Source organism: Stenotrophomonas sp. YJH_SMC_105-26 (assembly GCF_059368915.1).
The window spans coordinates 57,672-169,599 of record NZ_JCAFSD010000008.1 but is presented as its reverse complement, the minus strand read 5'-3'; the positions used below and the strand labels follow the sequence as shown (position 1 = coordinate 169,599).

Sequence of the window (111,928 nt, the reverse complement as noted above, 5' to 3'; positions counted from 1 at the left end):
GGTCTGAGGGGCGCCGCGTGCGGCCAGGTAGGCCGGCGCGGCGCACAGGCTCACCCGCGATTCGCCCAGGCGGCGGGCGATCAGGGTGGGGCCCGGCTCGCGGGTGATGCGGATGGCCACGTCGTAGCCTTCCTCGACCATGTCCACCAGGCGGTCGGACAGGGCCAGGTCCAGTTCCACCTGCGGAAAGCGTTCGCGGTAGCTGGCCAGCAGTGGGCCGAGGCGGGCGATGCCCCAACTGACCGGTGCATTGATGCGCAGCATGCCGGAGGGCTCCAGCGCCTGCGCGCCGATGCTGGCCTCCAGCGCGTCGAACTCGGCCAGCAGGCGCACGCATTGGGCGTAGTAGGCGGCGCCGGTGCTGGTGGGGCTGACCCGCCGCGTGGTGCGATGGAGCAGGCGGGTGGACAGGCGCTTTTCCAGTGCGGCGACCTGGCGGGTAACGCCGGCGGTGGACATGTGCAGGGCCTGGGCGGCGGCGCTGAAGCCGTTGCGCTCGACCACCGCCACGAACACGCGCATCGCCTCAAGGGTGTCCATTGTTGCGCCTTCTGAAATAAATACGGTCAATCGATCGTATTTATCGGCCTGTGAAGGCGCAATAACCTGAGCCCACTCCCTTCTAGGTGCTTTCCGATGCACGCCACGACCGCTCCTGTTTCGCCGCTGGCCCCGTATGGCGCCACCCTGCTGCGCCTGGCACTGGGCGTGCTGTTCCTGGTCCATGCGCTGACCAAGCTGCTGGTATTCACCCCGGCCGGCACGGCAGCATTCTTCGAGTCGCTGGGCCTGCCCGGCGTGCTCGGCTACCTCACCCTCGGCGTCGAGCTGGTGATCACTGTCGCGCTCCTGCTGGGCATCTATGCGCGCTGGGTGGGCCTGGTCGGCGTGCCGCTGCTGCTGGGCACCATCGTCACCGTGCACGGCGCCAACGGCTTCGGTTTCGCCAATGCCGGCGGCGGCTGGGAATACCCGGCGTTCTGGGCGCTGGCGCTGCTGGTGCTGTTCCTGGTCGGCGATGGCAAGTGGACCCTGCGTTCGCGCTGATCGCCGCCTGATCCTGCAACTGGAGAATTCCATGTCCCGCCTGCCTTCGCTGTACATCTCCCATGGTTCGCCGATGACCGCCCTGCATCCGGGCCAGGTCGGTGTGCGCCTGGCCGAGCTGGCGCGCGACCTGCCGCCGCCGCGCGCCATCGTGACGGCCTCGGCGCACTGGCTGGGCCGGCAGCCGCTGGTCGGCGCACATCCGCAGCCGCCGACGATCCACGACTTTGGTGGCTTCCCGCGCGCGCTGTTCGAACTGCAATACCCGGCGCCGGGTGATCCGGCACTGGCCGAAGAAGTGGCCGGCCGCATCGCCGCCGCAGGCCTGACAGTGGCCATCGACCCGCAGCGTGGCCTCGACCACGGCGCGTGGGTACCGCTGCGGCTGTTGTTCCCGCAGGCCGACATCCCGGTGGTGCCGGTGTCGATCCAGCCGCTGCTCGGCCCCGAGCATCAGTTCGCGCTGGGCCGCGCGCTGGCACCACTGCGCGAACAAGGCGTGCTGCTGGTCGGCTCGGGCAGCATCACCCACAACCTGCACGACTGGGGCGACTACCAGGACGGCAAGGAAGCGCCATACGTGCGGCCCTTCATCGAGTGGGTGGAGCAGCGGCTGGCCGCTGATGACCGCCAGGCGCTGTTCGATTACCGCCGGCAGGCCCCGTTCGCCGAGCGTGCGCACCCGACCGACGAGCACCTGCTGCCGCTGTTCTTCGCGATGGGAGCGGCCGGCGAGGGCGGTTTCGGCGCACGCCGCATCGACGCCGGCATCGATGCCGGCTTCCTGGCCATGGATCTATACCGGTTCGACGGGGCATGAGCCGGGGCTGACGCGCGGCGGCCCCGGCCGTCGCGGTCAGGGCCGCATGTGGTAGTTTTTTCCGGGTTTCCGGCGCTGGCCCTCGTGCCTCCCCGCGCGCCGCTTCCTGGAAGAAGCATGCATACCATTGAAGTCGTCCTGGCGATGCTGGTGGCCGTTGTCGCCAGCGGCTACCTGGTTCGCGTCCTCCCGTTCTCGCTGCCGTTGCCGCTGGTGCAGATCGGCCTGGGCGCGGTGATCGCCGGCGTGTTCAACCGCGGCCATGCGCTGGAGCCGGAAGTGTTCTTCCTGCTGTTCCTGCCGCCGCTGCTGTTCCTGGATGGCTGGCGCATTCCCAAGCAGGGCCTGTTCCGCGACAAGGGCGCGATCCTCGAACTGGCGTTCGGCCTGGTGGTGTTCACTGTGATCGGCGCCGGCCTGCTGATCCACTGGATGATTCCGGTGATGCCGCTGGCAGTGTGCTTCGCGCTGGCGGCCATCGTCTCGCCGACCGACCCGGTGGCGGTCGGGGCGATCGCCTCCAAGGCACCGATCCCGAAGCGCCTGATGCACATCCTGGAAGGCGAGTCGCTGCTCAACGATGCGTCCGGCCTGGTCTGCTTCCGTTTCGCGGTGGCCGCGGTGATGACCGGCTCCTTCTCGCTGGCCACGGCCTCGCTGACCTTCCTGTGGGTGGCGGTGGCCGGCCTTGCCGTGGGCGTGGCGGTCACCCTCGGCGTGTCCACCTTCCAGCGCTGGTTGTGGCGCCGCTTCGGCGAAGAGCCGGGTGCGGCGATGCTGGTCAACCTGCTGATTCCGTTCGCGGCCTACCTGCTCGCCGAAGAAATCCATGCCTCGGGCATCCTCGCTGCGGTCGCCGCCGGTATCGCGATGAGCTACGTCGAGCTGACCGGCCGTGTCTCCGGCAGCATGCGCGTGCAGCGCGCGGGCGTCTGGAACATGCTGCAGTTCAGCTTCAACGGCATCATGTTCGTGTTGCTGGGCGAGCAGCTGCCGGGCATCGTCGAGCGCGCCACCACCACCATGAACGAGTCCGGCCACCAGAGTGCATGGTGGCTGCTGGTATACGTGGTGGTGATCAACCTGGCGCTGATCCTGCTGCGCCTGCTGTGGGTATGGCTGTCGCTGCGCTGGAACCTGCTGCGCGCGCGCCGCCGTGGCCTGGAGCGGGGCGAGGCGCCGAACTGGCGCATCGTGGTGGCGACCTCGGTGGCTGGAGTGCGCGGCGCGATCACCCTGGCCGGTGTGTTGACCCTGCCGCTGTTCCTGCCCGATGGCAGTGCGTTCCCGGCGCGCGACCTGGTGATCTTTCTGGCCGCGGCGGTGATCCTGTTCTCGCTGGTCGGCGCCAGCGTGGCGCTGCCGCAGCTGCTGAAGGGCCTGCAGCTGCCAGCCGATTCGGGCGAGCGCAAGGAAGAGGACCTGGCACGCAAGCTGTCCTCCAAGGCCGCGCTGGCCGGGGTCGAACGCATGCGCCAGCAGCTGGTGATGAACCAGAACACCGAGAACGTGCAGCTGTACAACGATGCTGCCTCGCGGGTGAGCCTGCTGTACCAGCGGCACCTGGAGAAAGACAACGACGGCCCCGACGTGGACCCGGAGAAGGTGCGGCGCATGGAGCTGGGCTACCGCCAGCTGCGCAGCGCGGGCCTTAATGCCGAGCGCGAGGAACTGTTCCGGTTGACCCGGCGCGGGGTGATCTCCGATGAGATCTCGCGGCGCCTGATCCGCAACCTGGACCTGCTGGAATCGCGCAAGCGCGAATGACGCCTGGGACCGGGCGTTGCTGACGCTGACGCCTATTCCGCCCTGCCATGTAGAGCCGAGCCCGTGCTCGGCTGCGCTTGCTTCAGGCGTCATGAACCCGGAACGAAAAGCAGCCGAGCACGGGCTCGGCTCTACATGCCGGTGCCGGTTATTCCGGCTTCTGGTCCAGGAAATACACCTCGACCTTGCCCTTGACCTTGATGGTCATCGGATTGCCGCGGCGGTCGCGGGCCTTGCCGGCCTGCACGCGGATCCAGCCTTCGCTGACCGAGTATTCCTCGACGTTGTCGCGCTCGACGTCGTTGAAACGCACGCCAACGCCGCGCTCCAGCGCCTGCGCATCATGGAAGGGGCTGGCCGGGTTGATCGCCAGGTGGTCGGGAGGGGTATCGCTCATCGCTTCATTCACAGTGACGGCCACCAAGGCCGGCTTCAGCGGCACAGGATAAACCGTAGAATGCGGGCCTGCCCCAGAGGACGTTCCGCCATGCCCGACAACAGCGACTATTTCGACTTCGAGGAAGACATCCACGACTTCGACGAAGATGGCTTCGAGGCACGGGTCTGGAACCTGCTGGTGCTGATCAACCCGGGCGACGAGGAACTGGCCCTGCACCAGTTCAACCGCTGGCGCGAACACCTGGCCGAGGACGGGCAGCCGCTGGAGGCGGACAGCGACTGGCTGCCGGCGCTGTTCACCACCATCGCCTGGCAGTCCGGTTTCGATGTGGAGCGCGATGACCTGGAATCGCTGCAGTCGGCGGTGAACGAGCTGTCGGCGCGCTTCAACCTGCAACTGGACTGGGGCGGCGACCTGGACGACGAGGACTTCGCCGAGGGCCTGGACGGCGTGCAGCTGATGTCCACCGCCTTCGACCGCCTGCGCGAGCACAACTACACGCTGTGGAGCGTGGATGCCGGCAGCGACGGCTTCACCGGCGTGATGGCGCTGACCCGCGACGACGACGCGATGCTGGCGCTGTGCTCGCTGCTGAACGTGGAAATCCGGCTGGGCAGCGACCCGTTCTGAGCGATGGGCCGATCCGCCGGGCACGACCCGGCGGGGACGATCTGCTGGGCGCGGCCTACGGCCGGTACTGCGCCCTGGCGTTGGCAATCACCGCTTTGACCAGGTCACGGTCGGTGTGCCGGGAAATCGCCCGCGCACCGAGCGCTATTGCCTGTGCGCGCAGCTCGGCAGTGACGTCGTAGTGCGCACCGCTGGCCTTGTTCTGGAAGGCCCGCGGGGGAATGCCGAGCTGCGCCGCCATCGCGTGCAGCTCGGCCAGGGTGTCGGCCATCAGGTGCGCCCAGCGCTGTCCGCGCCAGGGATGCACCGCGTCATCGACGTAGACCGTCACCGCCGCGGCCGGTTCAGGCCTGCGGCTTGCTGTCGCTGTCAGCGGCCGGGGCGGCCTCGGCAGCGGCTTCTTCGGCCGCGTCGCCTTCGACGGCTTCGCCTTCTTCGCCTTCAGCGGCGTCGACGCCTTCGAACTCGGCAACCAGCTTGTCCAGGTATTCGTCAGCGGTCTGCTCGGATTCGGCAGCCAGGGTGTCCAGCAGCTTCTGCAGCAGTTCGGAGTACTCCAGGTTGACCTTGCGGCCTTCCTTTTCCTGCACGTTGGCCAGGTGCTTGAGCATGGCCAGCATCGGCACCGGGTTTTCGGCGTTGCCCATGGTCTGGCCGCCGATGGCCAGCAGCCACTCACGGCCCTGCAGGCCGATGGCCGCTACCACCTGACCGTCTTCGTTGGTCAGCACGGCATGGTTCTGCACCTGCTGCTGGGCATTCAGGCGGAGGAACGGGCGCTTGGCCTGCTGCTTCTTGCGCTTGTCGCGCTTGGCCTTGGAGTTCTGGGACATGGGGGTGAAATCACCTGGAAACGGAAAGACCGCCATTGTACCGGCCGCACGCAGGCGGGGTCAGATCCCTTTCCATGGAAAAGGGATCTGACCCCGGTTCAACGTGCCACGGGCGCGGCCTCACCTTGCGCGGCCTGCACGTCCGGGTCGGCGGTCGGCGCCGACAGTCCCACCTGCGGGCCGGCACCGGCCAGGGCGGCCGCTTCGGCGGCCTGGGTCATCACCACGATGCTGATGCGGCGGTTGATCGGGTTCTGCGGGTCGGCCTTGTCGAACAGCACCGACGAAGACAGGCCGACCACGCGGGTGATCTTGCTGTCCTCCAGGCCACCGTCCACCAGCGCACGCCGTGCGGCGTTGGCACGATCGGCGCTCAGCTCCCAGTTGCCGTAGCCGCGCTCGGCCGAATAGGCGGTGATGTCGGTGTGGCCGGTCAGGCTGATCCGGTTCGGCACGTGGTTCAGGTAGTTGGCCAGCTCGTGCAGGATCTGCTGCGTATACGGCTTCAGCGTAGCGCTGCCGAGGTCGAACATCGGCCGGTTCTGCTTGTCCACGATCTGGATGCGCAGGCCTTCCGGGGTCAGGTCCAGCAGCAGCTGGTCCTTGAACGGCTCCAGTGCCTGGCTCCTGCTGATCGCTTCCTGCAGTTCCTTCATCAACGCTTCCAGCTGCTGCTTGTCGCGCTGCTGCTGGTCCACCGGCTGCGGCACCGCTTCCTTCTGGTTCTGGAAGGGATCGTTGCTGCTGCCGCGCGAGATGTCGGTGGCACCACCCAGCTTGATCATCGAGGTGCTGGCGCCGCCCGGGCCGGCCATGCCGGGCGCCGGCGTGGCGTTCTGCCCGCTCAGCGGGCTGGGGTTGCGGAAGTACTCGGAAATGGCCGCACGGTCGTTCTTGTTGGTGGTGGCCATCAGCCACAGCACCAGGAAGAACGCCATCATCGCGGTCACGAAGTCAGCATAGGCCACCTTCCACGAACCGCCATGATGGGCGGCGTGGCCGGCCTTCTTGACCCGGCGGACGATGACAGTGGGCTTGGTCTCGGCCATGGTTTACTTGACCGTCTTCAGGTGCTGCTCGAAATCGGAGAAGGCCGGGCGCACGTTCGACGGCAGCGTCTTGCGGGCGAATTCCAGCGCGATCTTCGGGTTGTAGCCGCGCAGGCAGGCCAGCAGGGCGGTCTTGACCGATTCATAGATGCGGCTGTCCTGCTCGGCGCGTGCCTCCATTGCTGCCGCCATCGGGCCGACGAAGCCGTAGCCCAGCAGGATGCCGAGGAAGGTACCGACCAGCGCGCCGGCCACGTGGCCACCGACCTCGACGATGTCACCGCCGATCGAGCCCATGGTGATGACGATGCCGAGCACCGCCGCGACGATGCCGAAACCGGGCAGTCCGTCGGCGACCTTGGTCAGCACCTGCGACGGCGCCATGGCCTCGGCGTGGTGCTTCTCCAGTTCCAGCTCCAGCAGCGGCTCCAGCTCGTGCGGCTCGATGTTGCTGCCGATCATCAGGCGCAGGCAGTCGGTGATGAAGTCGATCAGGTGGTGGTCGGCCTGCACCTTGGGGTAGTTGGCGAACAGGGCGCTCTCGGCCGGCCGCTCGACATGGTCTTCCAGGGCCATGAAGCCTTCGCGGCGGGCCTTGTTGAGCAGTTCATAGAGCAGGCTGAGGACATCGATGTAGTCCTGCTGCTTGTAGCGCGGGCCCTTGAACACGCCGACCATGGCCTGCAGGGTCTGCTTGACCGTCTTGGCCGGGGTGCCGACCAGGAACGCACCCAGTGCGGCACCGCCGATGATGACCAGCTCGTAGGGCTGCCAGAGGGCACCCAGGCGGCCGTGGGCACCGAGGTAGCCCCCGATCACGCTGATGATGACGACCAGGAATCCAACGATGATGAGCATGGGGCGACGCAAGGAGAGGGGATATCTCCTTGTCGGCCCGTCACCCGGTTTTCTGAAGAGGGAATTCTGTGAAATCGGTCAGCGGGGTGTTTCAGCCCGCCACACCGCTTTCCGCGCCGCCACGCTGCAACGGGTCGGGCCAGGGCTCGCCATTGCCGGTGAACGAAAGTGAGACGGAGTTCAGGCAGTGGCGCTCGTAGGTGGGCGGCGGACCATCCGGGAACACGTGGCCGAGGTGGCTGCCGCAGCGCGCGCAGGTGATCTCGGTGCGCACCATGCCATGGCTGGTATCGCGGATCTCGCGCACGTGCGCCGGGTCGAACGGGGCGAAGAAGCTGGGCCAGCCGGTGCCGGAATCGAACTTGGTGCTGGAGCGGAACAGCGGCAGCGCGCACAGCCGGCAGCAGTAGACGCCCTCGCGCTTGTTGTCCAGGAACACGCCGCAGAACGGCGCTTCGGTACCGTGCTGCAGCAGCACGCGGCGCTCTTCGCTGCTGAGGCCGGCGATCAGCGCCTCGGTCTGGGTGGCAGTGGGGGGCGTCAGGTCGAAGGCAGTCATGCCGGCTCTCCGTGGGGTCGATGGCCTGGGGATGCCGGAAAACGTGGGGGTGCCGGCGCGCGCTTGCAAGTGTGACGGCCGTTCATGGGCGGCACACAGGCGCAGGCGCAAGGTAAATGCGATCCACGCCGGAGCGTGCCATGAAACCGACCCTTCCCCTGCTGCTGATGGCCCTGTTGCCCACGTTGGCGCTGGCCCAGGTGCCTGCTGCCGACCCGACGGTCACCCGCAGCGCGACCACCGTGGCTCCGGCGCCGGTGGTACCGCCGCCGCAGGCCGCACGCCCGCAGCCGCAGGTGCTGCCGTCGCCGCAGCCGGCGCAGCCGATCAGGTCCACGGGTCCTGCCCGGATTGCGCCCACCCCGGCGCCGAGGCCGGCCGACAAGGTCTATGACCGCAATGGCCGCATCGTGCCTGGCGTGCGCCCGGCTGGCCCGAACCGGGTGTTCGATTCGCGTACCGGCCGCTATTACGACAGCGTGCCGGCCGGCGATGGGCAGCAGATCAAGCGCTGACCTCGGATGCCAGGCAAGGGTGGCAGCTTCCACACACTGCACGGCCTGAACGCACGAAAACAACATCCTGCCGATCACTGCTTTTTCGCCTGCGATTAACCGTGCCGGGACCACCGTGGCCCTGCGCCGGCATTCCGCCGCCGCATGTCCTTTGTCCACTGGATCGCGATCATGAAAAACCAGCAGAACCGTCATCCCGGCAAGGAACCGCAGGGCCGCAACCCGCAGCAACAGCAGCAACAACAGATGGAACCGCAGCAGCCGCACAAGGGTGGCAAGCAGCAGGAACAGCGCTCGCAGAAGCATCCGCAGCAGCGCTGACTGGCGACATGACCGGGGTCAGAGCCCGCTGCGCGGGATCTGACCCCTTGCCTGACCCCGACCGGGGCCGGATCCCGCAACGCGGGCTCTGACCCCAACCTGCGACCGCCTCAATCCGGAATCGGCAGGCTCAGCGTTTCCTTCACTTCTTCCATCACGATGTAGCTTTTGGATTCACGCACATGCGGCAGTGTCAGCAAGGTGCTGCCGAGCAGCTTGCGGTAGGAGGCCATCTCACTGATCCGTGCCTTCAGCAGGTAATCGAAGTCGCCCGAGACCAGATGGCACTCGAGCACATTGGGCAGCTTCAGGGCGGCGCGCCGGAACTCTTCGAAGATGTCACCGGACTTGTAGGCCAGGCTGATCTCTACGAATACCAGCAGGCTGGCCTTCACCGCCGCCGGGTCCAGGTGGGCGTGGTAGCCGGTGATCACCGCTTCGCGCTCGAGCCGGCGCACGCGCTCGGTGCACGGGGTGGTCGACAGGCCGACCCGCTCACCCAGTTCGGTGAAGGAAATACGGCCCTCCGCCTGCAGGATGCGCAGGATCTTGCGGTCGATCTTGTCCAGTTCGCGGGTACGGGTGGCCATGGCCGTCAACCTTGGGGAATGAATTGCAGGAGAACATCCTGCCGATTGATTTCAAATCAGGCAAATCAACTGGGATTGGCTGTCTATACTTCCCCAATTATGGTCCCGGCACGCTCCAGTGCAGGGAATGATCGGGTTGGAGAAGTCCCATGCGAGTTCTAGTCCTCGGCAGCGGCGTGATCGGCACCACCAGTGCCTGGTACCTGCGACAGGCCGGGTTTGAAGTCACGGTCATCGACCGCCAACCCGGCCCGGCGCTGGAAACCAGCTTCGCCAATGCCGGCCAGCTGTCGTTCGGCTACACCTCGCCGTGGGCCGCCCCGGGCGTGCCGAAGAAGGCCATCGGCTGGCTGTTCGAGAAGCATGCGCCGCTGGCGATCAAGCCGGGCATGGACCTGGCCCAGTACCGCTGGCTGTGGCAGATGCTGCGCAACTGCACCCACGAGCGCTACGCGATCAACAAGGCGCGCATGGTGCGCATGTCCGAGTACAGCCGCGACTGCCTGAACGAGCTGCGCGCGCAGATCGGCATCGAGTTCGAAGGCCGCGACCTGGGCACCACGCAGCTGTTCCGCACCCAGCAGCAGCTGGATGCCTCTGCGCAGGACATCGAGATCCTGGCCCAGTACGGCGTGCCGTACGAGGTGCTGGACCGCGCCGGCATCATCCAGGCCGAACCGGCCCTGGCCCATGTCGACGGCCTGGTCGGCGCGCTGCGCCTGCCGCGTGACCAGACCGGCGACTGCCAGCTGTTCACCCGCCGCCTGGCGCAGATGTGCGTGGATGCCGGTGTCGAGTTCCGCTTCGACCAGGACATCACCGGCCTCGAGTTCGATGGCGACCGCATCACCGGCGTGCGCATCGACGGCAAGCTGGAAACCGCCGACCGCTTCGTGGTCGCGCTCGGCAGCTATTCGCCGGCGCTGGTCGCACCGCTGGGCATGCGCCTGCCGGTGTACCCGCTGAAGGGCTATTCGTTGACCCTGCCGATCACCGACCCGGCGATGGCGCCGACCTCGACCATCCTCGACGAGAGCTACAAGGTGGCGGTGACCCGCTTCGACGACCGCATCCGCGTCGGCGGCATGGCCGAAGTGGCCGGTTTCGACCTGTCGCTGTCGCAGCGTCGTCGCGAGACCCTGGAGCTGGTGGTCAGCGACCTCTACCCGAAGGGCGGCGACCTGTCGCGCGCACAGTTCTGGACAGGCCTGCGCCCGGCCACGCCGGACGGCACGCCGGTGATCGGCGCCACGCCGTTCCGCAACCTGTACCTCAACACCGGCCACGGCACCCTGGGCTGGACCATGGCCTGCGGCTCGGGCCGTTACCTGGCCGACCTGATGAGCGCGCGCCAGCCGCAGATCAGCACCGAAGGCCTGGATATTTTCCGCTACGGCCAGTACGGTCACGCCCCGCAACATGAGAACCGCACATGCGTCCTGCCCGCGCGCTGATCGATCTGGGCGCCCTGCGCAGCAATTACCGGCTTGCCCGTGAACTGGGCGGTGGCAAGGCCCTGGCGATCATCAAGGCCGATGCCTATGGCCATGGCGCGGTGCGCTGTGCACAGGCGCTGGAAGGCGAGGCTGATGGTTTCGGCGTGGCCACCATCGAAGAGGCGCTGGAACTGCGCCAGGCCGGGATCCGTGCGCCGATCCTGCTGCTGGAAGGCATCTTCGAACCCAGTGACATGGCGCTGGTGGCCGAGCACGATTTCTGGTTCGCGGTGGGCTCGCCGTGGCAGCTGGAAGCGCTGGTCGCATTCGACAGCCCGCGCCCGCTGACCGTGTGGCTGAAGCTGGACAGCGGCATGCATCGCCTCGGCCTGGACGTGGACAGCTTCCGCGCCGCGCATGCACGCCTGTCGGCGCTGCCGCAGGTCGAGCGCATCGTGCTGATGACCCACCTGGCGCGTGCCGACGAGCTGGACAGCGAACGCACCCATGAACAGGCGGCGACCTTCGCGCGCGCCATCGACGGCCTGGACGGCGAGACCAGCGTGTGCAATTCGCCGGCACTGCTGGGCTGGCCGGATGTACGCAGCGACTGGGTGCGCCCGGGCCTGATGCTGTACGGCGCCAATCCGCTGCCGGACAACACCGCGCTGACCGAGCGCCTGCGCCCGGTGATGACGATGCAGTCGAAGGTGATTGCCGAGCGCTGGATCGAGGCCGGTGAGCCGGTGGGCTATGGCGCACGCTTCGTGGCCAAGGCGCGCACCCGCGTGGGCGTGGTCGCGCTTGGCTATGCCGACGGTTATCCGCAGTTCGCCCCCAACGGCACGCCGGTACTGATCGATGGCCAGCCCGGCGTACTGATCGGGCGCGTGTCGATGGACATGCTGACGGTGGACCTGACCGCGCATGCGCAGGCCGGCATCGGCAGTGTGGTGGAACTGTGGGGTTCTGCGCCGACGCTGTCGGAACTGGCGCCGCGCTGCGGCGTGAGTGCCTACCAGCTGCCGTGCGCGGTCAAGCGCGTGGCGAAAGTCTACGTGTAGAGCCGAGCCCGCGCTCGGCTCTGGTAGCAGCCGACCTTGGTCGGCACCGTGCAATGCGTGTCGACCAAGGTCGACACCTGCCGGCAGGTAGAGCTGCCCGGAATCATCGTGCAGCAGTAGCCCGCGTGCTCAGCTCGCGCTTCACCCAGTCGTCGATCAGGCGCTTCTCGTAGCGCAGCGGATCGCTGTCGCTCTTCAGCCCCAGGTTGTGCAGGTAGCCGGTGTCGCTGAGCTTGGCTTCTCCCTCATCGACGATGCGACCACTGGCGTCCTTCAGCGTGTACTGCAGGGTGATCCGCGGCGGATAGATGTCGCGCATGATCCGGATGTCGCTGCCGCGCGGGCCGTGCCAGGGCTCGTAGTCGCCGGCGCGCTTGATGTCGACCAGGGTCACGTCCAGGGTCTGCCCGGGCTGCAGCGGCTTGGCCGCCGTGGTCTGCACGTAGCTGGCCAGCTGCTGCACCCAGTTGCCGCGTTCGGCCTCGAAGCGGTTGGTGCTCTGGCGGATTTCGGTGAATCCGGCTGGATCGTCCCACTTCACGCTGACCGGGCCATTGGCCTGCAGCGCGCGGGGCGCATCCGGATCGGTGACGGCGCGCGGCGCGGCGTTCGTGCTGCCCGCCATGAGGGCGCCTGCCAGCAGCAGGGCAGTGGCCAACGAGCGGTTCATGACGGTCTCCTGCGTCCCATCGACGGGGACGATGCGATTTATAGATCGAGTGTGATCCCGCTTTCCAGCCACCGCAACGGCCGATTGCGACACCGACAAGAGCGGTTGCCGCCAATTCATCGTCGTCAACCATGACTGACGGCGCTTGACGCTGTGAATACGCGCTTTGGAAGATGCTGTGCTTCCAATCCGGCCCGTCCAGACGCCCTTGTCCACACTGCCGCCCCTCGTGGAGCGCCCACCGATGATGGTGCAGGCGCCCGAACCCGACCTGCATCATGGCGTGCTTGAGCGCATCAACGCTGGTTTCTGCGTGATCCAGGTGCTGTTCGAGGGCGATCGTGCGGTCGACTATCGTTTCCTCGAGGTCAACGATGCCTTCGAGCGCCACACCGGGCTGAAGGATGCGCGTGGACAGCGCATGACCGAGCTGGAACCCAACCATGAGCAGGACTGGTTCCGTATCTACGGCGAGGTCGCACGCAGCGGCCGTCCCGCCCAGTTCGAGATGGAAGCGCGTGCGCTGGGTCGTTCGTTCGCGGTCGACGCGGTGCGCGTGGGCCGGCCAGGCGAGGACAAGGTCGGCATCCTGTTCTTCGACATCACCGCACGCAAGCAGATGGAAGTGGAGCTGGGCGAGAGCGAAGCGCGCTTCAGCGCGCTGGCCGACGGCCTGCCGATGCCGGTGTGGGTGCTCGATGAGCGCGGCCATGCCCGCTTCGTCAACAGCGCCTTCAGCGAGTTCTTCGGTGGCGACGAGACGCGTGTGCCGGAAGATGTCTGGCGCGGCCTGGTGCATCCGGACGATGCGTCGGTATTCGAATACGAACTGCAGGAAGCGCTGAAGGCGCAGCGTTCGATGCACGCGCTGGTGCGTGCGCGGCGCGCCGATGGCCAGTGGCGTTGGCTGGAGATGAACGCACGCCCGCGTTTCTCGCGGATGGGCCGCTTCATCGGCCTGGCCGGCAGCAGCCCGGACGTGACCGAACGCCGCGAGATCGAACTGGCCCGCGAGGAACTGCTGCAGTCCGAGCGCGCCGCGCGCAGCGCTGCAGAGAACATGGCGCGGCTGAAGGACGAGTTCCTGGCCACGCTGTCGCATGAACTGCGTACGCCGCTGACCACCATCCTCGGGTGGAGTGAGCTGCTGCTGCAGCGTGTGGACAACACCAGCCCTCTGTACAAGGGCCTGAACGTGATCGCCAACAGCGCCGGCGCGCAGAAGCGGCTGATCTCGGACATGCTGGACCTCAGCAGCATGCTGCTGGGCAAGGTGCAGCTGGAGGTGGAAGTGCTGGACCTGCGCACGGTGCTGGGCGAGGCCATCGGCGCGCAGGAACTGGTTGCCGAAGGCAAGGCACTGGACGTGCACCTGCAGCTGCCCGAACAGCCGAGCCTGGTGCTGGGCGATGCCACGCGCCTGCAGCAGGTGTTCTGGAACCTGCTCTCGAACGCGATCAAGTTCACCCCGGCTGAAGGCCGCATCGACCTGCAGCTGCGGGCCGACGGCAACCACTGGGAGATCACCGTGCGCGACACCGGTGATGGCATCGCACCCGAATTCCTCAATCACCTGTTCAGCCGCTTCCGCCAGGCCGATGGCACCACCACCCGACGCCATGGTGGACTGGGACTGGGCCTGGCGATCGTGCAGCAGCTGGTCGAACTGCATGGCGGCACGGTCGCCGCGGCCAGCGAGGGGCACGGCCATGGCGCTACGTTCACCGTGCGCCTGCCGCAGCACCTTCCCGATGCCGAGCGGCGCCCGCTGCGCGAAGTGATCAGCGGGCCGATCCTGGAACCGGTGATCGTCGAGCCGTATCCGCTGCGCGGCATGCACGTGCTGGCGGTGGAAGACCAGCCGGAAGTGCTGGAGTACCTGCGGCGCATGCTGGAAGAGCAGGGCGCCAGCGTGTCGGCGGCCAGTTCGGCCGGTGAGGCGCTGGCGTTGCTGGCCGACACCGGCCATCTGCAGTACCACGTGATGCTGACCGACATCGGCATGCCGGGCATGGATGGTTATGGCCTGGTGCGCACGCTGCGCGAGGACATGGGCGTGGATGCCACGACCCTGCCCGCGGTCGCCGTCACCGCGCTGGCGCGTGCCGATGACCGCCGCCGTGCGCTGGCGTCGGGTTTCCAGGAACACGTGGCCAAGCCGTACTCGGTGGCGCAGCTGGTGGCTGCGGTGCGCAAGGTGCAGGTACCCCGCGCGGACAGCGCGCTGCACTGAGCATTCACGGCCGATCGGCGACCCTGCATGCAGGAGGTCGCCGATGTCCCGCATAGCTCCCCGTATCCATACCGATCCGGCGCAGATCGCGCGCCTGGAAGCCCTGCTGCCGCAGCTGGAAGGCGAAACGCAGGTGGAACTGATTCTGCACGATGGCCGTCGCCTGCTCGGCACGGTGGCGGTGAGGCCAACCGTGCAGCAATACCGCAACGAGGCCGGCGACGAAGGCAGCAACGGCCAGTTGCGCCTGGATGACTACGACACGCCGGTGCAGCAGCACCACGTGTGGCTGGATGAAATCGCCAGCATCAACCGCCTGCCACCCAAGGCGCCTTGATCGGATGTAGAGCCGAGCCCACGCTCGGCTGCGCCGTCGCCCGAGCGTGGGCTCGGGCGCTACCGGTGTGTCAATGCTCGAACAGGGTCGGCGTCGCCTCGAATCGGCGTGCGTACGCCCGCTCCTCTGCAACCCTCGCCACCTCGTCATCGGCCAGGTCCGGTGCCCCGTAGACGGCGTAGGCCACGCTGCCATCGGCGCCATGGCCGACCTGGTGCAGCCGGTAGCGCGAGTGGCCGCCGCCGGTGTCCTCGGGGTAGTGCACGGGCGGATGGCTGCCTTCCAGGTCCATTTCACTGTTGTCGACGACGCCACCGACGAACAAGGCTCGCATGCAGGTTCTCCTGGGTTTCCGGGGGAGCCTCTACCCTGAACGTTTCAATGTTTCTGGCAGATCAAGGCCCCGTTCGGGTTTCGCAAAGCGCCTGCCGGGGCCGGCCCGGCCAAGCCGGTACAATGGACGGCCCTCACGCTTGAAGTACCCGCGCCGATGGCCTCCAGCGACGACGCCCCCCTGCAGACCCTGCTCCTGCCGTTCTCCCAAGGCGCCCTGCGCTGGCCGGAGGGCCCGGTGGCTTTCCTGCGTGCCCGCGATGGCTGGCCGCTGCGCGAAGCGGCCGGCAACCGCGAGCTGCACTGCGAACAGAGCTTTGCCCCGTTCGCGCAGCCGCTGCAGCAGGCCGCCGGCTGGACCGTCAGCGGCCAGCTGGACGATGTGGCCGGCAAGGGCCGTTACCCGCTGGTGCTGGTGCTGCCACCGCGCCAGCGTGAAGAAGCCCGTGCGCTGTTCGCCCGCGCGTTGGCGCTGGTCGCCGAGGGCGGCCGCATCGTTGCCTGCCAGGCCAACAACGAAGGCGCGCGCTCCGGTGAAGGCGACCTCAAGCAGCTGGCCGGTCTCGGCGGCTGCCTGACCAAGAACCACTGCCGCGTGTACTGGACCGCCCCGCTGCAGGGCCAGCACGACGCCGACCTGGCCAAGCGCTGGTCGGCGCTGGATGCGGTGCGCCCGATCATGGGCGGACGCTTCCTCAGCCGCCCGGGCGTGTTCGCCTGGGACCGCATCGATCCGGCATCGGCGCTGCTGGCCGAGCACCTGCCGGCCGACCTGGCCGGCCGCGCCGCCGACCTTGGCGCAGGCTACGGCTATCTCTCGCGCGAGCTGCTGGAACGCTGCCCGAAGATCACCGCGCTGGACCTGTACGAGGCCGAGCAGCGTGCGCTGGCCCTGGCCGAACTGAACCTGGCGCCGCCGCCGCGCGCGCTGCCGCTGCGCTTCCTGTGGCGCGACGTCACCGCCGGCATCGAGCCGGGCTACGACGTCATCATCAGCAACCCGCCGTTCCACACGCCGTCGCGTGCCGACCGCCCGGACATCGGCCAGCGCTTCATCGCCGTGGCCGCGCAGGCGCTGCGCCCGGGCGGGCGCCTGTACGTGGTGGCCAACCGCCATCTGCCGTACGAGCACACCCTCAACGACAGCTTCGGTGCGGTGCGCGTGGTCGCCGAGCGCGACGGTTTCAAGCTGGTTGAAGCAGTGAAGGGGAAGGGCAAGTGAAGCTGGTCAAGCTGATCGCCAACCTGGGCTATGGCAGCCGCAAGCAGGTGCAGTGGATGTTCCGCGAAGGCCGCGTCACCGACGCCGACGGTGAGGTGCTGTACGCCGATGACCAGGTGCCGCACGAGGCGATCCGCGTCGATGGCGAGCCGCTGGACCCGCCGGTGGGGCTGTCGATCGCGCTGCACAAGCCCGCCGGCTACACCTGTTCGACCAAGGACACCGGCCGCCTGATCTACGACCTGCTGCCGCCGCGCTTCCGCGACCGTGATCCGGTGCTGTCCACGGTGGGCCGCCTCGACCGCGAGACCAGTGGCCTGCTGCTGCTGACCGACGATGGCGGCCTGCTGCACCGGATCATCTCGCCGAAGTCGAAGCTGCCGAAGGTCTACGAAGTCGAGTTGAGCGAGGACCTGCGCGGCGACGAAGTGGCGTTGTTCGCCAGCGGTACGCTGATGCTGGAGTCCGAGAAGACGCCCCTGCTGCCGGCTGAACTCGAAGTGCTGGAGGCGCGTCGCGCACGCCTGGTGCTGCATGAAGGCCGCTACCATCAGGTACGCCGCATGTTCGCCGCCACCGGCAACCACGTGCAGGCCCTGCACCGCAGCCGCGTCGGCGGGCTGGACCTGCAGGGGCTGGACGAAGGGCAATGGCGGCAGCTCACTTCCACCGACCTGGATACGTTGTTCGCTCCATGACCCCCTTCGCTGCGCTGCCGTTCCTGCCCGACGCCGTCATCTTCGACATGGACGGTTTGATGATCGACAGCGAGCGGGTCTCGCTGGCCTGCTGGAGCGAGGCCGCCGACGAATTCGGGCTGGGCCTGGAGGAAGCGGTGTTCCTGCGCATGGTCGGCCTCGGCGACCACGATACGCATGCGTTGCTGCGCGCGCAGGGCATCGAGGACAGCGTGATCGACGCGGTGGCGGCACGTTGCCATGAGCTGTACGAAGCACGCACGCAGACCGGGCTGCCGCTGCGGCCGGGCATCCTGGAGCTGCTGGAGCTGCTGAAGGCGCACGCGGTACCGCGTGCGGTGGCGACCACCACGCGGCAGCCGCGCGCCAACCGCAAGTTGGCGGCCGCAGGCCTGCTGCCGTACTTCGATGCCGTGATCACCAGTGGTGATGTGGCGCGGCCGAAGCCGGCGCCGGATATCTACCTGCTGGCCGCGCAGCGGCTGGGCCAGGCGCCCGAACGTTGCCTGGCGCTGGAAGATTCACCGGCCGGCACGCGGGCCGCACTGGCCGCCGGCATGACCGTGATCCAGGTGCCGGACCTGGTGCATCCTGATGAAGAGCTGCGCGCACTGGGCCACCGCATCGTCGGCTCGCTGGTGGACGCGCACGCCCTGCTGCTGCCGCTGCTGCCGAAGTAGCGGTGGCTGCCGACCTTGGTTGGCACTGAGCCGAGCATGGGCTCGGCTTCACATCTTCTGGTGGGTGCCGACCGTTGGTCGGCACACCTGTTCAATCACACCCGCCCGAACACCAGCGCAGCGTTGGTGCCACCGAAGCCGAAGCTGTTGGACATCACCGTGTCCAGCTTCTGCTCGCGGCTCTCGCGCAGGATCGGGAAGCTCTCCACCTTCGGGTCCAGCTCGCTGATGTTGGCCGAACCGGCGACGAAGCCATCGCGCATCATCAGCAGGCAGTAGATCGCCTCGTGCACGCTGGCCGCGCCCAGTGAATGGCCGGACAGCGCCTTGGTCGAGGACAGCGGTGGTACCGCATCGCCGAACACTTCACGGATCGCGTTGAGCTCGGTGACATCGCCCAGCGGGGTCGAGGTGCCGTGGGTGTTGAGGTAGTCCAGCGGGCGATCGACGCCCTGCAGTGCCATCTTCATGCAGCGCACCGCGCCCTCGCCGGACGGCGCGACCATGTCGGCGCCATCGGAGGTCACGCCGTAGCCGATCAGCTCGGCATGGATGCGCGCGCCACGCGCAACGGCGTGGTCGTAGTCCTCCAGCACCAGCATGCCGCCGCCACCGGCGATGACGAAGCCGTCGCGGTCCTTGTCGTACGGACGCGAGGCGCTGGCCGGGGTCTCGTTGAAGCTGGTCGACAGCGCGCCCATCGCATCGAACATCACGCTCATCGACCAGTGCAGGTCTTCACCGCCACCGGCGAACATGATGTCCTGCGCACCGTGGCGGATCATGTCCGCGGCAGCGCCGATGCAGTGCGCCGAGGTCGCGCAGGCGGCCGACAGCGAGTAGCTGACGCCCTTGATCTGGTAGGCCGTGGCCAGGCAGGCCGAGACCGTCGAGCACATCGTGCGCGGCACCATGTACGGGCCGACCTTGCGCACGCCACGTTCGCGCAGCAGGTCGACCGCGCCGATCTGCCATTCGCTGGAGCCGCCGCCGGAACCGGCGATCAGGCCGGTGCGCAGGTTGCTGACCTGCTCGGGGCTGAGCCCGGCATCGGCGATGGCATCGCGCATGGACAGGTAAGCGAAGGCCGCCGCGTCGCTCATGAAGCGCTTCTGCTTGCGGTCGATCAGCGCCTCCAGATCGAGGTCGACGCGACCGCCGACCTGGCTGCGCAGGCCCGCTTCGGCATGGTCGGCCAAGGCGGTGATGCCCGAGCGCCCTTCGCGCAGCGCGGCCGAAACGGTATCCAGATCATTGCCGAGGCAGGACGTGATGCCCATGCCGGTGATGACGACGCGACGCATCAGAAGCTCCCGGTTTCAGTGAACAGGCCGACGCGCAGGTCGCGCGCGCTGTAGATTTCGCGGTCATCCACGTACATGCGGGCGTCCGACTGGGCCATCACCAGCTTGCGGTTGATGACACGGCTGATGTCGATCTCGTAGCGCACGAGCTTGGCGTCCGGCAGTACCTGGCCGGTGAACTTCACCTCGCCGCAGCCGAGTGCGCGGCCCTTGCCGGGGGCACCCAGCCAGGTCAGGAAGAAGCCGGTCAGCTGCCACATGGCGTCCAGGCCCAGGCAGCCGGGCATCACCGGGTCGCCGATGAAGTGGCAGCCGAAGAACCACAGGTCCGGGCGGATATCCAGCTCGGCGCGTACCATGCCCTTGCCGTGCGGTCCGCCGTCCTCGTGGATGTCGGTGATGCGGTCGAACATCAGCATCGGATCGTTGGGCAAACGGCCGGCGGCGGTGCCGAACAGTTCACCGCGTGCGCTGGCCAGCAGCTGTTCGCGGTTGAACGCGTGGAGACGGGTCATGAAGCACAATCCTGGAAGCGGGGAAACAGGGAAACAAGCGTTCGAGGATGCCCGTGGAAACTGCGCCGATCAAACATTTCAACCGTACGCAACCGTAGTGTTTTCAATGGAATACGCGCATCCTGTTGATGTGCAACGACCATACTTCGGCGTGTGGCCCGTTCGGCACGCCCCCGCCCTTTCCGCCTGACATGACCCGACTGCGCAAGATCATCCACGTCGACATGGACGCGTTCTACGCGTCGGTGGAGCAGCGCGACGATCCGTCACTGCGCGGCAAGCCGGTGGTTGTGGCATGGCGCGGCGCGCGCTCGGTGGTGTGTGCGGCGTCCTACGAGGCACGCGTGTTCGGCGTGCGTTCGGCGATGCCGGCGCTGCGCGCCGAACGCCTGTGTCCGGACGCGATCTTCGTGCCGCCGGACTTTGCACGTTACAAGGCGGTGTCACGCCAGGTACGCGAGATCTTCCTGCGCCACACCGACCTGGTCGAGCCGTTGTCGCTGGACGAGGCCTACCTGGACGTGACCGAGCCGAAGAGCGGCATCGAACTGGCCACCGACATCGCCCGCACCATCCGTGCGCAGATCCGCGAGGAGACGAACCTGACCGCTTCAGCCGGGATCGCGCCGAACAAGTTCCTGGCCAAGATCGCTTCGGACTGGCGCAAGCCCGATGGCCAGTTCGTGATTCCACCGCAGCGGGTGGACGCCTTCCTGCTGCCGCTGCCGGTGAACCGGGTGCCCGGCGTCGGCAAGGTGATGGAAGGCAAACTTGCCGCGCGTGGCATCGTCACCTGCGGCGACCTGCGGCAGTGGTCCCTGGTCGACCTGGAAGAGGCGTTCGGCAGTTTCGGCCGCAGCCTGTACAACCGTGCACGCGGCATCGACGAGCGGCCGGTGGAACCGGACCAGCAGGTGCAGTCGATCTCCTCGGAGGACACCTTTGCCGAGGACCTGCTGCTGGAAGACCTGGGCGAGGCGATCGTGCAGCTGGCGGAGAAGACCTGGAATGCCACGCGCAAGACCGAACGCGTCGGCCACACCGTGGTGCTGAAGCTGAAGACCGCGCAGTTCCGCATCCTCACCCGCAGTTTCACCCCGGAGCGCCCGCCGGAATCGATGGAAGAACTGCGCGACATCGCACTGGCCCTGCGCGCCCGCGTCGACCTGCCGGCGGAGACGCGTTACCGCCTGGTCGGCGTCGGGCTGGGTGGGTTCCGCGAAAAGGAGGCCGTGGTGCAGGGGGAATTGTTCGAGCACGGACCGAACGATTCCACATCCCTCTGATCGGCAAAGGCGGGGTCAGAGCCCGTTGCGCAGCAACGGGATCCGACCCCAGCAGATTGCCGAGATCTGTCGAAGGCGGGGTGGGTCCGATGGCAGGGGTGTGAGCGGCATGGATGCCGCGACCAAGCCCCCATGGACGGGTTCACGGCGTCCCCTACCATCGGACCCACCCCGCCAACCCACAGATATCCAGCTGTTGCCGTTGCATTGAGCAGGTGCAGGGCGCAGCCCTGCAAAACAACCCTTTACCTTAAGGCCACTGCATCTCGCCCTTGGCCACTTTCGCACTCAGCTCCAGCGATGCCACGCCATCCAGCTTCGGGTAGCGCGACTGCATTGCTTTCACCAGCGCCGCACTGTCCCTGGCCTTTGCCGTCTCGACATCGAACGCGCGGATGTAGTCCGCAGTGAAGCGCAACGCACTGGCATCCAGCGCCGCACCCGGCGCGTAATGCCCTGGCACCACCACCTTCGGCTTCAGTGCCTGCAACCGCTGCAGGGTCTGCAGCCAGTCGGTGTGCGACTTCGGCGTCTGCGTGTCGGCCATCCACACGTGCTCGCCGGCTACCACCGGAATGCCACCGACGATCGCGCGCAGCGACGGCACCCACAGCACCGTGCGGTCCGGGGTCGGGCCATCCAGGCCGATCAGCGGCAGGCGCTGGCCTTCCAGCTGCAGTGCATCGCCATCCAGCACCTGCGGCAGCACGATGCGCGCGGGCACGTCGGCACCCATCTTCGGTCCCCAGTAGGCCAGCTTGCCGGCCTGGGTCTGCTGGATGTGGGCGACGGTCTGCGCGGTGGCGACGATGCGTGCCTGCGGGAAGGCGTCCTGCAGGGTGGCCAGGCCGAAGTAGTAGTCCGGATCGCCGTGGCTGATGTAGATCGTGGTCAGCTGCTTGCCGCTGGCGCGGATCAGCTCGACCAGCTTGCGCGCATCGCTGACACCAAACTGCGCATTGACCAGGATCGCGTCGTGGCGGCCTTCGATCAGCACCGAGGACACCGAGAACATTGCCTGCGGGCCGGGATGGAAGGTCTGCAGGTGCAGCTGGGATTTCGTCGCCGCCGCCGGCGCCGTGGTGGCCGGTGCGGCCAGCAGCGGCGCACTGGTGAAGCTGGCGGCCAGGGCGAGGGGAAGCAGCAGGGCAGCGGTACGCATGGGAATTCCTTGTGTAGAGCCGGGCCAATGCCCGTCTGCATGTTCGCGTAGAGCCGAGCGCGGGCTTGGCTCTACATGGGACGTGCGTGGATCAATACGCTGCGGTGATGATCTGCTTCGGATACGCGTGCGCTTCCAGTTCGGCGACGAACGCCGCGCCATAGTCGGCGTAGCTGATGCGGCTGTGGCCGCTGGTATCGGCCAGGAACGCCTTGGGCTGCACGCGGTACTGGCCGCGCTCTTCACCCGGGCCGATTTCGGCGGCCGGCGAGAAGAAGGTCCAGTCCAGGTCGTCCACTGCCTGCAGGCGGTTGAACGCCTCGCGGTGGGCCAGCGCGTACGGCTTGTAGGCCTCCGGGAAGGTGGGGGTGTCGACCAGCTGCACGCCGGGTGCGACTTCCAGGCTGCCGGCATCGCCAACCACCACCAGGCGCGGCACGCCGGCCTTGCGCGCGGCAGCCGCCAGCTGCGCGGCGACCTCGCCGACGCGGCCGATGTCATCGCCCGGGCGCGGGCCGTAGGCACTGGCGAGCAGGTCGTGGCCGGCGATGGCGGCAACCAGCGCGTCCTGGTCATCCAGCGAGGCGATCACCGGATGGGCACCGGCCAGCTCGGCCGGGAGGTCCTGTGCGCTGCGCACGATGACGGTGAGTTCGTGGCCGCGGGCCAGCGCGTGGCGGGCGATCTGGCGGCCGATGTTGCCGGTGGAACCAACGAGGGCGATCTTCATGGAAGGACTCCGTGGGGCGCTGTGGGGTGGGAATGGCGCCACTCTAGGCCGCTGCAGTCGCTCGAAAAACAGCGTATAACGCGCTTGTTTGTTGCATGGATCGAGCATATGGACCGATTGACCGCCATGACCGTGTTCGTCGAGGTGGCCGAGCGCGGCAGCCTGACCGCGGCGGCAGAGGTGCTGGACATGTCGCGGGCGATGGTCAGCCGCTACCTGGCTGAGGTCGAGGGCTGGCTGGGCGCACGCCTGCTGCACCGGACCACGCGCCGGGTCAGTCTGACCGGGCCCGGCGAGGCGGCACTGGCGCGCTTCCGGCAGATGCTGGCGATCGGCGAGGAACTGCAGGGCGAGCTGGCCAGCGATGATCCCGAGCCGCATGGCACGCTGCGGGTGACTGCCAGCGTGTCGTTCGGGCAGAGCCACCTGGCGCGGGCGGTGGCCGGCTTTGTTGCGCGCCATCCGGCGGCACGCATCGAGCTGCTGCTGGTCGACCGCACGGTCAACCTGGTGGAGGAGCGGGTGGACCTGGCCGTGCGCATCGCGCGCCAGATCGATCCCAGCCTGATCGCGCGGCGGCTGGCCACCTGCCGCTCGGTGCTGTGCGCGACGCCGTCCTACCTGCAGGCACGCGGCACGCCGACTGCTCCCGAGCATCTGGCCGCGCACAACTGCCTGACCCACCACTACGTCGGCAAGAGCCTGTGGCAGCTGCACCGAGACGGCCGTTCGCTGTCGGTGGCGGTGGGCGGCAACATCAGCGCCAACGAGGCCTCGCTGCTGCTGGAGGCGGTGCGGGCCGGTGCCGGTATCGCCATGCTGCCGACCTACCAGGTGGCGCCGCTGCTGCGTACCGGCGAGCTGATCGAACTGCTGCCCGAATTCAGCCTGGACGAACTCGGCATTCATGCCGTGTACGCGTCACGGCGACAGCAGCCCGCTATCATGCGGCGATTCCTGGACTACCTGGCCGAGTGTTTCGCCAGCCCGGCCTTCCAGGATCTGGATTGGCGCCCACCGGGCAAGGAGAACACATGAACCATGGACAGGCCTTGATCGACCACAACCGTGCTGCCTGGGACCGCCAGGCCAGCGAAGTGCGCGAATGGTCGCGCCCGGTGGAAAGTTCAACCATTGCCGCCGCGCGCGAAGGCCGCTGGCAGGTGCATCTGACCCCACGCGCGCTGCCATTGGACTGGCTGGGCGATGTGCGTGGCCGCCGCATCCTGTGCCTGGCCTCGGGCGGGGGCCAGCAGGCACCGGTGCTGGCCGCTGCGGGCGCCGACGTCACCGTGTTCGATCTCTCCGACGGGCAGCTGGAACAGGACCGCAGCGTGGCGGCGCGCGATGGCCTGCAGCTGCGCACGGTGCAGGGCGACATGCGCGACCTGCACGTATTCGCCAACGACAGCTTCGACGTGGTGTTCCATCCGATCTCCAACCTGTACGTACCCGACGTGCGCCCGGTGTGGACCGAATGCCGCCGCGTGCTGGCGCGCGACGGCATGTTGATGGCCAGCTTCTACAACCCGGTGCTGTTCGTCGGCGCGCGCGATCCGCAGCTCGATGCGCAGGGCCTGATCCGGCCGCAGTACGCCATTCCCTATTCGGACCTGGAAGACCTGCCCGCCGCAGAACGTGAGGCGAAACTCGGCCGCGGCGATGCGCTGACCTTTGGCCACAGCCTGACCGAACTGATCGGCGGGCAGCTGGATGCGGGGTTCGTCATCGATCGCTTCATGGAAGACTGGCAGCCGCAGCCGCGCTTCCTGATCGACCGCTACCTGCCCACGTTCCTGGCCACCCGCGCACGCCGGATCGGTTGAGGCGGATCGGCGCAGAAACCAGCGGCGTACAATGGGCGGCCCCACGTCGTGCAGGTGCCGTCCCTTGTCGTATCCCTATCCGCTGGTCGTGTTCGACCTAGATGGCACGCTGGTCGACAGCGCAGCTGATATCGCCGAAGCACTGAACCGCACGCTGGAAGACATCGGCATGGCACGCGTGCCGGAAGCCACGGTTCTGGGCTGGATCGGCGACGGTGTGCGCCGCCTGGTCGAGCAGGCCGTGCATGCCGCGGGTCGTGAGGTCGACCTGGCCGAAGTGATGCCGGTGTTCATGGTGCACTACCGTGAGTGCCTGCTGCGCAGCCCGCGCCTGTTCGATGGCGTGGCCGAAGCGCTGATGCAGCTGCGTGCACGCGCTGTTCCGCTGGCGATCTGCACCAACAAGCCCGAAGCGCTGGTGCCGCCACTGCTGCAGCACCTGGGCATTGGTGATGCGTTCGCGCTGGTACTGGGCGGCGATTCGCTGCCGCAGCGCAAGCCCAGCGGTGAGCCGCTGCGGCACATCGCTGCGCACTTCGGGCTGGCGGTGGATGCCTGCCTGATGGTGGGTGATTCGTTGACCGACTACCGCGCCGCTGAAGAGGCGGGCATGCCGATCGCACTGGTGCGTTACGGTTATCCGCGTGGCCTGGACCTGGCCACCGCACAGGCGGTGGCGGTGATTGACGACCTGCGTGAGTTGCCGGGGTTGGCCGCGGGCGTTCGGGTGTAGAGCCGAGCCCACGCTCGGCTGCTTCATTGCGTGAGCCGAGCATGGGCTCGGCTCTACAGTAGATCGGCGCCGGGCGATGCCCGGCGCGCGCCTTCATTTCGGCTGGTAACGCACGCTCAGCTGGTACTCGCGGCCGGGCTGGTTGAACCACGCCACCGTCTCGTAGCGGCGGTCGAACACGTTGGCGGCACGTGCCAGCAGCGACCACGCCGGCGTCAGCGCGTACTCGGCGCGCAGGTCCAGCGTGCCGTAGCCGCCGACCTTCACCGCGTTGGCGGCATCGTCATAGCGCTTGCCCGCACCCTGCACGGTCAGGCCGGCGCGGAAATCGCCGAAGCGGCGGTCGACGTCCAGGCGCGCGGTCTGCTGTGCACGGCGCGGCAGCCAGTTGTCGAACTGGGTGCTGCCATGGGTGCGGTTGCGCGGGTCGGTGTAGCTCAGCTGCGCGTTGAGGTCGAAGCCGGCCAGCAGCACGCCACCGGTCAGTTCGGCGCCACGGATGCGCGCCTTCTCCACCTGCTGCATTTTCATCGTGGACGCATCGTAGGTGATCAGGTCATCGATGCGGGTCTCGTACACGTCCAGGCCCCAATGCCAGCCCTGGCCCTGCTGCGAAACACCGAGGTTGGCGCTCTTGGACTTCTCCGGCTTCAACGTCGGCACGCCGCTCCACGGGTCGTACAGGTCGCTGAAGGTCGGTGCCTTGAAGGCGGTGCCGTAGCTGGCATTGACGCGCAGGCCGTGGTCCAGCTGCATTGTCCAGCCGAGACTGCCGGTGGCGTGGTTGCCGAACTGCTGGTTGTCGTCGTTGCGCGCGCTGGCCTGCAGCTGGTGGCGGCCGAAGCGGCCCTGGTACTGCACGAACACGCCGGTGTTGCGGCGGCTGTCGACAAGGTAGCCCGCGCTGCTGCCATCCAGGTTGTCTTCGCTCCAGTCCACGCCGGTGCTCAACAGCTGGCTTCCGGTCAAGGTGAAGTCACCCTGCAGCGAGGCACTATCGCGGTGGGTCTGCGCGCTGCCGCGTGCGCCGAAGTCGCCGAAGTTGTCCGACTCGTTGTCGCTGCGGCCGACGTTGGCGGTGAAGGCCAGGCGCCCGGACGGGGTGTAGCGCACCTTGCCGGCCAGCACCTGCTGGCGGGTTTCCGAGTAGTTGTAATAGCCGTCGTAGTGGTTCCTGCCGTCGGCGCGCAGCGCACTGCCTTCCACATTCCACTGGTCGTTGAAGGTGTAGCCGCCACGCAGGCTCTTGGACAGGTTGCGGTAGCCGTCGCGGTCGGGTTCGTCGGCGAAGCAGCCGGTGAACAGCGTCGCCGAGCCACGGCAGGCATCGACGCCATCGGAATGCTGGTAGGCGATGTCGGCGCCGAACCAGCCGCGTTCGGTGCCGCCACCGATGCCGCCGCTGGCTTCGCGCAGGCCGTTGCTGCCACCACCGAGCTGGAAGTGCGGAGCAAAATCGCCTTGGTTGCGGCGGGTGAAGATCTGGATCACGCCACCGATGGCGTCGGCGCCGTACAGGCTGGACTGCGGGCCGCGCACGATTTCCGCGCGTTCGATCTGTGCCAGCGGCAGGTCCTGGTACATGGCCAGGCCGAGGTCGGCACTGTTGATGCGCACGCCATCGACCAGCACCACGGTGTGGCCCGAGTTGGTGCCCCGCAGGAACAGCGAGCTCTGCTTGCCGAGCCCGCCGGCATTGGTCAGGTTGATGCCGGCGCGGCCGCGCAGCAGTTCCTGCAACGAGGTGGCCTGACTGGATTCGATCTGCGCGCGGTCGATCACCTGGGCTGGTGCGATGCTGTCCTGCAGGGCGATCGGGGTGCGGGTGGCGGTGACCAGGATCTGGTCGAGCGCGGTGGTGTCATCGGCGGCCTGGGCCAGCGCGGGCAGGGCGGCCAGCACGGCCAGGGACAGCATTCGGGACTGCAGCTTCATGGGGGACTCCAGGTGCCACGCACGCCCGCGTGGCGAAGGGGAGGAGCCGCGAAGGCAGGCATGCGCCGACGCCGCAGCGCAGGCTGCGGTCATCCAGCGCCATGCCCACCGCACCGCGACCTGAGGCTTCCGGGCCGGTCTCCGGGCTTGCCGCCGGGTGGCGCGAGGCCACCGTCCAGGCGCCTTCCCATGCCTGCGGCACAGTGGCGTTGTTGCCTGGAACTGACGTGCTTACCGTTGCGGGGGCAGCGCCGGCCTGGCGTGGATTCACGCGTCACCGGCTTCCCGTTTCAACCTGCCGGCCATGGCCGCAGGTCACCTGGAAGTGCGCGCAGTCTACGGCATCGCAGGCGGCCCGTAGCGTCGAGCGTACCCGACTGCCTTTGCTGTGCCCTTAGAATGGTCCCTCGATCCCGTGGTGCCGTTGCCGATGTCCGCCCGTTTTCCGCTGTTCCCGCGTTGCCTGTACAGGACGCACGCATGATCCTCGACCTGGTCCGCCATGCCGGCAACGGTCGCGATGAGTTCCTCGATGGCCGCAGCGATCCACCGCAGCTGGCCCGCCTGCCGCAGGAACTGGTCGACGCCTACGCTGCGCAGCCCTGGGAACGGGTGATCAGTTCGCCGCGGCTCCGCTCGCTGCACACGGCGATGGCCCTGGCCACCCCGCGCGGGCTGGACGTGGAAGCGGAGGAGGAATGGGAAGAGCTGGATTTCGGCGATTGGGACGGGCAGTCGCTGTTCGACCTGCCGGAGGATGCACTGGCGGCCTTCCATGCCGATCCGCATGCATTCCCACCGCCCAACGGTGAAAGCTGGGGCCACTTCGAGCGGCGCATCGCGCGCGCGCTGGATCGCCTGCTCGATGATGACGATCCGGTGCCGACGCTGGTGGTCAGCCATGGAGGCCCGTTGCGCATGGTGCTGTCGCAGGTCTGCGGCCTGCCGATGTCGCTGTGCTGGGCGCTGCGCATCGACCACGGCACGCGCCTGCGGGTACGGCTGGAACGTGGCGAAGCCGGGCTGGCAGGCGAGCTGCTGGAACTGCAGCAGCCGTAACCCATCGGTAGTGCCGGCCGCTGGCCGGCAGTCTCAGGAACGTTGAAAAGACCACGCAGTTGCCGGCCAGCGGCCGGCACTACCGGTGCAGTCAATCCTCGTCCGCATCCTCGGTCACGCTGTCTTCCGCGTCATCGTCGGCATCGAAGCGCTGCTCATGCACCGGACCCGACGCCGGGCCGGCCGCCTTCAGCGGATGCGCGGCGATGCGTGCTTCGTAATCCTGCACCAGCGCCTCACGCTGCGGCTCGCTCAGTTCCTGCCAGTGGCAGTCCAGCAGCGCGCCTTCCAGCGAGTACAGCAGGTTCAGGCTGGGCTTGAAGCCGGCGCGCTTGACCTTGACGAAGGCGCCGACTGCGCCGGTCGCAACCAGGTCCTCGCGGCTGCGCAGGCCGACCTGGCGCAGCCACGCTGCACTCTTGGGGCCGATGTTGCGCAGCTTCGGTGCGCTCATCCCAGCGCCTCGACGAACACGCGGGCGATGGCTTCCAGGCCGGCCTGGTCATCGGCATCGAAGCGGCCGATCTTCGGGCTGTCGATGTCGAACACGCCGATCAGTTCATCGCCGCGCAGCAGCGGCACCACCAGTTCCGAACGCGAGGCCGAATCGCAGGCGATATGGCCGGGGAAGGCATCGACGTCGTCCACGCGCTGGGTCACGCGCTGGCTGGCGGCGGCACCGCACACGCCCTTGTCCAGCGGGATGCGCACGCAGGCCGGCAGGCCTTGGAACGGGCCGACCACCAGCTCCGTGCCGTCGTACAGGTAGAAACCCACCCAGTTCAGGTCGGGCAGGGCGTGGTAGACCAGTGCGGAGAGGTTGGCCGCGTTGGCGATGCGGTCGGACTCGGCGTAGACCAGGCCACGGGCCTGTTCCAGCAGCTGGGCATATTGTTCCGGCTTGCTGCCGGTAAGCGAGGCATTGGCGAACATGCCCGCAGTCTAGCAAGCGCGCCGGGCCGGCGATAATGCACGCTCTGTTGCCCTGTTGGAGCCCATCGATGCCGTTGCCCGCTACGCTGCCGCCCGCCCTGTTCATTACCGGCACCGATACGGAGATCGGCAAGACCGCGGCCAGCACCGCGCTGCTGCATGCGCTGCGCCGGCGCGGCCTGCGCGCGGTGGGCATGAAACCGGTGGCCAGCGGCAGCGAAGACCTGGGGCAGGGCCTGCGCAACGAAGACGCGCTGGCGCTGCAGGCGGCCAGCTGGCCGGTGCCGGACTATGCCGATCTGAACCCGTATGCGCTGCGGCAGCCGCTGGCACCGGAGCTGGCCGCTGCCGAGGACGGCGTGCGGGTGGAACTGGCGCCGATCGTCGCTGCGTTCGCGCGACTGCGCGCACAGGCCGACATCGTGGTGGTGGAAGGCGTCGGTGGGTGGCTGGCGCCGGTCTCGGCCACGCTGGACCAGCTGGACCTGGTGCGAGCACTGCAGTTGCCGGTGCTGCTGGTGGTGGGCATGCGGCTGGGCTGCGTCAACCATGCGCGGCTGACTGCGCAGTCGCTGCAGGCCAGCGGCGTGCAGTGCCTGGGCTGGATCGGCAACCACATCGACCCTGCGATGCAGCGCCAGGATGAGAACATCGCCACGTTGCAGCAGCGCCTGCCGATGCCGTGCTGGGGACGGCTGCCGCATCTGCCGGGAGCGGATGGCGAAGCGCTGAGCGCGCACCTGCTCGAGTGATCCTGGGTAGTGCCGGCCGCTGGCCGGCAACCGCGTCCACCCGGTGATCCCGATGTTGCCGGCCAGCGGCCGGCACTACCGTGCTGCGGCCGCCAGCTCCCGCGCGATCGCGCCCAGTCGTTCCACCGCGCCAATGAAGCGCGCATCCAGGGTCTGGCAGCACGACAGCCGCAGGCAGTGGCGGTATCGCGCGCCACGTGAATAGACCTGGCCGGGCATGAACACGATGTCCTCCTGCAGCGCTCGCTCGAACAGCTCGCGCGTATCCACGCCCGGCAGTTCCAGCCACAGCAGGAATCCGCCCTGCGGTTCGGTGGCGCGGGTGCCGGCCGGGAAGTGCTCGGCCACCAGCTGGCGCAGCCGTCCCACCTGTTCGCGGTATAGCCGGCGCATGCGATGCAGGTGGTGCTCGTAGCTGCCCGCTTCCAGATACGCCGCGACCGCGTCACCGAGCAGCTGCGGCTCGCCGCCGGTGGACTGGAATTTCAGCAGCGCGATGCGCTCGGCGAAGCGGCCGCCATCCAGCCAGCCGATGCGGTAATCCGGCGCCAGTGTCTTGGAGAAACCTCCGACCACCATCACCCAGCCGTCGCGATCGAAGGCCTTCAGCAGGGGCGCCGGCGGTTCGCAGAACTGCAGCTCGGCGTACACCGCGTCCTCGATCAGCGGCAGCTGCCGTGCGTTGACCAGCTCGGCCAGGCGCTGCTTGGCGGCGGTCGGCATGGTGCAGCCGAGCGGGTTGTGCACGGTCGGCATCACCACCAGTGCGGCCAGCGGTGTGTGCTGCAGCAGCGCGTCCAGCGCATCCACATCCAGTCCGTGCTGCGGATGGGTGGGCAGCTCGATGGCCTGCAGGCCGAGGTTGGCCAGCAACGGATACAGGTTGAAGTAGGACGGTGCCTCGATGCCGACCGCATCACCGGGCTGGGTGACCGCGCGCAGCGCCAGCTGCAGGCCCTCCATCGCACCATGGGTCAGCAGCAGGCGTTCGCTGTGGGTGTGCAGCCCCATGCGCGGGCCACGCCGCACGATCTGCGCCAGCAGCCGTGGCGAGCCGTTGGGGCGCGCGTAGGTCTCCACCGTCTGCTGGCCGTGGCGCAGCACCTGTGCGGTATGCCGGGCCAGCTGCGCGCCCGGATAGAACTGGCGCCCGCGCGGACCGGCAAAGGCCAGGTCGATCACACCGGGGCGGCGCTGTGCTTCCAGCACGCGGGCCATCAGCACCTGCTGCAGTGGTGCGGTGGGTGCGGACGGGGTATCACGCAGCGAACGCTCTGGCACCGACAAGCGCGGCGCCACCTCGAAGCCGGCTTTGGGCCGCGGAATGACCAGGCCGGCGTCCTCCAGCTGGCGATAGGCGGCAATCACCGTGTTCAGGCTGAGCCTGCGCTGCAGGGCCATCTGCCGCAGCGAAGGCAGGCGGCTGCCAACCGGAAGGCGTCCGCCGTGGATGGCCTCGGCCAGCTCATCGGACAGCCGCTGGTAGCGGGGTGGGATCATCGCGCTCTGGTCATCTGTATCCATCGAATTTCCCACCATCTGGTGCTGTACCCATGATGAAGGCGAGCCTAGCATGTCGTTGTCGGCCGGGCCTGATCGGGGCACGGCCGATACTTCCCAAACGCACGGCTGGATGGCCGTGCGTCTTTTTCTGTGTGTAGAGCCGAGCCCATGCTCGGCTGCACTTCCGCCAACAGCAGCCGAGCGTGGGCTCGGCTCTACAGAGAGCACCGCCGAGCGTCGGTCAGGCCAAGGGGGAATGCCGGCTACCGCATCGGCACCAGCACCGCCTCGCGCCGGTACAGCGCCGGGAACTGCTTGCCCAGCGCGGCCAGCTTCGGTGCGTCGTAGTAGCGGATGTAGGCCGCCTGCGGGTAGTTGGTCATGTAGTTCTGGTGGTAGCTCTCGGCCGGGTAGAAGCGCTGGCCGCTGACCAGCTGGGTGACGATCGGCGCGCGGTAGCTGCCGGCCTGGCCGAGCTGGGCGATGTAGGCGCGGCTGGCAGCCTGCTGGCGTGCGTCGTCACTGAAGATCGCCGAGCGGTATTGGCTGCCGTGGTCCGGCCCCTGCCGATTGAGCTGGGTCGGGTCGTGCACCACCGAGAAGAACACCTGCATCAGCTGCCCGTAGCTGACCTGGCGCGGGTCGTAGTCGATCTTCACTGCTTCGGCATGCCCGGTCTGGCCACCGCTGACGCGCTCATAACGCGCATTGGCCGCACTGCCACCGATGTAGCCGGACACGGCATTGCTCACGCCCTTGACGTGCTGGAACACGCCCTGCACGCCCCAGAAGCAACCACCGGCGAACACCACGCTGGCGTGGCTGGCGTCATCGCGGAACGCCGCATCGCCGGTGGGGGCCGGCAGTGCCTGGATCTGCGCGCTGGCCTCGACCGGCGCCGCAATCGCGCCGTGGTCAACCAGCAGCACACCGGCAATCAAGGCCGTGGCCACCAGGCCGGCCACACCGGCGGCGATGCCCTGTTCAAAGGAGAGTTTCATCATGTCCTCCCGGTTCAACCGAAGGTGAAGGCATAGGCCTGCACGCCCGCATCGAGGAACTCGATCTCGAAGCGATGCGGACCGACTGCGCCGCGCTGGCGCACCAGCTGGTACAGGCGGTGCTCGTCGACCACGCCACTGCCATCGGCACCAACATCACTGCCGGCATCGGCGGCGGGCAGCGCTTTGCCGTCCAGCCAGACGCGGAAGCGCACCGGCCTGCCGTCCTCGCTCGGTGCCAGCACCAGGTGCAGGTCGCGCGCATGGAACTGGAAGGCGATGCGGCCGCCGGCCTGCTGCAGCTGTGCGGCCTCATCGGTGACGGTCCAGCGCCCGGACAGCCCCCACTGGTTCAACGCCAGGGTGGCCGGCAGCGTGTAGTCGAACGCGGCGTCGCTGCGCTGCCCGCCGGGCGAGGCGAACTGCTCGGCGCGGGCGTGTCCCAAGTAGGTTTCCGGCGAACGCAGGTTGCCCATGTCGGCCTGCACGGCCACGCCCTTCAGGCCGGCGGCAGCGGGATCGGCCGGTGGCGGCAGATTGGTCTGCCCGGCTTCGGTCAGCAGGCGACGGATCATCTGTTCCGAGCGCGCATAGTTGCCCTCGCCGAACTGGTGGCCGCGGATGTTGCCCTGCGCGTCGACGAAGTACTGCGCGGGCCAGTAGCGGTTGTTGAAGGCGCGCCAGATCGTGTACTGGTTGTCGAGCGCCACCGGGTACTCGACCTTCAGCTGCTGCACCGCTTTCATCACGTTGCGTGGGTCACGCTCGAAGGCGAACTCCGGCGTGTGCACGCCGACCACCACCAGGCCGTGGTCGCGGTAGCGTCGCTCCCATTCGTGCACGAACGGCATCGCGCGCAGGCAGTTGATGCAGGAATAGGTCCAGAAATCGACCAGAACCACCTTGCCGCGCAGCTGCTGTGCACTCAGCGGCGGGCTGTTGAGCCAGCCAGTGGCACCGTCCAGCGCGGGCAGCGTGCCCTCCACCGGCAGCGCTGCATCGGCACCGGCATTGGCGCCGGCCATCATCATCGGCGGTGCCGCCGGCTGCGCGCCGGGCACTGCATCCAGCAGGCGTTGCTCGATACGGGCGGTGCTGACCGTGGACAAGCGGGTCAGCAGGCCGGTATCCCAGCCGAGGCCGATCGCCACGACGGCCAGCAGCGCGGCCACACCCAGCACCTTGCGAAGTACATCGCCGAGGCCGAGCCGCGCCTGCATCGCGCGGAACACCCGGCCGCCGATCCACACCGCCAGCGCCAATGCGGTGATCGCACCCAGTGCGTAGGCCAGCAGCAGCGCAGTGGTACCGACGCTGGCGCCATGCAGGGCGGCGCCGGTCAGCACCAGACCGAGGATCGGCCCGGCACACGGTGCCCACAGCAGGCCAGTGGCGATGCCGATCAGCAGCGAGGTCCACGCGCCGCCGTGCCCCGCGGCATCCGCCGCATCGGCGCGCGCACTCAGGCGGGCACCCATGCGCTGGAACGGCGCCAGCAGGTGGTCGGCCAGTCGTGGCCAGAGCAGGGCGACCGCGAACAACGCCATCAGCAGCAGGGCGACCCAGCGTCCGACCTGGTTGGCCTGTGCCACCCATTGGCTGCCCACCGCGGCCAGGCTGGCGACCACGGTGAAGGTGAGCGCCATGCCCAGCAGCAGCGGCAGCGTGCTGCGCAGGAACGGGCGATCGGCACGCGCGAACACGAACGGCAGCACCGGCAGGATGCAGGGGCTGAGCAGGGTCAGCGCGCCCCCCAGATAGGCAAGCAGCAACAGCAGCATCATCAGGCTCCGGAAGCAGGGGAAGAACCGACCGGCACCCGCCAGCCGTCGGCAGTGCCATCCGTGGCGCCGGGAGCGAACACCATCGCCGCACCGTTCATGCAGTAGCGCAGCCCGGTGGGGCGTGGCCCATCGTTGAACACATGGCCGAGATGGCCGCCGCAGCGGCGGCAATGCACCTCCACCCGCAGCATCCCGAAGGTGACGTCGCGGTCTTCGCCGATGGCGTTGTGCAGCGGCGCCCAGAAGCTGGGCCAGCCGGTACCGCTCTCGAACTTGGTGGACGAGGAGAACAGCGGCAGTGCGCACCCGGCGCAGGCGAAGGTGCCCTGCCGGTGTTCCTTGTTGAGCGGGCTGCTCCAGGGGCGCTCGGTGGCCTGCTGGCGCAGCACCGCGTACTGCGCCGGCGTCAGTCGCTGGCGCCACTCGGCATCGCTGTGCATGACCTCGAACTGTCGCGACGGGCGCGCTTCGGCGGCGGCCGGGGCGGCGCGGCTGCAGGCCCCCAGGCCGAACAGGCCGGCGGCGGTGGCGACACCGCCCAGGCCCAGCAGATGGCGGCGGGAGAGGGACATGGCGGACTCCGGGAAGGGGCGACGGGGCCATGCTGCGCCCGCCCGGGTCAACGAATCCTCACGCAGGATTCAATTTTTCGTGAGGTATCGGCGGCCGTCCCGCGCCACAATGCAGCCAGCCTCCCCACTGGCCCTGAGCTGCCGATGTCGACCAAACGCGTGCTGATCGTTGAAGACGATGCCCACATCGCCGACCTGCTGCGCATGCACCTGGGTGATGAGGGCTACGACGTCGCCCATGCCGCCAGCGGCGATGCCGGCCTGCGCCTGCTCGAGCAGGACGGCCCGTGGGATGCGCTGGTGCTGGACGTGATGCTGCCCGGCGTGGACGGGCTGCAGGTGTGCCAGCGCGCACGCGCGATGGCGCGGTATGTCCCGATCATCATCATCAGCGCGCGCGGCAGTGAAACGCAGCGCATCGTCGGCCTGGAACTGGGCGCGGACGATTACCTGGCAAAACCCTTTTCGATGCCGGAACTGGTGGCACGGGTACGTGCGCTGCTGCGCCGCGCCGAGGCGATGGCGCAGAGCGCGCGCATCGATGCCGGCGCGATCGAGCTGGGTGGGCTGCAGCTCGATCCGGTCGCGCGCACCGCTTCGGTGGATGGCAACACGCTGGAACTGACCCCGCGCGAGTTCGACCTGCTGCTGTTCTTCGCCCGTCATCCGGACCAGGTGTTCGCGCGCATGGAACTGCTCAACCAGGTCTGGGGCTACCAGCACGATGGCTATGAGCACACGGTCAACACCCACATCAACCGCCTGCGCAGCAAGATCGAACCCGACCCGGCCAACCCACGGCGGTTGCTGACGGTGTGGGGCCGCGGCTACAAGCTGGTCGACCCGGCCGGGGCGGCGGCATGATCAAGCCGAACCTGTGGCAGAAGCTGGCGGTGGTGACCGCCGCGCTGATGCTGATGTGCTGCATGGCGCTGCTGGCACTGCAGATGCGTGCCAACACCCGCCACGAGCAGGAAGTCGTGCAGCGGCTGTCGCTGGGCCTGGCCGAACATATCGCCCAGCGCAGCGAGCTGATGGACACCAGCGGCATGCGCGATGCCGCGGTGCGCGCGCTGTTCGGCCAGCTGATGGCGGTCAACCCCAGCGTCGAGGTCTACCTGCTGGACGACCAGGGCCGCATCCTCGGTCACGATGCACCCAGTGGACATCTGGTGCGCAACCGGGTGGATGTGGCGCCGTTGCGTCGCCTGCTGGCCGGTGCACCGTTGCCGATCCTCGGCGATGACCCGCGCAGCGCCGATGGCCGCAAGGTGTTCAGCGCTGCACCATTGATCGTGCAGGGCCGGCCGGCCGGCTATGTGTACGTGGTGCTGGTCGGCGAGCATCGGCAGATGCTCGCCGACGATCTTGCCGCCGGCAGCCAGTGGAACACCACGCTGTGGTCGGTGGTGCTGGTCGGCAGCCTCGGCCTGTTGGCCGGGCTGGTCGCGTTCTACTGGGTGACGCGTCCGTTGCGGCGGCTGACCCGGCGGATCCAGGCCTTTGACATCGATGCGCCGACGCCGCTGCCGCCGCCGGAGCCGCTGCGCGCTGGTGAGCGCGACGAACTGGTGATCCTGGAACATGCGCACGCGCAGATGGCGCAGCGGCTGGGCGAGCAGTGGCAGCAGCTGCGCCAGCAGGATCTGCAGCGCCGTGAACTGGTCGCCAACATCTCGCACGACCTGCGCACGCCGTTGTCGTCGCTGCACGGCTACCTGGAAACGCTGGCGTTGAAGGACGCCACGCTGTCACCGGATGAGCGCCGCCGCTATCTCGGCATTGCGCTGGCACAGAGCGCCAAGGTCGGCCGGCTGGCGCGCGCGCTGTTCGAACTGGCGCGGCTGGAGCACGGCGAAGTGCGGCTGGAGTGGGAAGTGTTTGCGCTGCCGGAGCTGCTGCAGGACGTGCTGCAGAAGTTCGAACTGGCGGCACAGGCGCGTGGCCAGCAGCTGCACGCGGCGTTTCCGCCCGGCCTGCCGCTGGTCCGTGCGGACCTGGGCCTGGTCGAGCGGGTGCTGACCAACCTGCTCGACAACGCGCTGCGCCATGCACCCGAGGGTGGCCAGATCGAGGTGCGCCTGCGCGCGACCGCCGACAGCGTGGAGGTCTGCGTCGCCGATGATGGCCCCGGGGTAGCCCCGGCGCTGCGTACCCAGCTGTTCCAGGCACCGGCCGCGCTCGGCGCGCGGCGTGGCGACAACGGCGGATTGGGCCTGTTGATCGTGCAGCGCATCGTGCAGTTGCATGGCCGCCGCATCGAACTGCGCGACAGCGAACGGGGCGCGCTGTTCGTGTTTGCCTTGCCGCGCGCGGAAACGGCGGTCTAGCAGGCTGCCTCGGCCTCCACGACACCGCCGGTTTCCAGCGGCAGGTGCAGGCGGATGCAGGCGCCGCCCAGCGCCGAATCGGTCACCTCGACCTGGCCGCCATGCTTGTCGGCCACCACCTGCACCAGCGCCAGCCCGAGGCCGAAGCCGGGGCTGCCCGGGTCCAGCCGCACATAGGGTTGCAGCACCTGGCCGCGCAGTTCCGGTGCGATGCCGGGGCCGTCGTCCTCCACCTGCAGGCACAGCCAGCCGTCATTGACCGTGCTGGCGATGCGGATCTGCCGACGCGCGTAACGCAGCGCATTGCCGAGCAGGTTGCGCAGCGCCAGTTCCAGCATGTGCCGGTTGACGTTGACCAGGCCCACCGGCGACAACGCCTGCTGCACCGGCATCGGCAACGGTGCGAACTGGGCCACCACGCCGCGCACCAGCGCCGCCAGCTGCAGGCGCTGGCGGGTCAGCTGATGGCAGCGGCCCAGTGCGGCGTATTCGACGCCGGCATCGGTGAGGTGCTGCAGCCGATCGACGTCGGTGCGCAGCCCGCCCAGCGCATCGCGCTGCACATCGTCGAGCGCAGTGTCTTCCAGGTCGGCCAGGCCGAAACGCATCCGTGCCAACGGCGTGCGCACCTCGTGCGCGACCGCCTGGGCCAGCACGCGCTGGCTTTCCAGCAGCTGCTGCAGCTGCTCGGCCATGTGGTTGAAGGCGTTGGCCAGCGGCCGCACCAGCGCGGTGCCGGCGCGCGGCGCACGCGTGTCCAGCTGGCCGTCGCGCATGCGGCGGGCCGCCTGGGCCAACTGCGAGACGTCGCGCCACAGCCGGTACACCATCACGTACATCGGCAGTGCCACCGCCACCATCAGGATCAGCAGCAGGATCGCCACACCGGATACTTCGCTGTCCTGCCAGCCTTCGTCCGGCAGCGCCTCGTCCAACGGGCCCAGCATCACGGCGTAGTCGCTGTCGCCGATCCGCTGCAGGCTGCGCATGTGCTCCAGATCGATCTGTACGCGGCCGTTGTTGAACGGCGGGCGCTGGCTGGCCGGCAGCGCCTTCACCGCCTCGGCCAGCGGCACCATGCGCAGCGCGTAGGCGAAATCGGCGTCGAGTTCGCGCGCCAGTGCCGGCCACTGCTCGCGCGGGGTTTCGGCGAAGCGATGCTGCAGCAGCGCGTGCGTGCCGCGCATCTCGGCCTGCAGGCCGGCTTCGGTGCGGTCTTCCAGCAGGGCGTCCCAGGCCCACAGGCCCAGCACGATCAACAACAGGTGGGCGACCAGGAAACCGATGCCGTAGCGCAGGAAATGGAAGGCGTGGCCGCGCATCGCCGACGGTGTGCGTTTCATCCCCATGCCGAGCGGCTGAACAGGTAGCCGCGGCCACGGACGGTCTTGATCCGTTCCGGCTGCTCCGGGTTGTCGCCCAGCTTGCGGCGCAGGCGCGAGATGCGGGCATCGATTGAGCGGTCCAGGCCATCGAAGGCGATGCCACGCAGGCCGCGCAGCAGCGCGTCGCGGTCCAGGATCTGGCCGGCATTGCTGGCCAGCAGGAACAGCAGGTCGAACTCGGCGGTGGTCAGCTCCAGCAGGCTGCCCTGCAGGTGCACGTTGCGGGTGGACGGGTCGATGCTCAGCTCGCCGAAGCGCAGGCTGCCGTCACGCGGTTCGACCCGGCGGTGGCGGCGCAGGTGGGCGCGCAGGCGGGCCAGCAGCACCCGCGGTTCGATGGGTTTGCCGATGTAATCGTCGGCCCCCAGTTCCAGGCCCAGCACCTGGTCGATGTTGTCGGTACGGGCGGTCAGCACGCAGATGATGCCGTCATAGTGGGGCCGGATCTGCCGACACACTTCGAAACCATCCTGGTCGGGCAGGCCCACATCGAGCAGCACCAGGGCCGGCTTCTCCGCCAGGATCCGGGCCACGGCGCGCTCGCCGCTGCGCTCGTGGGCCACCTGGTAGCCATGCCGTTGCAGGTAGTCGCTGACCATCGTTCCCAGGCGGGCATCGTCTTCGACCAGTACGATATCCAGCATTTCCAAGGCCTCCGTGGGCGCAAACGTACCGCCACGGCACGAGCGCGGCGATGCTATCCCAGCCTTCGGGCCACCCGGGTCCCGGGGGCGGGCGCCATTCAGCCGGGGTTGCTGGCGCGCGGGCCGGGTCTCAGTCCCGGCAACAACTTGGCGGCCAGCATAGCCTGTTGCTGTTACAAAACGTTACCTTCGTGATACGGCTGGTGACGATCGCTGACAGCAAAGCGACTGACGCCGCGCGCCCCCCCCCCGAGCATGGAGTCTCCTCCGCTCCGCGTGCCGTCCCCATGTCGCCCGCCGCCCCCTGCCTGCCGAACCTGTCCCGCCGCTGCCAGTGCGGAGGCTTCCGATGAGCGGCGTGGTCGGGGCCTGGCTGCCGCCCGCCGAGGATGAGCAGCTGCTGCAGCAGCTGGCCCCGATGCTGCGCGCGCTGCAGCAGCGTGGGCGTGGCCGCATCGGCTACTGGACCGACGCCGAGGCCGGCCTCGCGCTGGGCCATTGCCGGGCGCCGACCGATACACCGTTGCAGCCGCTGAGCTCGGACTGCGGTCGCTACGTGCTGTGCCTGGACGGCCGCCTGTACAACCGCGGCGACCTGCAGGCGCAGCTGCGCGATCTGCCCCGCAGTTGCAGCGATGCGCGGCTGCTGCTGCAGGCGATCGTCGAATGGGGCGTGCAGCGGGCGCTGTCGCGCATCGAAGGCGCCTTCGGTTTCAGCGTCTGGGACCGGGAGTCGCACGTGCTGTGGCTGGCCCGTGATCCGGTGGGCGAGCGGCCGCTGTATTACGGCTGGTACCAGGGCCAGTTCCTGTTCGCCTCGGAGTTGAAGGCGCTGCAGGCCTTCGCCGGCTTCGCGCCGAGCATCGACCAGGATGCCCTGAGCCTGCTGCTGCGCCACGACTATGTGCCGGCGCCGCACACCATCTACCGTGGCATCCACAAACTGGTGGCGGGCGCGATGCTGCGTATCGATCTCAGCGACCATGCCGCGGGTTGCTCCAGCCAGGCCGCGCAGGGGGGCGCGCGTTACTGGTGCGCACGCGACGCGATGCAGAGTGCACTGCAGGAGCCGCTGCAGCCAGCGCCGAGCCTGGAACAGGCCACCGACCAGCTTGAAGCGGTACTGCAGAAGGCCATCGCTTCACGCATGCACTCGCCCCTGGCGTGCGGCGCGTTCCTGTCCGGCGGCACCGACTCCTCGCTGGTGACGGCGATGATGCAGGCACAATCGACCCTGCCGATCGAAGCGTGGACGGTCGGCTTCGACGATCCGGGGCATGACGAGAGCGACTGGGCGTCGCAGGTCGCGCGCCATCTGGGCGTGCAGCACCACCTGCATCGCATGGACGCGCGCCAGGGCCTGGACCTGCTGCAGCGCCTGCCGCAGGTCTGGTGCGAGCCCTTCGCCGACGCCTCGCAGCTGCCGACGCTGCTGGCCAGTGAACTGCTGGGGGCGCGCAAGCCGGTGGCACTGACCGGTGACGGTGGCGATGAACTGTTCTTCGGGCATCCCAGCTATGGCCGCGCGCTGCGCAATGCGCGCCTGTGTGGTGGCCTGCCGGACTGGGTACGCGACCTGGCGCGGCGCAGCGGCAACCGCATGAACGTCGAGCGCGGCCGCCTCGGTGGTTGGCGCGCCCTGGTGGCCGAGGTGGCTGCCAATGATGTGGAAGGCCACTACCTGCAGCGCGTGACCCGCTGGCGGCAGCCGGCGCAGGTTGTGCTGGGCGCGCGCGAACCGGTGACGATCTTCCAGCAGCAGGACACGGCGCTGCCGGCCGAGGCGCGCATCCAGCTGCTGGATTTCCGCATGGACCTGGCCGAGGGCATCCTGGCCAAGGTTGATCGTGCGGGCATGGCGGCGGGCGTTGAAACCCGTGCGCCGCTGCTGGACATGGAGGTGGTGCGCCTGGCCTGGCGGCTGCCGCAGCACCTGAAGTACCACGATGGCGAGCACAAGCTGATCCTCAAGCACCTGCTGGCGCGCTACCTGCCGGAACCGCTGGTGTATCGCCCCAAGCGCGGCTTCGGCCCGCCGATGGCCCGCTGGCTGGCCGGTCCGTTGCGCGACTGGGCGGAGGCGCTGCTGGATCCGCAGCTGCTGCGCAATCAGGGCTGCTTCGATGTGGCGCGCGTGCGTGGTGTCTGGGAGGCGTTCCTGCGGGGCGAGCGCAAGTGGCACACGCACCTGTGGAACGTGTTGATGTTCCAGGCGTGGTACCAGCACTGGCACGGTGGTCGCGGGCGCTGAGCCGTTCCTGCATCGCGTGCGGCGGGTTCAATCTGCCCTGCGTTCGGAGTTCGTCGGCGCCTCATTGAAGGCAGATTGTTCGCAGCCTTACCCACCGCAAGCCGAGCCTCGTCGGGGCGGGCAGGGGGTTGGGCAAAGTAAAGGGGGAGGGGCGGCCAACGGCCGGCGCCGGGGGACATTTGCCCAGGCCCCTGCCTGTCTCGGCGGGGCCCGTCAGTTCGCGGGGAATCGGGACAAAGACATGCGTGCGGCGGGTTCATTCTGCGTGGCGCCGGGCGGAGGCCCTTGCGTACGAATGTCCTCCGGCGCCGGCCGTTGGCCGTCACCTCCCCCTTTACTTCGCACGCAAGGGCCTCCGCCCGGCGTTCGGAGTTCGCCGGCGCCTCCTTGAAAGGCGGCCGCGAGCGCTGTGATCTCCTCGCCGGAAGCCGAGCCTCGTCGGGGCGGGCAGGGCCCATCGGTTCGCGGCGGATCAGGACGAAGACATGCGTGTGGCGGATGCATTCTGCGCGGCGCAGGGCGGAGACCCTTGCGTACGAATGTCCCCCGGCGCCGGCCGTTGGCCGTCACCTCCTCCTTTACTTCGTACGCAAGGGCCTCCGCCCTGCGTTCGGAGTTTGTCGGCGCTTCCTTGAAAGGCGGCCGCGCGTGCTGCGCTCTCCTCACCGCACGCCGAGCCTCGTCGGGGCGGGCAGGGGTCTGGGCAAAGTAAAGGAGGAGGTGACGGCCAACGGCCGGCGCCGGGGGACATTTGCCCAGACCCCTGCCCGCCCCGGCGGGGCCCTTCAGCCTGCAGAGACGTCGCACGAAGACGCGCTTCGGTATCCAAACGACAAGCAAAAAAAGACCCGGCAGAGGGAGGGATCTGCCGGGTCCGGATTGCGTGGGGGGAGGGACCCACGCAATGAGTGTTGCGTCGCGTCAGTGGTTGTTCGCGTCCGCCGTTGATTCGTTGTAGCCCTGCACCAGTTCGGACCAGGCCTTGCTGGCCTGCAGGCCGAGACCGACCACGTCCTGCTGGGCCTGGCCCAGCCGCTGCAGGTTGTCCTGCCACAGCTGCGCGCCCTTGGAGAGCGTCCCGGCCGCATCCTCGCCGCGGGCCAGTTCACCCAGCCAGCCGCCGGTCGCAGTCAGGTTGCGCTCCATCACCTTCAGCTGCACGCCGAACATGCTTTCCGCGTTCTCCAACGCCAACCGGTTCGCGCGCGTTGCCGCGGCGGCGAGCTGGCGGGTGGCATCACTGAAGCGATCGCTGAAGGCGGCGGCCATGGGGGCGTCAGGGAGTGGCTTGATGCGTTGCAGCATACGCCCTTGATGCGGCAATGCAACAAAAATAACAAAGGCGCCCAAGGCGCCTTTGAAACACCTTTCAGATCAATGGGTTGATCAGGCAGTGGGGCCGCGGTAACGGCACCCCGACGTGCAGGTTTCGTGCACGGTGATCTCGCTCAGCGCCGGCAGGCCGGGCTTGAGCTCGTTCCAGATCCACACCGCCAGGTTCTCGCTGGTCGGGTTCTCCAGGCCGGGGATGTCATTGAGGTAGTGATGGTCCAGGCGGTCGTAGATCGGCTGGAAGGCCGCCTTCACGTCGCCGAAGTCCATGATCCAGCCGGTCTGCGCCCCCGGCTCGCCCTCGACCTTCAGTTCCACCCGGAACGAGTGGCCATGCAGGCGCGCGCACTTGTGCCCCGGCGGCACGTTGGGGAGGCGGTGCGCCGCCTCGAGCATGAAGACTTTGAAGATTTCCATGGCGCGATTGTACGCCGCAGGTGGCCGGCCATCCTGAGCGGATGTTGGGCTTTCGTGAAGTAACTCTTTCCATCCGGATGAAGAGATGATAGTTTCTCTTATATCCGTATGAAGAGATGTTATTGGCCGGACCCCGGCCAGGCATGGACTACTGCGGAACTACGTCGCCCTTTCCACCTCCCCCACATCGTCATGCCCAAGCACACCCTGCTCGTGGCGGCCCTGGCCGTCGCTCTGGCCGCGCCTTTGTCTGCCGCCGCCGAAACCTCCGCCGACGCCAGTGGCGAAGCCAGCACCCTGGCCGCCGTGCGTGTCACCGGTTCCAACATCAAGCGCACCGATACCGAGGCCTCCAACCCGGTGCAGGTGATCGGCCGCCAGCAGCTGGAACAGACCGGCAAAGCTACCGTGGCAGATGTGCTGCGTTCGATCTCGGCCAACACCGGCAACGCCAGCAACGAAACCACCAACAACGGCTGGGCCTCCGGCTCGGCCGGCATCGGCCTGCGCGGCCTGTCGCAGAAGAACACGCTGGTGCTGCTCAACGGCCGCCGCCTGGCCAACTACGGCTTCCCGGCCGGTGGCCTGTCCGATACGTTCGTTGATCTCAACGCGCTGCCGCTGGTCGCGGTCGAGCGCATCGAAGTGCTCAAGGACGGCGCCTCGGCGGTGTACGGTTCCGACGCCGTGGCCGGCGTGGTCAACATCATCACCCGGCAGAACTTCGAAGGCGCCGAGATCGGCGGCAGCTTCGGCGGTGCCGACCAGGGCGGCCTGCACGAGCAGAACCTGAAGTTCGTCGGCGGCCTGGGTGATCTCGACACCGATGGCTACAACATCCTCTTCAGCCTGCAGGGTTACAACCGCGAACGTCTGGACCAGGACGAACGCAACCTGACCAGGAGCGGCATCTACACCGACAAGCCCGGTGGCCGCTGGAACGGCTGGTCGGCCAAGGGCGCGCGCTACCTGGTCAACGGCGTGTCGGTGCCGATGCTCGACGCCAACGGCAACTGCCCGGTCGGTACCACCCGCGTCGCCAGCGCGCCGATCGACGGCCTGGCCGGCGACACCTGCGGCTTCAACCAGGCCCCGTTCACCACGCTGATCCCCTCGACCAAGCGCTACCAGGCCTATGCCAACGGTACCTTCCGCCTGAACGACAACGTCGAAGCCTTCGGCGAAGTGCTGTACAGCCAGATCAAGAGTGCCGCGTGGTTCGGCAGCAGCCCGTTCTTCACCCTGGAGAGCGGCCGCTTCGCATTGAACGCCAACAGTGGCCTGGCCGAACCGGTGTCGTCGCTGCTGCCGGCCAACAATCCGTACAACCCGTACGGCCGTGCGATCCCGATCGAATACACCTTCTTCGACCTCGGCGGCACGATCAAGACCAACCGTTCCACCGCCTATCGCGGCGTGTTCGGCCTGCGTGGCACCACTGCGAACTGGGACTGGGAAGTGTCTGCATTCGGCGCACGCAGCAGCGAGCGTGAGAGCGTGTCCGGCGGCTTCGCCAATCGCTGGGCGCTGGCCGATGCGCTGGCCACCGGCAGCTACAACCTGCTGAATCCGGCGGCCACGCCGCAGCCGGTACGTGATTCGATCAACATCGCCACGCTGCGTCCGGCCGAGTCCAAGCTGCAGGGCGTCGACGCCAAGATTTCCGGCAGCCTGGGCCACACCTGGGCTGGCGAGATCGGCTTCGCCGCCGGTGCCGAGTGGCGCCGCGAGAAGCTCGATTCCAACAACCCGTGGCAGATCGATGCCGGCCTGCAGGTGCGCCCGGCCATCGCCGAAGTACATGGCCAGCGCCAGGTCAGTGCCGCCTACGCCGAAGTGAACGTGCCGCTGGCCTCGACCCTGGAACTGTCCGCCGCCGCGCGTGCCGATCACTACGATGATTTCGGCGATGCGTTCTCGCCGAAGATCGGCCTGCGCTGGCAGCCGCTCGATTTCCTGCTGGTGCGAGCCTCGGCGTCGAAGGGCTTCCGTGCACCGTCGCTGTCGGAGAACTCCAACAGCACCAGCATCGCCTACGGCAGCGTGGCCGACCCGCGTGATCCGGACGTGCCGGGCTCGCGCCAGAATCCGACCTTCTTCACCGTTGGCAACAACGCACTGAAGCCCGAGCGCACCAAGAGCGTGAACTTCGGCGTGGTGCTGTCGCCATGGGCCAACACCAACCTGAGCGTGGACTACTACCGCATCCAGCTGGACAACCTGGTCGGCACCAACAACACCCAGACCCTGGTCAACGACAACGTGGCCGGCGCCGTGCAGCGCGACGAGCGCGGCAAGCTGCAGGCCGTCTACAACCGCTACCAGAACCTGAGCGAGCTGAAGACATCAGGCATCGACGTCGAGCTGCGCCAGCGCATCCCGACCGCTGCGCTCGGCGACTTCACCGTGTCCTCCGCCTACACCCACGTGCGCGACTACCGTCGCCCGACCGTAGTCGGCGGCCCGCTGGTCGACTACGCCGGCAGCAACCTCGGCGCGACCCTGCCCAAGGACAAGGCCACCACTACCCTGGACTGGAAATACGGCGACTTCAACGCCGCGGTGACCTGGTACTACACCAGCAGCTACCGCCAGGAGGCCAGCACCGCCGCCAAGGCCGTGCAGCAGCGCGTCGGCAGCTACAGCCAGTACGACCTGTACCTGGCCTACACCGGCATCGACAAGCTGACGGTGTACGCCAAGGTGCAGAACCTGGCCGACAAGACGCCGCCGTACGATGCCTCGTTCCCGGGCATCCGCGCGCCGTACGACTTCAGCCAGTACGACCTGCGCGGCCGCTACTTCACGCTGGGCTTCGACTACCGCTTCTGATCCACCCGCTGCGACCGGTCTCCCCAAGGGACCGGTCGCGCGACCGCCTGCCGTTGTGTTCCAGGGGAGTCACTGTGTCCTTGCATCGTCGTGCCGTTCTTCCGTTTCTGCTTGCCGCCGCCACCGCACTGTTCCAGCCGCAGCCGGTACAGGCACAGAGCACCTACTTCTTTCCGCAGGCTGCCGATGCAGCGGCGTTCGATACCGCCGTGCCCACGCCGGAGCAGTTCCTCGGCTATCCGATCGGCAGCCGTTACACCCGGCACGACCAGCTGGTGGCGTACTTCCAGGAACTGGCCCGGCGCTCGGACAGGATCAGCGTGCGCGAGATCGGCCGCAGCTATGAGGGCCGCCCGCTGTTGATCGCCACTGTCACTGCCGCAGGCAACCACGCGCGGTTGGAACAGATCCGCCAGCAGCACGCGACGCTGGCCGATCCGGCGCAGCCGCGCAGTGCGGCGGGCGACAGCCCGGTGGTGGTGTGGCTGGGATACAGCGTGCATGGCAACGAGACCTCCAGTGCCGAGGCGGCGATGCTGACGGCTTACTACCTGGTGGCCAACCGCAGCGCCGAAACCCAGCAGTGGCTGCAGCAGGCGGTGGTGCTGTTCGACCCGGCGCAGAATCCGGACGGTCGCGATCGTGCCGCCAACTGGCACAACGCGTGGGCCTCCGATCCGGCCTCGGCCGACCCGGCCGACAAGGAGCACGTCGAACCGTTCCCGCAAGGGCGCACCAACCACTACTTCACCGATCTCAACCGCGACTGGCTGGCGCTGACCCAGCAGGACTCGCGGCCGAAGGTGGAGGTGTTCCACCAGTGGTACCCGAACGTGCAGATCGACTTCCACGAAATGGGCAAGGACAGCACCTACTACTTCGAGCCCTCGCCGAAGAGCATGCACAGTCCGCTGATTCCCGCGGCGTCGTACGAATTCAACAAGACCCTGGCCAGGTACCACGCGCAGGCGCTGGATGCGCTGGGCTCGCTGTACTACACCGGCGAGAACTTCGACAACTTCTCGCCGGTATACGGCTCGACCTACCCGGACTTCCATGGTGCCGTCGGCGTGACCGTCGAACAGGCCAGCTCGCGCGGCCGCGTGCAGGAATCGGTGAATGGCCTGCTGACGTTCCCGTTCACCATCCGCAACCAGGTCGCCACCGGGCTGGGCACGGTGCGTGGCGCAGTGACCGAGCGCAGCGGCCTGTTCGACCTGCAGAAGCAGTTCTTCCAGAGCGCGCTGAAGCAGGCCGCACAGCAGCCGGTGAAGAGCTTCGTGTTCGGTGATGCGCATGACCCGGCACTGACCCGCCGCCTGCTGGAACTGTTGCTGCTGCATCGCATCGACGTGCGCGCGCTGGATCGTGCCGTCACTGTCGATGGCCAGCGCTTCGATGCCGGCAGCGCCTACGTTGTGCCGGTCCAACAGGCGCAGTTCCGCCTGGTGCATTCGATCTTTGCCGAGACGCCGCCGATCAAGGGTGATGTGTTCTACGGCAGCACCAGCTATGCAATCGCACCGGCCTACGGCGTGGCCTTCGCCGGTAGCCGCAGCCGTATCGAAGGCGGTGCACGCGTGACCGCGCTGCCGGCGGCGCAGGGCGCGGTGCTGGGCAGCCAGGCCGGATTCGCCTACGTGATCGACTGGCGCGACTACAACGCCGGGCGCGCGCTGGCCGCACTGCAGGGCAAGGGCGTGAGCGCACGTGCAGCGTTCCAGCCGTTCACCACCGCGACCGCGCAGGGCGAGGTCAGCTTCGCCGCCGGCAGCCTGGTGATTCCGGTGGCCGGGCAATCGCTGCAGGGCGCAGCGCTGCTTGAGGCAGTGACGTCGGCCGCGCGCGAGGCGGGTGTGCACGTGCACGCATTGCCCAGCGGCCGCAGCCGCGAAGGCATCGACCTCGGCAGTGACGGCGTCAAGGCGCTGCGCAAACCCACGGTCGCGCTGGTGATGGGCGAGGGCGTGGCCGCCACCGAGATCGGTTCGGCGTGGTTCCTGCTCGACCAGCAGCTGCACCTGCCTGCCAGCAAGCTGGACCCGCAGCAGCTGGGCAAGGTGCCGCTGGACCGCTACACCACGATCGTGCTGTCCGGCGGCACCTACACCGGCATCGATGCCACGGCGGTGGCCGCACTGAAGCGCTGGGTGCAGGCCGGAGGTTCACTGGTGACCTACGGCAGCGCCTCGAAGTGGGCGATCGAACAGAAGCTGGCCGACGGCGAGAAGCTCGGCAAGGAAGAAGAGACTGCCGACGAGAGCCGCCGTGCGTTCGGCGACCAGCGCGACATCGCCGCGATCGAGCGGGTCAGCGGCAACATCCTCAGTGCCGACGTGGATACCAGCCATCCGTTGGCGTTCGGCGTGCCGCGCCGGCAACTGGCGATCAACAAGGAAAACACGGTGACGCTGCAGCCGAGTGCGAACCCGTTCTCGACGGTGGTACGCATCGACGCGCCGCCGCGGGTGAACGGTTACTTGTCCGAGCGCAACCGCACGCGGGTGGCGGGCAGCGCGTGGCTGCTGGTGTCGGCGCAGGGGCAGGGTAACGTGGTGCTGTTCGCCGATGATCCGGCGCATCGCAAGTACTGGCATGGCACGGACCGGCTGCTGATCAACGCGATCTTCTTCGGGAATCTGGTGAATCCGAGTAAAGCGCGGGGTTGAGGGTTTGCGCGCCTTGATTGATGCGTGTGGGGGAGGGCGGGCGGGCTGCGCAGGACACGCCGTAAACCCGTCCTTGGGGGCTCGATGGCGCCATCCTTGGCGCCAACGGTCCTGCGCAGCCCGCCCGGCCTCCCCAAGACAGTTTCCAGCGGGCGCGGACGCGTCAGACCCCAAGGCGGGAGCGAGGGCAAAAGCAAAAGCAAAGCCAGGAATTGCGACTTCGGCTTTTGCCTTTGAATTTGAATTTGAATTTGAATTTGAATTTGAATTTGATCTTTCTTCTCCCGGCTACCCGGCGGGACAAGAAGGCGCAGGCAATGCTTGAAGCGGATGGGCATGGGGGCAGCGCAGAACCGTTGGCGCCATGGATGGCGCCATCGAGCTTACATGGACGTATTTACAGCGTGTTCTGCGCTGCCCCCATGTCCATCCGCCCTCGGTACTGCCACCGCGTGCTTTGTCACCCGGTAGCCAGCAACAAAAAAGGACGGCGCGTCAGCGCCGTCCCTCGGTAAGAAGCCCCCGCGCAGCGGGAAGCACCCTCCCTGTCAGCTGGGATCAGCCGGCGCGACCGCCGCCGTTGCCACCCTGGCCGCGACCACGGCCGCCACCATTGCCGCCACCGCCACGGCGCTGGCCCTGACCCGCGCCCGCACGCTGCTGGCCGTTGCCGCCGCCCTCGCGACGGCCACCACCGGCCTTCTTCGGGCCGGCATGCGCATGGCGCGGCGCATCGCCGTGCGGACGGCGTGCGTGGCTCTTGCGCGGCGCGCGCTCACCGGTATCGTGCTCCGCCTTGCCCGGCGCACTGTTGCCCCAGCGGATCGGCGTCTGCAGCTCGAAGCCCGGCACATCGCGGATGTCCATGTCGCGGCCCAGCAGGCGCACGATCGCGCGCAGCAGCTTCACTTCATCCTGCGCCACCAGCGAAATCGCCTGGCCGGTCGCGCCGTTGCGGCCGGTGCGGCCGATGCGGTGCACGTAGTCCTCGGCCACCATCGGCAGGTCGAAGTTGATCACCTTCGGCAGCTCGTTGATGTCGATGCCGCGCGCGGCGATGTCGGTGGCCACCAGCACGGTCACGCGGCCGGCCTTGAAGTCACCCAGCGCACGCAGGCGCTGGCCCTGGCTCTTGTTGCCGTGGATCGCCGCGGTCTTGATGCCCGACTTTTCCAGGAAGGTGGCCAGCTTGTCGCTGCCATGCTTGGTGCGGGCGAACACCAGGGTCTGCTCGCGGCTGTCCTGCGCCAGCAGGTGCAGCAGCAGGTCGCGCTTGCGGCCGGCGTCGACCGGATGCACGCGGTGGGTGATGGTTTCGGCCACGGTGTTCTTCGGCGTCACCTGGATCTGTTCCGGGTTGCGCATGAACTCCAGCGCCAACTGGCGGATGTTGTCCTCGAAGGTGGCCGAGAACAGCAGGGTCTGGCGGTTCTGCTTCGGCAGCTTGGCCAGGATGCGCTTGATCGACGGCAGGAAGCCCATGTCGAGCATGCGGTCGGCTTCGTCCAGGATCAGCACTTCAATGCCGGACAGGTCGACGCTGCGACGCTCAAGGTGGTCGATCAGGCGGCCCGGGCAGGCCACCAGCAGGTCCACGCCACGGCGCAGGATGTCCAGCTGGTTGCCCATGCCGACGCCGCCGTAGATGCAGGCGCTGGGGATGCGCAGGTACTTGCTGTAGCCACGCAGGCTGTCATGCACCTGGGTGGCCAGCTCGCGGGTCGGGGCCAGGATCAGCGCGCGCGGCTTGCGCGGGCCGGCACGTACCTCCTGCGAGGCGGTGCCCAGGTGCTGCAGCAGCGGCAGGCCGAACGCGGCGGTCTTGCCGGTGCCGGTCTGTGCGCCGGCCAGCAGGTCGCGACCGGCCAGCGCCAGCGGGATCGCCTGCTGCTGGATCGGGGTCGGGTTTTCGTAGCCCTGCTCGGCGAGCGCGCGCAGCAGGAAGGGCGCCAGGCCCAGCGATTCAAAAGACATTGAGTTTGCTCCAAGTACAAGAAACGCCTGTCCGAGCGGACAGACGGGGGCAGATCAAACTGATCGGCTGACTCGGAGCGTTCCCGTGAACCGCGCTGCGAGAATTGGGTGCAGCCGGCACGAAGCGCAGGCTGGAATGCGTGACGAACGGCGTCGGAGTGGGGGCGGGCGAAGAGGGCGGACCCTGGTCGCCGGCGATCCCGGAGGGAAACGGACGGCCGCTGCAGACCCTGCAAGTCTAAACGATGTTCGAGACTTCGCGCAAAAAGGCCTGTTCAGGTAGGGGGTGTCTGCAGGGCTTGCAGCCCTGCACCCGCGGAGGCCAGAGCCACGTCAACGTCAAAAGCTGGCTTCCTGAGGGTTGGCGGGGTGGGTCCGGTTGAGGGGGGCGCCGTAAACCCATCCATGGGGGCTTGGTCGCGGCATCCATGCCGCTCACACCCCCTCAACCGGACCCACCCCGCCTTCGACAGTTTGCTGCGGTCTGTCGGAAATGCTCTTGGGGCCAGATCCGTTTTCCGGAGGAAAACGGATCTGGCCCCGGAATTTCATTCGATATCTGACAGATGTGCCGACCAACGGTCGGCACCCACCAACAGCCGCCGCGGGGATCTGTCGGGGGTAGGGCGGTGTGGGTGGGCAGGACCGTTGGCGCCATGGATGGCGCCATCGAGCCCCCATGGACGGGTTTACGGCGTGTCCTGCCGGCCCACACCGCCCCGCCCAACCAGCAGAAAGCCAGAGCCGCTTTTGACGTTGCCGTTGCTGTTGCATTGAGCAGGTGCAGGGCTGCAAGCCCTGCCGAACCCCCCACTACGGTAGGGTGGGCCGATGCCGCGCTGCAGCTTGGCGTCGCCGCAGATTTGATTACACTTGAAACTTGTTTGCCCACGACTCCGGACACCCACCCATGAAGCTTGGTTCTTTGAAGGAAGGCGGCCGCGACGGCACCCTGATCGTCGTCTCGCGTGACCTGCGCCACGGCGTGCGCGCCACCGGCATTGCCGCCACCCTGCAGCAGGCCCTGGAGGACTGGAGCCACATGGCACCGCGCCTGAACGCCCTGTACGAATCGCTCAATGCCGGCGATGCCGATGGCGTGTTCGACCTCGACCCGCAGGCACTGGCCGCGCCGATGCCGCGCGCCTATGAGTTCGTCGATGGCAGCGCCTACCTGCCGCACGTCGAGCGCGTGCGCCGTGCCCGTGGCGCCGAGGTGCCGGAGAGCTTCTACACCGATCCACTGATGTACCAGGCCACCAGCGCCGGCTTCTACGGCCCGCGCGATGCGGTCAAGGTGGTCAGCGAGGACTACGGCATCGACCTGGAAGCGGAGATCGTGGTGATCACCGACGACGTGCCGATGGCGGTGACCCCGGAACAGGCAGCCGGTCATATCCAGTTGGTCGGCCTGGTCAACGATGTCTCGCTGCGCAACCTGATCCCGGGCGAGCTGGCCAAGGGTTTCGGCTTCCTGCAGTCCAAGCCGCGCTCGGCGCTGTCGCCGGTGTTCGTCACCCCTGACGAGCTGGGTGCCGCGTGGCAGGACAGCAAGGTGCACCTGCCGCTGCTGACCCACATCAACGGCCAGTGGTTCGGTGCGCCGGAAGCGGGCGTGGACATGCAGTTCAATTTCGCCCAGCTGGTTTCGCATGCGGCCAAGACCCGTCCGCTGGTCGCCGGCACCATCGTCGGCTCGGGCACCATCGCCAATGAAGACACCAGCAAGGGTGCGTCGTGCTTCGCCGAGCAGCGCGTGGTCGAAACCCTGCGCGATGGCAAGCCGAGCACGCCGTTTATGTCGTTCGGCGACGTGGTCCGCATCGAGATGCTCGATGCCGCCGGTAACAGCATCTTCGGTGCGATCGAGCAGCGCATCGAACAGGCGGCCAGGCCCTGAGCATGGAGGCGGCCATGGAGATCCCGGTCGACGACGGCATCGTGCTGTACACCTACTGGCGATCCAGCGCCGCCTACCGCGTGCGCATCGGTCTGGAGCTGAAGGGCCTGGCCTGGGAGGCCCGGCCGGTGCATCTGGTGCGCGACGGTGGCGAGCAGCACCGGGATGCCTATCGGGCGCTCAACCCGCAGCAGCAGGTGCCGACCCTGCTGCATGAGGGGCATGTGCTGACCCAGTCGCTGGCGATCCTCGAATACCTGGACGAGCGCTTTCCGCAGGTACCGCTGCTGCCGGCCGACGCCGCCGGCCGCGCGCGGGTGCGGGCGCTGGCCCAGCTGGTGGCCTGCGACATCCACCCGATCAACAACCTGCGGGTGATGCAGTACCTGGAGCGCGATCTGCAGGTGCCGGCCGATGCGCGCACGCAGTGGACCCTGCACTGGATCGCCGAGGGCTTCGCGGCGATGGAAGCCCTGCTGGTCAACAGTCGTGACACCGGCGCCTTCTGCCATGGTGACCGTCCCGGCCTGGCCGATATCTGCCTGCTGCCGCAGCTGTACAACGCCCACCGCTTCGGCCTGGACCTGGCACCGTACCCGACCCTGCGCCGCATCGAAGCGGCCTGCCAGGCAGTGGATGCCTTCGACCGCGCACGCCCGGAAAACCAGCCCGACGCCGCCTGAAAAAAAGGGGACGGAGGGGATTAAGTCGTATATGCACTTACGACTTAATCCCCTCCGTCCCCTTTCTGCCGCAAACGGGCCAGGTCATCGCGGAACACCCGGTAGGCTTCCTCGCGGCGCGCATCGTCGGTCTGCCGCAACACCCATGCCGGGTGCACCGTGGCGTAGCCGCGCGTGCCGTCCTCGAGGGTGTGCCAGCGTCCGCGGTCGCGTGCGAGGTCGAAACCACGACCGAATACCGAGGCTGCGGCTGTCGCGCCGAGGCATACGATCACCTGGGGCCGCACGCGTGCGATCTCACCCATCAGCCAGGGGCGGCAGGCCTGGATGTGGCGGCTTTCCGGCCGCTTGTGCAGCCGCACCTTGCCGCGCCGCTCATGGTGGAAGTGCTTCACCGCGTTGGTGAGGTACAGCTGGACGCGATCGATTCCCAGTTCCGCCAGTGCGCGGTCCAGCACCTGGCCGGCAGGTCCTGCGAACGGCTGCCCGCGCAGATCCTCGGTATCACCGGGCTGCTCGCCGATCACCATCACCCGCGCATCGGCAGGCCCCTGCCCGAACACGGTCTGCGTGGCCTGCTCCCATAGCGGGCACTGGCGGCAGGCAATGGCCTGTCCGCGCAGATTGTCCAGGCTGCTGGCATCGGCTGCCGGCGCCGCAGCGTTCGCACGCGGGGGAATCCTGCGTTGCGGTGCCTGTGCCGGCCGGTCATGCATTTCCTGCACGCGGTCGGCCGCGTCGCGCACCAGGCGTGGCAGCAACTGTGCTTCAGGCAGGTGGCGCCAGTACTTGGCCGGCATCTCCTGCATCATCATCCGTGTGTTGAGTCGCGCCGGATTGAAGATGCTGGCGTAGTAGGTCTGCCACAGCGACTCCCGTGCATCCTCGGCCGGGGCATCTTCGCGCCGTGCACCGGGGCCGAAGGCAAGCGCCTGCCCATCCCAGGCGACGCTGCGCGAAGGGGTCAGGATCGCCCAGCGCATGCCGGTGAAGCGGCGCGCGAAGAACGGCGCGACCCGGTCGACGATGTGGTGTTGCGGCTCGAACCAGGCGATGAACGCATCGGGCTGGCCAGGTACCTCGCGGAAGCGCACGAATGCCTTCATCTTGTGCGTGTCACGGCGGACGGCCTGGGCGAGGGCTGTCGCGCGCAGGACATCGGCGTCGGCGGGGTTGCCCAGCACTGATCGCTCGCCATGGGCGATGCGCCACAGCAGGCGATACAGCACGGCCAGGCGCTGGGGATCGCGATGGCACAGGCAGGTGGCCGCCAGCTCCAGGAAGTCACGTGGAACGTTGGGTGCACCGGCATCGGCAAGCATCGGCGCCTGCTGCACGGCCGGCGCATCCAGCAGCGACGTGTCACTCCCTTCCAGCCAGTCCAGCTGCGGCGGGGCAACGCCGCGCAGCAACGCTTCGCGCGCAGCATCGCGCCAGGCCTGCAGCGACCACGGCGGATCCACCCGCAGCGACCAACGCTGCGCGTCAGGACGCAGACGGGGCATCGAAAAGCGAACCCTGGCGCGGCGGCGGGGCCAGCTGCGCGCGCAGCGCCGCCGGATCATCCAGTGCTTTGCGCGGGTGATGGTCGGCCAGCAGCACGAACGGCAGCAGCTTGCTCATCGGTGCCTTCAGGCGCGCGATGTCGGCCACGCGCAGCCGCCCGTGGCGGCGTGCCATCAGCACGCGCTTGACGTTGCGCACGCCAAGGCCGGGCACGCGCAGCAGCATTTCCTTCGGTGCCCGGTTCAGATCGACCGGAAAGCGCTCGGGATGGCGGATCGCCCAGGCCATCTTGGGGTCGATATCCAGGTCGAGCATGCCGTCCTGGGTGGTGTCGGTAATCTCCTTCACACCGTAACCGTAGAAGCGCAGCAGCCAGTCTGCCTGGTAAAGGCGATGTTCGCGCTGCAGCGGTGGCGGCTGCAGTGGCAGCTGCCGGCTGGCGTCCGGAATCGGGCTGAATGCGGAGTAGTAGACCCGGCGCATGCGGTAGTTGCCGTACAGACTGTCGGCGCTGGCCAGGATCTGCTGGTCGTTTGCCCCGTCCGCGCCGACGATCATCTGGGTGCTCTGCCCGGCCGGTGCGAAACGGGGAGGGCGCGGGCGAACACTGCGACTGGCCGTCGGCGCCACCACTGCGGGGGCCTTGCGAGCTTCCCTGGCTTCCTCGATGCGCCAGCGCAGTTCGCCCATCGCGCCACGGATCGAATGCACCGTCTTCTCCGGTGCCAAGGCGCTCAGGCCGGCTTCGGTCGGCAGTTCCACGTTGATGGACAGGCGGTCCGCATAGCGCCCGGCACTGGCCAGCAGTTCCGGCGAGGCCTCGGGAATGGTCTTGAGGTGGATGTAGCCGGCGTAGCGGTGTTCTTCGCGCAGCTGCCGGGCCACTTCCACCATCTGCTCCATGGTGTAGTCCGCATTGCGGATGATGCCGCTGGACAGGAACAGGCCCTCGATGTAGTTGCGCTTGTAGAAGTCCAGGGTGAGCGTGACCACCTCGTCCACGCTGAAACGCGCGCGGGCCACGTTGCTGGAGACCCGGTTCACGCAATAGGCGCAGTCGTAAATGCAGAAGTTGGTCAGCAGGATCTTCAGCAATGAAACGCAGCGGCCGTCGGGCGTGTAGCTGTGGCAGATGCCCATGCCCTCGGTACTGCCGATACCGCCACTGGCGCGCGAATCGCGTTTGCCCGAGCCGCTGGAGGCGCAGGACGCGTCGTATTTGGCGGCGTCGGCCAGAATGGCCAGCTTGCGGATGGTTTCCATTGAGGAAACCTACGGATGAGGGGTCTCATTGGATGAGACCGCCCATGAACGCTTCAGAAAAAAGGGGACGGAGGGGATTAAGTCGCAAATGCACAAACGACTTAATCCCCTCCGTCCCCTTTTCCGTGGGGTCAGAAGCCGTGGGTGATGCTGGGTGCGCCAGCCGAGAAATCGGCGTACGGGTCGTGCTCGCCGCTGCTGCCTTCGGACAAACGGAACTTCAGGGCCAGGCCATCGCGCGAGTCGGCCGCGCGCAGCGCTTCCTCCTGCTCGATGACTCCCGCTTTGGCCAGCCGGAACAGGCACTGGTCGAAGCTCTCCATGCCTTCTTCCAGCGAGCCTTCCATCGCCGCCTTGATCTCGTGCACCTGGCCGCGACGCAACAGGTCGCGGATCATCGGCGTGTTGATCAGCACCTCGGTGGCCGGCAGGCGACGGCCCTCCTTGTTCTTCACCAGGCGCTGGCTGATCACCGCACGCAGGTTCAGCGCCAGGTTCATCAGCACGTTCTTGTGCGCGCTTTCCGGGAAGAAGTTGAGGATGCGCTCGATGGTCTGGTCGGCGTTGTTGGAGTGCAGGGTGGCCAGGCACAGGTGCCCGGTCTCGGCGAAGGCGATCGCCGCCTCCATCGTTTCCGCATCCAGGATTTCGCCGATCAGGATCACGTCCGGCGCTTCACGCATCGCGTTCTTCAGCGCGTTGTGGAAGGCGTGGGTGTCCAGGCCGACCTCGCGCTGGTTGACGATCGACATCTTGTGCTTGTGCAGGTACTCGATCGGATCCTCGATGGTGAGGATGTGACCGGTGGTGGTGCTGTTGCGGTGGTCGATCATCGACGCCAGCGAGGTGGACTTGCCGGAACCGGTGGACCCCACCACCAGCACCAGCCCGCGCGGGGTCATGATGACGTCCTTCAGCACCTGCGGCAGGTTCAGCTCCTCGATGCTCGGGATACGGCTGCGGATGGCGCGGATGACCATGCCGACCTCGCCCCGCTGCTTGAACACGTTGACGCGGAAGCGCCCGGCATCGGGCAGGGCGATGGCCATGTTGAGCTCCAGCTCGCGCTCGAACTGCGGCACCTGGCCTTCGTCCATCAGCGAGTAGGCGATTTTCTTGACCATGCCCGGCGGCAGGCCGGTGTTGCCCAGCGGATAGAGCTTCCCCTCGATCTTGATGTAGACCGGTGCCCCGGTGGTCAGAAACATGTCCGAAGCGTTCTTTTCGGTCATCAGCTTCAGGAAGTAGCCGATATCCATTGCGAATTTTCCCCAACGAAACGGCCGACGCCCGTTGCCAGCACGGTGTCGGCTTGACGACAATGGCCGTGAACCGACAACCGGTACGGCCTCCCCAATGAAACGACTTAGCTTCGCACGAATGCGCCATGGCCTGTATGTGATGGCGTTTGCATTCGCACTGTCTGCCCCCGCCTGGGCGCAGGACGCCGCCCTGGAACTGGCGCAGGCCCGGCAGGCGGTCGACAAGGCCACCCAGGCCGACGCCGACCAGTACGCCCCGGACCTGATCGGTCTGGCCCGGCAGGGGCTGGAGCAGGCCCAGCGCGCCGCCGGCGACCGCCGCGAACGGAAGAACGCCCCGGCGATGGCCCTGCGCGCCGCCGCCGATGCCGACCTGGCACGCGTCCGCAGCGAGGAAGCCACCGTCACCGCGCAGCTGCAGCTGCGCCGCAACGAGGTCAACCAGCTGCAACGCCAGCTGTCGACCGGGGAGGACCGCCGGTGAAGCCGATGACCGCCGCAACCCTGGCCGCGCTGCTGGCGCTGCCGACCCTGGCCGTGGCCGCCGACAACCCGATGGTGGCGCAGCTGAGCCAGCGCCTGATGGCCATCCAGGCCAACCCGGATACCGCTGAGCTGGGCGCCTTCGAGCGCATGCAGGCCCAGCAGGCCATCGCGACCCTGGACAAGGCCAAGCGCCGTGACCAGGAGCTGGCCACCTACCTGGCCGAGCGCCGGGTGGAGATTGCCGAGACGGCCGTGCGCACCGCGATGGCCGCGCGCGAGGTCGACCGCCTGGAGCGCACCCGCAGCGACCTGCTGATCGAGGCCAGCCGCCGCGACGCTGCCCGCGCCCGTCAGGAAGCCGAGCAGCTGCGCATGCAGGCGCAGATGCAGGCCGAGGAGGCCGAACGCCTGCGCCAGGCCGCCGAGGCCGAAACCCTGGCCCGCCAGGACGCCGAAAACGCCCTGACCAGCGTGGCCGGCAAGCAGCAGCAGCGGCTCAGCGCTGCCCAGCAGAACGCCGCCAAGCTGGCCCGTGAGGAGGCCGAGCTGGTCTCCGGGCAGAAACTGCCGGGTTCGAAGTTCGATGGGCGAGGCGAAGTCTTCACCTTCAATGGCGACGCGTTCGCTGCAGGTGCCTCCAGCCTGTCCGGTGGGGCCCGCAACCAGGCCAAGGCGCTGGCCGAGTACCTGAACATCGGCAAGAAGGGCCGCCTGCGCATCGAGGCCTACGACAATGCCAACGGCGTGGGTCAGAAGCGGGCCGAAGCGCTGCGCGACGCCCTGGTCGCGGCTGGTGTCGCCAGCAACCGGATCCAGGTCAGCGGCAAGAAGGCAGCCTCCACCCGGGCCCGTTCGGCCGAGGTCATCATCGCCCCGTAATGCATTGATATTGTTTGTTTTTCGTTGCAATGAGCATTCAGCCTGAACCCCGCCCGGCGGGGTTCGGTCTTTTTGACGCAGGGGTCTTGTACCCCGCCTTGAGCAGGCGTAGGGTCAATCGTCCGGGACGCAATGCCGCGGACCGGACGATGGGAGGGCCGGGCCGATGCAAGCAGGGCGCGAACCGCAGCAGATCGACGTGCGCAGGCCAGTGCCGCAGGTCGTTGCAGGCGTCCAGGTGGCCATCGGCCGGCGCTCCTCCATGAACAACGCCCCGTGCCTTGTGGCCGGGGCGTTCGTGTATCTGTCGAAGGAGGTCCATCATGTTTGAAGATCAGCCCCAGAGCGAGATCGACGCCCGTCGCGCGCGTGATCCGGAGTTCAGGGCACTCCATGACCAGCACCGCAAGTTGAACAAGAAGTGCATGGACGCGGAGTTGGGTGTACTCCCGATCGATGATGTCACCCTGGGTCGCATGAAGCGTGAGAAGCTGCTGGCCAAGCAACGCCTTCTGCGAATGTACGAAACACCGCTCCCAACGACGTCCCCCACGCTTTGACGCACCCCGTCGCGCCCGGAACGGCGTGACCCGGCCATCGATGGCCCCGCCGGGCGCTTCTGCCCCGGCATCGCGGCACCGCCGATGAGGCGGCCGCGCCAAGGCACCACAGGCGGTGGTGCCTTGGTCTCCAGGCACCACTCACCGATGCGGGCGGTACCGGTCTCCTCGTCGATCCGGGGCCGCCCGCATCCCTTTACGGGGCCGGCGGGCGGCATCTCCGCGCCGACCTGACATTCAGCGCCATCCGTCGGATAATCATCGGTCCGGCCCTGCGTGGCGCGAATCGAAAGTCCTCCGAATGCCCATCCATTCTTCCGTCCTCGAACTCATCGGCCAGACCCCGATCGTCAAGGCCCAGCGCCTGGACACCGGCGTCTGCGAGCTCTACCTGAAGCTGGAGAGCGCCAACCCGGGCGGATCGATCAAGGATCGCATCGGCCTGTCGATGATCGAGGCGGCGGAGCAGCGGGGTGACCTGAAGCCGGGCGCGACCCTGGTTGAAGGTACCGCCGGCAACACCGGCCTGGGCCTGGCGCTGGTGGCACAGCAGAAGGGCTACAAGCTGATCCTCGTCGTTCCCGACAAGATGAGCCGCGAGAAGATCTTCAACCTGAAGGCGATGGGCGCTGAAGTGCGCCTGACCCGTTCAGACGTCGCCAAGGGCCATCCCGAGTACTACCAGGACCTGGCCAAGACCATCGCCGAGCAGACCCCGGGCGCCTACTTCATCAACCAGTTCGGCAACCCGGACAACCCGGCCGCGCATGAGTTCGGCACCGGCCCGGAAATCCTCGAGCAGATGGGCGGTGACCTCGACGCCATCGTGTTCGGCTGCGGCAGCTCCGGCACCATGACCGGCCTGTCGCGCGCGTTCGCCAGGCTGTCGCCGAAGACCGAGCTGGTGCTGGCCGATCCGGTCGGCTCGATCCTGGCCGAATACATCAACGACGGCGTGCTCAACGACAAGTCGGGCAGCTGGCTGGTGGAAGGCATCGGCGAGGACTTCCTGCCCTCGATCTCCGACTTCAGCCGCGTCAAGAAGGCTTATGCGATCAGCGATGCCGAGAGCTTCCACACCGCGCGCGAGCTGCTGGGCAAGGAAGGCATCCTGGGCGGTTCGTCCACCGGCACCCTGCTGGCGGCGGCGCTGAAGTACTGCAAGGAGCAGACCACGCCGAAGAGGGTGCTGGTGCTGGTCTGCGATACCGGCAACAAGTACCTGTCGAAGATGTACAACGACTACTGGATGCTGGACAACGGCTTCCTGCAGCGCCCGCAGCACGGCGACCTGCGCGACCTGATCCTGCGCCCGTACGGCCAGCGCGACACCGTGGTGATCGGCCCGAACGACCTGCTGACCACCGCCTACCAGCGCATGAAGCTGTACGACGTCTCGCAGCTGCCGGTGATGGACGGCGAGAAGCTGGTCGGCATCGTCGACGAAAGCGACGTGCTGCTGCATGTCTATGGCGACGAGGCGCGCTTCCGCGACACCGTGGCCACCGCGATGGTCAGCAAGCTGGACCGGCTGGACGTGAAGTCGCCGATCGAGGCCCTGCTGCCGGTGTTCGACCGCGGCCAGGTGGCGATCGTGATGGACGGCGACGCCTTCCTCGGCCTGATCACCCGCATCGACCTGCTGAATTATCTGCGTCGGCGCGTTCAGTAAGGCGTTTATCGCCGCAGATCGCTGCTGAATCCCGGTTTATCCGCGTCAAAGCTCGTTAAGGCCGCGCTGATAGACTCCCGCTCCTTCGACGGCGCCGGTCATCGGCGCCAATCAGGAAACGACATGTCCAACGCTTCTTCCCCGGACCGCGCGCTGGCCCTGGCCACGCTGGCCATCCACGGCGGTCAGTCGCCCGACCCCAGCACCGGCGCGGTGATGCCGCCGATCTACGCCACTTCGACCTATGCCCAGTCCAGCCCGGGCGAGCATCAGGGCTTCGAGTACTCGCGTACCCACAACCCGACCCGCTTCGCCTATGAGCGCTGCGTGGCCTCGCTGGAAGGCGGTACCCGCGGCTTTGCCTTCGCTTCGGGCATGGCGGCCAGCTCGACCGTGATCGAGCTGCTCGACGCTGGCAGCCACGTGGTGGCGATGGACGACATCTACGGCGGCAGCTTCCGCCTGTTCGAGCGCGTGCGCCGCCGCACCGCCGGGCTGGACTTCAGCTTCGTCGACCTCACCGATCTGGCCGCATTCGAAGCCTCCATCACGTCGAAGACGAAGATGGTCTGGATCGAGACCCCGACCAACCCGATGCTGAAGATCGTCGACATCGCCGCGGTCGCCGCCATCGCCAAGCGCCATGGCCTGATCGTAGTGGTCGACAACACCTTCGCCTCGCCGATGCTGCAGCGTCCGCTGGACCTGGGCGCGGACCTGGTCCTGCATTCGGCCACCAAGTATCTCAATGGCCACTCGGACATGGTCGGTGGCATGGTCGTGGTCGGCGACAACGCCGAACTGGCCGAGCAGATGGCCTTCCTGCAGAACTCGGTGGGGGGCGTGCAGGGCCCATTTGACAGCTTCCTGGCCCTGCGCGGCCTGAAGACCCTGCCGCTGCGCATGAAGGCACACTGCGCCAACGCGCTGGCGCTGGCCCAATGGCTGGAAAAGCACCCGGCGGTGGAGAAGGTGATCTACCCGGGCCTGGCCTCGCACCCGCAGCATGAACTGGCCGGCAAGCAGATGGCCGGCTACGGCGGCATCGTCTCGATCGTGCTCAAGGGCGGGTTCGAGGCGGCCAAGCGCTTCTGCGAGAAGACCGAACTGTTCACCCTGGCCGAGTCGCTGGGCGGTGTTGAAAGCCTGGTCAACCATCCGGCGGTGATGACCCATGCCTCGATTCCGGTCGCGCGCCGCGAACAGCTGGGCATCAGCGATGCGCTGGTGCGGCTGAGCGTGGGCGTGGAGGAGCTGGGGGATCTGCAGGTGGATCTGGAGAGGGCGCTGGCGTGAGCAGTCGCTTGGACAAGAGATCTTCCGGGCTGACGCCCTATGCAACTGCCCGGCGGCGGCCATTGGCGGGCTTCCTGCGTTCGCCCTTGGAGCACCGTCAACTCATCTTCCGTCTGATCCAGCGTGAGATCGTGGGCCGCTATCGCGGTTCCTTCGCCGGCCTGGCCTGGTCGTTCATCACGCCATTGATCATGCTGGTCCTGTACACGTTCGTGTTCTCCATCGTGTTCAAGGCAAAGTGGAAGGACTTTGATACCAGCGGTGGCTTTGCCTTGATCCTCTTTTCCGGACTGATCGTGCACGGCGTGGTAGCCGAATGCATCAATCGCTCCCCGGCATTGATCACGAGCAATGCCAACTACGTGAAGAAGGTTGTGTTTCCGCTGGAAGTCTACGCGTGGGTGACGCTCGGTTCGGCGGTTTTCCATGCGTTCGTCAGTTGGATCGTGCTGACCATTGCCCAGTTGTGCATGGGCGTTGCGCTGCCCTGGACCGTGATCCTGTTCCCCGTGGTGATGCTGCCGCTGTTGCTCGGTTGCCTTGGCGTTTCCTGGTTCCTTGCCGCGATCGGCGTCTACTTCCGAGACGTGGCACAGATTACCGGCACGCTTGCGACGCTGCTGCTGTTCCTTTCTCCCGTGTTCTACGCGCTTGATTCGATTCCTGAACGCTATCGTCCCCTGATCCAGGCCAATCCCCTGACGGGTGTCCTGGAGGCGGCACGCAAGGTATTGATGTTCGGTGACATCCCGTCTCCTGCGTACTTCGGGATCGGCCTGCTGGTGGGCCTGCTCATGGCCATGGCTGGTTACGCTTTCTTCCAGAAATCTAGAGATGGATTTGCCGATGTCATCTGATCCGGTCGTTCTCAAGATCGACGGCGTTTCCAAGCACTATCAGGTCTACGGCTCGCCCCAGGACCGGTTGAAGGACGCCCTTTTTTCGCGCGCTGCGCGTGTCGTGGGAAGCCGAGGCAAATCCTATGGCCGCCAGTTCAGTGCGCTGAAGGATGTTTCATTCGAGATTCGCAAGGGTGAAACGGTCGGCATCATCGGACGCAACGGGTCGGGCAAGTCCACGCTGCTGCAGCTGCTGAGCGGTACGCTGGCGCCATCGGAAGGCCAGATCCTGGTCGACGGAAGGGTTGCGGCACTGCTGGAGCTTGGGGCGGGCTTCAATCCTGATTTCACCGGCCGCGAGAACGTGTTCTTCAACGGTGCCCTGCTGGGACTTTCGGACGAGCAGCTGCGCAGCAAGTACGACTCCATTGTCGAATTCGCCGATATCGGCGAGTTCATCGACCAGCCGGTGAAGACATACTCCAGCGGCATGTTCGTGCGGCTGGCCTTCGCCGTGATCGCGCACGTGGAAGCTGACATTCTGGTCATCGACGAGGCACTGAGTGTCGGCGACGCGTTCTTCGTGCAGAAGTGCATGCGATTCCTCCGTGCCTTCATGCAGAACGGCACGGTGGTCTTTGTATCCCATGACACCGCCGCCGTCATCAATCTCTGCGACCGAGTGGTCTGGTTGTCGCACGGGAAGATCGTTGCAGATGGCGCCCCCAAGGAAGTCACCGCCAAGTATCTGGAAGATCTCTACGCGGTGGAGATGGCCGCTGCTGGTCCTGCTGCGGTGGCCGTTGACGCTCCCGAAAGTGACGCGCAACCGGCAGCTGCTGGTGCGACCGCCATCGAACCGGACCACGCAGGCATGGCGCCCCGTGATTTCCGCCAGGATCTGATCAACGCCAGTGAGCATCGGCAGGAAATCCGGGTCTTTGAGTTCAATGCAAACAAGGGGTTCGGACAAGGCGGGGCGCAGGTCGAGTTCGCTGCCTTTGTTGACGTGGATGGCAACCCGCTGTCCTGGGTGGTGGGTGGAGAGCCGGTCCGGCTGCAGATCCGCTGCCGTGTGAACCAGGTGTTGAGCTCGCCCATCATCGGTTTTGAGGTGTACGACCGCCTGGGGCAGACCCTGTTCGCGGACAACACGTATGTCGCCTCCATTGATCCCCCTCCCGGCGCTCAAGCGGGGCAGGTACTGGTGGCTTCCTTTGATTTCCGGATGCCTGTCCTGCGCGAGGGTGACTACACCATGAGCGCAGCCATCGCAGACGGCAATCAGCATCACCATGTCCAGCACCATTGGCTGCATGACGCGCTTGCCTTCCATGTTCATGCACGTGGCATCTGCCTTGGATTGTTCGGCGCACCCATGCAGCGCGTGCGCCTTGTAGTCGAGCAACAAGATCTGGTATCCGGGTGACCGGCTTCAGCAGCAATCATGTATTGAGGTGACCCATGGCAACCCAGCTTGACGAGCACGTAGAAGATCTCGCATTCACCGGCGAACGGTTCATGCCCGAAGTGGCCGGTCAGATCGCCTTCGAACATCTCCATCGCTATCACTTCGCCGCCAGGTTCTGTGCCGGCAAGCAGGTGGTGGACGTGGCCTGTGGCGAAGGTTATGGCAGCCAGATCCTGTCTGGCGTTGCGGACTCGGTGACCGGCATGGATATCTCGGCCGAGGCCGTCGCCCATGCGGCTGGCCGCTACGGGTCCGATCGCTTACGCTTCGTCGAGGCGTCTGCTGCCTTGCTGCCATTGGAGGACGACTCCGTTGACGTGGTGGTGAGTTTCGAGACCATCGAGCACCACGACCAGCATGAGGAAATGCTGTCGGAGATCCGGCGCGTTCTACGTCCGGGTGGGATGCTGATCATGTCCAGTCCGAACAAGCAGCACTATTCGATCGACCCTGGCTACGAAAACCCCTATCACGTGAAGGAGTTGTTCCGTCACGAGTTGATCGAACTCATCCAGCGCTACTTCCCGCAGCAGCAGGTGTATTCGCAGCGCGTCGTCTACGGTTCCCTGTTGGTCGCTGACGGTCCGGCGGCCTTCGATTCAATCCTGGGCACCGGCCCTGAAACCAGTGAATGGGCCGAAGGCCTCAGCCGCCCGCTCTACGACCTGGTGGTTGCGACGGATGGGGTGCTGCCTGTGCAGTCGTCCTCGTTCTTCGAACTGAAGGTTCATGGAATGGATGCCGGCGCCTTCTACGGGGTGCACTTGCCTGAGCGCGTCCAGAACGCGGATATCGAAGTCCTGCAGCTTCGCGCCAAGGTCGAGGAACTCGAGGCCCAGGCCCAGTCCCATCTTTCCCATCGGGAAGCCGCTTCCCTGGAGGCGGCGGAGGAACTGCGGCGGACGCGCGAAGCGCATCTGGCCGAGATCGAGCGGCTTCGTGACAGCCGCAACGAGGTGCTGTCCTCGATCTCCGTGCTGGGTTCGCTGGTCGATGATGTTCGCCGCGAAGGCGGTCATGATCGGCTGGCCCAGGAACGCAGGCTGGAAAGCCTGCAGAATGCGCTGGATCAGAATCGAGCGCTGGTTGCTGAAGCAGCCAGCAGCCAGTCGATCGACAACGGTCAATTCAAGGCTCAGCTGGCCGAACTCCGCCAGCAGTTGATTCAGGCCGTTGCCACCGAGGAAAGGGTCCGCTCCCTCGAGCGCATGCTTTCCGAGTCCCAGGAGATGGTGTTGGGGCATATCAATGCCAACGGCAGCCTGCGCGAAGAAATGTCCGCTCTGCGTGCGGAAATCGACCGGACCATGGCCGAACGGGATGAGGCAAGGCAGTCCGTGCAGCAGCTGCAGTTGGCCGTAACCGAGCAGCGCGTCATCAGCGAGCACCGCGAACGGGATGTGGAACTGCTTAAGGCGTCACGGAGTTGGCGTTACACTGCATGGCTCAGGAAACTGTCAGGAAGTGCCAGGAGGCACCTGTAAGCGATGCATCAGGGTCAGAAAATGGGAAAACTGGGGGCAGTTGCACGCCGCATGTACATGGCGGTGCCGGGCTGGAATGCGCGGCTTGCACTGAAGGATTTCCTGTTCCGGAACTTCAGCTTCGCCTTTGCCAATACAAATGCCTACCGCCGATGGAAAACCTTCGGCGCAGGGCAGGAATTTGCTGTTGTCACGGCGGGCGCGCAGCAGCCGCCAGCCGCTGCCGCTCCGATCATTGCCGAAGGCGTGAAGGTGTCCTCCGTGGCGCGTATCTACGCAGACGCCTTCGACGTCGCTGCAGGCGTGCGCGGGTCTGAGTACGTGGAGCTGGCGCCTGCGCTACAGCCACCGACCAGCCTCCGCTTCAAGACGATCGCGTTCTACCTGCCGCAGTTTCACCCCTTCGCCGAAAACGACGCATGGTGGGGCAGGGGCTTCACCGAGTGGACCAATGTGAGCAAGGCCGTGCCACAGTTCCAGGGGCATCGCCAGCCGCACCTGCCCGGTGAACTGGGTTTCTATGACCTGCGCTTGATCGATGTGCTCAAGCGCCAGGCCGAGCTTGCCAAGCTGTACGGCGTTCACGGCTTCTGCTTCCACCATTACTGGTTCTCCGGTCATCGACTGATGGAGCGGCCGGTGGACCAGCTGCTCGCGCATCCGGAGATTGACCTGCCGTTCTGCATCTGCTGGGCCAACGAGAATTGGACCCGGCGCTGGGATGGGCATGAAAACGATGTGCTGATTGGTCAGAACTACACGGCTGACAACGACATCGCGTTCATTCGTGATGCGATGCCGTACCTGTCTGATTCGCGGTATATCCGCATCGATGGTCGGCCGTTGCTCATCATCTACCGGCCATCGCTGCTTCCCGATGCCCGCAAGTCGCTGGATGTCTGGCGCGGCTATGCGCGTGAGCAGGGCCTTGGCGAGCTGTTCATCGCCATGGTCCAGTTCGACGTCGATGATCCGCGCACGTACGGCTTCGATGCAGCCCTCGAGTTCCCGCCGCACAAGGTGGCGCGTGGCCTGTCCAGCATCAACCACACGCTGGACATCGCCAACCCGCGTTATGAAGGCTACGTGGTCGACTACCGCGAGATGGCCGAACGTTCCAGGAACTGGCCGGAAGAAGACTATCCGCTGTTCAAGGGGGTTACGCCACGCTGGGACAATGAAGCGCGAAAGCCGGGGCGCGGCTACACGTTCGCCCATTCCTCGCCGAGCGAGTACCAGCGCTGGCTGGAATCGGCGGGCGAGTTCGCACTGGCCAAACCTGTGCGTGGCGAGAGCGTGGTCTTCATCAACGCCTGGAACGAGTGGGCCGAAGGCGCCCATCTGGAACCGGACCGTTACTACGGTTATGCCTTCCTGCAGGCGACGCGCAATGTCACCGCCGGCACGGCGAAGCCGCGTGTCGCACTGATTTCCCATGATGCGCACCCGCATGGCGCGCAGTACCTCGCGCTCAACATGGCACGCAAGATGACGGCCGGCCTGGGACTGGACGTGCATGTCGTGCTGCTCGAAGACGGCCGCCTGCACAGCCAGTTCGCCGAGTGCTCCACGGTCCACCTGCTGGGCGACCGGGATCCAGCGGTGCTGGCCAATGAACTACGCCAGCTGGGCGTGCGCTCGGTGCTTGCCAATACGGCGGTCAGCGGCCGCATCGTGCAGGCGTTGGGTGATGCAGGTCTTACCGTGGTGTCGATGATCCACGAGCTGCCGGGTGTCATCCAGAGCTACGGCCTGCAGCCTGCACTGGCGGACATTTCCCGTGTGGCCAAGCGCATCGTCGTCGCCTCGGACGCAGTACGCGAAGGTTTGCAGCCCTTCCTCGACCCGGCAGGGCAGGCCAAGGTAACCAAGCTGCCGCAGGGGCTGTTTGCAGCCAACCGCCATCGCGGGAAGCGCAATCGAGACGCTGCGCGCGCAGCGCTGCGGCAGCGCTTGGGTCTCAAATCCACGGACAGGATCGTGTTGTCGGTGGGCTACGCCGATGCGCGTAAGGGTGTCGACCTGCTGGCCGAGGCGTTCACCAGCGCATTCGCCCAGCGACCTGATGTCCACGTCGTTTGGGTCGGTCACCGTGAAGAGGCTGCGTGTGAGGCCGCGGAAAAGGTGCTCCGCCGCCATGGCATGCTGGAGCGGTTTCACTTCGCCGGTCTCGACTTTGACACCGATGACTACTACGCAGGCGCTGACATCTACGCGCTCGCGTCGCGGGAAGATCCTTTCCCATCCGTCGTGCTGGAGGCCTTGTCTGTCGAGCTGCCGGTCGTCGCATTCGCAGGCACGGGGGGCGGTGCGGACCTCGTGGCCCAGCACCAGGCGGGCGTGGTCGTGCCGGCACTGGACGCCGTCGCCTATGGCGGCGCCTTGGCGCGTCTGCTCGATGAGGATTCGGTGCGAGCAACGGCAGGCGAAGCCGGACGACGCCTTGTCAATGCCGACTTCTCCTTCCGCAGCTACCTGCTGGACTTGCTGGATCTGGCCGGGCATCGCATTCCGCGTGTCTCGGTGGTAGTGCCGAACTACAACTACGCCCACTACCTGGAAGAGCGTCTGGCGTCGGTGTACGGGCAGGACTTCCCCCTGTATGAGGTCATCATCCTGGATGACGCCTCATCGGATGGGAGCCTGGCAGAACTCGAACGCCTCTGGCCAACATTTGATCCGGAGCCGCGCCTTGAGGCGTCGTCGGACAACAGCGGGTCGGTCTTCCGCCAGTGGATGAAGGGCGTGAGCCTGGCGCGCGGCGAGTACGTCTGGATCGCCGAGGCCGACGATCTTTCCAAGCCAGCATTCCTGCGCTCGCTGGTGGACCTGCTCGAGTCCAACCCCCGCTCGGTGATGGCGTTCTCGCAGTCGGAACAGATCGACGAGTTCGGCGAGGTGATGGCTGGCGACTATCTGGAATACACCAATGATCTCTCGCGTGATCGCTGGCGCAGCAGCTATTCGGCGATGGGTTCCGAAGAAGTTGAAGCCGGTCTGGCTGTTAAGAACACCCTGCCCAACGTCAGCGCCGTGCTGTTCCGTCGCGAGGCGCTGCTGCGCGTGATGCAGGAGCACATCGAAGAGATCACTCAGTATCGGATCGCGGGCGACTGGCTGGTCTACCTGCTATTGCTGCGCGATGGCGGCCTCAGCTTCAATGCGGAATCGCTCAACCAGCACCGCCGCCATGGCAACAGCGTGACCATCGGCTCCAAAGCGCAGGGTCACCTGGATGAAATCCGCAGCCTGCATGCCCACGCCCAGCGGCTTTTCCCGTTGAGCGCAGCCACGCGGAGCGCGGCCGCGGCATACGAAGACAAGCTGCGCACCCACTTCGGGTTGCGGAACCATTCAGCTGGGACGGAGTGATTGCATGAGCGCGTTGGTCATCGGTGGCAATGGTTTCATCGGTTCACGACTCGTCGCCGCGCTGCGTACGCGTGGTGAAGAGACGGCGGTGCTGGATCGCTTCCCTGCCCGCACGGACATGGACTGGGCTGGTGTGCGCTACTTTCAGGGCGATTTCCACGACGCTGATGTACTGGAGCAGGCGCTGCAGGATGTCGATTCCGTGTACCACCTCGCCAGCTGCACTGTGCCGAGCACTGCTGATGCTGATCCGATCGCTGATATCGAAGGCAATCTAATCGGTACCCACCGTTTGCTGGAGGCAATGCGCGTACGGGGCGTGCGTAGGCTCTGCTACTTTTCCTCTGGAGGAACGGTGTATGGCAACCCCGACACCCTTCCCGTTCCCGAAACGCACGCGCTGCGACCGATTTCCTCCTACGGCATCGTAAAGGTCGCCATCGAGCACTATCTGACGATGTTCCAACGTCAGGGTTGGCTGGATCCGGTGATCATCCGTCCCTCAAATCCCTACGGGCCAGGGCAGTCCACGCGAGGGATCCAGGGCGCAGTGGCTGTATTCCTGGGACGCGCGCTGGCAGGATTGCCTGTCGAGATATGGGGTGACGGGGAAACCGTCCGAGACTACGTGTTCATCGACGACCTCATCGATCTTGCGCTGTTGGCAACGGAGTCCGGAAGGACAGGAGTATTCAACGCGGCGTCTGGTAATGGCATCAGTCTGAATGAGCTCTGCGCGGCAATTCGGGTAGCTTCGGGCAGGGCATTGCCTGTGCAGTACAAGCCTGGTCGCACGTTTGATGTGCGATCCATTGTTCTCGACGTCCAGCGCGCCAAGCAGTTGCTGGGCTGGACACCAAAGATCGCGCTGGCGGAGGGGTTGATCCTCGCCTGGCGAAGCATGCAGGACGCGACGGGCAGCTAGATTCGCTTGAATCTCCGCGACGGCGTCGCACGGAGACGCAGGTGAATGTGCCCAGCAAGCAGTCGTGTGGCTTCATCGAACACAACTCAGTGTGAACTGAATCTGGCCTCCAGTCCTCGTATCGCTCGTCTTCAAGTGCGATTCCCTTCCCAACTGCAGTCTCGACGAGCGAGTCTGCGGAATTTTTCGAGTATCGGCACAAAGGAATGAGCAGAACAGCGTCCTCCCAAACAAGTCACTTCCCGCTGATAGTGGCTATCTGCGCCGCCCTCGGACTATTCGTGTACGTGGCGACTGCCATGATTTCACCTCTCAACGGCGAGGATTTCGCATTGACGCGGGATATGGCCGGCGTTGCGCCGATGGATCGTTTCGGCTGGATCATTGAACGTTCGTCGGCACAGATTACGCAGTGGAACGCACGTCTTGGAGAGCAGCTCGCAATCCTCTGGCTGAGCGTACCTCGGATCTACTTCGTCCTGGCGACGACAGCCTCGCTGCTGTTCTTCTGTGCCGTGGTTGCCGTGTATGGGCGCAGGCAAACGGATCGCGATTCGTTCCTGCATGGCTCAATCTACGCGCTGGCGATGCTCTGGTTGTTCTGGCCGGGTTACGAAGTTTTTTTCTGGACGACGGCCCAAGCGGCCTACTTCCAGCCAATGATTCTCACCCTTCTGTTGATGTCCTTTTACTTTACCGCCGAGGCGACGCAGAAGCTTGGTGAATCGAACCTCCGCTGTCTTGTTGCGGTCGTACTGGCGTGCCTTGTTGGCCTTTCGTTCGAGAACGTACCGCCTGCGCTGGGTGCGGGAATGGGGCTGGTACTTCTGCTGAGCGGAAGGGCTCGCTGGCGAATACGCGCAATTGTTCCCATCATCGCACTCGCCGCTGCGTGGGGAGTGTTGATGCTGGCGCCCTCCACAGCAATCCGTCGTGCCGCATACGCAGCCATGTATCCAGCCAACCTCGGTGTTGGTCACGTGCTTGAGCGGTCCCATAGTGTTTTTGGCACGTTGGTGAGTACAGGCTGGCTGCTCGTGTTGGCAGGGACGGCGGCTAGCGTTTACCTGTGGCGCGTGCACGGATGGCGGCAGCAGGTGGTGCTGGCGTGGACGGTGTCCTCTCTCACTGTGCTCAGTGTCATTGCCGCGCCCTACACGGAGCCTCGTGCCTTTATTGTTCCGTGGGCAATCTGGTACATGCTCGTTGTCGCCGCTGTCATTCGACTGGTGTCGATCAGTTGGTTCCGCTCGGGTGCAGCGATTGTAGCCGTTGCCAGTCTTTACCTTCCGCTGCAGGCGAATCTCTCATATGTTGAGTTTGCGCGCAGCCTGGAAGAGAGAGATTCCTACATACGAATCATGTCTAGGACCGAGCGCTGCCAGCAAGGCATTGATGTCGGGCATGCTACTAAAGCATATTCTTATAAGTATCTGAACAGTCGCGAAGCCTGGTTCGTCGCAAATCCTGCTTACGTAAGCGCCTACTACGGTTGCAAGGTGCTGCCGCAATGAGCAGTCGCCGATGGATGCCATTCCTGCGATATGCGGTCACTGGTGGCCTGAATACTGCCGTGCACTGGATGATATTTGTGCTTCTGGTATGGCTGGGTAACCCACAGTCCATCTCCAACCTCTGTGCGTTCCTGGTGGCGGTCACATTGTCTTTCTTCCTGAATGCTCAGTGGACATTCAAGACCCGGACCAGCATCAAGCGGTATGTGGTGATGGTTCTGACAATGGGGACGCTCAGCTTCGTTCTGGGTGCCGTCGCAGATGCGCTCTCACTGCATCCGATCGTTACAATGGTCGGGTTTTCTGCCGTAAGCTTGGTGATTGGTTACCTTATTGCAAAGTTCATTGTTTTCCGGGAGGTCCCTTGAAAATCAGTCTTGTCATACCGGTCTTCAATGAACAAGAGGCCATCCCCATCTTTTACCGGGCGGTACAGATGCTGCCTGGACTTGAGGGGCATGATCTCGAGCTTGTTTTTGTAAATGACGGCAGCTCCGATGGAACCGAGTCGGTCATCACTGCGCTGGCGGCGGCGGATCCCAAAGTCACGCTGATCAATTTCTCGCGTAATTTCGGTAAAGAACCAGCATTGCTGGCTGGCATACACGCAGCGCGTGGCGATGTCGTCATCCCGATGGATGTCGATCTCCAGGATCCACTGGAGTTGCTTCCCGCCATGGTCGAAAAGTTCAAGGCAGGTGCCGATGTTGTACTCGCACGGCGCGTTGATCGCGGTAGCGATGGCTTCCTCAAGCGAAACAGTGCCAACTGGTTCTACAAATTGATCAATGCGATTTCAGAAAGTCCTGTAGAGGCAAACGTTGGTGACTTCCGCCTGATGTCCAGGCCTGTCGTTGAAGCGATCAAGCAACTGCCCGAGAACCGGCTGTTCATGAAGGGCTTGTTGAGTTGGGTTGGCTTTTCAACCGACTTTGTCGACTACTCACGACCCGAGCGCTCTGCCGGTGTCTCGAAGTTCAATGGTTGGAAGCTGTGGAATTTTGCGCTTGAGGGAATCACCTCGTTCAGTAGCGCGCCGTTGCGCGTGTGGACGTACGTCGGCAGCACGATTGGATTTTTCTCGATTGCCTACGGGGTCTGGATTGTGATCGACAAGCTGCTGCATGGGAACGCAGTGCAGGGTTACTCCTCTTTGATTGCAGCCATTCTCTTTCTCGGTGCCGTCCAGTTGATTGGAATTGGCGTCCTCGGTGAGTACATCGGGCGTATCTATTCCGAGGTGAAGCGTCGTCCCCGCTACATCGTCCGCAGCACAGTGCAGCATGAGAAGAAGGACTGAACGGATGGAGGCTGGCGCGTACCGTATGTGGGTAGCGGGACTGTTGGTGAGCCTGGTCGGAATAGCCGGGTGCTCAGAACAGGTGCCCGAGGTGACAGTTCCGGCCGGGATGGTCCACGGCGAGCGGGCAAGCCCCTCCGCCGTCATCCAAAAGCCGCATGTCGCGCAGGGCTGCAATCTTGAGACCGTCAATGGGCAGCCCGTCGCCTCGTTACCGGTCCAGGCGTCAAACGGTCAGATTGCATTGAGTGGTTGGGTCGCGGGCCAGATCGATGATCGTGGCGAGCTGGTCGGCGAGACTTCGCTGGTGTTTTCTGCGGGTCCCGGAACCACGGAAATTAACGTCGCCGGAGCAGATGTTCATCACCGTGAGGATGTTGCGCGTTCTCTCGGAGAGCCTGCGTTGTCCGCGGCAGGATTCGAAGCTCTCCTAGATGGATCAAAGCTGTCGCCGGGCACATACGCCCTCACGCTGAAGCGAGGCTCTTACGTATGTGCCCAACCATTCAGTCTGCAGAGGGGCAATTGAAGTCTGATCCTGCACGCTCCGCGGGCCACTTCCTGCACAGCGGATTCACTTGTTTTATGAGGTTCGCGTGAGCCTGCCCCCGCGCAGCTTGTCGTACAGACGTTGGCCAGGTACTTCCACGAAGTAATATGTGAAAGCTGCCGTCACTACCACGCAGGCGAGCGTGACCAAAGCTGCAGTGGCAAATGCGAGTCCACCGTGTCCGATGTGCGCATCTATTTGCGCGTAGATGCCATGCATCTGCAGGAGTTGGATCAGCGGGAACTGCACCAGATAGGTGCTGTAGCTTACAAGGCCAAGCCAGCGGGTTACCTTGTTGTCGAGCCATCGCGGGAAACCCGCTATCGACATGCCGACCATCAAGGGCGCTGCAATCGAAAGCAGAACTTCTTCTGGCAGGCCGAACGGTGCGTGCAAGGAATAGATGGTGCATGCCAGCAGCGCCAGGAAAGCAACACCTACGGCTTGGCGCTGCATTGCATTGCGTGCTGTCGGCATGCCGGCACGGCTGAGATGTAGGATAAGGAGGCCGAGAACGAAATATTGGCTGTGGACCAGTACGTTGAGTGATGCGAACTCGTTCAGTTGGCCATCAAAGCTGTCCTGCAGGTAGCGCTTTGAAAGTACTGCAATCGGGCATAGCACTACCCACGCGAGTGCTGCCGACTTGACTGTCCTGATGGTCGAAAGCAGCAGCGGGAACATGAAGTAGAAAAGCCATTCGATACCGATGGACCAACCGCCGCCGACGAGGCCGCTCTGCTTGCCTGGTACAAGCGTAAACAGGAAGCTTCCTGACAGCATGAAGTCGAGCAGAGGTGGCATCGGTTGATCCATGGCCAGCCGAAAAGCCACGCCTGTGAGGATCATGAAGTAAAACAGCGGAGCGATTCGGAAGAATCTTTTCTGGTAGAAGACCTTGATCGCTTCGGTACTGCTCATGCGTGAATAGTAGGCATGACCGATAGCAAACGCGCTCAGCACGAAGAACACGCGGACGAAGAAGTCCATCCTTCCGGTAATGGCCGCAGCCGTCTCATTGATCGGGATGCCCGAAAGACCACGCCGAGCGCCGCCAATCCGCGGAGGACGTCCGGCCCGTGGATGCGGTCTTGCATCTGATTGTTCATAGTAAGAAGTGAACCCGTGAAGGAGAAAAGGGCCGGCTGAACTTCAGCCGGCCCTTGGATGGCGAAAGGCCTCTGCGCTGAGTCGTCAGAGCGCCTTTTCCAGCTCCGGCAGGATCCCAAACAGATCGCCCACCAGACCGATATCGGCGATCTCGAAGATTGGCGAATCCGGATCCTTGTTGATCGCCACGATCGTGCCGGCATCCTTGATGCCGGTCAGGTGCTGGATGGCGCCACTGATGCCGACGGCCACGTAAAGTTCCGGGGCGATGATCTTGCCGGTCTGGCCGACCTGCAGGTCGCTGGGCACGTAGCCGGCATCAACCGCAGCGCGCGAGGCACCGACGGCGGCACCGAGCTTGTCGGCCAGCTGGAAGATGACCTTGAAGTTCTCTTCCGAACCGACACCACGGCCACCGGAGACCACGCGCTTGGCGCTCTGCAGGTCCGGGCGGTCGCTGGCACCAGCGGCGAGGCCGACGAAGCGGGTGTGGGTCGGCAGGGCAGCATCGACGCTGGCCGCCTCGATGGTCGCGCTGCCGCCCTGGGCGGCTTCCGGCCACGAGGCGGCACGCACGGTGGCGACCACGATCTGGTCGGCCGGGGCTTCCACGGTGATGATCGCGTTGCCGGCGTAGATCGGGCGCTTGAAGGTGTGGCTGCCTTCAACGCTCATCAGGTCGGAAACCTGGTTGACGCCCAGCAGGGCGGCCACGCACGGCATCAGGTCCTTGCCGAAGGTGGTCGACGGGCCGAACACGTGGGTGTAACCCTTGGCCAGCTGCGCGATCTGCGGTGCCAGCACCTGGGCGATGGCCTGCGCGTTGGCAGCGTTGGCCACGGTCAGGACCTTGGCGACGCCAGCGATCTTCGCGGCCTCGGCAGCCACGGCAGCCGGATCGGCGGCCAGCACCAGCACGTCGATGCTGGCGCCGCTGATGGCGGCAGCAGCGCTGACGGTCTTGGCGGTGGCGGCGTTGAGCTTGCCGTCGTGGTGCTCGGCGATGACGAGAATCCTGCTCATTACAGCAACCCCTTCTGCTTGAGTGCGGCAACCAGTTCGGCCGCGTCCTTGACCATCACACCCTTGCTGCGCTTGGACGGCGCGGCGTACTGGGTGGTCTTGAAGGTGTCGGCGGCTTCAACGCCGAGGTCGGCCAGCTGCAGGGTCTCCAGCGGCTTGGCCTTGGCCTTCATGATGTCCGGCAGCTTGATGAAGCGCGGCTCGTTCAGGCGCAGGTCGGTGGTGACCACGGCCGGCAGATCGACTTCCAGCGTTTCCAGGCCGGCGTCGACTTCGCGGGTCACCGTGGCCTTGCCGTCGGCAATGTCCAGCTTGCTGGCGAAGGTCGCCTGCGGGCGCCCCCACAGCGTGGCCAGCATCTGGCCGGTCTGGTTGGCGTCGTCGTCGATCGCCTGCTTGCCCAGGATCACCAGGTCCGGCTGTTCCTTCTCGATCAGCTTGAGCAGGGTGCGCGCGGCGGTCAGCGGCTGGATGGCCTGGTCGGTGACCACATGGACGGCGCGGTTGGCGCCCATGGCCAGGCCGTTGCGCAGGTGCGCCTGGGCATCGGCCGGGGCGATGGTGGCGACCACGACTTCGCTGGCGATGCCCTTGTCGCGCAGGCGCAGGGCCTCTTCCAGGGCGATTTCATCGAAGGGGTTGGGGGACAGCTTGACGCCGTCGGTGACCACGCCGGAACCGTCCGGCTTGACCTGAATGCGGACGTTGTAGTCCACCACGCGCTTGTACGCGACGAGGATTTTCATCTGGTACGGGGTCCTTCAATAACGGAGAGAACGTCCGGTCCTCGCACAGCAACCGGTTCGGGGGTGGGACCCCGATTCTAGCTGGCTTGAGGGGACCATGCGAATGCGTATGGTCCTGTAGTGATGCTGCGCCGCCGCATGGCTTTGGCGTGAAGGCAGCTTTCTGATGTCATGTTCACGTCATGCAGGCAGTCGTGAAGGTTTCCCCGATGTATCCTGTCCCGCTATGTCGGGCACCGTGGGTGCCTGTGGACGTCATCATTGAACAGGAGATCAGGTAGTGCCCACATGGCTTGTCACCGGCGGTGCCGGCTTTATCGGCGGAAACTTCGTCCTCGAGGCAGTTGCCCGTGGCATCAAGGTCATCAACCTCGACGCCCTGACCTACGCCGGCAACCTGAAGACCCTGTCCAGCCTGGACGGCAACCCGAACCACGTGTTCGTGCAGGGTGACATCGGCGACGGTGCTCTGGTGACCCGTTTGTTGGCCGAGCACCAGCCCGATGCGGTGCTGAACTTCGCCGCCGAGAGCCACGTCGACCGTTCCATCGATGGCCCGGGTGCGTTCATTCAGACCAACGTAGTGGGCACCCTGGGGCTGCTGGAAGCGGTGCGCGACTACTGGAAGGCGCTGCCGGCCGAGCAGGGCGCCGCCTTCCGCTTCCTGCACGTGTCCACTGACGAGGTGTACGGCACCCTGGGTGAGACCGGCAAGTTCAGCGAAACCACGCCGTATGCTCCGAATTCCCCCTATTCGGCGTCGAAGGCCGCTTCGGACCACTTGGTCCGCGCCTTCCACCACACCTACGGGCTGCCGGTGCTGACCACCAACTGCTCCAACAACTACGGTCCGTACCACTTCCCAGAGAAGCTGATCCCGCTGGTGATTGCCAAGGCGCTGGCTGGCGAACCGCTGCCGGTGTACGGCGATGGCAAGCAGGTGCGCGACTGGCTGTTCGTGTCCGACCACTGCGAAGCGATCCGCACCGTTTTGGCCAAGGGCCAGGTGGGCGAGACCTATAACGTCGGCGGCAATTCGGAAAAGCAGAACATCGAAGTGGTGCAGGCGATCTGCGCACTGCTGGACCAGCGCCGTCCGCGCGAAGACGGCCAGCCGCGCAGCAGCCAGATTACCTACGTCACCGACCGCCCCGGTCATGATCGCCGCTATGCGATCGATGCCTCGAAGCTGAAGAACGAGCTGGGCTGGGAACCGGCCTACACCTTCGAACAGGGCATCACCTTCACCGTTGACTGGTACCTGGACAACCAGGAATGGGTCAACGGCGTGCTGGACGGCAGCTACCGTCTGCAGCGCATCGGCACCGCAGCCTGAATCCAGGAGATTTCATGACCCAGCGCAAAGGCATCATCCTGGCCGGGGGCTCCGGCACCCGCCTGTACCCGATCACCAAGGGCGTCAGCAAGCAGCTGCTGCCGGTGTACGACAAGCCGATGATCTACTACCCGCTCAGCGTGCTGATGCTGGCGGGCATCCGCGAAGTGCTGATCATCAACACCCCGCACGAGCAGGCGCTGTTCCAGCAGCTGCTGGGCGACGGTTCGCAGTGGGGAATGGACATCCAGTACGCGGTGCAGCCGAGTCCGGATGGCCTGGCCCAGGCCTACCTGATCGGCCGCGACTTCGTGGCTGGCAAGCCGAGCTGCCTGGTGCTGGGCGACAACATCTTCCACGGCCACGGTCTGCGAGAAGTGCTGCGCAACGCCGACCAGCGCGAGCAGGGCGCGACCGTATTCGGCTACTGGGTCAACGACCCGGAACGCTACGGCGTGGCCGAGTTCGACAAGGACGGCAAGGTCATCGATCTGGTCGAGAAGCCGGAGAATCCGCGATCGAACTACGCGGTCACCGGCCTGTACTTCTACGACGGCAATGCCAGCGACTATGCGGCCGAGCTCAAGCCGTCGCCGCGTGGCGAGCTGGAGATCACCGATCTGAACCAGCGCTACCTGCGCGAGGGCCATCTGCATCTTGAAGCGCTCGGCCGTGGTTACGCCTGGCTCGATACCGGCACCCATCAGTCGCTGCTTGAGGCGTCCAACTTCATCGAGACCATCCAGACCCGTCAGGGCCTGCAGGTGTGCTGCCCGGAAGAAATCGCGTTCGGCAAGGGCTGGATCAACGCCGAGCAGCTGGAAACACTGGCTGCGCCGCTGATCAAGAATGGCTACGGCCAGTACCTGCACAAGCTCGCCCTGCGTGGAGTCGTTCCGTGAAAGTGATTGAAACCAAGTTGCCCGGCTGCGTGGTGATCGAGCCGGCGGTGTTCGGCGATGCCCGCGGTTATTTCTTCGAAACCTGGAACGCCGAGCGCTTCGCCGCGCTGGGCCTGCCGGACCGTTTCGTGCAGAGCAACGTGTCGACCTCTGCGCAGGGCGTGCTGCGCGGCCTGCATTACCAATGGCCGCGGCCGCAGGGCAAGCTGGTCAGCGTGCTGGAAGGCGAGGTCTATGACGTGGCAGTGGATATCCGCCGCGGTTCGCCGACCTTCGGCCAGTGGGAAGCGGTGGTGTTGAGCGCGGAGAACAAGAAGCAGTTCTGGATCCCGGAGGGCTTTGCCCATGGCTTTGCCGTGTTGTCCGAGCGTGCGGTGTTCAGCTACCTGTGCACTGAGGTGTACCTCAAGGACTTCGATGCCGGCGTGCGCTGGAACGATGCAGGCATCGCCGTGGACTGGCCGGTCAGTGCACCGACCTTGTCGGCCAAGGACGAGAACGCACCCTTCCTGAAGGACATTGCTGAAGACCGCCTGCCGGTCTACGTGCCATGACCGTGCTGGTGTTCGGTGGCAACGGGCAGGTGGGCCAGGAGTTGCTGCGCGCGCTGGCGCCGCTGGGGAAGGTGATTGCAACCACGCGCAGCGGCCAACTGCCCGACGGAAGTACCTGTGAAACGGCCGATTTCGGCCAGCCCGACAGCCTGCCGGCATTGCTGGACCGCGTGCAGCCATTGGTAGTGGTCAATGCGGCGGCTTACACCGCTGTTGATCGCGCCGAACAGGACGTCGATGCGGCCTTCGCCGCCAACGCGCAGGCACCAGGCGTGATCGCGCGCTGGTGTGCGGCGCATGGCGTGCCGTTCGTGCATTACTCCACCGACTACGTGTTCGACGGCCAGGGCAGCGCGCCCTACCGCGAGGACGAGCCGACCGCACCGCTGGGCGTGTATGGCACCAGCAAGCGCGATGGCGAGGACGCGGTGCGTGCGGCCGGTGGCCGCCATCTGATTTTCCGCACGGCGTGGGTGTATGCCTCGCACGGCGCGAACTTCCTGCGCACCATGCTGCGCGTGGGCGCCGAGCGCGATGCGTTGCGGGTGGTGGCCGACCAGATCGGTACGCCGACGCCGGCGGCGCTGATCGCCGATGTCACCGCGCAGGCACTGCAGCATCCGGGCCAGCTGTCGGGTACCTGGCACCTGACCGCCAGCGGCCGGACCAGCTGGCATGGCTTTGCCGAGGCCATATTTGCCGAGGCGTTGGCCAGCGGTGTGTTGGCCAAGGTGCCGATGGTCGAGGCGATTCCCAGTTCCGAGTATCCGACCCCGGCCAGGCGCCCGGCCTGGTCGGTGCTGGACAACCGCAAGCTGCAGCAGGATTTCGGCGTCGTGCTGCCGAGCTGGCAGGATGGCCTGAAGCGGGTGATGGCGGAGCTGGCCTGACGGCCGTAGCGCCGGGCCATGCCCGGCGACGCAGCGCTGCCGGGCCGATCAGGAACGGGTCAGAGCCCGTTGCGCAGCAACGGGATCCGACCCGGACAAACCTCAGCTGCGCCCGTAGGTATCCTCGAACCGCACGATGTCATCCTCGCCCAGGTAGCTGCCGGACTGCACTTCGATCAGTTCCAGCGGCAGCTTGCCCGGATTGCGCAGGCGGTGGGTCACGCCCAGCGGAATATAGGTGCTCTGGTTCTCGCTGAGCAGGATCACCTCGTCACCACGGGTCACTTCAGCGGTGCCGCTGACCACGATCCAGTGTTCGGCGCGATGGTGATGCATCTGCAGGCTCAGCGTGCCGCCGGGCTTGACCGTGATCCGCTTGACCTGGAAGCGCTCGCCGTTGTCGATCGAATCGTAGGCACCCCACGGGCGATAGACCTTGCGGTGCCAGGTGGCCTCGCTGCGGCCTTCGGCCTTCAGCTGCGCCACTACGGTCTTGACCTCCTGCATGCGGTCGGCCTTGCCGACCAGCACCGCGTCGTCGGTTTCCACCACCACCACGTCATCCAGCCCGACCAGCGCCACCAGGCGCTGTGCGTAGGCATAGGTGTTGCGGCAGTCGATGGCGATCACGTCGCCCTGGTGGGCGTTGCCATCGCCGTCCTGCTGCGAGACATCGCGCAGCGCGGTCCACGAGCCGACATCGTTCCAGCCGGCATCCAGTGGAATCACCACGGCATCGGCGGTCTTCTCCATCACCGCATAGTCGATCGAATCGGACGGAACGGCAGTGAAGGCCTCCTTGTCCAGGCGGGTGAAATCGGCATCGCGACGCGCCTGCTGCCAGGCCCGGCGGCTGCCGGCGAGCATGGCGGGCTGGAAGCGTTCCAGCTCCTGAAGGTAGCGCGAGGCCTTGAACAGGAACATGCCGCTGTTCCAGTAGTACTGGCCGCTGCTGACGTAGCGGGTGGCGGTGCCCAGGTCGGGCTTCTCGACGAAGCGCTCGACCGCGCGCAGGCCCTGGCCATCGGCGGCCTTGATATAGCCGTAGCCGGTTTCCGGGCCGGTCGGCACGATGCCGAAGGTCACCAGCTTTCCGGCTTCGGCGGCAGCGGCGGCAGCCTGGACGGCGCTGCGGAATGCAGTCTCGTTGTTGATCACATGATCGGAGGGCAGCACCAGCAGCAGCGCGTCGCCGCCGTCGCGGGTGGCTTCCAGCGCGGCCACCGCGATCGCCGGTGCCGTGTTGCGGCCGACCGGCTCAAGGATGATCGCGGCTGGCTCGGCGCCAACCTGCTGCAGCTGCTCCGCGGCTACGAAGCGATGCTCTTCGTTGGCGATCACCAGCGGTCCACGCGCGGCGATCGGCGCCACGCGCTTCCAGGTAGCCTGCAGCATCGTCAGTTCGCCCGCCAACGGCAGGAACTGCTTTGGGTACGCCTCGCGCGACAGCGGCCACAGGCGGGTACCGGATCCACCGGACAGGATGACGGGCTGGATGCTGCTCATGCGTTCCTCGGTTACTGCTGGATGAGGCGGGAGATGTCGTCGGTACGTGCCTGCATCAGTGTGGCATCGCCCCGGGCTTCAACATTCAGGCGCAGCAGCGGCTCGGTGTTGGAGCTGCGCAGGTTGAAGCGCCAGTCGCCGAAGTCGGCACTGATGCCATCGGTGTGGTCCAGCGTGGGCGACTGCGCTGCGAAGTGCTCCATCACGCGTGCGACGGCGGCCTTGGCATCGCTGACCTTGAAATTGATTTCGCCGCTGCACGGGTAGGCAGCCATGCGGTCTTCGACCCAGTCGGCCAGCGAGCGCCCGCTTTCGGAAACCAGCTGGGCGATCAGCAGCCACGGAATCATGCCCGAGTCGGCATAGGCGAACTCGCGGAAATAGTGGTGGGCGCTCATCTCGCCACCGTACACCGCGTCTTCGGCGCGCATCTTTTCCTTGATGAAAGCGTGGCCGCTCTTGCACTGCACCGGTACGCCGCCGGCCTGTTCGACCATGTCCACGGTGTTCCAGACCAGGCGCGGGTCGTGCACGACCTTGCCGCCGGGATTGCGCGCCAGGATTGCCTTGGCCAGCAGGCCGACCAGGTAGTAGCCCTCGATGAAGCGGCCGGTATGGTCGAAGAAGAAGCAACGGTCGAAGTCACCGTCCCAGGCAATGCCGAAATCGGCACCGTGTTCGCGCACGGCGTCGGCGGTGGCGGCGCGGTTCTCCGGCAGCAGCGGGTTGGGAATGCCGTTGGGGAAGCTGCCGTCCGGCTCGTGGCAGATGCGGATGAACTCGAACGGCAGGTGCGGCGACAGCAGGTCGACGATGGCCCCGGCACCGCCGTTGCCGGCGTTGACCACCAGTTTCAGCGGTCGCAGCTTGCCAGCGTCGACATAGCTCAGCAGGTGCTGGATGTACGCGCTCTTGTCGTGCTGCGCGCTCTGCGCGGCACGCGGCGGCTGTGCCGCGGACGTATCGGCGGCAACCGCATCGGAAATCGCGAACAGGCCAGTATCGGAGCTGATCGGTCGTGCGTTTTCCTTGACCAGCTTCATGCCGTTGTAGTCCATCGGATTATGGCTGGCGGTGACCATCACACCGCCGGCCGCGCCCAGGTGGTCGGTCTGGAAATAGACCTCTTCCGTGCCACACAGGCCGATGTCGATCACCTCGCGCCCGGTACCGCGCAGACCTGCGGCCAGTGCATCCTGCAGCGCGGGGCTGGTCAGGCGCACGTCATGGCCCAGCACCACCGGGCCCGGCGCAAGCTGCGCCGCCAGGGCAACGCCGATGCGGCGGGCCAAATCTTCGTTCAGTTCTTCCGGCACGCGGCCGCGGATGTCATAGGCCTTGAAGGCGGGCAGGGGCATTGATCGGGATCCTTGGGTGGCTCAGCACGCGATTGTAGTACCTGTCTTGTATGGGAAGCGTTTCCATGCCGCAACGCCACGTGACCGTCTGCCGTGCTGGCCTAGAATGGTGTGATTACATCAACGAAGTGAGGGCGTAGATGAGCAATCCGGCAACGACCGGCGGAAAGCGCGGCAAGCGCTTCGCCAGTGCGACGGAGGCCCTGCAGGGGGTGGTCGCCGATGGACAGACCCTGGCCGTGGGCGGCTTTGGCCTGTGTGGCATTCCCGAGGCGCTGATCGCTGCGCTGCGCGACAGTGGCGTCAAGGGCCTGACCGTGATCTCCAACAATGCCGGTGTCGATGGCTTCGGACTGGGCCAGCTGCTGGAAACCCGGCAGATCAAGAAAATGATTTCGTCCTACGTGGGCGAGAACAAGGAATTCGAACGGCAGTTTCTGGCTGGTGAGCTGGAGCTGGAGTTCAACCCGCAGGGCACACTGGCCGAGCGCCTGCGTGCCGGTGGTGCGGGTATTCCGGCATTCTTCACTGCCACCGGCTATGGCACGGTGGTTGCCGAGGGCAAGGAAACCCGCGAGTTCGACGGCAAGCACTACGTGATGGAGACGGCGCTGCGCGCCGATCTGGCACTGGTCAAGGCCTGGAAGGCCGACGAGGCCGGCAACCTGGTGTTCCGCAAGACCGCACGCAACTTCAACCCGGCCTGTGCGATGGCCGGCAAGGTCTGCATCGTGGAAGTGGAGGAGGTGGTGCCGGTCGGTGCCATCGACCCGGACCAGGTGCACCTGCCAGGCATCTATGTGCACCGCATCGTGCACAACGCGCATCCTGAGAAGCGAATCGAACAGCGCACCATCCGCGCGGAGGGCAACTGACATGGCGTGGACCCGTGACGAGATGGCGGCACGCGCCGCCCAGGAGCTGATCGATGGCGCCTACGTGAACCTGGGCATCGGCCTGCCGACGCTGGTTGCCAATCACATTCCCGAAGGCGTGGATGTGTGGCTGCAGTCGGAGAACGGCCTGCTCGGCATCGGCCCGTTCCCGACCGACGCTGAAGTCGACGCGGACCTGATCAATGCCGGCAAGCAGACGGTTACGGCGCGTGCCGGTGCCAGTTACTTCGGCAGCCACGACAGCTTCGCGATGATCCGCGGTGGCCATGTGAACCTGGCCATCCTTGGCGCCATGCAGGTCACCGACAAGGGTGACCTGGCCAACTGGATGGTGCCCGGCAAGATGGTCAAGGGCATGGGCGGGGCAATGGACCTGGTCGCCGGCGTGCAGCGCGTTGTGGTGCTGATGGAGCACACTGCCAAGAACGGCGAGCACAAGATCCTGGCCGAATGCACGCTGCCGTTGACCGGCGTGGGCGTGGTCGACCGCATCATCACCGATCTGGCGGTGTTCGACGTGACTGACAAGGGCCTGTTGCTGGTGGAGGCCGCGCCGGGTGTCAGCGATGAAGAGCTGAAGGAAAAGACCGGCGTCGCGTTCCGGCGGGGCTGAGGCTGCAAGGGCGGCCAAGCGTGCCGCCCTGCTTCTTGAGGTGCCGCCATGCTGTTCCCCCACGACCTGCCCGATGCCGATGTCCTGCACCTGCCGGGATGGCTGGCTGCGGCCGAGGCCGACCAGCTCCTGTATTCGCTGCAGGCCGAAGTGCCCTGGGAAACCCATCGCATCCGCATGTTCGGCAACTGGGTCGACTCGCCGCGGCTGAGCTGCTGGATCGGCGACCCGCAGGCCCGCTATCGCTATTCCGGTGCCGAGTTCGTGCCGCGCCCCTGGCCGCCGGTGTTGCAGGCCATGCGCGGGCGCCTGGAAGCCGAAGGCCACGGCCGCTTCAACAGCGTGCTGCTGAACCGCTACCGCGGTGGCGGTGACTACATGGGCTGGCACAGCGATGACGAGCCGGAGCTGGGTCCGGCCCCGGTGATCGCGTCGCTGAGCCTGGGCGCGGCGCGCCGATTCCTGCTGCGACGCCGCGACGACCCGGCACGCAAGGCTGAATTCGTGCTGGGCCACGGCGACCTGCTGCTGATGGCCGGACAGACCCAGCGCTTCTACCAGCACGCGCTGCCGAAGATGGCGCGGGTGCACGGCGAGCGGATCAACCTGACCTTCCGTTGGATTTCGCCGCGTTGACGAAGAAGGGGTCAGATCCCTTTCTGGCCGGAAAGGGACCTGACCCCGTAACCACATGCCCGGCGAATGCTGCGATCAGCGCGCAACGGTCGGCTGGTCGGCCTGCCCGCTCTGCAGCGTCCAGCCCACCACGTCCTGCGCCAGCTGCTGCAGGCCACGCTCGAACGCGGCGGTCACCGCCGGTACGTCGGTGCTGCCGACCGGCTGCGCCTGGCGGAAGGTGCGGTCAGCGACCACACGCTGGTCGGCGACATGGATCAGCTTGGCGTTGACCTCGATCACCACGGTGGGCGTGGCCTGGCCCTGGTAATCCGATTCGAAGCGGCGCACATCGGTGGACAGCTTGTAGTCGGCGCGGATGCCGGCGGTGCTGCGGGCCACGCCGCGGATGCGGCCGGAATCCTCGAAGCCACGCAGCAGGGTGTCCTCGATCATGTCGGTGGCCGGCTGCGCCCAGCTGGCACCCTTGTAAATCTCAAGCTGCGACGGTGTCGGCCGCACATTGATGCGCGGGCTGTCGACCATGCGCGCGGCGCTGGGCTTGGCCAGTACCAGCTGCCAGCTGGCCTGCGGCCACGCCGGGTCCGCTTTGACCTGCACGGACGGCGAGTACAGCGTCACCGCGGTTTTCTCGCTGCTGCCGAGGATGGAGCAGCCCCCCAGCAGGGTGACCATCGAAGCGGCCAGCAGCAGGCGCGGAAGAGTGGTCGGGCTCATTTGGGTTCGAACTCCTTCGGTGCGTCGCGGCCCAGCAGGTAGCGCGCGGGGTTGTTCTCGAGGCGGTCGCTGACCCGGCGCAGGTCGCGGATCAGGCCGCGCAGTTCGGTCAGCGTCGGGCCCAGCTGGCCGAGGCCATCGTTGGCGAAGCTGTTGATCGCGGCGCGGTTCTCGCCAAGGATCGAATCGGCGTTGCCGGCGGCCGAGTCGAGCTTGGCCAGGGTCGCGTCGAGCTTGTCGATGATGCCGGGCAGCTGCTGCACCAGGTTCCTGTCCAGGCGCTCGATGGTGCCGTTGGTGGTCTTCAGCGTGGTGTCCAGGCTGCGGGCGGCATCGCGCGCGCTGAGCAGCAGCGCCTGCGTGCCCTGGTCACGGTCGGCCAGGCCGCCGCTGATCGTCTCCAGGTTGGCCAGCGTCGCGTTGATCGAGGCCACGTTGCGGTCGCTGAGGATCTGGTCCATGCGCTCGACGATGCGGTTGGCGACGTCGGTGATGTTCTGCAGCGCAGAGGGCGTGGTCGGGATGATCGGTGCCGGGTCCTTGTTGACCGTGGTCAGCGCCGGCGACTGCGGCGTGCCGCCGCTGAGCTGGATGATCGACGGGCCGGTCAGGCTGGTGATCGCCAGCTTGGCGCGGGTATCGGTCTTGACCGGCGTGTTGGAGTTCAGGCGGATGCGCGCGACTACCTGGCGCGGGTCGTCCGGCACCAGGTTCAGTTCGGTGATCGAGCCCACCGCGATGCCGTTGTACTGCACCGGGCTGCCCACCGACAGGCCGGTCACCGCTTCGCGGAACACCACGCGGTACTCCTGCCAGGTACGGTCGGAGGAGTATTTGGCGGCCCACAGGCCAAAGGCCAGCAGGGCCAAGCCGGTGATCAGGGTGAACGCGCCGATCAGCACGTAGTTGGCTTTGGTTTCCATGGCTCAGGCACTCTCGATCTGTTCGCCACGCGCGGCGCGCGCGCGGGGTCCGTGGAAGTATTCCTGGATCCACGGATGATCCAGTTTCTCGATGTCAGGCAAGGGTGCGTTGGCCACCACCCTGCGGTCGGCGATCACCGCGACCCGGTCGCAGATCGCGTACAGCGTGTCCAGGTCGTGGGTGATCAGGAACACGGTCAGCCCCAGCGCTTCCTGCAGGGTCTTGATCAGGCGGTCGAAGGCGGCCGCGCCGATCGGGTCGAGGCCGGCGGTGGGTTCGTCCAGGAACAGCAGTGGCGGATCCAGCGCCAGCGCACGGGCCAGGCCGGCGCGCTTGCGCATGCCGCCGGACAGCTGCGAGGGCAGCTTGTTGATCGCATCGGCGGGCAGGCCGGCCAGCTTCACTTTCAGCAGCGCCAGTTCGTAGTGCCAGCGCTCGGGCAGCTCGCGGTGGTGTTCCTTCAGCGGCACCTGCACGTTCTCGCCCACGGTCAGCGAGGAGAACAGGGCGCCGTCCTGGAACAACACGCCGGTGTTGCGCTCGATGTGCAGCCGGCTCTCTGCATCGTCGGCACGCGCGTCGCGGCCGAGTACTTCGATCTGCCCGGCATCGGGCACGCGCAGGCCGAGGATCGAGCGCATCAGCACCGATTTGCCGGTACCGGAGCCGCCGACCACGCCCAGGATTTCGCCGCGGCGCACATCCAGGTCCAGGTCTTCGTGCACGGTCTGGCTGCCGAAGCGGTTGACCAGGCCACGCACGCGGATGGCCAGTTCGTGGCCCTGGTCGTCGCGCATGTCGATGGAGTCGGGGAGGGCGGATGTGCTCATGTCACCAGTCCATGTGCATGAACCACAACGCCGCGAAGGCGTCGATGATGATCACCAGCGAGATCGTCTGCACCACGCTGGAGGTGGTGCGCTCGCCGACCGACTGCGCGGTACCCTCGACTTTCAGTCCTTCCAGGCAGCCGATCAGGCCGATCACCAGCGCGAACACGGGTGCCTTGGACAGGCCGACCAGCAGGTGCCGCACTTCCATCGTCTCGTGCATGCGCGCGATGTACATCTGCGGCGGGATGTCGAGGTCGAACGCGCCGACGGTGATGCCGCCGGCCAGGCCCGCGATCATCGCGATGAAGGTCAGCAAGGGCAGGGTGACCAGCAGCGCCAGCAGTCGCGGCAGCACCAGCAGGTCGACCGGGTCCAGGCCCAGCGTGCGCATTGCATCGATCTCCTCGCGTGCCTTCATCGCACCAATCTGCGCGGTGAACGCACTGGCGGTGCGGCCGGCCAGCACGATCGCGGTCAGCAGTACCGCGAACTCGCGCAGGAAGGCGATGTTGACCAGCTCGACCACGTAGATCTCGGCGCCGAAGTCGCGCAGGATGGTCGAGCCGAGGAATGCGATCACCGCACCCACCAGGTAGGACAGCAGCGCCACCAGCGGTACCGCATCCAGCCCCACCTGCTCCATCTGGTGCACGGTGGCGGTCAGCCGGAAGCGGCGGGGTTCCTTGACCAGCCGGGCCGCCTTGACCAGGTTCTCGCCGAGGAAACTGCACAGCGCCTTGATGTTGTGGCCAGTGGCGTGGACGCTGACACCCAGCCGTTCCAACGCGGCCAGCACGCCGAAATCGCGCTTGGGCTTGGGGCGGTCGTCGGCCACTTCCTCGATGGTGCACACCAGCGCCTGGTGGTCCGCGCGGAACTGCAGTGCGTCTTCGTGCAGATCGGCACGGTGGGCCACGCGCAGCACCTGCAGCACGCCGGCCGAATCCAGCTGCTCGATGCCGGTGGCATCGATGCCGGTCAGCTTGTCGGGAACGCCGTGCAGGACCTCGGCCGCGGCCAGCGCGGTCTTCAAGGTCCAGGTGCCGGACAGGTGGATCAGGCCCGGGTCATGGGCATCCTGTTCGAGCTGGGGGGCGAGGTTCGGGGTGACGTGGGCCATTCGGGTCGCAGCATAACCGTTCTGTATCGGGCTTCGCGTCGAACTCGGATGAATTTCTCCGGTGGGCCCCAGCGTAGGTAATACTACGGCGCATGTCCGCAGACGCTCACACGATCCCCACGCCCCAGGCCACCTACGCACAGCGCGTGGCCTTTGTTTCCGAGATCGCCGGACGCCTGCACAGCTATGGCACCACGGCCCAGCGCCTGGAAACGGCGGTGGTGGCACTGGCCCGCCAGCTCGATCTGGATTGTGAACCGTGGTCGAATCCCACCGGTATCATCCTCAGCTTCAGCGATCCGGCGCAGGCGATCGGCTCCAGCGACATCACCCGCGTGATCCGCCTGGCGCCCGGTGAGAACGACCTGCACAAGCTCAGCGTCGCCGACCATATCGCCGAAGAAGTGTCCAACGGGCGGATGAGCATCGCCCAGGGCCATACCGCGCTGCGCCAGCTGGACAAGGATCCGGGCCGGCGCGGCAAGCTGCGCACCATCCTGTCATTCACCCTCGGCGCGGCCGGCGTGGCCGGCATGTGGAAGCTGCCGTGGCTGGACATCGCCACCGCCGGTGTCATCGGCCTGATGATCGGCCTGCTCGGCATGGTCACCGACCGCCGCCCGGCCACCCGCGAAGCGGCCGAGGCGCTGGCGGCGCTGCTGGCCGGCATGGTCGCCACCCTGGTGGCGTCCTTCATTGGCGCGCTCAACCTCAATACGGTGATCATCGCCTCGCTGGTGGTGCTGCTGCCCGGCATGTCGCTGACCAATGCGGTCAATGAGCTGGCCAGCCAGCACTGGGTGTCGGGCACCGCGCGCTTTGCCGGCGCGCTGACCACCATCATGAAGCTCAGCGTCGGCGCGATGATCGCGGTGACCCTGGCCGACGTGCTCGGGCTGGATCCGGTGATCCGCGCCGCGCGGCCGCAGGGGCCGTGGGTGGAGTGGGGTTCGCTGCTGACCGCGGCCTTTGCGTTCGCGATGCTGTTCAAGGCCAACCGGCGCGATTACCCGTGGGTGATCGCCGCCTCGGTGGCCGGTTATGCGATCTCCAAGTTCGGCGGCCATGCCTGGGGGGCGCCGGCCGGCATCTTCCTGTCGGCGATGCTGCTGACCGCGGGCGGCAATCTGTTCGGTCGCCTGGTCGGGCGTCCGGGCGCGATCATCCGCCTGCCCGGCATCATCATGATGGTGCCCGGCAGCACCAGCCTGCGCGGCGTGCTGACCCTGGTCCAGCAACAGGATGTCGGCGCCGGCCAGAGCGTGTTCCTCACCGTGCTCAACGTGGTGATGGCGCTGGTCGCCGGCCTGCTGTTCGGCAACCTGCTGATGCCCGCTCGCAAGACCCTGTGATGATGTCGGTGGGTGTGGACCCCGGTCCACACACCGGAGAATGAAAAACGCCGGCGTCCGCCGGCGTTTTTCATTCCAACCTGATCCCGGCCTCAGGCCTTCTTGATCAGGAAATCTTCCGGCTTCTTGTTGCCCTTGGCGGTCAGTTCAGCCATCCAGCGCGGCTGCTTGCCACGGCCGGTCCAGGTTTCCTTCGGATTGGCCGGATTGCGGTACTTCGGTGCAACCTTGCCCAGCTTGCGGCCGGCGGTCTTCGACGGGGCCTTGGCGGCCGGGGCGGCCTTGCGGGCACGCGTGGCCGGGGCGCTGCCGAACAGTTCTTCGATGGTGTAACCCTCGGTCTTGGCCAGCTTGGTCAGCTGGGCCCGGACCTTGGTGATCGGCCGGCGCTTGGCGACGATGGTCTGCTGCTTCTTGGCGGTACGGATCAGGGCGCCCAGCTCGCGTGCTGACAGGCCGGTCAGGTCAATGCTCATTTACGGTTACTCCGGAAACTAATGTGTGGACGGGACAAGCCAGTCCATGGCGTCGGCGGACAGAATAGAGATGAATTAATCACAGCACAAATGCAGGCGGGTCATGGCGTGGCGGCATGCAGACGCCGTCGCGGTGATTTTGACCGGATTATGTCCGCTGCAATATCGGGGAAGGGCGCGGGCAAAAAAAAAGACCGGGGCAGGCTCCGGTCTTTTCCTGATCAGCCCTGCAGACGCTGCAGCAGGGAGGCCTTGTCCAGGTTCTCCGCGTCGCTGGCGCGGCGCGAGCGGTACTCGTAGGTGCCAGCGGCCAGGCCGCGTTCGCTGACCACCACGCGATGCGGAATACCGATCAGCTCCATGTCGGCGAACATCGCGCCCGGGCGCAGGCCGCGGTCGTCGAGTGCAGCGTCCAGGCCCGCGTCGCGCAGCTCCTGCAGCAGGTTGGCAGCGGCGTCGGCCACGGCCGCATCGCCCTTCGGGTTGATCACGCACACCACCACCTGCCACGGCGCCATCGCGTCCGGCCAGATGATGCCGGCATCGTCATGGTTCTGTTCGATCGCGGCAGCCACCACGCGCGAGATGCCGATGCCGTAGCACCCCATCGCCATCACCGCGGCCTTGCCGTTCTCGTCCAGCACGGTGGCATCCAGCGCTTCGGCGTACTTGCGGCCGAGCTGGAACACATGGCCGACTTCGATGCCACGTGCGATCTTCAGTTCACCGCCGTCCACGGCACGGTCGCCGGCCCGCACGTTGCGGATGTCGGCCACTTCCGGTTCCGGCAGGTCGCGGCCCCAGTTGACGCCGGCCAGGTGGAAACCGGCTTCGTTGGCGCCGACGACGAAGTCGGCCATCGCCGCCACTTCGCGATCGGCGACCACGCGGATGGCCTTGGCCGGGGCGACCGGGCCAAGGAAGCCCGGCACGCTGCCCAGGTGCTCGGCGATTTCCGCCTCGCTGGCGAAGCGCTGCTCGTCCAGGCCGGCGACCTTGGCCAGCTTGATCTCGTTGACCTCATGGTCGCCACGCACCAGCGCCAGCACGAACTGCTGTGCCTTGCCTTCGCCGGCGATCAGCGCCACCGACTTCACCGTGCGCTGCAGGTCGATGCCGAGCAGCGCCGCGACGTCCTCGCAGGTCTTCTGGGTGGGGGTATCCACCTTGCGCATCGTTTCGGTGGCGGCCGCACGCGGCGCCGGGTCGGCGGCAATCGCCGCTTCCATGTTGGCTGCGTAGTCCGAGCCGGTGGAGAACACCAGCGCGTCCTCGCCGGAATCGGCGATGACGTGGAATTCCTGCGACGCATCACCGCCGATGGCACCGGAGTCCGCCTGCACCATGCGGAAATCCAGGCCGAGGCGGGTGAAGATGCGGCTGTAGGCCGACTTCATGTTCTCGTATTCGCGCACCAGGCACTCATCGTGCAGGTGGAACGAATAGGCGTCCTTCATCAGGAACTCGCGCGAGCGCATCACGCCGAAGCGCGGGCGGATCTCGTCGCGGAACTTGGTCTGCACCTGGTAGAAGTTCACCGGCAGCTGCTTGTAGCTGGACAGCTCGCTGCGCGCGAAGTCGCAGGCGGCTTCTTCGGCGGTCGGGCTGTAGCAGAACACCTGGTCCTTGCGGTCCTTGATCTTCAGCAGCTGCGGGCCGAACTTCTGCCAGCGGCCGGTCTGCTCCCACAGTTCCTTCGGCTGGATGGTCGGGATCTGGAATTCCACGGCACCGGCCCGGTCCATTTCCTCGCGCACGATGCGCTCGACCTTGCGCAGCACGCGCAGGCCCAGCGGCGACCAGGTGTACAGGCCCGATGCCAGCTTGCGGATCATGCCCGCGCGCAGCATCAGCCGATGGCTGGTCAGCTCGGCGTCGCTGGGGGTTTCCTTGGTGGTGTGCAGGTGGAACTGGGAGAGGCGCATCGTCGGCTTCGGATAACGGCAGAGACCTCTATTCTGCCAGCCCGGCCGGGGGGAGGGGTATCGGCAGGGCTGCGCCCTGCACCTGCGGGTAGTGCCGGCCGCTGGCCGGCAACAGCAACAGCAAAAACGGGTTTCCTGGGAGATGGCGGGGTGGGTCCGGCGGCAGGGGACGCCGTAAACCCATCCCTGGGGGCTTGGTCGCGGCTTGCTCGTGTGCGCTGTCCTGCGCACACGGCAAGACCGGTGTTGAGCGTCCTGCCCAACCCGCCCGAGGCATGCCTCGGGCCCATGGCGCTCACACCCCTGCCGCCGGACCCACCCCGCCTTCGACAGTTTCCTGCGAGCTGTCGGAATGGCTCCTGGGGTCAGATCCGTTTTCCGCAGGAAAACGGATCTGACCCCGAATTCAATTCGAGATCTGACAGATTTCATCCACGCATGGCGTGGATCTACCACCGACACCGCCCCGCCCAACCCACAGATAGCCCAGAGCCGGCTGTTGCCCTTGCTGTTGCCTCTGCAGGTGCAGGGCGCAGCCCTGCCGATACCCTTAACCGGCCGGTGGGCAGTACGCCTTGATGGCGGCCTCCGCCAATCCCCTCTGCGCGGTGTGCTGCTCCGGCGTCAACGGGGTATCGGCCTTGCCATCACCATCGGTGTCCTGCATCACCTGGCCACCACCGTCCAGCAGGGCCAGGTTGGCCCGGGCCGTGCTGCACTGCCCGGGGACCGGCGCGGCCGGGGTCTCGGTGCTGGCTGCGGCCTGCGGGGTGCGGGCCTGCTCGCGGGTCTCGAACTTCTTGCCCGCCGGCGGGGTCTCCGAATACTGGGTTACGCCATGGGCGTCCTTCCATTTGTAGACGGGGCCGGCCACGGCGTTGGCACTGGCCAACAGCAGCAGGCATCCAAGGCAGGACAGGGCACGCATGGCAGACTCCACGGAATGGGCGCAGAACGCCGATTGCAGCATTGGCGCCGACCGCTGGCAAGTCGATTAAACTGGATTCCATGGACCCGATCACACCGCCGCCGCGCTCGCGCACGATTTACCTGCTGCCCAACCTGTTCACCACCGCCGGCCTGTTCGCCGGTTTCTACGCGATCATCGCCGCGGCCAACGGGGATTTCGTCAATGCCAGCATCGCCGTGTTCGTGGCGGCGGTGATGGATGGCCTGGACGGGCGCGTGGCGCGCCTGACCGGTACCAGCAGCGAATTCGGCGTGCAGTACGACTCGCTGGCCGACCTGGTCAGCTTCGGCATGGCCCCGGCGCTGGTGATGTACCATTGGTCGCTGTCGTGGCTGAAGTTCGACGATCCGCTGCTCGGCCGCGTCGGCTGGGCCGTGGCCTTCCTGTATGCGGCCTGCGCGGCGCTGCGCCTGGCCCGCTTCAATACCCAGGTGGCGGTGGTCGACAAGCGCTGGTTCGTCGGCCTGGCCAGCCCGGCCGCAGCGGGCCTGATGATGTCCTTCGTCTGGGCGTTCGCCGATGGCAACCTGGGCTGGGACGGCAACCAGCTGCGGTACGTGGCGCTGGCGGTGACGATCATCGCTGCGCTGCTGATGGTCAGCCGCATCCGCTTCTGGAGCTTCAAGGGTGGCGCTGCCAAGGGCACCCGTTCGGACCGCGTGCCGTTCCTGGTGCTGGCACTGGTGCCGGTGGCGATCGCCATTGCGGTCATCGACCTGCCGCGCGTGCTGTTCGCGGTCGGCATCCTGTACGCCCTGTCCGGCCCGGTGATGTGGGCCCTGCAGCGCCTGCGCAAGAAGCCCGAGGCCGCGTGAGCGAGGACCTGCCCGTGCTGTGGTCACCGGCCCAGCAGGCCTGGCTGCAGGCCATGGGCTACACCGTCTATCACGATGGCCAGCTGGCTGCCGAGCTGGATGCCGCGCTGCAGTTGAGCGTGGCCGAAGCCGAGGCCAGCGTCGCCCCGCCGGAACCGGTGCGGGCCCCCGTGCCGTCGCGCGAACAGCATGCCGGGGTGGCGCCCGCAGCCCGCCCGGAACGCCCGGCACCGCCGCGCCGCGAAACGCCGGTCAGTGCCCCGGATACCGTGCCGGCGGCTGAGCGCCCGATGCCCAGCGGCAACGCGCGCCAGCCGGTGGTCCGCCTGCCGGATCGCCTGCAGATCGCGCTGCTGCGTGCGTCCGGCTGCAACCCGAACGACCCGGCTACGCAGCGGTTGATGGACAGCTGGCCGCTGGATCAGCTGCGCCACGACCCGGCCGCCAAGCGTGCGCTGTGGCCGCAGCTGCGTGCCCTGCGCAAGCGGGGCACGCCATGAGCGCGGTCACCCGGCCCGGCCCGGTCAGCCTGCGTGCGCTGCGCGAGAGCGACCTCAATGCGGTGATGGCGATCGAACTGCGCGGCTATCCTTTTCCCTGGACCCGCGGCATCTTCATCGACTGCCTGCGTGCCGGCTATCCCGGCCTGGCGATGGAGCGCGATGGCCTGCTGGTCGGCTATGGCGTGCTCAGCATCGCCGCCGATGAAGCGCACGTGCTGAACATCTGCATCGATCCGCTGGCACAGTCGCGCGGGCTGGGCCGCCAGCTGCTGCGCGCGCTGGTGCAGCTGGCCGCCGACCGTGGCGCACAGCGCGTCTTCCTGGAAGTGCGTCCGTCCAATACGCCGGCGCTGGCGCTGTATCACAGCGAAGGATTCAACGAGATCGGCCGCCGCCCGCGCTACTACCCGGCTGCACAGGGCCGCGAGGATGCGGTCGTGATGGCGATCGAGCTGGTCGACGGCGATCTGCAGGAAATGCCGCCGCTGTAACGCAGACGGGTTGCCGGCCAGCGGCCGGCACTACCGATGCGTCGCTCACGCCAGCCGCAACGCCAGCACGCCGCCCACGATGAGCGACGCTGCCAGCCAGCGCGTGCGCGGCACCCGCTCGCGCAGCAGGAACACCGAGATCAGCAGCGCGAACAGGATCGAGGATTCGCGCAGCGCCGAGATCATTGCCACCGGCGCCTGGGTCATGGCCCACAACGCCATCGCATAGGAGGCGGTGGTGCCGACGCCACCGGCCAGTCCCAGCGGCCAATGCTGCCGCGCATAGTCCAGTACCGCGCCGCCGCGCGTATACAACGCCCACAGCGGCAGCGGGATGCCCGACAGCAGGAACAACCACAACGTGTAGCTGAGCGCGCTGCCGGACTGGCGCGCACCCTGCGCATCGACCAGCGTGTAGGTGGCGATCATCGCTGCGGTCAGCAGCGGCAGGCGCAGTTGGCCGCCACGCGCATCCAGTGCCATGCACAGGATGCCGGTGCTCACCAGCACCACGCCCAGCCACGCTGCGGCGGGCAATGGCTCACCGAGCAGGGTGCCGGCCAGTGCGACCAGGATCGGCGCGCTGCCACGCATCAGCGGGTAGGCCAGGCTCATGTCGACCTGCTGGTAACAACGCGCGACCAGCCCGTAGTAGGTCACCTGCAGCAGCACCGACGCAGCCAGCCAGGGCCAGCTGTGCGCGGCCGGGAAGGGCAGGAAGGGCAGGGCGGCGGCCGACAGCAACGCGGCACTGCCGGTCACCAGCACGGTACCGAGGAACTTGTCCGGGCCGCGCTTGACGATCGCATTCCAGCTGGCATGCAGCGCCGCGGCAGCGAGGACGAGCAGGAAGATGGAAAGCGGCATCCGCCGATGATGCCATGCGGGGCAAATGGAAACGCCGGGCATCGCCCGGCGTTTCCGATTCCGCTTCGGTGGGTGCCAACCTCTCCCGCCGTGGCAGGTGCCAACCTCCCCTGCCGTGGCAGGGGCCAACCTTGGTTGGCACGCACCAGAGCGCGGCGTTACAGCTTCGCGCGCTGCTCGCGCAGGCCGGCCAGCTGGGTGTTCCAGTCGACCAGGCGCACGCGCTCCTGATCGACCACCGCCGGTGGCACCTTGTCGGTGAACCTGGCCAGCTTGGTTTCGCTCTTTTCCTGCTCGCCTTCCACGCGCTTGATCTCCTTGTCCAGGCGCGCGCGCTCGGCATCGAGATCGACCAGGCCTTCCAGCGGCACCAGCAGCTTCAGCTCGCCCACGATCGCGGCGGCCGCCGGCGGTGCGCTTTCGCCCTCGGCCAGCCACTGGATGCTGTCCAGCTTCAGCAGGAACGACAGCGAGGCGCTGAAGCGTTCGATGCGCACGCGGTCCTGCTCCAGGCCGGCCTGCAGGCGCAGCGGCACCTGCCTGGACGGCGCGACGTTCAATTCGCTGCGCACGCGACGCACCGCACTGATCACCGCCTTCAGCCATTCCACGTCGGCCTCGGCCTGGGCGAAATCACCGGCGAATTCGGCGGCGGTCGGGTACGGGCGCAGCGACAGCGTGGTTTCGGCCAGGCCCAGGCGCGGGGCCAGCTGCTGCCACAGCTGTTCGGTGATGAACGGGGTGAGCGGGTGCAGCAGGCGCAGCAGCGCTTCCAGCACGTACAGCAGGGTGTGGCGGGTGCTTTCGGCATCAGCCGCGTCGGCACCGTTCAGTGCCGGCTTGCTCAGCTCCAGGAACCAGTCGCAGAACGCGTTCCAGGCGAACTCGTACAGGCACTGCGCCAGCAGGTCGAAGCGGTACGCGGCGAAATGGCCCTGCGCTTCGGCGGTGGTGGCGGCCAGGCGCGAAAGGATCCAGCGCTCGGCATCGGTGCGCGGGGTCGGCACGCCGGTGAACGCCGCACCTTCGGTGTTCATCAGCGCGAAGCGGCTGGCGTTCCACAGCTTGTTGCAGAAGTTCTTGTAGCCCTCGGCGCGGTTCATGTCGAACTTGATGTCGCGGCCGTGGGTGGCCAGCGCGGCGATGGTGAAGCGCAGCGCATCGGCACCGTGGGCAGCAATGCCGTCCGGGAATTCCTTGCGGGTGGCCTTCTCGATCTTCTCCACCATCTTCGGCTGCATCAGGCCGCCGGTGCGCTTGGCGACCAGGTCGTCGATGGTGATGCCGTCGATGATGTCCAGCGGGTCGAGCACGTTGCCCTTGCTCTTGGACATCTTCTGGCCCTGGCCGTCGCGGATCAGGCCGGTGAAGTACACGTCCTTGAACGGGATCTTCCCGACCAGGTTGTCGGTGGCCATGATCATGCGCGCCACCCAGAAGAAGATGATGTCGAAGCCGGTGATCAGCACCGACGACGGCAGGTAACGGTCGAAGCCGCGCTCGGCCATGGCCTGTTCGTTCGGCCAGCCCAGGGTGGAGAACGGCCACAGCTGCGAGGAGAACCAGGTCTCCAGCACGTCGCTTTCCTGGTTCAGCACCACCTCGCTGCCCAGGTTGTGCTTGGCCCGCACTTCCTCTTCGCTGCGACCGACGTAGCAGCTGCCGGTGGCGGCATCGAACCACGCCGGGATGCGGTGGCCCCACCACAGCTGGCGGCTGATGCACCAGTCCTGGATGTTGTTCATCCAGTGGCGGTAGGTGTTGATCCAGTTCGGCGGCACGAAGGCAATGCTTCCGTCCTCGACCAGTTCCAGGCCACGCTTGGCCAGGTCGTCCATCTTCACGAACCACTGGTCGGTCAGGTACGGCTCGATCACCTGGCCGGTTCGGTCGCCACGCGGCACCTGCAGCTTGTGCGCCTTGGTCTCGACCAGGATGCCCAGATCTTCCAGCTCGGCCAGCACGGCCTTGCGTGCTTCATAGCGGTCCAGGCCCCGGAAGCGTTCCGGCGCGTTCTCGTTCAGCGCCGCCACCGGGGTGAACAGGTTGATCATCGGCAGGCTGTGGCGCACGCCCACTTCATAGTCGTTGAAGTCGTGCGCCGGGGTGACCTTGACCACGCCGGTGCCGAACGCGCGGTCCACGTAGTCGTCGGCGATCACCGGCACGCGCCGGCCGGTCAACGGCAGCACCACGTTCCTGCCGATCAGGTGCGCGTAACGCTCGTCTTCCGGGTGCACCATCACCGCGGTATCGCCCAGCAGGGTTTCCGGGCGGGTGGTGGCAACGACCAGGTAGTCGCGGGTTTCGCGCAGGGTTTCCACGCCGTCGGCATCGCGCTCGACGTGTTCGTAGCTCAGGCCGTCATCCAGCGTGTAGGCGATCGACCACAGGAAGCCGTCCTCCTCGGCGCTCTCCACTTCCAGGTCGGAAATGGCGGTCTTCAGCACCGGGTCCCAGTTGACCAGGCGCTGGCCGCGGTAGATCAGGCCCTGCTCGTACCAGCGCACGAAGGCCTCGTTGACCGCCGCCGATGGCTGCGGGTCCATGGTGAAAGTGCTGCGCGACCAGTCGGCGGAGGTGCCGAGGCGGCGCATCTGGCGTTCGATGGTGTCGCCGGACTGCTGCTTCCACTCCCAGACCTTGCCGATGAAGCCTTCGCGGCCCAGCGAATCGCGGGTCTCGCCCTTGCCTTCCAGCGCCAGGTTGCGGCTGACCACCATTTCGGTGGCGATGCCGGCATGGTCGGTACCGACCTGCCACAGCGTGTCGTAGCCGCGCATGCGGTGGTAGCGCACCAGCGCATCCATCAGGGTCTGCTGGAAGGCATGGCCCATGTGCAGGGTGCCGGTCACGTTCGGCGGTGGCAGCAGGATGGTGTACGGCTCGCCCGTGCCGGACGGCTTGAAGTGGCCGGCCTTCTCCCAGGCCTCGTAGAGGTCGGTCTCGAAGGACGTCGGGTCGTAGCTGGAGGCGAGTTGGGTCATGCGGGGGAACCGGTAATCAAGGCGGAAGGGAGATCAGCGCGACCCGAGGGCGCGGCGGATCTTCTGGTCGGTGTGGTACTGGCTGACCGCGTAGGCGGCCCAGATGGCGGCGGGCAGCCAGCCGATCAGGGTGATCTGCAGGATCAGGCAGACGATCCCGGCCAGCGGCCGGCCGATGGTGAAGAAGGACAGCCAGGGAAGAATCAGGGCGATCAGCAGGCGCATCAAGGGGTCCTCGCCGGGCTCACATGTCGTGCTTGTTGAGGTCGTAACCGGCGGCCTTGTACTGGCGCCAGCGCTCGCGCAGCGGTTCGCGCGCTTCCGGATCGGCCGGGACCACTTCCAGCACACGCTCGCACTGGCCCAGCCAGGGCTCATCGCGCAGGTTGATCACCAGCGGGCGTGCCGGCGCGTCGGTGCCGGGTACGGCGATCAGCACCAGGGCCTCTTCCTCGTCCATGTCTTCGCCGGCAATCTGGTGCGGGATGTAGGCATCGTTGTCGAACGCCCACAGCAGCTCGTCCAGTTCCTCGGCCTGGGCCTGGTCACGGGCCAGCACCAGGGTGAACAGCCCGGCGTCGTTGGCCTTGCGCGCCAGTTCGCAGACCAGGCGCAACGGCTCGGTCAGGAAGCGGGGCTTGGCGATCAGGTAGAAGTCGGCGCGGGGCATGGCAGGGTCCGGGTCAGGCAAGGGCCCGGCAGTGCCGGGCGAGGCCCCGGCCGGCGTCTGCCGGCCAGGGTCGGGTACGGCATCAGGCGCGGGCGACCTGGTCCAGCAGCCACTGGCTCAGCAGGCCGACCGGGCGGCCGGTGGCCATGCCACGCTTGCCTTCATCGCTGGCGACGCCGGCGATGTCCAGGTGGGCCCAGCGCTGGCCTTCGGTGAAGCGCGACAGGAAGCAGCCGGCGGTGATCGCGCCGGCCCAGCGGCCGCCGATGTTGTAGACGTCGGCGAAGGTCGAATCCAGCATCGGCTGGTACTCGTCCCACAGCGGCAGGCGCCAGGCGCGGTCGAACACGTGCTCGCCGGCGGCCAGCAGCTCGTTGGCCAGGTCGTCGTGCTTGCTCATCAGGCCGGCGGTCTGGTGGCCCAGGGCGACCATGCAGGCACCGGTCAGGGTGGCGACGTCGACCAGCGCGGCCGGCTCGAAGCGCTGTGCGTAGGTCAGCGCGTCGCACAGGATCAGGCGGCCTTCGGCGTCGGTGTTGCCGACTTCGATGGTCTTGCCCGACATCGAGGTGATCACGTCGGAAGGACGGTAGGCGTTGCCGTCGATGGCGTTTTCCACCGCCGGCACCACCACCACCAGGTTCAGCGGCAGCTTGGCCTTGACCGCCGCGACGAAGGTGCCGATGACGTTGGCGCCGCCGCACATGTCGTACTTCATCTCTTCGATGCCGCCCTGGGTCTTCAGGTTGACGCCACCGGTATCGAAGGTGATGCCCTTGCCGACCAGCACGTAGGGCTTGGCGTCGCCGCCATTGTTCCACTTCAGCACGACCAGGCGCGGGCGGTTGGCCGAACCGCGGGCCACGGCCAGCAGCGAGCCCATGCCCAGCACTTCCATCTGGTGCTCGTCGAGGATCTCGGCTTCGGCACCCTCGTGCTCGCCGGCGAACTTCACGCCCACGTCGGCCAGATAGGCCGGGGTGCAATAGTTCGGCGGCAGGTTGCCCAGCTCGCGGGCGAACTCGACACCGGCGGCGATGGCCTGGCCCTGGGCCAGGGCCTGGGCGTCGTCACCGGCCACGGCCAGCTGGGCCAGGCCGGCATCGTCGGCCTTCTTCTTGCCCAGGGTGGCGGTGTAGCGGTAGGCGGCGTGATCGGCGGCGATCACTGCCTGGCGGATCGCCCAGGCCGCGTCGCGGTCCTTGATGGCCACTTCGGACAGGGTGAACAGCGCGCTGCGGGCGGCGCCGGCCTTCAGCGCGCGCACCGCGTCGCCCACGGCCTTCAGGTACTGCGGCACGCCGAAGCGGGCGGCGTCGCCGAGGCCGACCACCAGCACGCGCGGCGCGGTCACGCCCGGCAGGTCGTGCAGCAGGGTGGTCGCGCCGGTCTTGCCGGACAGGTCGCCACGCTGGGCCAGGGCGGCCAGGCGGCCACCGCTGGCGGCGTCCAGGGCCTGCGCGGCCGGGGTCAGGGTATGGTCGGCATACGCGCCGACCACCAGGCAATCAACGGTGGCGGCGGCCGGAGCAACGTGGTTCAGGGTGAATTCGAGGGCCATTGAGCAGATTCCATTGGCGAGTCCGTACAATCGCAGGCCGTTTACGCCCAGACAGTAGACTGGGCGGCACCGCGAACGAACCCCAGAGTTTAAACCACCGCCCCATGCTGAAGCTCGACCGATACCTGCTGGGCGATTTCGTCCAGAGTTTCCTGGCTACCCTGATCGTCCTGCTGGTGGTCAGCGTGGGCGGCGTGCTGGTGGACATCCTCGGCAACATCGCCGACGGACGCCTGCCGGCCAAGCTGCTGTTCTCCCAGCTGGGCCTGCAGTTCATCGCCTACCTGCCGCTGATCCTGCCGCTGGCGCTGATGCTGGGCCTGCTGCTGGCCGTGGCCCGGCTCTACCGCGACTCGGAGATGGCGGTCATCACCGCCATTGGCGTGGGGCCCAAGCGGCTGCTGCGGCCACTGCTGATGCTGGTGGTGCCGGTGGTGCTGCTGGTCGGCGCCTGCTCGCTGTGGCTGGGCCCGTGGGCCGGCCGGATGGCCGAGCAGATGATCATCGAGGCCAACCGCAGCGTGCTGATGGCCGGCCTGGAGCCGGGCCGCTTCACCCCGCTGCCCAATGGCGGCGTGGTGTACCTGTCCTCGATCTCACCCGATGGCACCCAGCTGGGCAAGGTGTTCCTGCAGCGCCAGAAGGATGACCGCCTGGAAGTGGTGTCCGCCAATGGTGGCCGCATGTTCTTCGAGGGCACCCGCCAGCGCTTCCTGGAGCTGGATGATGGCCACCAGGTGGAAGGCCCGGTGGCCGGCGCGCTGGATTACCGGCTGGCGACCTTTGCCCGCAACGACGTGGCCCTGCCCGACGGTGCACAGACCCGCACCGAGGACGACCCGGAACTGATGCCGACCCTGCAGCTGATCGGCGATGAGCGCCCCCAGGCGCAGGCGCAGCTGCACCGCCGCCTGGCACCGCCGCTGATCGCGCTGGCCTTCGCCCTGCTGACCGTGCCGCTGGGCCGCAGCTCGCCGCGCCAGCAGCGCTACGGCCGCATGATGCTGGCCCTGATGGCCTACATGGTGGGCACCAACCTGATGTTCATCGGCAGTGGCTGGATCGCCAACGGCAAGATTCCGGCCGCGCTCGGCCTGTGGTGGTTGACCGTGCCGCTGCTGGCGCTGGCGATCTGGATGTATGCACGTGATGGCCGCCTGGGCCGCTCGAAGGGAGCCCGCGCATGAGGCTGCGCCCGATGCGTTTCGATCTGTACCTGGGCCAGTCGGTGTTCACCACGGTGCTGCTGACCTGGGCGGTGCTGGTCGGCCTGGACGTGGTGATGGCGTTCTCCGGCGAGTTCAAGGACATCGGCAAGAACGGCTACACCCTGGGCCATGCCGCCGCCTGGGTGCTGTACACGGTGCCGCGCCGCGCCTACACGATGTTCCCGACCGCCGCGGTGATCGGCGCGCTGATGGGTCTGGGCCAGCTGGCCGCGACCTCGGAGCTGACCGCCCTGCGTGCGCTGGGCCTGTCGCGCAAGCGCCTGAGCGTGTCGGTGGCGATCGCGCTGTCGCTGCTGACCGCAGTGATGGTGCTCAGCGCCGAGACGCTGGGCCCGTGGGGACAGGACCGTGCCGATGCATTGAAGGCCAGTGCCAAGTGGGGGCGGGACATCTCCACCACCCGCTACTCCGGCCTATGGGCACGCGAAGGCGACACCTTCCTCAACGCCCAGAGCGGCGAGGAACAGCTGGTGGGCGACAAGGGCACGCGGCTGATCCTGCGTGACGTGCGGCTGTACCGGATCGCCGAAGACGGCAATATCGCCTCGTTGACCCATGCCGCCACCGCCGAGCACGACAAGGACGGTTGGGTGCTGACCGGGGTGCGTCGCGACACCTTCGGCGAGCGCTCGGCCACCCGCCAGGAAGTGGCGCGTGAGCCGTGGAACTCGAAGCTGGATCCGGCGGCGCTGGCCACCGGCATCGCCAAGCCGCGAAACCTCAGCGTGGCCGAGCTGAGCACCAGCATTGCCTACCGCCAGCGCAACGGGCTGGATGCGCGTGATTTCGAGGATGTGTACTGGAGCCGCTGGTTCTACCCGGTGAACGTGCTGGCGCTGTGCCTGGCCGCGGTGCCGTTCGCGTTCGGGTCGCTGCGTAGCGGCGGCATGGGCAAGCGCCTGTTCCTGGGCATCCTGTTTGCACTGGGCTTCTGGCTGCTGCAGCTGTTCTTCGGCCGCATGGCCGGTGCGCTGAAGTTCGATTACCGCATTGCCTATGCGCTGCCGCCGATCGTCATGCTGGCCGTGTCCGGACTGTTGTTCCGGCGCAAGTCGGGCTGATTCTGGTAGCGCGGGGCCATGCCCGGCGCTACCGGGGCAATCCACCGCTTCGGCATCCGTGCCACGACCACCAGCATCCCGGCCCAGCGTGCTGGATTCTGTAGAGCCGAGCCCATGCTCGGCTGCTTTTTGCGCACCGCCTGCCAGCCGAGCATGGGCTCGGCTCTACAGATCGTGCATCACCGCTTGGGCATGCGCACCAGGCGGGTGCCGCTGGCGCGGTCGTGCCAGGTCAGGCGTTGGCGGTCGACCCAGGCCCACCAGAATCCCAGGCCGCCCAGCAGCAGCGACAGCGTCCCCACCGCGAAGCGCAGCCACAGCTGGCCGCGCCGCAACGGCGTGCCATCGCGCGACTGCAGTTTCAGCCGCCACGGCCGCATGCCCAGCGTCTGCCCGCCGCGGCGCCAGCTGGCCGTGGCATACCACCCCGTGATCGCCCAGCACACCGCCCACAGCAGCCACTGCCAAGCGCTGAACGGTGCGATGTTCTCGCGCTGCGCGTGGCCGCTGAAGGTGTAGGCGAGGGTGAACAGCGTGCCGGCCAGCATCCACAGCGCCAGCACCGGCAGTGCGTCGTAGACCATCGCCAGCATGCGCCAGGACAGCAGCGCGCGCGGACGGGGCGTTTCGGTAGCGGCCGCAGGGGCCGTGTCGGTGGCAGGGCGGGACATGCGCCGAGCATACGCAAAGCTGGCCGTGCCCGCAGTGGCCCTCGTATCCTGCACGCATGGCCCTTGTTTCCACCCCCGCCGAACGCCGCCAGCTGGTCCAGCAACTGCCCGAGCTTCGCGCCGACGACAGCGTGCGCATCCAGCGCTTCCTCGATGCGATCTGGGCCGAGAACGGCCTGGCCCGCGCCACCCTCGACAGCTACCGGCGTGACCTGGAAGGGCTGGCGCGCTGGATGGATGGGCGCGACGGCGGCCTGGCCGGCATCGAACGGCCCGGGCTGTTCGACTACCTGGCCTGGCGCACCCGGCATGGCTGGTCGCCGCGCAGCAATGCGCGACTGCTGTCGGCGCTGCGGGCGTTCTTCGCCGATGGCGTGCGCCGTGGCGAACGCAGCGAAGACCCCAGTGCGCTGCTCGACCCGCCGAAGCTGCCACGGCTGTTGCCCAAGGCGCTGGCCGAAAGCCAGATCGATGCGCTGCTGGCGGCACCGGACATCGACAGCCCGCTGGGCCTGCGCGACCGCGCCATGCTGGAACTGATGTATGCCGCCGGCCTGCGCGTGAGCGAGCTGGTGCTGCTGCCGGCCACGGCGGTCAACCTGCGCCAGGGCGTGTTGCGGGTCACCGGCAAGGGCAGCAAGGAGCGGCTGGTGCCGCTGGGCGAGGAATCGCAGCACTGGCTGGAGCGTTACCTGCAGCAGTCGCGCCCGCTGCTGGTCGGCAAGGGCAAGGTGCATGCCCTGGCGGATGGTCAGACCCCGTTGTTCATCGAGCCGACGCTGCATGCGCTGACCCGGCAGGCGTTCTGGCACCTGGTCAAGCGCCATGCGCAGGTGGCCGGCATCGACCCGGCGCGGATCAGCCCGCATGGCCTGCGCCACAGCTTCGCCACCCATCTGCTCAACCGCGGTGCCGACCTGCGCGCGCTGCAGATGCTGCTCGGCCACAGTTCCTTGTCGACCACCCAGATCTACACCCTGGTAGCGCGCGAGCATCTGCAGAAGCTGCATGCCCGCCACCATCCGCGCGGCTGAGGGCCGGGCTGAATCGCTGCCCGGGGCCGTGCCGGGCGTCGCGGCCCGGTACCGGCGGCTGTGTCAGAATCCGGAGTCTTCTTCTGTTGCGGATCGCTCCATGCTCCGATTTGCCATCGCCGCCGTGTTCGGTGCGCTCAGCCTGACCGCCTGCGCCCAGCCGGCTCCGCCGGCCGCCAAGGCGCCTGCTGCCGCTGCGGCAAAGGCCAGCCCGGCCGCCAACGCGCCGGCTGACCAGGCGGTACGTGCCGCGTTGACCGCGCTCAATCCGGGTTTCCAGGTCGATTACATCGGTGCCGCGCCGTTCCCCGGCTTCCGCGAGGTCGTCGTTTCCGGCCAGCTGCTGTACGTGTCCGATGACGGCCGCTACCTGTTCCAGTCGCAGCCTTACGACACCCGCGCCAAGGGCCCGGCCAACAGCGAGGGCCTGCTTGGTTACCGCCGCGGCCTGCTGGCCAAGGCCAACCACGGCGATCGCATCGTGTTTGCCGCGCCGAACGCCAAGTACACCATCAGCGTGTTCACCGACATCGAGTGTGGTTACTGCCGCAAGCTGCACCAGGACATCGCCGAACTCAACCGCAACGGCATCACCGTCGAGTACCTGGCGTTTCCGCGCATGGGCCTGGGCAGCAAGGACTACACCGACATGATCTCGGTCTGGTGTGCAGCGGATCGTCGCCTGGCCCTGACCAACGCCAAGCGCGGTGGCAGCGTGCCGGCCAGGAACTGCACCAACCCGGTGGCGATGCAGTACGCGCTGGGCCAGCAGCTGGGCGTGAATGGAACGCCGGCGATCTTCGCGCCGGATGGCACCCAGCTGGGCGGCTACCTGCCGCCGGCGCAGCTGCGTGCCGCGCTGGAGAAGCTGTCGGCCAAGCGCTGATCGTCGCTGGTCTTTTTCTGTAGAGCCGAGCCCATGCTCGGCTGCGGAAACAGCAGCCGAGCATGGGCTCGGCTCTACAGGCAGGAAGCCGGGGATGCGTGTCGCATCCCCGGCCTTTTGCTTACTTCAGGCCATCACTGACCGCCTTGGTCAGCGTGCCCTGCGCATCGTCACCGCTGAACTCCCAGACGAACGCGCCGCCCAGGCCCTGGGTCTTCACGTAACCCATCTTGCGGGTGATGTTGGCCGGGGTGTCGAAGCTCCACAGCGTGCTGCCGTTGTAGATCCAGGTGGCACCGGCGGTGTTGTCGGTGTAGCCCGGCCACGCCAGGTTCTTCAGCACCTTCCAGTCCTCGATGCCGGCTTCATACGTACCCGGGGCGGCGCCGGTAGCGGTCTGGTACAGGCCGTTGTTGGCGTTGGCCACACCCGTCCAGCCACGCCCGTAGTAGCCAATGCCCAGGTTGAGCTTGGCGGCGGGCACGCCACGGCTGATGAAGGCCTCGATGGCGTCGTTGCTGTTGTACAGCTTCTGGTCGCCGGTGGACGGATCATTCGGCGAATCGAACAGCGCCGACTGGTGATTGGTCTTCGCATCCCACGCGCCGTGGAAGTCGTAGGTCATCACGTTGATGTAGTCCAGGTACGGGTGGTATGCGGCCGGATCGGTGACACGGATCTTGTCGATGCCGGCACCCACCGCCACCGTCAGCAACAGGCCCGGCCGCACCGCATCGAGCTGGCGGCGGAACTCGGCCATCAGCGCGGTGAAGTTGGCGTTGTCTTCCGGCTTGCCGCATTCGATGCCACAGGCCACCGGGTATTCCCAGTCGATGTCGATGCCGTCGAACACGCCCAGCGCGGCACCGGCACCGCCGGCACCGTCGGTCACCGGCAGGTTGCCCTTGATGTAGGCGTCGATGCACGAGGCGACGAAGGCCTGGCGGTTTTCCGGGCGCGCTGCGCTGGAGAAGCCGCGCGACCAGGTCCAGCCACCCAGCGAGATCAGCACCTTCATGCCCGGGTATTTGGCCTTGAGCTGCTTGAGCTGGTTCCAGTTGCCGCGCAGCGGCTGGTCCCAGGTATCGGCACTGCCGCTGACGCTCTCGGCGGCACTGAAGGCCTTGGTGTAGTCGGCGAAGGCATCGCCACCGGCACCGCTGTTCGGATCCGACGGCTGGGTGATGCCGACTTCGCATCGGTTGTTGCGCACGTTGCCGAACGCGTAGTTGATGTGGGTCAGGCGTGCGGCCGAGCCGCTGCTGTCGATGTTCTTGACCCGGTAGTTGCGGCCGTAGATGCCCCACTGGGTGAAGTAACCGATGACCCGCTTGCCGGTAGTGCCGCCGTCACCGGCCAGCGTGGTGGCGCTGATTTCGGTGCCCTGCGCCGACGCGTTGCCGGCGTTGTCGCGCGCCCGCACGCGGTAACGGTAGGTGGTCGATGCGGTCAGCCCGCCATCCACATAGCTGGCGCTGGACGGCGAACCGACCAGGCTGCCGTTGCGGTACACGTCATAGCCAGCCAGGCCACTGCCACCGGTGTTGTCGGTGGACGGGCTCCAGCTGAGCGCGATGCTGTTGGCGGTACGGGTGCCGACCGCCAGCCCGCCCGGCACGCTCGGTGCGGTGGTGTCGCCACCGGCGGCGTTGACGGTGATGGTGATGGTCGGGGTGCTGGTGGTGGCGTTGTTGTTGTCGGTCGCGACCGCACGCAGGGTGTGGCTGCCGGCGCTGGCATTGGCCCAGCTGGCCGCATACGGCGCACCGGTGGCCACGCCCAGCGAGCTGCCGTCGCGGAAGAACTCGACCTTGGCGACGCTGCCGTCCGGGTCACTGGCGGTAGCGGTCACGTTGACCGTGCTGCCGGCGCTGAAGGTGGCGCCGTTGGCCGGCGAGGTCAGGCTGACCACCGGCGGCTGGTTGCTGCCGCTGCCATCGCAGGCACCAAGGTTGGTGTAGTAGGGCGCACCGGCCGGATGGTCCGGCGGCGCGTTCCAGATGTCCTGGTTCGCCCGATAGAGGACGCCTCCTTTCTGCAGGGTATCGCCGGCCCGGTAGATCCTGGCCTGGTCCCACTGGGCCACGCCGGCACAGCTGGCAGCCTGCGCCAGGCCGGGCAGGGCGGCGGTACCGGCGGCCAGGGCAAGCAGCCAGGCCAGGTGGCGGGGACGACAGCTTCGGGTCGAACGTTCGGCACTGCGCACAATCGGGTCGTACATGGGTAAGTCTCCGATCAAAGGGCGCGCGGGCCCCGATGGCGCCGCGCGTGACGCAGGTCCGGGCGTCGCCCGGGAAGGCGACGGAGGGGGCGGACGGGGTACCTGGGGGGCCGGGGAGAGAGTCCGGCGCCAGGTGGGGACAACGTTGTCATCAATCGCGTGGTCAATCCGTGAGCAAGCGCATGGTTCCGGGATTCGGGCGGAGAGCGGCGCTGCGCGCGGTCGGCGGCCATCGGCGGAGCCCCCTCGTGGCTGGGGGCTTTCCGCGAAAAGCAGATTTCTGGGGTTGGCCGGGTGGGTGGGCTGCGCAGGGGACGCCGTGAATACGTCCCTGTAGGCTCGGGCGCGCCATCCATGGCGCTTACGCCCCTGCGCAACCCACCCGCCCGGCCACGGACAGGTTCCTGCGCGGCCAGCCACGAAAGACAGAACAAAAAATCAAAAGCAAAAGCCGGTCGCTTCGCTCTTCAATGCCTGACTTCTGAGATTTCCCTGGTTGCCGGCCAGCGGCCGGCACTACCGCAGAGCATGCACGCATGGCGTGGATTTACCGCAGATCGCGGAAATCTGTCGAAGGCGGGGTGGGTCCGGTGGCGGGGGTGTCCGCGGCATGGATGCCGCGGCCAAGCCCCCAGGGACGGGTTTACGGCGTCCCCCGCCACCGGACCCACCCCGCCACCCCACGGGAACCCCGCTTTTGCTTTGGCCGTTGCTGTTGCCGTTGCCCTGGCCTCGGCGGGTGCCGGGCGCCGCCCGGCCAGAGCCCTTCCCCCGCTTCCGGTACAATGTCGGGCCCGTTTCCCAACTACGGTTCCCCGGACATGATGGTCCTCGAGGGCGCGCCCGCCCTGTCGCCGTTCCGCCGCGAACGTCTTGAATCCCGCCTGCAGTCCATCGCTCCCTCCCTGCGCATCAGCGGTGCCTGGCACGTCTATTTCGTGCAGCCCGAAGGCAGCGCCGCCCCCGACCTGACCACCCTGTGCCGCATCCTCGAAGCGGCGCCGCAGGCCGAAGCCGTGGCCGACGGCGCGGTCAGCCGCATCGTGGTGCCGCGCCTGGGCACGCTGTCGCCGTGGTCGAGCAAGGCCACCGAACTGGTCCGCGGTGCCGGCCAGCCGGTCAGCCGGGTCGAACGTGGCCTGCGCATCGACGTGCAGGGCTGGCCGGCCGATGCCGCCGCCCAGCAGGCGTTGGTCAAGGCGCTGCACGACCCGATGACGCAGTCGGTGCTGGAGACCGTGGAACAGGGCCAGGCGCTGTTCTCGGCACCGGCCCGGGGTGAACTGGAGCGCGTGCCGGTGGACCAGCTGGAGGCCGCCAACCAGCGCCTCGGCCTGGCCATGGCCCAGGACGAGATCGACTACCTGCGCGAGCGTTTCACTGCGCTGGGCCGGTCGCCGTCGGACGTGGAACTGATGATGTTCGCGCAGGCCAATTCCGAGCACTGCCGCCACAAGATCTTCAACGCCAGCTGGACCATCGACGGCCAGGAGCAGGACCGCTCGCTGTTCCGGATGATCAAGAACACCCACCAGCAGACTCCGCAGCACACGCTCAGCGCGTACAGCGACAATGCCGCGGTGATCGAAGGCCATCCGGCCTCGCGCTATCGCCCCGATCCGGCCAGTGGCGAATACCGCCGCGAGCCGCAGGTGCCCAGCGCGTTCCAGATCAAGGTGGAAACGCACAACCATCCGACCGCGATCGCGCCGTTCCCGGGTGCCTCGACCGGTGCCGGTGGCGAGATCCGCGATGAGGGCGCGACCGGCCGTGGCGGCAAGCCGAAGGCGGGCCTGACCGGCTTCTCGGTCTCGCACCTGCGCATCCCCGAGCTGCCGCAGCCGTGGGAAGCGCCGCGCGCGCTGAACCCGCGCATGGCGCCGGCGCTGGAAATCATGACCGACGGCCCGCTCGGCGGCGCCGCGTTCAACAACGAATTCGGCCGACCGAACCTGCTCGGCTACTTCCGCAGCTTCGAGCTGCCCGAAGGCGCCGATCTGGTGCGTGCATACGACAAGCCGATCATGCTGGCCGGCGGCCTCGGCGCGATCGACCGCGTGCAGGTCGACAAGATCCCGCTGCAGGCCGGTGATGCGGTCATCGTGCTGGGTGGCCCGGCAATGCTGATCGGCCTGGGCGGCGGCGCGGCCAGTTCGGTGGCCTCCGGCGAGAGCGCCGAGGACCTGGACTTTGCCAGCGTGCAGCGCGACAACCCGGAAATGGAGCGCCGCTGCCAGGAGGTCATCGACCGCTGCGTGGCGATGGGCGCCAACAACCCGATCAAGTTCTTCCACGACGTCGGTGCCGGTGGCCTGTCCAATGCCATCCCCGAACTGCTGCACGACTCCAAGGTCGGCGGTGTCATCGACCTGGGCAAGGTGCCCACCGATGATCCGTCGCTGTCGCCGATGCAGCTGTGGTGCAACGAGTCGCAGGAGCGCTACGTGCTGGGCGTGGCCCAGGAGCGCCTGGCCGAGTTCGCCGCGCTGTGCGCCCGCGAGCGCTGCCCGTTCGCTGCCGTTGGCGTGGCCACCGCCGAGGAGCACCTGGTGGTGGCCTACGGTGCCGTGCCGGGCCACACCCCGGCCGATGCGCCGATCGACCTGCCGATGGACGTGCTGTTCGGCAAGCCGCCGAAGATGCACCGCGACACCGCGCACCCGCCGGCACCGCGCTGGCCGGCGCTGAAGACCGGCGGCCTGGACCTGCAGGAAGCCGGCCTGCGCGTACTCGCGCACCCGACCGTCGCCTCGAAGAACTTCCTGGTCACCATCGGTGACCGCAGCGTCGGTGGCCTGACCGCGCGTGAGCAGATGGTCGGCCCGTGGCAGCTGCCGGTGGCCGACGTGGCGATCACCCTGGCCGACTTCGATGGCGTGGCTGGCGAAGCGATGTCGATCGGCGAGCGTACTCCGCTGGCCCTGCTCGATGCGGCGGCTTCGGCACGCATGGCGGTGGGCGAAGCGCTGACCAACCTGTGCGCGGCCCCGGTCGATGCGCTGGATGAAATCAAGCTGTCGGCGAACTGGATGGCCGCGGCCGGCCACCCGGGCGAAGACGCGCTGCTGTACGACGCGGTGAAGGCGGTGGGC

General features: G+C 66.8%; 103 protein-coding genes and 1 riboswitch (2 of these 104 only partly in view). Of the genes, 55 read left to right on the top strand and 48 right to left on the bottom strand.

What is annotated here, in order from left to right:
* Positions 1-540: the 5' portion of a LysR substrate-binding domain-containing protein gene (locus AC5P7F_RS17400; RefSeq protein WP_197603023.1), read on the bottom strand. Its footprint begins 342 nt before the window's first position; the window shows 540 of its 882 coding nt (coding positions 1-540); it begins with the start codon at positions 538-540; the stop codon falls past the left edge of the window.
* A gap of 96 nt (positions 541-636) precedes the next feature.
* Here AC5P7F_RS17400 and AC5P7F_RS17395 point away from each other — a divergent pair, with 96 nt between their 5' ends.
* The 3 genes from AC5P7F_RS17395 to AC5P7F_RS17385 all read left to right on the top strand — a co-directional run bounded on the left by AC5P7F_RS17395 (position 637) and on the right by AC5P7F_RS17385 (position 3,634).
* Entirely contained in the window at positions 637-1,047 is a 411-nt protein-coding gene (locus tag AC5P7F_RS17395) for a DoxX family membrane protein (RefSeq protein ID WP_197603021.1), read from the top strand.
* A gap of 31 nt (positions 1,048-1,078) precedes the next feature.
* Positions 1,079-1,867 (top strand): DODA-type extradiol aromatic ring-opening family dioxygenase, encoded by a 789-nt coding sequence (locus tag AC5P7F_RS17390; RefSeq protein ID WP_197603019.1) that lies wholly within the window; start codon positions 1,079-1,081, stop codon positions 1,865-1,867.
* 117 nt (positions 1,868-1,984) lie between these two features.
* A complete protein-coding gene (locus tag AC5P7F_RS17385) occupies positions 1,985-3,634 on the top strand; it encodes a Na+/H+ antiporter (RefSeq protein WP_046428622.1) in 1,650 nt (549 codons plus the stop codon).
* Positions 3,635-3,782: 148 nt separating this feature from the next.
* Here AC5P7F_RS17385 and AC5P7F_RS17380 read toward each other — a convergent pair whose 3' ends face one another.
* Positions 3,783-4,031 (bottom strand): DUF3297 family protein, encoded by a 249-nt coding sequence (locus tag AC5P7F_RS17380; RefSeq protein WP_005415112.1) that lies wholly within the window; start codon positions 4,029-4,031, stop codon positions 3,783-3,785.
* Between the two features lie 90 nt (positions 4,032-4,121).
* Here AC5P7F_RS17380 and AC5P7F_RS17375 point away from each other — a divergent pair, with 90 nt between their 5' ends.
* Positions 4,122-4,664 (top strand): DUF6630 family protein, encoded by a 543-nt coding sequence (locus AC5P7F_RS17375; RefSeq protein ID WP_481462582.1) that lies wholly within the window; start codon positions 4,122-4,124, stop codon positions 4,662-4,664.
* Between the two features lie 55 nt (positions 4,665-4,719).
* Here the strand turns inward: AC5P7F_RS17375 and AC5P7F_RS17370 are convergent, their stop codons facing one another.
* The 5 genes from AC5P7F_RS17370 to msrB (AC5P7F_RS17350) form a co-directional block, all read right to left on the bottom strand.
* Complete coding sequence (locus AC5P7F_RS17370; protein WP_032959248.1) at positions 4,720-4,995, bottom strand: DUF4031 domain-containing protein; 276 nt, start codon at positions 4,993-4,995, stop codon at positions 4,720-4,722.
* Between the two features lie 13 nt (positions 4,996-5,008).
* Positions 5,009-5,497, bottom strand: coding sequence for a hypothetical protein (locus tag AC5P7F_RS17365; protein ID WP_049408290.1), 489 nt, complete (start codon positions 5,495-5,497; stop codon positions 5,009-5,011).
* Positions 5,498-5,595: 98 nt separating this feature from the next.
* The gene (motB, locus tag AC5P7F_RS17360; RefSeq protein ID WP_197603016.1) at positions 5,596-6,546 is read right to left on the bottom strand and encodes a flagellar motor protein MotB; all 951 of its coding nucleotides are present in this window, start codon (positions 6,544-6,546) and stop codon (positions 5,596-5,598) included.
* A 3-nt stretch (positions 6,547-6,549) separates the two neighbouring features.
* A complete protein-coding gene (gene motA / locus AC5P7F_RS17355; protein ID WP_014645799.1) occupies positions 6,550-7,404 on the bottom strand; it encodes a flagellar motor stator protein MotA in 855 nt (284 codons plus the stop codon).
* 91 nt (positions 7,405-7,495) lie between these two features.
* Positions 7,496-7,963 (bottom strand): peptide-methionine (R)-S-oxide reductase MsrB, encoded by a 468-nt coding sequence (msrB, locus tag AC5P7F_RS17350; RefSeq protein ID WP_005415117.1) that lies wholly within the window; start codon positions 7,961-7,963, stop codon positions 7,496-7,498.
* 140 nt (positions 7,964-8,103) lie between these two features.
* Between msrB (AC5P7F_RS17350) and AC5P7F_RS17345 the strand changes: the two genes are divergently transcribed.
* Positions 8,104-8,478 (top strand): hypothetical protein, encoded by a 375-nt coding sequence (locus AC5P7F_RS17345; protein WP_014645801.1) that lies wholly within the window; start codon positions 8,104-8,106, stop codon positions 8,476-8,478.
* Between the two features lie 144 nt (positions 8,479-8,622).
* Entirely contained in the window at positions 8,623-8,799 is a 177-nt protein-coding gene (locus tag AC5P7F_RS17340) for a hypothetical protein (protein WP_049441350.1), read from the top strand.
* A 110-nt stretch (positions 8,800-8,909) separates the two neighbouring features.
* Here AC5P7F_RS17340 and AC5P7F_RS17335 read toward each other — a convergent pair whose 3' ends face one another.
* A complete protein-coding gene (locus tag AC5P7F_RS17335; RefSeq protein WP_004140558.1) occupies positions 8,910-9,389 on the bottom strand; it encodes an Lrp/AsnC ligand binding domain-containing protein in 480 nt (159 codons plus the stop codon).
* Between the two features lie 149 nt (positions 9,390-9,538).
* Between AC5P7F_RS17335 and AC5P7F_RS17330 the strand changes: the two genes are divergently transcribed.
* Both AC5P7F_RS17330 and alr read left to right on the top strand, forming a co-directional pair.
* On the top strand, positions 9,539-10,843 hold the full coding sequence (locus tag AC5P7F_RS17330; protein ID WP_014035841.1) for a D-amino acid dehydrogenase: 1,305 nt from the start codon (positions 9,539-9,541) through the stop codon (positions 10,841-10,843).
* A complete protein-coding gene (alr, locus tag AC5P7F_RS17325) occupies positions 10,822-11,889 on the top strand; it encodes an alanine racemase (protein WP_014645804.1) in 1,068 nt (355 codons plus the stop codon). Before AC5P7F_RS17330 ends, alr begins: the two co-directional genes overlap by 22 nt.
* 103 nt (positions 11,890-11,992) lie before the next feature.
* Here the strand turns inward: alr and AC5P7F_RS17320 are convergent, their stop codons facing one another.
* Positions 11,993-12,559: a DUF3016 domain-containing protein gene (locus tag AC5P7F_RS17320; protein WP_111205897.1), complete on the bottom strand. Its 567-nt coding sequence runs from the start codon at positions 12,557-12,559 to the stop codon at positions 11,993-11,995.
* 244 nt (positions 12,560-12,803) lie between these two features.
* Here AC5P7F_RS17320 and AC5P7F_RS17315 point away from each other — a divergent pair, with 244 nt between their 5' ends.
* Both AC5P7F_RS17315 and AC5P7F_RS17310 read left to right on the top strand, forming a co-directional pair.
* Positions 12,804-14,792, top strand: coding sequence for a hybrid sensor histidine kinase/response regulator (locus tag AC5P7F_RS17315; protein WP_014645806.1), 1,989 nt, complete (start codon positions 12,804-12,806; stop codon positions 14,790-14,792).
* Positions 14,793-14,835: 43 nt separating this feature from the next.
* Complete coding sequence (locus tag AC5P7F_RS17310; protein ID WP_049441346.1) at positions 14,836-15,129, top strand: DUF3247 family protein; 294 nt, start codon at positions 14,836-14,838, stop codon at positions 15,127-15,129.
* A 70-nt stretch (positions 15,130-15,199) separates the two neighbouring features.
* On the opposite strand, the gene AC5P7F_RS17305 is transcribed toward AC5P7F_RS17310, so the two are convergent.
* Entirely contained in the window at positions 15,200-15,463 is a 264-nt protein-coding gene (locus tag AC5P7F_RS17305) for a hypothetical protein (RefSeq protein ID WP_005407925.1), read from the bottom strand.
* Between the two features lie 156 nt (positions 15,464-15,619).
* On the opposite strand from AC5P7F_RS17305, the gene AC5P7F_RS17300 reads away from it, so the two are divergent.
* The 3 genes from AC5P7F_RS17300 to AC5P7F_RS17290 are packed head-to-tail and all read left to right on the top strand — an operon-like array spanning position 15,620 to position 18,062.
* A complete protein-coding gene (locus tag AC5P7F_RS17300; RefSeq protein ID WP_049441343.1) occupies positions 15,620-16,684 on the top strand; it encodes a class I SAM-dependent methyltransferase in 1,065 nt (354 codons plus the stop codon).
* Complete coding sequence (locus AC5P7F_RS17295) at positions 16,681-17,382, top strand: pseudouridine synthase (protein ID WP_014645809.1); 702 nt, start codon at positions 16,681-16,683, stop codon at positions 17,380-17,382. Before AC5P7F_RS17300 ends, AC5P7F_RS17295 begins: the two co-directional genes overlap by 4 nt.
* Positions 17,379-18,062, top strand: coding sequence for an HAD family hydrolase (locus AC5P7F_RS17290; protein ID WP_014645810.1), 684 nt, complete (start codon positions 17,379-17,381; stop codon positions 18,060-18,062). Before AC5P7F_RS17295 ends, AC5P7F_RS17290 begins: the two co-directional genes overlap by 4 nt.
* 95 nt (positions 18,063-18,157) lie before the next feature.
* On the opposite strand, the gene fabB is transcribed toward AC5P7F_RS17290, so the two are convergent.
* On the bottom strand, positions 18,158-19,366 hold the full coding sequence (gene fabB, locus AC5P7F_RS17285) for a beta-ketoacyl-ACP synthase I (RefSeq protein WP_481462532.1): 1,209 nt from the start codon (positions 19,364-19,366) through the stop codon (positions 18,158-18,160).
* A complete protein-coding gene (gene fabA, locus AC5P7F_RS17280; protein ID WP_014035851.1) occupies positions 19,366-19,881 on the bottom strand; it encodes a 3-hydroxyacyl-[acyl-carrier-protein] dehydratase FabA in 516 nt (171 codons plus the stop codon). The genes fabB and fabA overlap by 1 nt, the downstream gene beginning before the upstream one ends.
* Before the next feature lie 191 nt (positions 19,882-20,072).
* On the opposite strand from fabA, the gene dinB reads away from it, so the two are divergent.
* Positions 20,073-21,167, top strand: coding sequence for a DNA polymerase IV (gene dinB / locus AC5P7F_RS17275; RefSeq protein WP_049441381.1), 1,095 nt, complete (start codon positions 20,073-20,075; stop codon positions 21,165-21,167).
* Positions 21,168-21,417: 250 nt separating this feature from the next.
* On the opposite strand, the gene AC5P7F_RS17270 is transcribed toward dinB, so the two are convergent.
* Together AC5P7F_RS17270 and AC5P7F_RS17265 are read right to left on the bottom strand one after the other, a co-directional pair.
* A complete protein-coding gene (locus AC5P7F_RS17270; RefSeq protein ID WP_197603014.1) occupies positions 21,418-22,329 on the bottom strand; it encodes an MBL fold metallo-hydrolase in 912 nt (303 codons plus the stop codon).
* Positions 22,330-22,420: 91 nt separating this feature from the next.
* Positions 22,421-23,059: an NAD(P)-dependent oxidoreductase gene (locus tag AC5P7F_RS17265; protein WP_481462533.1), complete on the bottom strand. Its 639-nt coding sequence runs from the start codon at positions 23,057-23,059 to the stop codon at positions 22,421-22,423.
* A 108-nt stretch (positions 23,060-23,167) separates the two neighbouring features.
* On the opposite strand from AC5P7F_RS17265, the gene AC5P7F_RS17260 reads away from it, so the two are divergent.
* From AC5P7F_RS17260 to gph, 3 genes are all read left to right on the top strand, one after another.
* On the top strand, positions 23,168-24,097 hold the full coding sequence (locus AC5P7F_RS17260; RefSeq protein ID WP_014645815.1) for a LysR family transcriptional regulator: 930 nt from the start codon (positions 23,168-23,170) through the stop codon (positions 24,095-24,097).
* The gene (locus tag AC5P7F_RS17255) at positions 24,094-24,885 is read left to right on the top strand and encodes a class I SAM-dependent methyltransferase (RefSeq protein WP_014645816.1); all 792 of its coding nucleotides are present in this window, start codon (positions 24,094-24,096) and stop codon (positions 24,883-24,885) included. The genes AC5P7F_RS17260 and AC5P7F_RS17255 overlap by 4 nt, the downstream gene beginning before the upstream one ends.
* A gap of 64 nt (positions 24,886-24,949) precedes the next feature.
* Complete coding sequence (gene gph, locus AC5P7F_RS17250) at positions 24,950-25,618, top strand: phosphoglycolate phosphatase (protein ID WP_126411685.1); 669 nt, start codon at positions 24,950-24,952, stop codon at positions 25,616-25,618.
* A gap of 93 nt (positions 25,619-25,711) precedes the next feature.
* On the opposite strand, the gene btuB is transcribed toward gph, so the two are convergent.
* The gene (gene btuB, locus AC5P7F_RS17245) at positions 25,712-27,553 is read right to left on the bottom strand and encodes a TonB-dependent vitamin B12 receptor (protein ID WP_197641383.1); all 1,842 of its coding nucleotides are present in this window, start codon (positions 27,551-27,553) and stop codon (positions 25,712-25,714) included.
* A 115-nt stretch (positions 27,554-27,668) separates the two neighbouring features.
* Positions 27,669-27,891, bottom strand: a riboswitch (cobalamin riboswitch).
* Between the two features lie 142 nt (positions 27,892-28,033).
* Between btuB and AC5P7F_RS17240 the strand changes: the two genes are divergently transcribed.
* A complete protein-coding gene (locus AC5P7F_RS17240; RefSeq protein ID WP_049408270.1) occupies positions 28,034-28,612 on the top strand; it encodes a histidine phosphatase family protein in 579 nt (192 codons plus the stop codon).
* Positions 28,613-28,703: 91 nt separating this feature from the next.
* Here AC5P7F_RS17240 and AC5P7F_RS17235 read toward each other — a convergent pair whose 3' ends face one another.
* Entirely contained in the window at positions 28,704-29,066 is a 363-nt protein-coding gene (locus tag AC5P7F_RS17235) for a TfoX/Sxy family protein (RefSeq protein ID WP_014645820.1), read from the bottom strand.
* Complete coding sequence (locus AC5P7F_RS17230; protein ID WP_014645821.1) at positions 29,063-29,545, bottom strand: GAF domain-containing protein; 483 nt, start codon at positions 29,543-29,545, stop codon at positions 29,063-29,065. The genes AC5P7F_RS17235 and AC5P7F_RS17230 overlap by 4 nt, the downstream gene beginning before the upstream one ends.
* Before the next feature lie 68 nt (positions 29,546-29,613).
* Between AC5P7F_RS17230 and bioD the strand changes: the two genes are divergently transcribed.
* On the top strand, positions 29,614-30,297 hold the full coding sequence (gene bioD / locus AC5P7F_RS17225; protein WP_197603008.1) for a dethiobiotin synthase: 684 nt from the start codon (positions 29,614-29,616) through the stop codon (positions 30,295-30,297).
* 75 nt (positions 30,298-30,372) lie between these two features.
* Here bioD and AC5P7F_RS17220 read toward each other — a convergent pair whose 3' ends face one another.
* From AC5P7F_RS17220 to msrB (AC5P7F_RS17205), 4 genes are all read right to left on the bottom strand, one after another.
* Positions 30,373-31,821, bottom strand: a complete 1,449-nt coding sequence (locus AC5P7F_RS17220) for an aminotransferase-like domain-containing protein (RefSeq protein WP_014645822.1) — start codon at positions 31,819-31,821, stop codon at positions 30,373-30,375.
* A 242-nt stretch (positions 31,822-32,063) separates the two neighbouring features.
* Positions 32,064-32,801: a peptide-methionine (S)-S-oxide reductase MsrA gene (gene msrA / locus AC5P7F_RS17215; RefSeq protein WP_197603061.1), complete on the bottom strand. Its 738-nt coding sequence runs from the start codon at positions 32,799-32,801 to the stop codon at positions 32,064-32,066.
* A gap of 14 nt (positions 32,802-32,815) precedes the next feature.
* Positions 32,816-34,582 carry a redoxin family protein gene (locus AC5P7F_RS17210; protein ID WP_197603059.1) on the bottom strand — a complete coding sequence of 589 codons (1,767 nt, stop codon included), beginning with the start codon at positions 34,580-34,582 and terminating at the stop codon, positions 32,816-32,818.
* 2 nt (positions 34,583-34,584) lie between these two features.
* Positions 34,585-35,157, bottom strand: a complete 573-nt coding sequence (msrB, locus tag AC5P7F_RS17205; protein ID WP_032959218.1) for a peptide-methionine (R)-S-oxide reductase MsrB — start codon at positions 35,155-35,157, stop codon at positions 34,585-34,587.
* A gap of 144 nt (positions 35,158-35,301) precedes the next feature.
* Between msrB (AC5P7F_RS17205) and AC5P7F_RS17200 the strand changes: the two genes are divergently transcribed.
* Positions 35,302-36,021, top strand: coding sequence for a response regulator transcription factor (locus AC5P7F_RS17200; RefSeq protein WP_014645826.1), 720 nt, complete (start codon positions 35,302-35,304; stop codon positions 36,019-36,021).
* A complete protein-coding gene (locus AC5P7F_RS17195) occupies positions 36,018-37,487 on the top strand; it encodes a sensor histidine kinase (protein ID WP_032959213.1) in 1,470 nt (489 codons plus the stop codon). The genes AC5P7F_RS17200 and AC5P7F_RS17195 overlap by 4 nt, the downstream gene beginning before the upstream one ends.
* Here the strand turns inward: AC5P7F_RS17195 and AC5P7F_RS17190 are convergent.
* Together AC5P7F_RS17190 and AC5P7F_RS17185 are read right to left on the bottom strand one after the other, a co-directional pair.
* On the bottom strand, positions 37,484-38,830 hold the full coding sequence (locus AC5P7F_RS17190) for an ATP-binding protein (protein WP_032959211.1): 1,347 nt from the start codon (positions 38,828-38,830) through the stop codon (positions 37,484-37,486). The two genes, AC5P7F_RS17195 and AC5P7F_RS17190, sit on opposite strands and share 4 nt — an antisense overlap.
* Entirely contained in the window at positions 38,827-39,516 is a 690-nt protein-coding gene (locus AC5P7F_RS17185) for a winged helix-turn-helix domain-containing protein (protein ID WP_014645829.1), read from the bottom strand. Before AC5P7F_RS17185 ends, AC5P7F_RS17190 begins: the two co-directional genes overlap by 4 nt.
* A 349-nt stretch (positions 39,517-39,865) precedes the next feature.
* Here AC5P7F_RS17185 and asnB point away from each other — a divergent pair, with 349 nt between their 5' ends.
* On the top strand, positions 39,866-41,767 hold the full coding sequence (asnB, locus tag AC5P7F_RS17180; RefSeq protein ID WP_495204187.1) for an asparagine synthase (glutamine-hydrolyzing): 1,902 nt from the start codon (positions 39,866-39,868) through the stop codon (positions 41,765-41,767).
* Between the two features lie 921 nt (positions 41,768-42,688).
* Here the strand turns inward: asnB and AC5P7F_RS17175 are convergent.
* Together AC5P7F_RS17175 and queD are read right to left on the bottom strand one after the other, a co-directional pair.
* The gene (locus AC5P7F_RS17175; protein ID WP_014035870.1) at positions 42,689-43,036 is read right to left on the bottom strand and encodes a phasin family protein; all 348 of its coding nucleotides are present in this window, start codon (positions 43,034-43,036) and stop codon (positions 42,689-42,691) included.
* Positions 43,037-43,153: 117 nt separating this feature from the next.
* On the bottom strand, positions 43,154-43,516 hold the full coding sequence (gene queD / locus AC5P7F_RS17170; RefSeq protein WP_014645831.1) for a 6-carboxytetrahydropterin synthase QueD: 363 nt from the start codon (positions 43,514-43,516) through the stop codon (positions 43,154-43,156).
* A 192-nt stretch (positions 43,517-43,708) separates the two neighbouring features.
* Between queD and AC5P7F_RS17165 the strand changes: the two genes are divergently transcribed.
* Positions 43,709-46,348 carry a TonB-dependent receptor domain-containing protein gene (locus tag AC5P7F_RS17165; RefSeq protein WP_164110309.1) on the top strand — a complete coding sequence of 880 codons (2,640 nt, stop codon included), beginning with the start codon at positions 43,709-43,711 and terminating at the stop codon, positions 46,346-46,348.
* 74 nt (positions 46,349-46,422) lie between these two features.
* On the top strand, positions 46,423-49,017 hold the full coding sequence (locus AC5P7F_RS17160) for a M14 family zinc carboxypeptidase (RefSeq protein ID WP_046428692.1): 2,595 nt from the start codon (positions 46,423-46,425) through the stop codon (positions 49,015-49,017).
* Between the two features lie 558 nt (positions 49,018-49,575).
* On the opposite strand, the gene AC5P7F_RS17155 is transcribed toward AC5P7F_RS17160, so the two are convergent.
* On the bottom strand, positions 49,576-50,991 hold the full coding sequence (locus AC5P7F_RS17155) for a DEAD/DEAH box helicase (RefSeq protein ID WP_046428694.1): 1,416 nt from the start codon (positions 50,989-50,991) through the stop codon (positions 49,576-49,578).
* Between the two features lie 910 nt (positions 50,992-51,901).
* Here AC5P7F_RS17155 and AC5P7F_RS17150 point away from each other — a divergent pair.
* Both AC5P7F_RS17150 and maiA read left to right on the top strand, forming a co-directional pair.
* Entirely contained in the window at positions 51,902-52,891 is a 990-nt protein-coding gene (locus AC5P7F_RS17150) for a fumarylacetoacetate hydrolase family protein (RefSeq protein WP_046428698.1), read from the top strand.
* Positions 52,892-52,905: 14 nt separating this feature from the next.
* The gene (gene maiA, locus AC5P7F_RS17145; RefSeq protein WP_032957926.1) at positions 52,906-53,574 is read left to right on the top strand and encodes a maleylacetoacetate isomerase; all 669 of its coding nucleotides are present in this window, start codon (positions 52,906-52,908) and stop codon (positions 53,572-53,574) included.
* 44 nt (positions 53,575-53,618) lie between these two features.
* Here maiA and AC5P7F_RS17140 read toward each other — a convergent pair whose 3' ends face one another.
* The 3 genes from AC5P7F_RS17140 to AC5P7F_RS17130 form a co-directional block, all read right to left on the bottom strand.
* The gene (locus AC5P7F_RS17140; RefSeq protein ID WP_046428706.1) at positions 53,619-55,079 is read right to left on the bottom strand and encodes a UdgX family uracil-DNA binding protein; all 1,461 of its coding nucleotides are present in this window, start codon (positions 55,077-55,079) and stop codon (positions 53,619-53,621) included.
* A complete protein-coding gene (locus AC5P7F_RS17135; protein WP_046428709.1) occupies positions 55,060-56,343 on the bottom strand; it encodes a putative DNA modification/repair radical SAM protein in 1,284 nt (427 codons plus the stop codon). Before AC5P7F_RS17135 ends, AC5P7F_RS17140 begins: the two co-directional genes overlap by 20 nt.
* A gap of 131 nt (positions 56,344-56,474) precedes the next feature.
* Positions 56,475-57,602, bottom strand: coding sequence for a PilT/PilU family type 4a pilus ATPase (locus AC5P7F_RS17130; RefSeq protein WP_046428711.1), 1,128 nt, complete (start codon positions 57,600-57,602; stop codon positions 56,475-56,477).
* A gap of 121 nt (positions 57,603-57,723) precedes the next feature.
* Here AC5P7F_RS17130 and AC5P7F_RS17125 point away from each other — a divergent pair, with 121 nt between their 5' ends.
* From AC5P7F_RS17125 to AC5P7F_RS17065, 13 genes are all read left to right on the top strand, one after another.
* The gene (locus AC5P7F_RS17125) at positions 57,724-58,089 is read left to right on the top strand and encodes a DUF4398 domain-containing protein (RefSeq protein WP_005415160.1); all 366 of its coding nucleotides are present in this window, start codon (positions 57,724-57,726) and stop codon (positions 58,087-58,089) included.
* The gene (locus tag AC5P7F_RS17120; protein ID WP_080281838.1) at positions 58,086-58,970 is read left to right on the top strand and encodes an OmpA family protein; all 885 of its coding nucleotides are present in this window, start codon (positions 58,086-58,088) and stop codon (positions 58,968-58,970) included. Before AC5P7F_RS17125 ends, AC5P7F_RS17120 begins: the two co-directional genes overlap by 4 nt.
* A 323-nt stretch (positions 58,971-59,293) precedes the next feature.
* Positions 59,294-59,530, top strand: a complete 237-nt coding sequence (locus AC5P7F_RS17115; protein WP_005407964.1) for an HP1242/YdcH family protein — start codon at positions 59,294-59,296, stop codon at positions 59,528-59,530.
* Positions 59,531-59,831: 301 nt separating this feature from the next.
* Entirely contained in the window at positions 59,832-61,202 is a 1,371-nt protein-coding gene (locus AC5P7F_RS17110; RefSeq protein ID WP_046428713.1) for a pyridoxal-phosphate dependent enzyme, read from the top strand.
* 123 nt (positions 61,203-61,325) lie between these two features.
* The gene (locus AC5P7F_RS17105; RefSeq protein WP_046428715.1) at positions 61,326-62,498 is read left to right on the top strand and encodes a cystathionine gamma-synthase; all 1,173 of its coding nucleotides are present in this window, start codon (positions 61,326-61,328) and stop codon (positions 62,496-62,498) included.
* Positions 62,495-63,355, top strand: coding sequence for an ABC transporter permease (locus tag AC5P7F_RS17100; RefSeq protein WP_141098655.1), 861 nt, complete (start codon positions 62,495-62,497; stop codon positions 63,353-63,355). The genes AC5P7F_RS17105 and AC5P7F_RS17100 overlap by 4 nt, the downstream gene beginning before the upstream one ends.
* Positions 63,345-64,766: an ABC transporter ATP-binding protein gene (locus tag AC5P7F_RS17095; protein ID WP_046428716.1), complete on the top strand. Its 1,422-nt coding sequence runs from the start codon at positions 63,345-63,347 to the stop codon at positions 64,764-64,766. Before AC5P7F_RS17100 ends, AC5P7F_RS17095 begins: the two co-directional genes overlap by 11 nt.
* A 35-nt stretch (positions 64,767-64,801) precedes the next feature.
* On the top strand, positions 64,802-66,292 hold the full coding sequence (locus tag AC5P7F_RS17090) for a methyltransferase domain-containing protein (protein ID WP_046428718.1): 1,491 nt from the start codon (positions 64,802-64,804) through the stop codon (positions 66,290-66,292).
* Between the two features lie 3 nt (positions 66,293-66,295).
* Entirely contained in the window at positions 66,296-69,664 is a 3,369-nt protein-coding gene (locus AC5P7F_RS17085; RefSeq protein WP_046428720.1) for a glycoside hydrolase family 99-like domain-containing protein, read from the top strand.
* Positions 69,665-69,668: 4 nt separating this feature from the next.
* Complete coding sequence (locus AC5P7F_RS17080) at positions 69,669-70,589, top strand: NAD-dependent epimerase/dehydratase family protein (protein ID WP_014645848.1); 921 nt, start codon at positions 69,669-69,671, stop codon at positions 70,587-70,589.
* A 206-nt stretch (positions 70,590-70,795) separates the two neighbouring features.
* On the top strand, positions 70,796-72,103 hold the full coding sequence (locus AC5P7F_RS17075) for a DUF6056 family protein (RefSeq protein WP_014645849.1): 1,308 nt from the start codon (positions 70,796-70,798) through the stop codon (positions 72,101-72,103).
* Positions 72,100-72,471 (top strand): GtrA family protein, encoded by a 372-nt coding sequence (locus AC5P7F_RS17070; RefSeq protein WP_049405977.1) that lies wholly within the window; start codon positions 72,100-72,102, stop codon positions 72,469-72,471. The genes AC5P7F_RS17075 and AC5P7F_RS17070 overlap by 4 nt, the downstream gene beginning before the upstream one ends.
* Complete coding sequence (locus AC5P7F_RS17065) at positions 72,468-73,403, top strand: glycosyltransferase family 2 protein (protein ID WP_032957905.1); 936 nt, start codon at positions 72,468-72,470, stop codon at positions 73,401-73,403. Before AC5P7F_RS17070 ends, AC5P7F_RS17065 begins: the two co-directional genes overlap by 4 nt.
* 583 nt (positions 73,404-73,986) lie before the next feature.
* On the opposite strand, the gene AC5P7F_RS17060 is transcribed toward AC5P7F_RS17065, so the two are convergent.
* The 3 genes from AC5P7F_RS17060 to AC5P7F_RS17050 form a co-directional block, all read right to left on the bottom strand.
* Entirely contained in the window at positions 73,987-74,943 is a 957-nt protein-coding gene (locus tag AC5P7F_RS17060; RefSeq protein ID WP_251467361.1) for an acyltransferase family protein, read from the bottom strand.
* A 204-nt stretch (positions 74,944-75,147) separates the two neighbouring features.
* On the bottom strand, positions 75,148-76,086 hold the full coding sequence (locus AC5P7F_RS17055) for an electron transfer flavoprotein subunit alpha/FixB family protein (protein WP_046428281.1): 939 nt from the start codon (positions 76,084-76,086) through the stop codon (positions 75,148-75,150).
* Complete coding sequence (locus AC5P7F_RS17050) at positions 76,086-76,832, bottom strand: electron transfer flavoprotein subunit beta/FixA family protein (protein ID WP_014035896.1); 747 nt, start codon at positions 76,830-76,832, stop codon at positions 76,086-76,088. Before AC5P7F_RS17050 ends, AC5P7F_RS17055 begins: the two co-directional genes overlap by 1 nt.
* 280 nt (positions 76,833-77,112) lie before the next feature.
* Here AC5P7F_RS17050 and rfbB point away from each other — a divergent pair, with 280 nt between their 5' ends.
* Genes rfbB through rfbD form a run of 4 tightly spaced genes read left to right on the top strand, consistent with a single transcriptional unit; the run spans position 77,113 to position 80,514 of the window.
* Positions 77,113-78,168 carry a dTDP-glucose 4,6-dehydratase gene (gene rfbB / locus AC5P7F_RS17045; protein ID WP_046428286.1) on the top strand — a complete coding sequence of 352 codons (1,056 nt, stop codon included), beginning with the start codon at positions 77,113-77,115 and terminating at the stop codon, positions 78,166-78,168.
* Positions 78,169-78,182: 14 nt separating this feature from the next.
* Positions 78,183-79,070: a glucose-1-phosphate thymidylyltransferase RfbA gene (gene rfbA, locus AC5P7F_RS17040; protein ID WP_046428289.1), complete on the top strand. Its 888-nt coding sequence runs from the start codon at positions 78,183-78,185 to the stop codon at positions 79,068-79,070.
* On the top strand, positions 79,067-79,624 hold the full coding sequence (gene rfbC / locus AC5P7F_RS17035; protein WP_014645857.1) for a dTDP-4-dehydrorhamnose 3,5-epimerase: 558 nt from the start codon (positions 79,067-79,069) through the stop codon (positions 79,622-79,624). The genes rfbA and rfbC overlap by 4 nt, the downstream gene beginning before the upstream one ends.
* Complete coding sequence (rfbD, locus tag AC5P7F_RS17030) at positions 79,621-80,514, top strand: dTDP-4-dehydrorhamnose reductase (RefSeq protein ID WP_046428292.1); 894 nt, start codon at positions 79,621-79,623, stop codon at positions 80,512-80,514. The genes rfbC and rfbD overlap by 4 nt, the downstream gene beginning before the upstream one ends.
* Positions 80,515-80,616: 102 nt before the next feature.
* On the opposite strand, the gene AC5P7F_RS17025 is transcribed toward rfbD, so the two are convergent.
* Both AC5P7F_RS17025 and AC5P7F_RS17020 read right to left on the bottom strand, forming a co-directional pair.
* Positions 80,617-82,020, bottom strand: a complete 1,404-nt coding sequence (locus AC5P7F_RS17025; RefSeq protein ID WP_046428297.1) for a mannose-1-phosphate guanylyltransferase/mannose-6-phosphate isomerase — start codon at positions 82,018-82,020, stop codon at positions 80,617-80,619.
* Between the two features lie 11 nt (positions 82,021-82,031).
* Entirely contained in the window at positions 82,032-83,378 is a 1,347-nt protein-coding gene (locus tag AC5P7F_RS17020) for a phosphohexomutase domain-containing protein (protein WP_014645860.1), read from the bottom strand.
* Between the two features lie 140 nt (positions 83,379-83,518).
* Here AC5P7F_RS17020 and AC5P7F_RS17015 point away from each other — a divergent pair, with 140 nt between their 5' ends.
* Genes AC5P7F_RS17015 through AC5P7F_RS17005 form a run of 3 tightly spaced genes read left to right on the top strand, consistent with a single transcriptional unit; the run spans position 83,519 to position 85,523 of the window.
* On the top strand, positions 83,519-84,253 hold the full coding sequence (locus AC5P7F_RS17015) for a CoA transferase subunit A (protein WP_014645861.1): 735 nt from the start codon (positions 83,519-83,521) through the stop codon (positions 84,251-84,253).
* Position 84,254: 1 nt separating this feature from the next.
* Positions 84,255-84,887 (top strand): CoA transferase subunit B, encoded by a 633-nt coding sequence (locus AC5P7F_RS17010; RefSeq protein ID WP_014645862.1) that lies wholly within the window; start codon positions 84,255-84,257, stop codon positions 84,885-84,887.
* A 48-nt stretch (positions 84,888-84,935) separates the two neighbouring features.
* Positions 84,936-85,523: an alpha-ketoglutarate-dependent dioxygenase AlkB family protein gene (locus AC5P7F_RS17005; RefSeq protein ID WP_014645863.1), complete on the top strand. Its 588-nt coding sequence runs from the start codon at positions 84,936-84,938 to the stop codon at positions 85,521-85,523.
* Between the two features lie 75 nt (positions 85,524-85,598).
* Here the strand turns inward: AC5P7F_RS17005 and AC5P7F_RS17000 are convergent, their stop codons facing one another.
* Genes AC5P7F_RS17000 through AC5P7F_RS16985 form a run of 4 tightly spaced genes read right to left on the bottom strand, consistent with a single transcriptional unit; the run spans position 85,599 to position 89,117 of the window.
* The gene (locus tag AC5P7F_RS17000) at positions 85,599-86,240 is read right to left on the bottom strand and encodes an ABC-type transport auxiliary lipoprotein family protein (protein WP_014645864.1); all 642 of its coding nucleotides are present in this window, start codon (positions 86,238-86,240) and stop codon (positions 85,599-85,601) included.
* Positions 86,237-87,163, bottom strand: a complete 927-nt coding sequence (locus AC5P7F_RS16995; RefSeq protein WP_014645865.1) for an MlaD family protein — start codon at positions 87,161-87,163, stop codon at positions 86,237-86,239. The genes AC5P7F_RS17000 and AC5P7F_RS16995 overlap by 4 nt, the downstream gene beginning before the upstream one ends.
* A 3-nt stretch (positions 87,164-87,166) precedes the next feature.
* Positions 87,167-87,994, bottom strand: coding sequence for an ABC transporter ATP-binding protein (locus AC5P7F_RS16990; RefSeq protein ID WP_046428302.1), 828 nt, complete (start codon positions 87,992-87,994; stop codon positions 87,167-87,169).
* Position 87,995: 1 nt separating this feature from the next.
* Positions 87,996-89,117 carry an MlaE family ABC transporter permease gene (locus AC5P7F_RS16985; RefSeq protein ID WP_014645867.1) on the bottom strand — a complete coding sequence of 374 codons (1,122 nt, stop codon included), beginning with the start codon at positions 89,115-89,117 and terminating at the stop codon, positions 87,996-87,998.
* 92 nt (positions 89,118-89,209) lie between these two features.
* Here AC5P7F_RS16985 and AC5P7F_RS16980 point away from each other — a divergent pair, with 92 nt between their 5' ends.
* Positions 89,210-90,469, top strand: a complete 1,260-nt coding sequence (locus AC5P7F_RS16980) for a threonine/serine exporter family protein (protein ID WP_046428410.1) — start codon at positions 89,210-89,212, stop codon at positions 90,467-90,469.
* A 92-nt stretch (positions 90,470-90,561) separates the two neighbouring features.
* On the opposite strand, the gene AC5P7F_RS16975 is transcribed toward AC5P7F_RS16980, so the two are convergent.
* From AC5P7F_RS16975 to AC5P7F_RS16965, 3 genes are all read right to left on the bottom strand, one after another.
* Positions 90,562-90,945, bottom strand: coding sequence for an H-NS histone family protein (locus AC5P7F_RS16975; protein ID WP_010480700.1), 384 nt, complete (start codon positions 90,943-90,945; stop codon positions 90,562-90,564).
* 221 nt (positions 90,946-91,166) lie between these two features.
* Complete coding sequence (locus AC5P7F_RS16970) at positions 91,167-92,870, bottom strand: proline--tRNA ligase (protein ID WP_046428415.1); 1,704 nt, start codon at positions 92,868-92,870, stop codon at positions 91,167-91,169.
* A 550-nt stretch (positions 92,871-93,420) separates the two neighbouring features.
* Complete coding sequence (locus AC5P7F_RS16965) at positions 93,421-93,798, bottom strand: DUF4124 domain-containing protein (RefSeq protein WP_046428468.1); 378 nt, start codon at positions 93,796-93,798, stop codon at positions 93,421-93,423.
* A gap of 80 nt (positions 93,799-93,878) precedes the next feature.
* Between AC5P7F_RS16965 and pssA the strand changes: the two genes are divergently transcribed.
* From pssA to rimI, 3 genes are read left to right on the top strand one after another with little or no spacing between them, the layout of a single operon-like run.
* On the top strand, positions 93,879-94,655 hold the full coding sequence (pssA, locus tag AC5P7F_RS16960) for a CDP-diacylglycerol--serine O-phosphatidyltransferase (RefSeq protein WP_032962272.1): 777 nt from the start codon (positions 93,879-93,881) through the stop codon (positions 94,653-94,655).
* Complete coding sequence (locus AC5P7F_RS16955) at positions 94,652-95,155, top strand: hypothetical protein (RefSeq protein WP_032962270.1); 504 nt, start codon at positions 94,652-94,654, stop codon at positions 95,153-95,155. The genes pssA and AC5P7F_RS16955 overlap by 4 nt, the downstream gene beginning before the upstream one ends.
* Complete coding sequence (gene rimI, locus AC5P7F_RS16950; RefSeq protein ID WP_014645873.1) at positions 95,152-95,649, top strand: ribosomal protein S18-alanine N-acetyltransferase; 498 nt, start codon at positions 95,152-95,154, stop codon at positions 95,647-95,649. Before AC5P7F_RS16955 ends, rimI begins: the two co-directional genes overlap by 4 nt.
* A 45-nt stretch (positions 95,650-95,694) precedes the next feature.
* Here the strand turns inward: rimI and AC5P7F_RS16945 are convergent, their stop codons facing one another.
* The 5 genes from AC5P7F_RS16945 to AC5P7F_RS16925 all read right to left on the bottom strand — a co-directional run bounded on the left by AC5P7F_RS16945 (position 95,695) and on the right by AC5P7F_RS16925 (position 101,734).
* Complete coding sequence (locus AC5P7F_RS16945) at positions 95,695-96,516, bottom strand: EamA family transporter (RefSeq protein ID WP_046428418.1); 822 nt, start codon at positions 96,514-96,516, stop codon at positions 95,695-95,697.
* Positions 96,517-96,674: 158 nt separating this feature from the next.
* Positions 96,675-99,503: a valine--tRNA ligase gene (locus AC5P7F_RS16940; protein ID WP_046428421.1), complete on the bottom strand. Its 2,829-nt coding sequence runs from the start codon at positions 99,501-99,503 to the stop codon at positions 96,675-96,677.
* A 33-nt stretch (positions 99,504-99,536) separates the two neighbouring features.
* Entirely contained in the window at positions 99,537-99,728 is a 192-nt protein-coding gene (locus tag AC5P7F_RS16935; protein ID WP_014035920.1) for a YqaE/Pmp3 family membrane protein, read from the bottom strand.
* A gap of 19 nt (positions 99,729-99,747) precedes the next feature.
* Positions 99,748-100,173, bottom strand: coding sequence for a DNA polymerase III subunit chi (locus AC5P7F_RS16930; protein ID WP_014645876.1), 426 nt, complete (start codon positions 100,171-100,173; stop codon positions 99,748-99,750).
* 82 nt (positions 100,174-100,255) lie between these two features.
* The gene (locus AC5P7F_RS16925; protein WP_495204186.1) at positions 100,256-101,734 is read right to left on the bottom strand and encodes a leucyl aminopeptidase; all 1,479 of its coding nucleotides are present in this window, start codon (positions 101,732-101,734) and stop codon (positions 100,256-100,258) included.
* Between the two features lie 104 nt (positions 101,735-101,838).
* On the opposite strand from AC5P7F_RS16925, the gene lptF reads away from it, so the two are divergent.
* Together lptF and lptG are read left to right on the top strand one after the other, a co-directional pair.
* Positions 101,839-102,921 carry an LPS export ABC transporter permease LptF gene (gene lptF, locus AC5P7F_RS16920; RefSeq protein ID WP_032962260.1) on the top strand — a complete coding sequence of 361 codons (1,083 nt, stop codon included), beginning with the start codon at positions 101,839-101,841 and terminating at the stop codon, positions 102,919-102,921.
* Positions 102,918-104,024, top strand: a complete 1,107-nt coding sequence (gene lptG, locus AC5P7F_RS16915; protein WP_032962258.1) for an LPS export ABC transporter permease LptG — start codon at positions 102,918-102,920, stop codon at positions 104,022-104,024. The genes lptF and lptG overlap by 4 nt, the downstream gene beginning before the upstream one ends.
* A 179-nt stretch (positions 104,025-104,203) precedes the next feature.
* Here lptG and AC5P7F_RS16910 read toward each other — a convergent pair whose 3' ends face one another.
* Entirely contained in the window at positions 104,204-104,695 is a 492-nt protein-coding gene (locus tag AC5P7F_RS16910) for an RDD family protein (protein ID WP_046428429.1), read from the bottom strand.
* A 56-nt stretch (positions 104,696-104,751) separates the two neighbouring features.
* Between AC5P7F_RS16910 and xerD the strand changes: the two genes are divergently transcribed.
* Together xerD and AC5P7F_RS16900 are read left to right on the top strand one after the other, a co-directional pair.
* The gene (gene xerD, locus AC5P7F_RS16905) at positions 104,752-105,729 is read left to right on the top strand and encodes a site-specific tyrosine recombinase XerD (protein ID WP_046428433.1); all 978 of its coding nucleotides are present in this window, start codon (positions 104,752-104,754) and stop codon (positions 105,727-105,729) included.
* 100 nt (positions 105,730-105,829) lie between these two features.
* Positions 105,830-106,615 carry a thioredoxin fold domain-containing protein gene (locus AC5P7F_RS16900; RefSeq protein WP_046428434.1) on the top strand — a complete coding sequence of 262 codons (786 nt, stop codon included), beginning with the start codon at positions 105,830-105,832 and terminating at the stop codon, positions 106,613-106,615.
* A 121-nt stretch (positions 106,616-106,736) separates the two neighbouring features.
* Here AC5P7F_RS16900 and AC5P7F_RS16895 read toward each other — a convergent pair whose 3' ends face one another.
* A complete protein-coding gene (locus AC5P7F_RS16895) occupies positions 106,737-108,836 on the bottom strand; it encodes a glycosyl hydrolase family 18 protein (protein WP_014645883.1) in 2,100 nt (699 codons plus the stop codon).
* Positions 108,837-109,657: 821 nt separating this feature from the next.
* Between AC5P7F_RS16895 and purL the strand changes: the two genes are divergently transcribed.
* Positions 109,658-111,928, top strand: the 5' portion of a protein-coding gene (gene purL / locus AC5P7F_RS16890; protein WP_088375314.1) for a phosphoribosylformylglycinamidine synthase. 1,614 nt of this gene lie beyond the right edge of the window; only the first 2,271 of its 3,885 coding nucleotides appear in the window; it begins with the start codon at positions 109,658-109,660; the stop codon falls past the right edge of the window.

Coding starts and splice junctions, on each gene's coding strand:
- AC5P7F_RS17395 (WP_197603021.1), top strand. CDS start 637: ATGCACGCCACGACCGCTCCTGTTTCGCCGCTGGCCCCGTATGGCGCC.
- AC5P7F_RS17390 (WP_197603019.1), top strand. CDS start 1,079: ATGTCCCGCCTGCCTTCGCTGTACATCTCCCATGGTTCGCCGATGACC.
- AC5P7F_RS17385 (WP_046428622.1), top strand. CDS start 1,985: ATGCATACCATTGAAGTCGTCCTGGCGATGCTGGTGGCCGTTGTCGCC.
- AC5P7F_RS17380 (WP_005415112.1), bottom strand. CDS start 4,031: ATGAGCGATACCCCTCCCGACCACCTGGCGATCAACCCGGCCAGCCCC.
- AC5P7F_RS17375 (WP_481462582.1), top strand. CDS start 4,122: ATGCCCGACAACAGCGACTATTTCGACTTCGAGGAAGACATCCACGAC.
- AC5P7F_RS17365 (WP_049408290.1), bottom strand. CDS start 5,497: ATGTCCCAGAACTCCAAGGCCAAGCGCGACAAGCGCAAGAAGCAGCAG.
- motB (WP_197603016.1), bottom strand. CDS start 6,546: ATGGCCGAGACCAAGCCCACTGTCATCGTCCGCCGGGTCAAGAAGGCC.
- motA (WP_014645799.1), bottom strand. CDS start 7,404: ATGCTCATCATCGTTGGATTCCTGGTCGTCATCATCAGCGTGATCGGG.
- msrB (WP_005415117.1), bottom strand. CDS start 7,963: ATGACTGCCTTCGACCTGACGCCCCCCACTGCCACCCAGACCGAGGCG.
- AC5P7F_RS17345 (WP_014645801.1), top strand. CDS start 8,104: ATGAAACCGACCCTTCCCCTGCTGCTGATGGCCCTGTTGCCCACGTTG.
- AC5P7F_RS17340 (WP_049441350.1), top strand. CDS start 8,623: ATGTCCTTTGTCCACTGGATCGCGATCATGAAAAACCAGCAGAACCGT.
- AC5P7F_RS17335 (WP_004140558.1), bottom strand. CDS start 9,389: ATGGCCACCCGTACCCGCGAACTGGACAAGATCGACCGCAAGATCCTG.
- AC5P7F_RS17330 (WP_014035841.1), top strand. CDS start 9,539: ATGCGAGTTCTAGTCCTCGGCAGCGGCGTGATCGGCACCACCAGTGCC.
- alr (WP_014645804.1), top strand. CDS start 10,822: ATGCGTCCTGCCCGCGCGCTGATCGATCTGGGCGCCCTGCGCAGCAAT.
- AC5P7F_RS17320 (WP_111205897.1), bottom strand. CDS start 12,559: ATGAACCGCTCGTTGGCCACTGCCCTGCTGCTGGCAGGCGCCCTCATG.
- AC5P7F_RS17315 (WP_014645806.1), top strand. CDS start 12,804: ATGATGGTGCAGGCGCCCGAACCCGACCTGCATCATGGCGTGCTTGAG.
- AC5P7F_RS17310 (WP_049441346.1), top strand. CDS start 14,836: ATGTCCCGCATAGCTCCCCGTATCCATACCGATCCGGCGCAGATCGCG.
- AC5P7F_RS17305 (WP_005407925.1), bottom strand. CDS start 15,463: ATGCGAGCCTTGTTCGTCGGTGGCGTCGTCGACAACAGTGAAATGGAC.
- AC5P7F_RS17300 (WP_049441343.1), top strand. CDS start 15,620: ATGGCCTCCAGCGACGACGCCCCCCTGCAGACCCTGCTCCTGCCGTTC.
- AC5P7F_RS17290 (WP_014645810.1), top strand. CDS start 17,379: ATGACCCCCTTCGCTGCGCTGCCGTTCCTGCCCGACGCCGTCATCTTC.
- fabB (WP_481462532.1), bottom strand. CDS start 19,366: ATGCGTCGCGTCGTCATCACCGGCATGGGCATCACGTCCTGCCTCGGC.
- fabA (WP_014035851.1), bottom strand. CDS start 19,881: ATGACCCGTCTCCACGCGTTCAACCGCGAACAGCTGCTGGCCAGCGCA.
- dinB (WP_049441381.1), top strand. CDS start 20,073: ATGACCCGACTGCGCAAGATCATCCACGTCGACATGGACGCGTTCTAC.
- AC5P7F_RS17270 (WP_197603014.1), bottom strand. CDS start 22,329: ATGCGTACCGCTGCCCTGCTGCTTCCCCTCGCCCTGGCCGCCAGCTTC.
- AC5P7F_RS17265 (WP_481462533.1), bottom strand. CDS start 23,059: ATGAAGATCGCCCTCGTTGGTTCCACCGGCAACATCGGCCGCCAGATC.
- AC5P7F_RS17260 (WP_014645815.1), top strand. CDS start 23,168: ATGGACCGATTGACCGCCATGACCGTGTTCGTCGAGGTGGCCGAGCGC.
- AC5P7F_RS17255 (WP_014645816.1), top strand. CDS start 24,094: ATGAACCATGGACAGGCCTTGATCGACCACAACCGTGCTGCCTGGGAC.
- btuB (WP_197641383.1), bottom strand. CDS start 27,553: ATGAAGCTGCAGTCCCGAATGCTGTCCCTGGCCGTGCTGGCCGCCCTG.
- AC5P7F_RS17240 (WP_049408270.1), top strand. CDS start 28,034: ATGATCCTCGACCTGGTCCGCCATGCCGGCAACGGTCGCGATGAGTTC.
- AC5P7F_RS17235 (WP_014645820.1), bottom strand. CDS start 29,066: ATGAGCGCACCGAAGCTGCGCAACATCGGCCCCAAGAGTGCAGCGTGG.
- AC5P7F_RS17230 (WP_014645821.1), bottom strand. CDS start 29,545: ATGTTCGCCAATGCCTCGCTTACCGGCAGCAAGCCGGAACAATATGCC.
- bioD (WP_197603008.1), top strand. CDS start 29,614: ATGCCGTTGCCCGCTACGCTGCCGCCCGCCCTGTTCATTACCGGCACC.
- AC5P7F_RS17220 (WP_014645822.1), bottom strand. CDS start 31,821: ATGGATACAGATGACCAGAGCGCGATGATCCCACCCCGCTACCAGCGG.
- msrA (WP_197603061.1), bottom strand. CDS start 32,801: ATGAAACTCTCCTTTGAACAGGGCATCGCCGCCGGTGTGGCCGGCCTG.
- AC5P7F_RS17210 (WP_197603059.1), bottom strand. CDS start 34,582: ATGCTGCTGTTGCTGCTTGCCTATCTGGGGGGCGCGCTGACCCTGCTC.
- msrB (WP_032959218.1), bottom strand. CDS start 35,157: ATGTCCCTCTCCCGCCGCCATCTGCTGGGCCTGGGCGGTGTCGCCACC.
- AC5P7F_RS17200 (WP_014645826.1), top strand. CDS start 35,302: ATGTCGACCAAACGCGTGCTGATCGTTGAAGACGATGCCCACATCGCC.
- AC5P7F_RS17195 (WP_032959213.1), top strand. CDS start 36,018: ATGATCAAGCCGAACCTGTGGCAGAAGCTGGCGGTGGTGACCGCCGCG.
- AC5P7F_RS17190 (WP_032959211.1), bottom strand. CDS start 38,830: ATGAAACGCACACCGTCGGCGATGCGCGGCCACGCCTTCCATTTCCTG.
- AC5P7F_RS17185 (WP_014645829.1), bottom strand. CDS start 39,516: ATGCTGGATATCGTACTGGTCGAAGACGATGCCCGCCTGGGAACGATG.
- asnB (WP_495204187.1), top strand. CDS start 39,866: ATGAGCGGCGTGGTCGGGGCCTGGCTGCCGCCCGCCGAGGATGAGCAG.
- AC5P7F_RS17175 (WP_014035870.1), bottom strand. CDS start 43,036: ATGGCCGCCGCCTTCAGCGATCGCTTCAGTGATGCCACCCGCCAGCTC.
- queD (WP_014645831.1), bottom strand. CDS start 43,516: ATGGAAATCTTCAAAGTCTTCATGCTCGAGGCGGCGCACCGCCTCCCC.
- AC5P7F_RS17165 (WP_164110309.1), top strand. CDS start 43,709: ATGCCCAAGCACACCCTGCTCGTGGCGGCCCTGGCCGTCGCTCTGGCC.
- AC5P7F_RS17155 (WP_046428694.1), bottom strand. CDS start 50,991: ATGTCTTTTGAATCGCTGGGCCTGGCGCCCTTCCTGCTGCGCGCGCTC.
- AC5P7F_RS17150 (WP_046428698.1), top strand. CDS start 51,902: ATGAAGCTTGGTTCTTTGAAGGAAGGCGGCCGCGACGGCACCCTGATC.
- maiA (WP_032957926.1), top strand. CDS start 52,906: ATGGAGATCCCGGTCGACGACGGCATCGTGCTGTACACCTACTGGCGA.
- AC5P7F_RS17140 (WP_046428706.1), bottom strand. CDS start 55,079: ATGCCCCGTCTGCGTCCTGACGCGCAGCGTTGGTCGCTGCGGGTGGAT.
- AC5P7F_RS17135 (WP_046428709.1), bottom strand. CDS start 56,343: ATGGAAACCATCCGCAAGCTGGCCATTCTGGCCGACGCCGCCAAATAC.
- AC5P7F_RS17130 (WP_046428711.1), bottom strand. CDS start 57,602: ATGGATATCGGCTACTTCCTGAAGCTGATGACCGAAAAGAACGCTTCG.
- AC5P7F_RS17125 (WP_005415160.1), top strand. CDS start 57,724: ATGCGCCATGGCCTGTATGTGATGGCGTTTGCATTCGCACTGTCTGCC.
- AC5P7F_RS17115 (WP_005407964.1), top strand. CDS start 59,294: ATGTTTGAAGATCAGCCCCAGAGCGAGATCGACGCCCGTCGCGCGCGT.
- AC5P7F_RS17110 (WP_046428713.1), top strand. CDS start 59,832: ATGCCCATCCATTCTTCCGTCCTCGAACTCATCGGCCAGACCCCGATC.
- AC5P7F_RS17105 (WP_046428715.1), top strand. CDS start 61,326: ATGTCCAACGCTTCTTCCCCGGACCGCGCGCTGGCCCTGGCCACGCTG.
- AC5P7F_RS17095 (WP_046428716.1), top strand. CDS start 63,345: ATGTCATCTGATCCGGTCGTTCTCAAGATCGACGGCGTTTCCAAGCAC.
- AC5P7F_RS17090 (WP_046428718.1), top strand. CDS start 64,802: ATGGCAACCCAGCTTGACGAGCACGTAGAAGATCTCGCATTCACCGGC.
- AC5P7F_RS17085 (WP_046428720.1), top strand. CDS start 66,296: ATGCATCAGGGTCAGAAAATGGGAAAACTGGGGGCAGTTGCACGCCGC.
- AC5P7F_RS17080 (WP_014645848.1), top strand. CDS start 69,669: ATGAGCGCGTTGGTCATCGGTGGCAATGGTTTCATCGGTTCACGACTC.
- AC5P7F_RS17075 (WP_014645849.1), top strand. CDS start 70,796: ATGAGCAGAACAGCGTCCTCCCAAACAAGTCACTTCCCGCTGATAGTG.
- AC5P7F_RS17070 (WP_049405977.1), top strand. CDS start 72,100: ATGAGCAGTCGCCGATGGATGCCATTCCTGCGATATGCGGTCACTGGT.
- AC5P7F_RS17060 (WP_251467361.1), bottom strand. CDS start 74,943: ATGGACTTCTTCGTCCGCGTGTTCTTCGTGCTGAGCGCGTTTGCTATC.
- AC5P7F_RS17055 (WP_046428281.1), bottom strand. CDS start 76,086: ATGAGCAGGATTCTCGTCATCGCCGAGCACCACGACGGCAAGCTCAAC.
- AC5P7F_RS17050 (WP_014035896.1), bottom strand. CDS start 76,832: ATGAAAATCCTCGTCGCGTACAAGCGCGTGGTGGACTACAACGTCCGC.
- rfbA (WP_046428289.1), top strand. CDS start 78,183: ATGACCCAGCGCAAAGGCATCATCCTGGCCGGGGGCTCCGGCACCCGC.
- rfbD (WP_046428292.1), top strand. CDS start 79,621: ATGACCGTGCTGGTGTTCGGTGGCAACGGGCAGGTGGGCCAGGAGTTG.
- AC5P7F_RS17025 (WP_046428297.1), bottom strand. CDS start 82,020: ATGAGCAGCATCCAGCCCGTCATCCTGTCCGGTGGATCCGGTACCCGC.
- AC5P7F_RS17020 (WP_014645860.1), bottom strand. CDS start 83,378: ATGCCCCTGCCCGCCTTCAAGGCCTATGACATCCGCGGCCGCGTGCCG.
- AC5P7F_RS17015 (WP_014645861.1), top strand. CDS start 83,519: ATGAGCAATCCGGCAACGACCGGCGGAAAGCGCGGCAAGCGCTTCGCC.
- AC5P7F_RS17010 (WP_014645862.1), top strand. CDS start 84,255: ATGGCGTGGACCCGTGACGAGATGGCGGCACGCGCCGCCCAGGAGCTG.
- AC5P7F_RS17005 (WP_014645863.1), top strand. CDS start 84,936: ATGCTGTTCCCCCACGACCTGCCCGATGCCGATGTCCTGCACCTGCCG.
- AC5P7F_RS17000 (WP_014645864.1), bottom strand. CDS start 86,240: ATGAGCCCGACCACTCTTCCGCGCCTGCTGCTGGCCGCTTCGATGGTC.
- AC5P7F_RS16995 (WP_014645865.1), bottom strand. CDS start 87,163: ATGGAAACCAAAGCCAACTACGTGCTGATCGGCGCGTTCACCCTGATC.
- AC5P7F_RS16990 (WP_046428302.1), bottom strand. CDS start 87,994: ATGAGCACATCCGCCCTCCCCGACTCCATCGACATGCGCGACGACCAG.
- AC5P7F_RS16985 (WP_014645867.1), bottom strand. CDS start 89,117: ATGGCCCACGTCACCCCGAACCTCGCCCCCCAGCTCGAACAGGATGCC.
- AC5P7F_RS16980 (WP_046428410.1), top strand. CDS start 89,210: ATGTCCGCAGACGCTCACACGATCCCCACGCCCCAGGCCACCTACGCA.
- AC5P7F_RS16975 (WP_010480700.1), bottom strand. CDS start 90,945: ATGAGCATTGACCTGACCGGCCTGTCAGCACGCGAGCTGGGCGCCCTG.
- AC5P7F_RS16970 (WP_046428415.1), bottom strand. CDS start 92,870: ATGCGCCTCTCCCAGTTCCACCTGCACACCACCAAGGAAACCCCCAGC.
- AC5P7F_RS16965 (WP_046428468.1), bottom strand. CDS start 93,798: ATGCGTGCCCTGTCCTGCCTTGGATGCCTGCTGCTGTTGGCCAGTGCC.
- pssA (WP_032962272.1), top strand. CDS start 93,879: ATGGACCCGATCACACCGCCGCCGCGCTCGCGCACGATTTACCTGCTG.
- rimI (WP_014645873.1), top strand. CDS start 95,152: ATGAGCGCGGTCACCCGGCCCGGCCCGGTCAGCCTGCGTGCGCTGCGC.
- AC5P7F_RS16945 (WP_046428418.1), bottom strand. CDS start 96,516: ATGCCGCTTTCCATCTTCCTGCTCGTCCTCGCTGCCGCGGCGCTGCAT.
- AC5P7F_RS16940 (WP_046428421.1), bottom strand. CDS start 99,503: ATGACCCAACTCGCCTCCAGCTACGACCCGACGTCCTTCGAGACCGAC.
- AC5P7F_RS16935 (WP_014035920.1), bottom strand. CDS start 99,728: ATGCGCCTGCTGATCGCCCTGATTCTTCCCTGGCTGTCCTTCTTCACC.
- AC5P7F_RS16930 (WP_014645876.1), bottom strand. CDS start 100,173: ATGCCCCGCGCCGACTTCTACCTGATCGCCAAGCCCCGCTTCCTGACC.
- AC5P7F_RS16925 (WP_495204186.1), bottom strand. CDS start 101,734: ATGGCCCTCGAATTCACCCTGAACCACGTTGCTCCGGCCGCCGCCACC.
- lptF (WP_032962260.1), top strand. CDS start 101,839: ATGCTGAAGCTCGACCGATACCTGCTGGGCGATTTCGTCCAGAGTTTC.
- lptG (WP_032962258.1), top strand. CDS start 102,918: ATGAGGCTGCGCCCGATGCGTTTCGATCTGTACCTGGGCCAGTCGGTG.
- AC5P7F_RS16910 (WP_046428429.1), bottom strand. CDS start 104,695: ATGTCCCGCCCTGCCACCGACACGGCCCCTGCGGCCGCTACCGAAACG.
- xerD (WP_046428433.1), top strand. CDS start 104,752: ATGGCCCTTGTTTCCACCCCCGCCGAACGCCGCCAGCTGGTCCAGCAA.
- AC5P7F_RS16900 (WP_046428434.1), top strand. CDS start 105,830: ATGCTCCGATTTGCCATCGCCGCCGTGTTCGGTGCGCTCAGCCTGACC.
- AC5P7F_RS16895 (WP_014645883.1), bottom strand. CDS start 108,836: ATGTACGACCCGATTGTGCGCAGTGCCGAACGTTCGACCCGAAGCTGT.